Below are 115,343 nucleotides of genomic sequence, written 5' to 3' on the forward strand. Positions count from 1 at the left end.
AAGAGATCGTAGCCCATCAGATTGAGCGCCCAGATAAAAAAGCTGGTAAATAAAACGTAGAGAAAGAAAAAGCTCCATACCGAACGCACTACTCGGTCGCTTACCACGTTATTGCCCACTTTGATATTCAGCAGGGCGCGAGGATGCGCGAGCTGATGTAACTCCTGACGGCATTGCTTGAACATAATCAAAAAACGCAGCACCTTAATCCCCCCGCAGGTCGAGCCGACACAACCGCCGAAGAAACTGGCGCTGAGCAGCATGAATATCGTGTGCGAAGGCCACTGCGCATAATCCGCCGTCGACAGGCCATTATCTGTCAGCATCGAACTGGCCAGAAAAAAGGCATGCACCAGGCTGTCCGTCATCCCGTACATACCCGCCCGCCAGACCTGCCAGGTGGCGATCAGGGTGACAACCAGCGCAATAAGCAGAAAGAAACGCAGCTCGGCATTACGACGAAAGGGCTTAAAGGTACGTTTCACAATAGCAACGTACCAGAGGGTGAAGTTAAACGCAGACAGCAGTGAAAACAGTCCGGCGACTAACTCAATAGCGTGGCTGTTATAAAAGCCGATGCTCTCACTACGGGTGGAAAATCCGCCGAGAGAGACCGTCGACAGCCCGTGGCATAAGGCATCGAAAAACGACATCCCGGCAATCCAGTAGGCCAGAGTACAAATAAGGCCGAGAATGACGTAGGTCAGCCACAGCGTACGTGCGGTATCAGCAAGCCTTGGCGTGAGGCGTTCTTCTTTAAAGGGACCTGGCATTTCAGACTGATACAGCTTCATACCACCAATACCCAGCAGGGGTAATACCGCCACGGCAAGGACAATAACCCCCAGGCCGCCAATAAAATTGAGCTGAGCCCGATAGTACAGATACGATTTCGGCAAGGCGCTGACGTCGTCAATCACCGTAGCGCCAGTGGTGGTTATCCCGGAAACCCCTTCGAACAGGGCATCGGCAAAGGGGAGATTTAAGCCATCGTCCATCCACATCGGCATGGCGCTGATAAACGAAAACAGCAGCCAGAACAGGACGATGATGACAAATCCATCCCGGGTTCGTAGTTGAATTCCTGCATGTTTGGTTGCCAGCCACGCTCCACCGCCGAGGGTAAAGAACGTCATAAATGTGCTGAAAAAAGCGAAAAAGCTCCGCTCTTTATTTAACAGAGCAATGGTCATCGGCGGCAGCATGGAGAAGCTGTAGAGAAGAACCAGAAATCCGCACAGGTGAACAACTACCCGTAACTGGGAAATATGCAGTGAATCGTTGAGTCGCAATGAAAAATCCCCCGCCGAAAAAGAGTTATCTCAGCTGGCCGGCATGGTGTTAATTATGAATGATAAAAATGGGCGTCGTAAAATTTAACAATTTAAATCACTTTCTACTTGTCTGACTCAGACTCCACTTCATTTCTTGCCGACATACAGCGTATAATCCCCGGCCTTTGATTATTTTTTTACCATTTTTGGAAGCACTATGAGCGCAATATCCCTGATCCAGCCGGACAGAGACCTTTTCTCCTGGCCGCAGTACTGGGCTGCCTGTTTTGGCCCGGCACCATTTTTGCCGATGTCACGCGACGAAATGGACCAACTTGGCTGGGATAGCTGCGACATCATTCTGGTTACCGGCGATGCATACGTCGATCATCCCAGCTTTGGCATGGCAATTTGCGGCCGTATGCTGGAAGCGCAGGGCTTTCGTGTTGGGATTATCGCCCAGCCGGAGTGGAACAACAAAGACGATTTTATGCGTTTGGGTAAACCGAACCTGTTCTTTGGTGTAACCGCAGGCAACATGGATTCGATGATCAACCGTTATACCGCCGATCGCCGACTGCGCCATGACGATGCTTATACGCCAGACAACGTGGCGGGCAAACGCCCGGACCGCGCGACGCTGGTCTATACCCAGCGCTGTAAGGAAGCATGGAAAGATGTGCCGGTTATTCTCGGCGGTATTGAGGCCAGCCTGCGCCGTACCGCGCACTACGACTACTGGTCTGATACCGTTCGTCGCTCCGTGCTGGTGGATTCAAAAGCCGACATGCTGATGTTCGGTAACGGCGAACGTCCGCTGGTGGAAGTGGCGCATCGTCTGGCGATGGGTGAAACTATCGATCAGATCCGCGACGTGCGTAACACCGCGATTATGGTTAAAGAAGCGCTGCCGGGCTGGAGTGGGGTGGATTCCACGCGTCTCGACACGCCGGGCAAAATTGACCCGATCCCGCATCCATACGGCGAGGATTTGCCGTGTGCCGACAACAAACCTGTCGCACCGAAAAAGCAGGAAGCGAAAGCGGTAACCGTACAGCCGCCGCGCCCGAAACCGTGGGAAAAAACCTACGTGCTGCTGCCGTCCTTCGAAAAAGTGAAGGGCGATAAAGTGCTGTATGCACATGCGTCGCGTATCCTGCACCACGAAACCAACCCAGGCTGTGCGCGCGCGCTGATGCAAAAGCATGGCGATCGCTACATCTGGATCAACCCGCCAGCCATTCCGCTCTCTACCGAAGAAATGGACAGCGTCTTTGCGCTGCCGTACAAGCGCGTGCCGCATCCGGCGTATGGCGACAGCCGCATTCCGGCCTACGAGATGATCCGTTTCTCGATCAACATTATGCGTGGCTGTTTTGGCGGCTGCTCGTTCTGTTCGATCACCGAGCATGAAGGCCGCATTATCCAGAGCCGCTCTGAAGACTCGATCATCAATGAAATCGAAGCTATTCGCGACACCGTTCCGGGCTTTACCGGCGTGATTTCCGATCTCGGCGGCCCAACGGCGAACATGTATATGCTGCGCTGTAAGTCACCGCGTGCGGAGCAAACCTGCCGTCGTTTGTCATGCGTCTACCCGGATATCTGTCCGCATATGGATACCAACCACGAGCCGACGATTAACCTCTATCGCCGTGCGCGTGATTTGAAAGGCATTAAAAAGATCCTTATCGCTTCAGGTGTGCGCTATGACATCGCGGTTGAAGATCCGCGCTATATCAAAGAGCTGGCGACCCACCACGTGGGCGGCTATCTGAAGATTGCGCCAGAGCATACTGAAGAAGGCCCGCTGTCGAAGATGATGAAGCCGGGGATGGGCAGCTACGATCGCTTTAAGGAATTGTTCGACACCTACTCTAAACAGGCCGGTAAAGAGCAGTACCTGATCCCGTACTTTATTTCTGCGCATCCTGGGACGCGTGACGAGGATATGGTGAATCTGGCGCTGTGGCTGAAGCAACGTCGTTTCCGTCTGGATCAGGTGCAGAACTTCTATCCATCACCATTGGCGAACTCCACAACCATGTATTACACCGGGAAAAACCCGCTGGGTAAAATTGGTTACAAGAGTGAAGACGTGGTGGTGCCGAAAGGTGATAAACAGCGTCGTCTGCATAAAGCGCTGCTGCGTTACCATGATCCAGCCAACTGGCCGTTAATCCGCCAGGCGCTGGAAGATATGGGGAAAAAGCATCTGATCGGTGGTCGTCGCGAATGTCTGGTTCCGGCGCCTACGCTGGAAGAGATGCGCGAAGCGCGTCGCCAGAACCGTCATACCCGTCCGGCGTTGACCAAGCACACGCCTGTGGCGCATCAGCGCCAGACGCCTGCCGCGAACAAAAAACGTGGGAAAGTAGCAGGGCGCTAATCTGTCTTGCCCGGGAGTGAAATGTTTACCGGGCCTGAAAGACCGTCGGCCGGATAAGGTGCCATCTGGCGGAAGTGTTCAGTAATTATGCCTCACGAATTCTGGCCGCTAATGCGGCCAGTTTTGCATCATCCGCCCGTTCATGATCGTGTGACGACAGATATCCTTCATACTGCTCGAAAAATTGGTTCTGCTGCGATTCAATCGGCTTCCAGTGGGGCAGATCGCATGGGACTCAATTAGCTGTGCACGTGGTCTACGTCGAAATTCAAATCAGTAAAGGCCCGACGAGAGGTCGGGCAGGAGAGAAGGGGTTAACCGCCGAACTGGTCCGGGTCTGGTCCCAGACGTTTGCCCTGATCGAGCTTTGCGATTTCGCCTAATTCATCTTTATCCAGGCGGAAGTCCCAGACGTTAAAGTTTTCTGCGATACGCGCAGGGGTGACTGATTTCGGAATAACCACCAGGCCGCTATCCAGATGCCAGCGGATGACAATCTGCGCCGGTGATTTGCCATATTTCTCCGCGAGATCGCGGATAATCTTTTGATCAAAGACGTCTTTGCCGCCCTGCGCCAGCGGGCTCCAGGATTCGGTCTGGATTTTATGCGTTGCGTTCCAGGCGTGCAGTTGGCGCTGTTGCATAAGCGGATGAAGTTCTATCTGGTTAATCACCGGTGGTACGCCGGTTTCATCCATCAGTCGCTGGAGATGATTGATCTGAAAGTTACACACGCCGATGCTCTTAATCAGCCCTTCTTTTTGCAGATCGATCATGCTTTCCCACGCTTCAACGTAGTGGTCGATCGCCGGCACTGGCCAGTGCATCAGATAAAGATCGAGGTAATCGAGCTGGAGTTTCTCCATGCTTTCGAGCAAGGCTTCCCGAGGGCGTTTCTGGTCATCATTCCACAGCTTGGTGGTGATGAATAACTCTTCCCGCGGTACGCCCGCATCGCGTATTGCTTTGCCGACACCTTCTTCGTTTTTGTACGCTGCAGCGGTATCAATTGAGCGATACCCCACTTCCAGCGCTTTATGAATGGCGGTGATGACCTCTTCGTTACTTGCCTTCCAGACCCCCAGGCCCAGCTGCGGCATGACGTTACCATCCTGTAGTTTAATAATGGTTGGACCGGTCATAATTCCTCCCCTGAATTGAGTTTACCGAGGCAAGCCCCGGTAAGTTAGGTGTGACTTAAGTCTGGCCTATCCTCGTCATACTTCAAGCTGCATATGCGTTGGCTTTATTACTCGACCCATCCATGGGCCTCGTCCTTTCAAGGCCGCTGCAAGCAGCGTTCAAATCTGCTCCCGGCAGGTTTGTCGTTTCACCCCCAGTCACTGACTTATGTAAGCTCCTGGGGATTCTCTCCTTTGCCGCCTTTATGCAACTCGAAATATTTAGAATATAAATACCCAAAAATGAAAGGCGGAGGTGAAAAAACCTTAGCGGGCAGCTTCGTAAATCCGACGGCTGACCTCGAGCGTAATGTCCTGATGTTCGCCCAGTTTCGTACCGCCGTGCGCTTGCAGTTTTTCCAGTAGCGCCGGGATGGAACTACCGTCCAGGCCGTAGTCAGACAGACGAGTCGGTACGCCCATTTGTTCGAAGAAAGCGCGGGTTGCGGCAATAGCGGCGTCGATGCGTTGGTCATCGGAACCTTCGGTGATATTCCAGATACGCTCTGCGTATTGCAGCAGTTTGGCACGTTTGGTATCGCGTTTTTCATTCCACAGCGCTGGCAGAACGATAGCCAATGTTTGAGCATGATCCAGACCGTGCATTGCGGTCAGTTCGTGGCCCAGCATATGCGTTGCCCAGTCTTGTGGTACGCCTGCGCCAATCAGACCGTTCAGCGCCTGGGTTGCCGCCCACATAACGTTCGCACGCACGTTGTAATTTTCCGGCTCCTGCAATGCTTTCGGGCCTTCTTCTACCAGCGTAAGCAGAATACCTTCGGCAAAGCGATCCTGAATTTTCCCGTCTACCGGATAAGTCACATACTGCTCAACGGTATGTACGAAGGCATCTACGACGCCGTTCGCAACCTGACGCGGCGGCAGGGTATAGGTGTAAACCGGATCCAGCACGGCGAATACCGGCTGCACAAATGGGGTCATAAAGGCCAGCTTATCGCCGGTGGTTTTACGCGAAATGACCGCGCCGGAGTTAGATTCAGAGCCGGTTGCTGGCAGGGTTAATACGGAGCCCATCGGGATAGCGCTTGTTACGTCGTTGCCGTGGGTTTCCAGAATACGCCATGGATCGATGCCGTCAGCGTATTGTGCCGCAGCCGCGATGAATTTGGTGCCATCCAGCACCGAACCGCCGCCTACCGCCAGCAGGAACGTCACTTTCTCATCACGCACGATTTTTACCGCGTTCATCAGCGTTTCATAAGACGGGTTCGGCTCAATACCGCCAAACTCCAGCACGTCCAGGCCTTTCAGCGCATCCTGAACCTGTGCCAGGACACCGGTTTTTTTCACGCTACCGCCGCCATAGGTAACCAATACGCGAGCATCCTGAGGGATTTGATCGCGCAGCTCAGCAATCGCACCTTTACCAAACAGAATGCGGGTTGGGGTATGGAGATTAAAGTTGTTCATTGCTCGTTCCCTTATGTGGGTAAAAAAAGAGGGCAGGAGAGTGTCTGCCGGATGATGAACATTGTGGTCGTCAGCCGCGCTGCTCTCAATGCTCATTTCTGCCGATGTCTTGCCCATTTCTACAGACTGCTGGAGAAAACGGATAAATCTGCGCATTATGTCAGGGTTGCAAACCGATGATGAAATGGTGCTCTATGAACCGTGATGAGATCTGCCTTCTGCTGACAGATAAAATTAAGCAGCTGAAAAACAATGAAAATAAACTCAGCGAACTGCTGCCAGATGTCCGCCTGCTGCACGGCACTGAGCCGGCAGCGCGTACACCGGTAATGTATCAGCCAGGAATCATATTTCTCTTTTCGGGACATAAAATTGGTTATATCAATGAACGTGTATTTCGTTATGACGCCAACGAATACCTGTTGCTAACCGTACCGTTACCCTTTGAATGTGAAACGTATGCAACGCCGGAGGTTCCCCTGGCCGGTATCTACCTGAATGTCGATATTCTGCAATTGCAGGAGCTGTTGATGGACATTGGGGAAGATGAGCTGTTCCAGCCCGCCATGGCGGCCAGCGGGATCAACTCCGCGACGCTTTCTGACGAAATACTGTGCGCCGCTGAGCGCCTGCTGGATGTGATGGAGCGACCGCTGGATGCGCGTATTCTGGGGAAACAGATTATTCGCGAGATCCTCTACCATGTGTTGACCGGGCCGCGCGGCGGCGCATTACTGGCGCTGGTTAGCCGCCAGACGCATTTCAGTTTGATAAGCCGGGTGCTGAAGCGCATTGAAACCAAATACACCGAAAATCTCAATGTCGAACAACTGGCGGCAGAAGCGAACATGAGCGTGTCGGCGTTTCATCATAATTTTAAAGCGGTGACCAGCACGTCGCCGCTGCAATACCTGAAGAGTTATCGTCTGCATAAAGCACGGATGATGATGATCCACGACGGGATGAAGGCCAGTGCGGCTGCCATGCGCGTCGGCTATGAGAGCGCATCGCAATTCAGTCGGGAATTCAAACGTTTCTTTGGCGTAACACCGGGGGAGGATGCAGCCAGAATTCGAATGATGCAGGGGAGTTAAACTTGCTCAGCGCTGGCCTGATAAGCGAAACGTCATCAGGCGAAAATGCCGGGGGAACCCCGGCCTACGGTTAATACTCAGGCGCTACAGTATTTTTTTTTAATCACGACAAACAGGGTACCCAACAGACCCGCGGTTAACAGGGCAATCGGCAGGATCATTAAAAAGGTCATCACCTGATCTTCATGGCGTTTGACGAACGGGATCATGCTCAGCGCATAGCCAAAGCCGGTGACGACGGTGACCCACAGCAGACCGCTCAGCCAGTTAAAAAACTGGAACCGACGGTTTGGCAGACCCGAAATTCCCGCCATTGTTGGCAGCAAGGTACGAACGAATGCCAGGAAACGCCCAGCCAGGAGTGCCATCAGCCCGTGTTGGTCAAACATGCAGGTAGCGCGCTGATGATATTTATCAGGTAATTGCGCCAGCCAGCCTTTTACCGTCCGCGTGTTGCCCAGCCAGCGTCCCTGAATGTAGCTCAGCCAGCAGCCCAGACTGGCTGCGGCAGTCAGAATAGCTATGGTAGGTATAAAACTCATCACGTCCTGAGCGATCAGCGCCCCTGCCAGCAATAACAGGCTGTCTCCGGGTAAAAAGGAGGCAGGCAGCAGGCCATTTTCTAAAAACAGTGTGGCGAACATTACGAAGTACACCACGCTCACAACGTGCGGATCCGCCAACGCGGCAAAATCGTGTTGCCAAAGCGCGGAGACAATATCTTGAATGACTACCATGGACTTTCCTGTGGAACAGCGTTTATGTGTGGATTGTACTCCTGAATTGTCCGGGATGCCTTGATCCCGGACGCAACAATTGCAGACTTTTCCACCAGAAGTGTCTGCATATATGTCCATCTATGGCAATTTTACTCGATTCGGGCAAATCCTGCGGCCAAATCGGCAATCAGATCGTCAACATTCTCTAAACCGATATGCAAACGGATGAGCGTTCCACTGAAGTCCACCTCGCCTTGCGGACGGATTGCCGCAATGTGTTCCGGCTGATTAGCGAGAATCAGCGACTCAAAACCGCCCCAGGAGTAGGCCATGCTGAACAGGCTGAAGTGGTCGAGATACGCGGCCAGCTCTTCATGATTTAGTTTCTTATTCAATACAAATGAGAACAGTCCGCTGCTGCCGGTGAAATCACGCTTCCAGAATTCGTGGCCTTTACTGCCGGGTAGCGCGGGGTGGTTCACGCGGGCGACCTGCGGATGGCTGGCCAGCCACTCGGCGACCTTTAAGCTGCTTTCATGATGTTGGCGCAGGCGAACGCTTAGCGTACGCAGTCCGCGGCTGGTCATATAGGCGGTATCGGCGTCCAGCATTTGCCCCATCAGATAGGCATTTTCGCGCAGTTGATCCCAGCAACGGGCATTAGCTACCGCAGTGCCGACCATGGCGTCGGAATGGCCAATCAGATATTTGGTACCAGCCTGAATAGAAATATCGATGCCAAAATCCAGCGCTTTGAACAGCACCCCGGCAGCCCAGGTGTTATCAATTATGATGATCGCATCCGGCGCGACGCTTCTGACGGCGGCAACAATAGCTGGGACATCATGTACTTCCATGGTGACAGAGCCGGGAGATTCCAGAAATACGACTTTAGTGTTCGGCTGTATGTGCTTCACAATATCGGCACCAACCAGCGGATCGAACCATCCGGTGGACACGCCGAGTTTGCCGAGAATTTTGGTGCAGAAATCCTGGCTGGGTTCATAGGCGGTGTTGGTCATCAGCACATGATCCCCTTGTTCCACAAAGGCGAGGATGGTGTTGGCAACGGCCGCCGCGCCGCAGGGGAATAACGCACAACCCGCGCCGCCTTCCAGTTCACACATTGCCTCCTGCAGGGAAAAATGCGTCAGGGTTCCGCGACGTCCATAGAAAAGCGCACCGTTAGCACGGTTGTGCGTAGCCTGCTTTTTGGCCTCTACGGTATCAAACACTAGCGAAGAAGCGCGCTGGATCACGCTATTTACCGCGCCCAGCGTGTACTTTTTACTGCGTCCTGCGTGAACGAGTTTGGTTTCAAGTTGCTTATCTGCCATGTCGTCTTACCTGTTTTTATACGTCTGGATGTCTAAACTACCATGAATCAAAGATGACGCATCCTGCAGAACGGTCATACAGTAGAAAATAATCTCAAAATGCTTCTGGTGACTTTTTTACTGCGTAAGCGCAAGGAAAAGAAACCAAAGGTGCGGCAATATGTAAATAGTAATGAGAACGACTATCAATTCGACGTCGTTTTGATATCATTACGCTCAGATTTTGTGATTTGCGTCCTGGAGATACAGAGTGGGTAATAATTTGATGCAGACGGATCTTTCCGTCTGGGGTATGTATCAGCACGCCGATATCGTGGTTAAGTGCGTGATGATTGGGCTGATTTTGGCATCAGTGGTCACCTGGGCTATCTTCTTTAGTAAGAGCCTTGAGTTCTTTACTCAGAAACGCCGCCTTAAGCGTGAACAGCAACTGCTGGCGGACGCCCGCTCTTTAGACCAGGCAAATGAGATTGCTGCAGGATTTGATGGCAAAAGCCTGGGCGCACAGTTGATTTACGAAGCGCAGAACGAACTGGAATTGTCAGAAGGCAGCGACGACAACGAAGGTATTAAAGAGCGTACCGGCTTCCGTCTGGAGCGTCGTGTGGCGGCGGTAGGTCGTCATATGGGACGTGGTAACGGCTACCTGGCCACCATCGGGGCTATCTCTCCATTTGTGGGTCTGTTCGGTACCGTATGGGGCATCATGAATAGCTTCATCGGGATTGCACAAACCCAAACGACCAACCTGGCCGTTGTTGCGCCGGGTATCGCAGAAGCACTGTTAGCGACGGCGATCGGTCTGGTCGCGGCAATTCCTGCGGTTGTTATCTACAACATTTTCGCACGTCAGATTGGCAGCTATAAAGCGATGCTGGGCGATGTCGCGGCACAGGTATTGTTGCTGCAAAGTCGCGATCTGGACCTGAACGCTAGCGCTTCTGCCCATCCGGTACGTGCAGCGCAGAAATTACGTGTAGGATAATGTTCCATGGCAATGAGCTTTAATGAAAACCTGGACGATAACGGTGAAATGCATGAAATCAACGTGACGCCGTTTATCGATGTTATGTTGGTTTTATTGATCATCTTTATGGTGGCCGCACCGTTGGCAACGGTGGATGTGAAGGTGAATCTCCCGGCTTCCACCAGCACGCCGCAGCCGCGTCCGGAAAAACCGGTTTACCTGTCTGTTAAAGCCGATAAGAGTATGTTTATTGGCAACAATCAGGTGACGGATGACACCATGATTAGCGAATTAAATACGCTGACCGATGGGAAGAAAGACACCACGATTTTCTTCCGTGCGGATAAAACCGTCGATTATGAAACCATGATGAAAGTTATGGATACGCTGCATCAGGCGGGTTTCCTGAAGATTGGTCTGGTCGGTGAAGAGACCGTGAAAGCGAAGTAATCCTGATTGCCGGGTAATGGTTGTTGCCTTACCCGGCCTTCCTCTCCTGATTTAACTCTCCCCACACGCCCTTATCTGTCCTCATCCAGTGCGACTGCCGTTATCCTGGTGGGTTCGTAGTTCCCTTCAGACAGTTTACGCGTCAGGCGTAAGGTGGCTGTTTCTCGCTTGAGTATATGCTGGTATGTGCTCTCCAGCCGGGCCATGATTTTGTCCCGTAGTTCTGGTTGCTGCTCCATAATGGCTTCAATCGCGGCGCCATAGATCTCTTCTTTAGCCTGCAGCGCATAAATTTCGCGACGATTTTGCCATTTCAGCCGCACCAGCGCGGCGGGAATAGAGACTATCTCCTGGGCAACGCTTTCCAACGTCGCATTTTTATTGGCAATCAATACGGCCAAATTTTGCTTTAAGACAAACTCATCGCTTTTATGGTCATCTAAAGCCAAATAAACATTATTATCCTCAACATCTTTCATTTTATTTCTCTTCCAGAGAATAAAAAATAGGATCGCTGGTCTCACGCGTAATTAAATTAAGCCAAATTTTATTGCCCTGTTCATTTACGCTGGCTGTTTTTGTCGATAAAATTTTACTTAATTCTTGAGCGTTAATGTCGCCTTCCGCTTGTAGTGAATTGAGCAGGCGAGTGAAGGACTCAATTTTTGCGGCACGAAACAGGCGCTCTTTTAAATGGCGATCGCACTCTTCAAATAACATATTGCGCGCCTGGCCGTTAGCGGTAGAGCTAATCAAAATATCGGGTTCGTAATCGCTTAATGTTCTCTTTCCCTGAGTCAAATTTTCACTATTATCTGTGGAACTGGTATTAGTAGATGAGCTGGATAAGTGAAAACGCGAGGGAACAAGATGCTCGGGAAGCATGTTGAAATATCCTTTGATGCCAATGATATGTTGTTCTAAATAAACCAGGCTGCGTTGACAATAGCATGGCGTAATTTTAAAATCAAAAAAAATGGAGCCAGTATATGAACAGTATATTTTATTCTGTTATTACCCTGCTATTGCTTACCTGCGGGGTACTTTTGTTGATGCGCAGTGCAAATAAAAACCGATATGCAGAAAATGGGCACTCTGAAAACCAGCCGGAAATGCTGAGTAAAGAAGAGGGGGAAGATCATTTTTCGGTACTGATGAATTCGATTACCCCAGTATGGTATTGGCGCGTTAATCACGAATATATCGATTTTATCCACTCAACGATCAAGCGGATGACAATGGTGGAGCTAAATGAGACGCCAGGGCTATTTGATGCACAGCGGCGTTGTAGCGATCTCAACTCTGCGGTGTATAAATATTACGACAATATAAAAAAGCGCTGTCTGAGCGGTGAGAAAGTCCCGCATGCCGATCTGGATGTGCTTAACTTACGCCAGTGCTTCAGGGAGTTCAGTCTGGAGGCTTATCCTGCGCTTGTCGCGCTGGTGTGGCCGGAATTTCAACGTCCAGAGATCAAAGCGGAAGAGGTGTGAAGGGATTGGCTGGCCCTGTTACGTGCCGGGGAGGCTAACGCCGCTTCCCGGCACAGAGTTACAAACGGCTATTTGTCAGATGAGGCCTGCCACAGGTTCAGCTTACCATCCGCGACATGCTTATCGATCTGCGCCAGTTCTTCGGCGCTGAACGTCAGGTTAGCCAACGCCTGAACGTTCTCCTCCAGTTGCTCCGGTCGGCTGGCGCCAATTAATACCGACGTCACCCGGTTGTCTTTCAGCAGCCAGCTTAAGGCCATTTGCGCCATCGACTGTCCGCGCTGTTGCGCCATCTCATTGAGCAAACGCAGGCTGTTAAGGTTTTCTTCCGTCAGCATATTTTCCGTCAGCCCACGAACTTTTTTCCCTTCACGCTGCATGCGTGAACCTTCCGGAATGCCGTTGAGGTATTTCCCCGTCAGCAGCCCCTGGGCCAGCGGCGTAAATGCGATGCAGCCCATGCCGTTGGATTCCAGCGTATCCAGCAGACCGCTGCTGTCTACCCAACGGTTAAGCAGGTTGTAAGAAGGCTGGTGGATCAGCAGCGGAATTTTCCATTCCCGCATCAGCTCGGCCATTTTCTGCGTACGCTCCGGAGAATAGGATGAGATGCCGACATACAGCGCTTTACCGCTTTGCACCGCATGGGCCAGCGCTGAGGCGGTTTCTTCCATTGGCGTATTTTCGTCAACGCGGTGCGAGTAGAAGATATCGACATAGTCGAGGCCCATGCGTTTCAGGCTCTGGTCGAGGCTGGCGAGCAGGTATTTGCGCGAACCGCCAGAACCGTATGGCCCTGGCCACATGTCATAGCCTGCCTTGGTGGAGATGATCAGTTCATCACGATAGTGTGCAAAATCCTCGCGCAATAATCGGCCAAAATTCTCTTCTGCGCTGCCCGGAGGCGGCCCGTAGTTATTGGCTAAATCAAAATGCGTGATGCCTAAATCAAATGCTTTACGCAGCAGAGCGCGCTGTGAATCCAGCGCCTGAACGTGCCCAAAACTGTGCCACAAACCCAGCGATAGTGCGGGTAAACGTAAACCGCTGCGCCCGCAGTAGCGATAGAGCATCTGCTCGTAACGTTCAGGATTGGCAAACCAGTCCATGAGATCTCCTTAGTGCAGGTGAATTTCGAAACAACGTTTCTATTCTAGCGGGTTCATGATGAATATCCCGTTCACCAGGTCACACTGGAATGAAAAACTGGGCAAAAACAGACCACTGTGCTTTGCTTAAAAAAACATCGATCCGGAGTGCTGCCATGTCGCGTCTAACTGCCAAAGACTTTCCGCAAGAATTGCTCGACTACTATGACTATTACGCTCATGGCAAAATAACGAAACGCGAGTTTCTCAATCTTGCTGCGAAATATGCAGTCGGTGGTATGACGGCGCTGGCATTATTCAATGTGTTGAAACCCAATTATGCCCTCGCAACGCAGGTGGAGTTCACCGATCCTGATATCCTGGCGGAATACATGACTTACCCTTCACCTGAAGGGCATGGTGATGTGCGTGGGTATCTGGTCAAACCTGCGAAAGCGACGGGGAAAGTTCCGGCGGTAGTGGTGGTGCATGAGAATCGTGGGCTGAATCCGTATATTGAGGATGTGGCACGGCGGGTGGCAAAGGCGGGCTATATTGCGCTCGCGCCTGATGGCTTAAGTTCAGTAGGGGGCTATCCTGGCAATGATGATAAAGGTCGGGAGTTGCAGCAGCAGGTTGACCCGGTAAAGCTGATGAACGACTTTTTTGCCGCCATTGAATTTATGCAGCGTTATTCAGGCGCGACGGGAAAGGTGGGTATCACCGGATTTTGCTACGGTGGCGGCGTATCGAATGCCGCAGCCGTTGCTTTTCCTGAACTGGCCTGCGCAGTGCCTTTTTATGGGCGTCAGGTTCCTGCATCAGATGTCCCTAAAATAAAAGCGCCTTTATTACTGCACTATGCGCAATTAGATACCCGAATTAATGAGGGATGGCCCGCCTATGAAGCGGCGCTCAAAGCCAATAAGAAAGTCTATGAGGCATATATCTATCCCGGCGTTAATCATGGTTTTCATAATGACTCGACACCGCGTTATGATAATGCTGCCGCTGATTTGGCCTGGGAGCGTACTCTTGCATGGTTTAACAAATATTTACGATAGAAAACAAGGGATTATTTAATGCTTCAGGTTAATTATCTGAATAATAATGCTAGCTAATTTCATTAGCATTCATGTTGATATAGTGTAAATAATATTGGATGCACTTAAGAAAGTAAAAAAATAAAGAATGCATTATATCTTCTCTGTTGCCTGCCGATAACAAGGATAAGTATCGCCTGATGGCGAATTCCTCATCAACGGCAAGGAAATTATTATGCGTTTGCTGAAAAACTTCACTATTCGTATTGTCATGTTGGCAATACTGGGACTTTTTTGCCTGCTCTGGTCGGGCGTGGGTTTATTCAGTCTTCATTCTTTATCAAAAATATCTGAAGGCAATGATATTGACCGTCATCTTGTCCATCAGATGACGGTCCTCAGTCAGGGGAACGATCAGTATTTTCGCTTCGTAACGCGCTTAAGTCGCGCCATGGATGTCAAAATGAGCGGCGGAACGCCTGATTTTGCACCAGCGCAGCAGTCCCTGGAGAATATGAGCAAAAAACTCCAGGAGATGAAAACGTTGTCTCCGGGGCCTATGGATCCGGACGTTGCCGCGGCGGTACTGACGAAGTGGCAGGCGCTGCTGGATAACGGGGTGATTCCGCAAATGCAACTGGCGCAGCAGGGCACGCTTACGGCCTTTGCGGAGCATGCCAGCACCGTTACGCCAGCGCTAAGCCGTGAATTTGGCGCCAGTGCCGAACGTTTTAACGCCACGGCAGGTGAGCGGCTTGATACCACGCGTGTCATGGTCGATGGCAAAACGTCTATCATCCGGACGCTAATTATTACCGCCGTGATCCTCGGTATTGCTCTCCTGTTCTTCACAGATCGTTACCTCGTCGCCATGATGGTGAAACCCCTGGGACGTATCCGCCAGCAGTTCCAGCAGATTGCTCAGGGCGATCTCAGCCATCCAATCGAAGATTTTGGCCGTAACTGCGTGGGCCAACTGGTGCCGTTATTGTGCGCGATGCAGGACAGCCTGCGCGAAGCCGTCAGTACAATTCGCTCAGGTAGTGACAACATCTGGCGAGGGGCTACGGAAATTTCCACCGGCAATAACGATCTCTCATCGCGTACTGAGGAGCAGGCTGCGGCGCTGGAAGAGACCGCTGCCAGCATGGAGCAACTGACCGCAACGGTAAAACTGAACGCCGAAAACGCGCGTGAAGCCAGCCAGCTTGCCGATACGGCGACAGAAACGGCAGGTAAAGGGAGCAGCCTGGTTTCAGAAGTGGTTGAGACGATGGACGGCATTGCCGCCAGCTCTAAACAGATCGCGGAAATTACGTCTGTTATCAATAGCATTGCCTTCCAGACCAATATTCTGGCGCTGAACGCGGCAGTTGAAGCTGCCAGAGCAGGTGAGCAGGGGCGTGGTTTTGCCGTTGTTGCCGGTGAGGTGCGTAACCTTGCCAGCCGTAGCGCCGGGGCGGCGAAAGAGATTGAGACGCTGATTGGCGAATCGTCGCGTCGCGTCGATCAGGGCGCTCGACTGGTTAAAGAGACGGGATTAACCATGGAGGCGATTCTGCGCGGAGCCACCGAAGTGACCGTTATCATGAAGCAAATTGCTTCTGCCTCAGAAGAACAGAATAAGGGCATCTCGCAGGTGAGCGTGGCGATCACGCAGATGGACAGCGTAACGCAACAGAACGCCGCGCTGGTAGAGCAAGTTTCCGCCGCAGCTGTGGCGCTTGAACGGCAAACGGAAGAGCTGCAACGCTCGGTACAACAGTTCCGCCTTTCAGCAAACGATGTGCAGTACGCCGCCGCCAGCACCGCTTCCCCTTCAGCAGACAGCAAAACGTCTGCAGCCGCTAAAAAGGATGAATGGGTGTCCTTTTAAGCGGGCATAAAAAAGTACGTGATACCTCTGGTCTTTGCTTAAAAAATCGCTATATAATTTATTATATAGCGATTGGAGGTTATGCATGGACAACCATTTTGGAAAAGGCTTGATGGCCGGATTAAACGCGTCAAGTGCGGATAGCGCACGCACGGCGGCCAATTTTTGTGCTGATTATAAACGCGGTTTTGTGCTGGGGTTTTCTCATCGAATGTTTGAAAAAACGGGCGATCGACAGCTCAGCGCGTGGGAAGCGGGGATCCTCACGCGTCGCTATGGGCTGGATAAAGAGATGGTTATGGATTTCTTTAAAGAGAACCAGTCCAGTACAACAATTCGTTTTTTCATGGCTGGCTATCGTCTCGAAGCTTGATCCGAAAGGGGTATTATCTTGCTTTAATTAATTACACTATTGACCTACGCCTTCGTTTTGTTGCTCCGCCGAAGTATTATAATGCACATAACCATATAAAAAGTGTGGTAAATGGCGCGCCGATCGCAATATGCAACATGCGAAAGGTGCAAAATAAAAGCCAGGTCTTCGCAACGGAATAACTATAAAATGACTGGAGATAACTCTCTCATCAATTCGAACGGCATCAATCGCCGTGATTTCATGAAGCTTTGTGCAGCACTGGCCGCTACCATGGGGCTCAGTAGCAAAGCCGCCGCAGAAATGGCCGAATCAGTTTCTCGTCCTCAGCGTCCACCGGTTATCTGGATTGGTGCGCAGGAGTGTACGGGTTGTACTGAATCGCTACTTCGCGCGACACACCCTACAGTGGAAAACCTCGTTCTGGAGACAATCTCTCTGGAATACCATGAGGTACTCTCTGCCGCCTTCGGCCACCAGGTCGAAGAGAATAAACATAACGCTCTGGAGAAGTACAAAGGGCAATATGTTTTGGTTGTAGATGGTTCTATCCCACTGAAAGACAATGGTATTTACTGCATGGTTGCCGGTGAGCCGATCGTAGATCACATCCGCCGGGCCGCAGAAGGCGCTGCCGCTATCATTGCCATCGGCTCTTGTGCCGCGTGGGGTGGTGTTGCTGCTGCTGGCGTTAACCCAACGGGTGCCGTCGGCTTGCAGGAAGTTCTGCCAGGCAAAACCATCATCAACATCCCCGGCTGTCCTCCGAACCCGCACAACTTCCTTGCAACGGTCGCGCATATCATCACTTACGGTAAGCCGCCGAAGCTGGATACCAAAAACCGTCCTACATTTGCCTATGGTCGTTTGATTCACGAACACTGCGAACGTCGCCCGCACTTCGATGCAGGTCGTTTTGCTAAAGAGTTTGGCGATGAAGGTCACCGTGAAGGATGGTGCCTCTACCATCTGGGCTGTAAAGGACCAGAAACCTACGGCAACTGCTCAACGCTGCAATTCTGCGATGTTGGCGGCGTGTGGCCGGTGGCTATCGGTCACCCTTGCTACGGCTGTAACGAAGAAGGTGTCGGTTTCCATAAAGGTATTCACCAGCTTGCTCATGTGGAAAACCAAACACCGCGTTCCGAGAAACCTGACGTCAATATGAAAGAAGGCGGCAATATTTCTGCCGGGGCGATTGGGCTGCTTGGTGGCGTAGTAGGACTGGTTGCCGGTGTCAGCGTGATGGCGGTTCGTGAACTGGGGCGTCAGCAGAAGAAAGATAACGCTGACTCACGGGGAGAATAACCGTGAACAGACGTAACTTTATTAAAGCAGCCTCCAGCGGGGCATTGCTGTTGGGCGCTGCGCCGTCCATCAGCCATGCGGCTGCAGAAAACCGTCCGCCGATCCCTGGTTCTCTTGGGATGCTCTATGACTCGACGCTGTGCGTAGGCTGCCAGGCCTGTGTCACCAAGTGTCAGGATATCAACTTCCCGGCGCGTAACCCGGAAGGCGAGCAGACCTGGTCGAACAACGACAAACTGTCACCGTATACCAATAACATCATCCAGGTGTGGCGTAGCGGAACAGGCGTTAACAAAGACCAGGAAGAAAACGGCTACGCATACATTAAGAAGCAGTGCATGCACTGTGTCGATCCGAACTGCGTCTCCGTTTGCCCGGTCTCCGCGCTGAAGAAAGATCCGAAAACTGGCATCGTCCACTATGACAAAGATGTCTGCACGGGCTGTCGTTACTGCATGGTCGCCTGCCCGTACAATGTGCCTAAGTATGACTACAACAACCCGTTTGGTGCGCTTCACAAATGTGAACTGTGTAACCAGAAAGGTGTTGAGCGTCTGGATAAAGGCGGTTTACCGGGTTGTGTTGAAGTGTGCCCTGCCGGTGCGGTGATTTTTGGTACGCGTGAAGAGCTGATGGCTGAGGCGAAAAAACGTCTCGCGCTGAAGCCTGGCAGCGAATACCACTATCCGCGTCAGACGGTGAAAGCAGGCGATACCTATCTGCATACGGTACCGAAGTATTACCCCCATCTGTACGGCGAGAAAGAGGGTGGTGGTACACAGGTTATGGTACTGACGGGCGTTCCTTACGAGGATTTGGATCTGCCAAAACTGGATGATCTTTCAACCGGTGCGCGTTCCGAACATGTTCAACATTCCTTGTACAAGGGCATGATATTACCCCTGGCTGCGCTGGCGGGCTTAACCGTGCTGGTTCGTCGTAACACGAAAAACGACCATCACGATGGAGGAGACGATCATGAGTCATGATCCTAAACCGCTGGGCGGAAAAATAATCAGCAAACCGGTCATTATTTTTGGGCCGCTTATCGTCCTGTGTATGCTCCTGATCGTGAAACGTCTGGTCTTCGGATTGGGCTCAGTCTCCGATCTGAACGGCGGTTTCCCATGGGGTGTATGGATCGCGTTTGACCTGCTGATTGGTACCGGCTTCGCGTGCGGTGGCTGGGCTCTGGCGTGGGCGGTGTATGTTTTCAACAGAGGACAATACCATCCACTGGTACGTCCGGCGCTGTTGGCGAGCCTGTTTGGCTACTCGCTGGGTGGTCTGTCGATCACCATTGACGTCGGTCGTTACTGGAACCTGCCGTATTTCTACATTCCGGGCCACTTCAACGTGAACTCGGTACTGTTCGAAACGGCGGTCTGTATGACCATATATATCGGCATCATGGCGCTGGAATTTGCTCCGGCTCTGTTTGAACGTCTGGGGTGGAAAGTCTCTCTCAAACGTTTGAATAAAGTGATGTTCTTTATCATTGCCCTTGGCGCGCTGCTGCCAACTATGCACCAGTCTTCAATGGGTTCATTGATGATTTCTGCGGGCTATAAGGTGCATCCGCTATGGCAAGCTTATGAAATGTTGCCGCTTTTCTCCGTATTAACCGCTTTTATTATGGGCTTCTCGATCGTCATCTTCGAAGGCTCGTTGGTACAAGCCGGGCTGAAAGGTAATGGTCCGGACGAGAAAAGTTTGTTCATCAAGCTGACGAATACCATCAGTGTGCTGTTGGCGATTTTCGTGGTCCTGCGCTTTGGCGAACTGATCTATCGCGACAAGCTGTCCTATGCGTTCTCAGGCGATCTTTACTCCCTGATGTTCTGGATTGAAGTCGTGCTGATGGTCTTCCCGCTGGTGGTGCTGCGCGTCACTAAGCTGCGTAACGACTCGCGTATGCTGTATCTGTCTGCGCTGAGCGCATTGTTGGGTTGTGCGACATGGCGTCTGTCCTATTCGCTGGTGGCGTTCAATCCAGGTGGTGGCTACCACTACTTCCCGACCTGGGAAGAACTGTTGATTTCTATTGGTTTTGTGGCTATTGAGATTTGTGCATACATCGTACTCATTCGTCTACTGCCGATACTTCCTCCTTTAAAACAAAACGATCAAAATCGTCATGAGGCGAGCAAAGCATGAGCCAGAGAATTACTATTGATCCGGTAACCCGTATTGAGGGTCATTTACGCATCGACTGCGAAATCGAAAATGGCGTGGTATCTAAAGCATGGGCTTCCGGTACCATGTGGCGCGGCATGGAAGAGATCGTGAAAAACCGCGATCCGCGCGATGCCTGGATGATTGTGCAGCGTATCTGTGGCGTTTGTACTACCACTCACGCTATCTCTTCCGTTCGTGCAGCAGAAAGCGCGCTGAATATTGATGTTCCGGTGAACGCACAGTATATCCGTAACATCATTCTGGCCGCGCACACCACGCATGACCACATTGTTCACTTCTATCAGCTCTCTGCGCTGGACTGGGTGGATATCACCTCTGCACTGAAAGCAGATCCAGCGAAAGCGTCTGCCATGCTGAACGGCGTGTCCTCCTGGCACCTGAACAGCGCAGAAGAGTTCACTAAGGTTCAGAACAAGATCAAAGACCTTGTTGCCAGCGGTCAGTTAGGCATTTTTGCCAACGGTTGCTGGGGTCACCCGGCGATGCAGCTGCCGCCAGAAGTGAACCTGATTGCGGTCGCTCACTACCTGCAGGCGCTGGAATGCCAGCGTGATGCTAACCGTGTTGTGGCGCTGTTGGGCGGTAAAACGCCGCACATTCAGAACCTGGCGGTAGGCGGGGTTGCTAACCCAATTAACCTCGACGGCCTTGGCGTGCTGAACCTTGAGCGCCTGATGTATATCAAGTCCTTTATCGATAAGCTGAGCGACTTCGTTGAGCAGGTTTACAAGGTTGATACCGCAGTTATTGCTGCGTTCTACCCTGAGTGGCTGGAACGTGGTCAAGGTGCGGTTAACTATCTGAGCGCACCGGAATTCCCGACTGACGGTAAAAACGGCAGCTTCCTGTTCCCGGGTGGTTACATCACCAATGAAGATCTGTCGACCTATCGTCCGATCACCTCTCACTCCGATGAGTACCTGATCAAAGGGATTCAGGAGAGTGCGAAACACGCGTGGTACAAAGACGAAGCGCCGCAGGCTCCGTGGGAAGGCACAACGGTTCCTGATTACACTGGTTGGTCAGATGACGGCAAGTACTCCTGGGTTAAAGCACCGACCTTCTACGGTAAAACGGTTGAAGTGGGTCCGCTGGCCAACATGCTGTGTAAACTGGCGGCCAAACGCGAGTCTACCCATGCCAAGCTGAATGAAATCATCGCGATTTACACCAAGCTGACCGGTAAAACTATCGAAGTGTCACAGCTGCACTCTACGTTGGGCCGTATTATTGGCCGTACCGTTCACTGCTGTGAACTGCAGAACGTTCTGCAGGATCAGTACAACGCGCTGATTGTGAACATCGGCAAAGGCGACCACACCACCTTCGTGAAACCGGATATCCCGGCAACGGGTGAATTTAAAGGTGTCGGTTTCCTCGAAGCGCCGCGCGGTATGCTGTCTCACTGGATGGTGATCAAAGATGGCATTATCAGCAACTACCAGGCGGTAGTACCGTCAACCTGGAACTCTGGCCCACGTAACTTTAATGATGAAGTGGGACCGTATGAGCGCTCGCTGGTAGGTACGCCGATTGCCGATCCAAACAAACCGCTGGAAGTGGTTCGTACCATTCACTCCTTCGACCCTTGTATGTCATGTGCGGTGCATGTGGTGGACGTTGATGGGAACGAAGTGGTCTCAGTTAAGGTTCTGTAATGCGGATATTAGTCTTAGGGGTCGGCAATATTTTGCTGACCGACGAAGCCATCGGGGTACGTATCGTTGAAACATTAGAACAACGGTACGTCCTGCCAGACTTTGTTGATGTTCTGGACGGTGGTACGGCTGGGATGGAGCTTCTCGGTGATATGGCGAACAGAGATCATCTGATCATTGCTGACGCCATTGTGTCGAAGAAAAACACGCCAGGAACGATGATGGTCCTGCGGGATGAAGAGATCCCGGCGCTGTTTACCAACAAAATCTCACCGCACCAGCTTGGTCTGGCCGACGTATTGTCGGCCCTGCGTTTCACCGGCGAGTTTCCGAAAAAGCTGACGTTAGTCGGTGTTATTCCGGAATCGCTGGAGCCGCATATCGGACTAACGCCAACGGTTGAAGCGATGATTGAACCTGCGCTTGAGCAGGTTCTTGCCGCGCTTCGCGAATCAGGTGTTGAAGCGATCCCGCGGGAGGCGGCTCATGTCTGAGGAGTTTGTCGGTTTTCAGACGGCCCCGAAGATGCAAATTCAGGCAGCGTTTGAAGAGGTTGCCCGGCGTTCAATGCACGATCTCTCTTTCCTGCATCCGAACATGCCGGTATATGTCTCTGAATTTACGCTGTTTGAAGGACAGTGGACGGGGTGTGTTATCACGCCCTGGATGCTCAGCGCACTGATTTTCCCCGGACCGGACCAGATCTGGCCAGTGCGTAAAGTCAGCGAAAAAATCGGACTGCGTCTGCCGTATGGCGAGATGACCTTTACCGTTGGTGAACTGGAGGGCGTATCGCAATACCTTTCCTGCTCACTGATGTCGCCGCTTTCGCACAGTATGTCGGCGCAAGAAGGCATGCGTCTGACTGACGATTGCGCGCGAATGCTGTTATCGCTGCCGGTTAGCGATCCGAATGCGCCGCAGCTTAATCGCCGCGCGTTGCTGCTGGGTCGTCGGAACTGCGAAAATGCATGAGCTGTCCCTTTGTCAGAGCGCGGTTGAGATTGTTCAACAGCAGGCAGAGCAGCACGGTGTCAAACGTGTAACCGGTGTTTGGCTGGAAATCGGGGCGCTCTCCTGCGTTGAAGAGAGCGCCGTTCGTTTCAGTTTCGACATCGTCTGTCAGGGGACGCTGGCTCAGGGGTGTGAGCTGCATATTGATTACAAGCCAGCCCAGGCATGGTGCTGGGATTGCAGTCAGGTTGTGGAAATCACCCAGCATGATGCGCAGTGTCCACAATGTCAGGGCGATCGCCTGCGGGTTGATGCTGGCGATTCACTGAAAGTGAAAAGTATTGAAGTCGAATAACCCATAGGTTGCTATGGGGCGGAGTCAGATATGTGTATTGGAGTCCCTGGTCAGGTTCTGGCCGTTGGTGAAGATATTCACCAGCTTGCGCAGGTTGAAGTGTGCGGCATCAAACGTGATGTCAATATTGCCCTGATTTGTGAAGGTGATACAGCTGAGCTGGTCGGGCAATGGGTGCTGGTGCACGTAGGGTTCGCCATGAGCATCATTGATGAAGATGAAGCTAAAGCCACGTTAGACGCACTTCGCCGCATGGAGTACGACGTCACCAGCGCGTGACAAATCCTGAATGAAATTGCCGGATAGCGGTTGCCATCCGGCAATTTATTTTAGTTCTGGCGCTTATCTTCGGTTTGGGTATCGAAGTCGCTGGCGTCATGGCGTTCATGAAGCTGCTCGTTCAGCGGTCCGTTAGTGCGGTTTACAATACGACCACGCTTAACCGCCGGACGCGCTGCAATCTCTTTTGCCCAGCGTTGTACGTGCTTGTAGCTTCCTGCGTCAAGGAACTCTGCTGCGTCGTAGACGTTGCCCAGAACCACATTGCCAAACCATGGCCAGACCGCCATATCGGCAATGGTGTATTCATCTCCGGCCACAAACTGATGTTGCGCCAATTGCTTATCCAGCACGTCGAGTAAGCGTTTGGCTTCCATGGTGAAGCGATTGATAGCGTACTCAATTTTAACCGGAGCATAGTTATAGAAGTGGCCAAAGCCTCCGCCGAGGAACGGTGCTGCGCCTTGTAACCAGAACAACCAGTTCAGCGTTTCGGTGCGTTTTGCCAAATCCTGCGGCAGGAAATAACCATATTTTTCCGCCAGATAGAGCAGGATTGCGCCAGATTCGAATACGCGAACCGGTGGGTTTTGCGAGTGATCGCGTAGCGCTGGGATCTTCGAGTTCGGATTCACCTCAACAAAGCCGCTGGAAAACTGATCGCCATCGCCAATGCGGATAATCCAGGCATCGTATTCCGCGCCCTTCACCCCCTGCGCCAGCAACTCCTCCAGCATAATCGTCACTTTCTGCCCGTTTGGCGTACCCAGCGAATAGAGCTGTAGCGGATGTTTGCCAACCGGCAGCGTTTTCTCGTGGGTGGCTCCGGAAACCGGGCGGTTGATATTGGCGAATGCGCCTCCGTTCGATTTTTCCCACGTCCAGACTTTCGCGGGCTGATAGGTATTGTCTGACATATTGACCTGCCTTCTGAGTGGTTGTGTTGATGCAGTGTAGCAGTTAGGTAGAACTCAATTTAACAGATTGGAACTTTATGTCGCTTTGTGCTGAAAGGGGAAGATAAATCTAACCCGTTCATTGTACCCGCTCCGTACTCCATGAAGAGGAAATCAATGTTGGACGGAAATTGCTACCGTATTCACCATTAAAAATTGGCGGTGAATAAGCAGTAATAATGAAAAATGGTGTTCCAGGAGTAAGCGGTTATCAGGGCCCGGCGGGTGGGTGGGGCGCGGTAAAAGCCGTCACTGCTTCGGTGTTTTCGCAAAAGGCTGTCGCCCGCGACATTATCGCGATGTTCAAAATGAACCAGGTGAAAGGGTTCGACTGTCCGGGCTGTGCGTGGCCGGACCCAGGGCACCGTGCGCCAATGGAGCTGTGCGAAAATGGCGTTAAGGCGGTCTCCTGGGAGACAACCAGTAAAAAAGCGTCACCGGAATTTTTCAGCCGTCACCCGGTTTCCACACTCTGGCACTACAGCGATTATGAGCTGGAAAATATCGGTCGTTTGACGCATCCGATGAAATACGATGCAGCATCAGATACCTGGCAGGCGGTGGATTGGGATATCGCCTTCCAGGAGATCGGCGAGCGTCTGCGCAGCTATGATTCACCCCAGCAGGTTGAGTTTTACACCTCCGGCAGAACGTCAAATGAAGCGGCGTTCCTGTATCAGCTATTTGCCCGAGAATATGGCAGCAGCAACTTTCCTGATTGCTCAAACATGTGCCACGGACCGACCAGCGCAGGGCTAACGCCGGCCATTGGCCTTGGAAAAGGGACCGTTGAACTTGACGATTTTGACCATTGCGATCTGGTGATTTGTATCGGGCATAACCCTGGCACTAATCATCCACGTATGCTGACCACCTTACGCGACGTTGCCAAACGCGGGGCTAAAATAATCTCTATCAATCCGCTGAACGAAAGGGGGCTTGAGCGCTTTAGTTTCCCGCAAAGCCCGAAAGAGATGTTCACCGGTCAGTCGACGCAGTTGAGCAACGACTACTACCAGGTAAAAATGGGCGGTGACGCCTCGCTGCTGAAAGGCATCATGAAGGCGCTGATCGAAATGGATGAAGCGCGGATCTTACTGGATCAGCAACCGACACTCGATCACGCGTTTATCGATGAGCATACCGCTGGATATGCAGCGCTGTATGATGACTTACGTCAGCATAACTGGGCGGAGCTGGAACAGGACTCGGGCCTGACCCGCAGTCAGATGGAGGACCTGGCACACAGCTACAGTAAATCTCGTGCCACTATTATTTGTTATGGTCTGGGCATCACCCAGCATAAAAACGGTACTGAGAACGTCCAGCAACTGGTAAACCTGCTGCTGCTGAAAGGCAATATGGGTAAGCCTGGGGCGGGGATCTGCCCGTTGCGCGGTCATTCTAACGTGCAGGGCGACCGTTCCGTGGGGATCAACGAAGCGGCATCCGAAGACTTCCTGCAACGCCTTGAGACGCATTTTTCTATCCGTGTGCCGCGTACACATGGCCGCTCCAGCGTGGAGAGTATTCGGGCCATCGAACGGGGAGAGGCAAAAGCGCTCATTTGCATGGGTGGCAATCTGGCGGTGGCGATGCCGCAGCCGCAGCGTACCTTTGCGGCGATGAAAAATTTGGATCTGCAGGTCCATGTTGCGACCAAGCTGAACAGATCGCATTTGCTGCTGGCAAAGCATAATTACCTGCTGCCTGCATTAGGTCGAACGGAGCGCGACATTCAGGCGACGGGGAGCCAGTCGGTGACCGTCGAAGACTCGATGTCGATGGTCCATGCTTCCTGCGGCGCGCTGAAGCCAGCTTCCCGCTGGTTAAAATCGGAACCCGCGATTGTGGCGGGCATGGCACACGCCACTCTGCCGCTTTCGCCGATCAACTGGGAGGCGTTAACCGGGGACTACGCGCTGATCCGTGACGCCATTGAAGCCGTGATCCCGGCGTTCCACAATTACAATGCCCGTATTGCCGAGCCGGGCGGATTTCGTATGGATACGCCCGCTTCGCGCCGTGAATGGCGAACGGCGAATGGTAAAGCCAACTTTATCGTCAGCCATCAGCGGGCGGTAGAGCGAGAAAATCAGCCTGCCGATGCACTGGTTCTGGCGACGCTGCGCAGCCACGATCAATACAACACCACTATTTATGGTATGAACGATCGCTACCGTGGCATTACCGGTCGTCGGGATGTGGTGTTTTTAAGCGCTGAAGAAGCGGCGACTCGCGATCTGAGCCAGGGAGATGTGGTCAACGTTCAGGCGCTGGACGACCGCGGCCAGCCCTGTGCGGATCGTATTATGTGCGGCTTGACGGTGGTGATTTACAACATGGCGGTGGGCTCAATAGGCGCTTATCTGCCAGAAGCGAATGTCCTGCTTTCGCTGGATGCGGTGGACACACAAAGTTTGACTCCGGCGTATAAAAGCGTACCGGTCACCGTGACAAAAGCGTAGTTCCTGCTGTGAATTTTTCGCCTCTGAGCGCCAGCCCCTGCGTTGAGGTGTATGATGATGTTGACCTCTGTCCGGTTAGTGTCGCAGAGCAGGCAATCAGAGCGAAAAATTCACGCCAACCTGCTCAGGCTGTATTGTTTTGAGGTAAGGTGCATGAGCAAAGGAACGACCAGTCAGGATGCCCCATTCGGGACATTATTGGGCTACGCCCCAGGCGGCGTAGCAATCTACTCTTCAGATTACAGCTCCCTCGACCCACGGGACTACGACGATGATGCGGCATTTCGCAGCTATATCGACGACGAATACATGGGCCACAAATGGCAGTGCGTAGAGTTCGCACGCCGCTTTCTCTTCCTTAATTATGGCGTGGTTTTCACCGATGTGGGCATGGCCTGGGAGATCTTTTCCTTACGCTTTCTACGCGAAGTGGTGAATGACAATATCCTGCCGTTACAGGCATTTCCGAATGGTTCACCCCGCGCGCCGGTAGCCGGTGCTCTGCTTATCTGGCAAAAAGGCGGTGAGTTTAACGATACCGGCCATGTGGCGGTCGTCACCCAGTTGCTGGAAAACAAAATCCGTATTGCCGAACAGAACGTGCTCCATACGCCGTTGCCTCCCGGACAGCAGTGGACCCGCGAACTGGAGATGGTGGTTGAAAACGGTTGTTACACCTTGCGTGATACCTTTGACGACACCACCATCCTTGGCTGGATGATCCAGACCGATGATACCCGTGACAGCCTGCCGCAGCCGGAGATCGCCAATGACTCGCTGAAAATTGGCGGCGCGCGACTGGAAGATAACGGTCAGTTTGACGGTAAATGGCTTGATGAACAGGATCCGCTGCAGAAAGCCTACGTGCTGGCGAACGGCCACGTGATTAATCAGGATCCGCATCAGTACTTCACCATTACCGAGAGTGCAGAGCAGGAGCTGATCAAAGCCACCAACGAGCTGCACCTGATGTATCTGCACGCGACCGACAAAGTGCTGAAAGATGACAACCTGCTGGCGCTGTTCGATATCCCGAAAATCCTCTGGCCGCGTCTGCGCCTTTCCTGGCAGCGTCGTCGGCATCATATGATTACGGGACGTATGGATTTCTGTATGGATGAACGCGGACTGAAGGTGTATGAGTACAACGCCGATTCCGCATCGTGCCATACCGAAGCTGGTTTGATCCTCGAAAGATGGGCCGAGCAGGGCTATACAGGACAGGGACACAACCCAGCTGAAGGATTGATCAACGAACTGGCGGGGGCCTGGAAGCACAGCCGCGCGCGTCCTTTTGTCCACATCATGCAGGATAAAGATATAGAGGAAAACTACCACGCTCAGTTTATGCAGCAGGCGCTACGTCAGGCCGGGTTTGACAGTAAAATTCTGCGTGGCCTCGATGAGCTATGTTGGGATGACGCTGGTCAGCTGATTGACGGGGACGGTCGTCTGGTGAACTGCGTCTGGAAAACCTGGGCGTGGGAAACCGCGATTGAGCAGGTGCGAGAGGTCAGTGAAACGGAGTACGCCGCGGTACCAATTCGTACCGGGCATACGAATCAGGAAGTGCGTTTAATCGACGTGTTGCTGCGCCCGGAAGTGCTGGTCTTTGAACCTCTGTGGACGGTGATCCCTGGTAATAAAGCGATTCTGCCGATCCTGTGGCAACTGTTCCCACACCACCGCTATCTGCTTGATACTGATTTCACTGTTAATGAAGAGCTGGCGCAAACCGGTTATGCAGTGAAACCTATTGCAGGACGTTGTGGCAGCAACATCGATCTGGTGAGCCATCAGGAAGAGTTACTGGATAAAACCAGCGGTAAGTTTGCCGAGCAGAAGAACATTTATCAGCAGCTTTGGTGTCTGCCAAAAATTGCTGGTAAATATATTCAGGTTTGTACCTTCACCGTAGGCGGTAACTATGGGGGGACCTGCCTGCGCGGCGATGAGTCGCTGGTGATTAAAAAAGAGAGCGATATCGAGCCGCTGATTGTAGTGAAGGAAGAGTAATCTTTTTGCGAGTGCTTGATTGAAATGCGAAAAGCCGGAGTATATCTCCGGCTTTTTTCTGTTTGTAGTTAAATTGACGCTGATTATATATTTAAATAAGTTACATGGAATATAGATATAATGGTAATTATTACTTTAATTAATATTTTATAGCTCAAAAACATTCTTTTTATGAATGTTTTCAACGTTAATTAATTTCCTCCGTTTGTATTAGATAATATACTTTCTTGATTTTGTTTTTAGATGAATAATACTAATGTATTATTTGGTGTATTAGTGATATTGATCATATTTTATCTCAGGTAATATGTCGGATTACGTTAGCATACTAATTATAATCGTTAATTGTCATTAACAGTTGTTGTTGACTGCCCGCAGAAATGACGATGTAAGAAACACGTTGAGCGATTGGAAAATGCTCCGTTAGGAAATGTAAAATATCGGCAGGAACCGCCGGTCTGAGAGGGACGTATGGGTGACAGTTTTCAGAATGAAGTGCCGACGGCACGTGTTAATATTAAGTTAGATTTACATACCGGAGGCGTTCAGAAAAAGGTTGAATTGCCGTTAAAACTTTTGGCTGTAGGTGATTTCAGTAATGGTAGAGAACAACGACCATTATCCGAGCGCGAAAAGGTTGATATTAATAAAAATAATTTCAATGATGTGTTAGCTAAGTTCGCACCAGTGGTAAATATGAGTGTTAAAAATACGTTAGCTGGTGAAGACAGAACTGACGATATTAACCTTACCTTTAAAAATATCCGCGATTTTGAACCTGAACAGGTCGCACGAAATATCCCACAATTACGCGTTCTGTTGGCTATGCGTAACTTACTGCGCGACCTGAAATCTAACTTACTCGATAACGCTGCTTTTCGTCGCGAGCTGGAAATCATCCTCAAAAATCCAGCCCTGAGTCAGGAACTGCGTGATGAACTGGCAACCATGATGCCAGAAGAGATTTAACGTTATACAGGGTTTCCTCCGCTTAATTGGCAGGAATAGTAAAGGATCATAAAAGGAATATGTTGATGTCTGTTCAGGAACATACCTCTTCAGTCGCGACCACAACGACCAGTGAACGCAGCGTTTATCAATCCCTCTTTGACAAAATTAATCTTTCCCCGGTTTCGACATTAAAAAATGTAGATGCATGGCAGAGCGATGAAGCGCTTTCTGATGCCGCTCCGGCTGAACGCGTGACCGCCGCTATTCAGGTTCTGGTCTCTTGTCTGGCGGATGCTGCGCAGCCAGTAGAACGCCTGGATAAAACGCTGCTGGATGAGCAGATTGCTCGTCTGGACAAGCAGATTAGCGACCAGGTTAATGAAGTTATGCACCATGCTGAATTTCAAAAACAAGAATCGCTCTGGCGTGGTGTGCACTCGATGATCACCGGTATCGATTTTCGCCAAAATGTCCGTGTAGAAATGATGGATATCAGCAAGGATGCGCTGCGTGATGATTTTGACGACGCGCCGGAACTTATCCAAAGTGGGTTATATCGCCATGTTTATATTGAAGAATATGATCAGCCTGGCGGTGAACCCATTGCGGCAATGATTTCAGCATACGAATTTGATAACAGCCCACAGGATATTGCACTGCTGCGCAATATTTCGGGTGTGTCGGCTGCCTGTCATATGCCGTTCATTGGTTCCGTTGGGCCGAAATTCTTCCTGAAGGAAAATATGGAAGAAGTCGCGGCCATAAAAGATATCAATGATTATTTCGAACGAGCTGAATACATCAAGTGGAAAGCATTCCGTGATAGCGACGATTCACGCTATATCGGACTAACTATGCCGCGTGTTCTGGGTCGCCTGCCGTATGGTCCTGATACCGTGCCGGTACGTAGTTTTAACTATGTTGAAGAAGTTAAGGGCCCGGATCATGAGAAATATCTGTGGACCAGCGCCTCTTTCTCTTTCGCTGTGAACATGGTGAAAAGTTTTATCAAGAATGGCTGGTGCGTCCAGATCCGTGGACCACAGGCGGGTGGTGCGGTTAAAGACTTGCCTATCCATCTGTACGATCTGGGGACAGGCAATCAGGTGAAGATCCCGTCTGAGGTGATGATTCCGGAAACCCGGGAGTTTGAATTCGCCAACCTCGGCTTTATTCCGCTTTCTTATTATAAGAATCGTGATTACGCCTGCTTCTTTTCTGCTAACTCGGCTCAAAAACCTGCGCTGTTTGATACAGCGGAAGCGACGGCTAACAGCCGGATTAACTCACGTCTACCGTATATCTTCCTGCTTTCCCGTATCGCTCACTACCTGAAAATCCTGCAGCGAGAAAATATAGGTACGACCAAAGATCGCCGTTTGCTTGAACTTGAACTGAACAACTGGCTGCGCAGTCTGGTAACCGAAATGACCGATCCTGGCGATGACTTGCAGGCTTCACACCCGCTTCGTGACGGGCGTGTTGTGGTGGAGGATATTGAGGATAACCCAGGCTTCTTCCGCGTGCGCCTGTATGCTATTCCGCATTTTCAGGTTGAAGGTATGGACGTCAGTTTGTCGTTAGTTTCACAAATGCCTAAGTCGAAATCTTAACGACACAATGCACAGGAGGTGCGATGAAGATCTATCGCCCGTTATGGAGCGAGGGGGCCTTTCTGGCTCCCCAGCAGTTTCAGCAACAGACACGTTGGGATGCCTATGTAGCCGACGTTGTGGCTCATATGTCACTTTCATCACCGTGGGGCGTCATCAGCGCGGAGTTTGATGAAAGTGCGCTAACGGTTTCCCGTTTGAATCCCGTTAATCTGGTTGTGCGTTTTCCTGACGGTACGTTAGTGGATACAGGTATTTCAGATAACCTGCCTCCGGCGTGTGATTTATCGCATCTTACTGGTTACAGCAGCGTTGATATCGTCCTGGCGTTGCCGCTGCTTTCGGCTAATGGCGGCAATCTTTCGTCAGGCAACGGCGTTAGCCGTCCGTGTCGCTGGCAGCAGGAATGGCTGCCAGTGCAGGATCTCTCTGGTCAGGAACGGACTGATATGGCAGTGCTGCGGCATGCTATCACCCTCCGGTATGCCCACGATGATAACAGCGCTTATCTGACCTGTCCGGTAGCTTGCCTGACTCGTAATGCTCAGGGGCAATGGGAGCTGGGACGCGATTTTTTACCGCCATCGCTTTCACTCTCAGCCAGCCCCTTATTAATCAATTCTCTCAGTGATTTGGTGCATCGCATCCAGGCCCGTTGTCGCCGTCTGATGGCCTTGCGTCGTGAAAGTAACGAACGAATGGCGGATTTTGCGGTAGCAGATGTTTCGTTGTTTTGGCTGCTAAATGCGCTTAATAGCTCAGAGCCTGTACTGAGAGAAATGCTGCAAAACCCAGGCCGTCATCCCGAACTTTTGTGGCGTGAACTGGCGCGGTTAGCGGGCAGCCTGCTGACCTTTTCATTAGAAAATGATGTCAGCGTTGTGCCGCCATACCAGCACGCAAATCCGCAGCAAGTATTCCCTCCATTGTTTGCATTGCTGGTGGAACTGCTGGAAGCCAGCCTGCCATCTCGTGTTGTCGCTATTGAGCTGACGCAGGAGAGACAGTTCTGGAATGGTGCACTGTCGGATGCTCGACTGCGTGAAGGCGCTGATTTTTACCTGTCCGTTCGTTCAGATCTCCCTGCGCATGTCCTACTGACGCAATTTCCACAGCTCTGTAAAGCGGGGAGCAGGGCAGACGTGTCTGATGTAGTCAATGTAGCACTCAGCGGAATTCCGTTAAAACCGCTGACGCATATACCCGCAGCCATCCCGTTACGACTGGAAAATCAATACTTTGCTCTTGAGATTAATCATCCAGCAGCTCAGGCCATGCTGGACGCTGGTAATTGCGCCTTCTATGTGCCGGGAACGCTGGGAGAGATCCAACTCGAGTTATTCGCCGTATTAAGGGATTGAAATAAATGAATAAGGATATTGATCAGGTGTTCTGGCCTACCTGGCTTGCTGTAAGCCAACTACGTGGCGGGTTGGAAGTCGACGATGGGGCTGCTTTCTATCGCCGGGCCTGCCAATGGGTTGATTCTGCGCGTAATGCATTGCGTGACCTGGGGTACAGCGAGCACAGCGTTGAACACATGCTCTACACCCAATGTGCGTTACTGGATGAAAGCGTGTTGAACCGTAACCGGCAGGATAGCGGTTATATCACCTGGCTTGCGACACCCTTACAGGCCCGCTATTTCAATACCACCAATGCCGGGGAAGAGCTCTGGGAGCGCATCCGTACCGCACTGCGCGAGCCCGTTCCTGATACCGCCGTATTAACCTGCTTTTATCGCGCAATCACGCTTGGTTTTGTGGGTCGCTATCGTGAGCAGGGTGATGAACGTCGTGAAGATGTTCTCGAAGCGCTGTCAACTCAGGCGATGCCTTTTAAGTTAAAACACGATTCACCAGTAATCATGCGGGCGTCCGGCTTCTCTGGCGGTAAGCGCCGCTGGTGGCTGGCATGGATTGTTGGCGTGCTGGCGTTGGGGGCTTTGTGGCTAACATTTTCTCATGTCTTACAAGGGCAGATTGCTCAGCTGATTGGGCAGGGTTAAGACATGGCCCAGTTGCGAGGGATCGTTAACTATGTGCTGGCGGCCGTACTGGCTTTACTGTTGGTCTGGGGATTCAGCCCAGTAAGTGCGGGTATCCGGGGCGGCCTTACCGTCATTGTTTTATTGCTTTCCATTCCAGGGATCGTTTATGGCTGGCGTCAGTATGGTCGGTTAAAGCCTGAGCATTCTGCTCATGAAGTTGCGCTCCCTCCGGAGAGTTTCAGTGGGCCTGTCGTGCTGGTGTGTGGCGACAATGAGCCATTGTTTGCCGGACGTAGCGATTCTTGCGAGAGTTCGCAGGGCTGGTATTTATCTGTCCAGTCCCCGGAACATTTTATTGCTCTGGTTCGTAAGATAGCTGTGCAGCGCCCGGGGCTTCTAATGCGCGTGTCCGTGATGCTGGCATTGACCCCAGAACGGCATAAAGATGAAGATGCGCTTAAGCATATGCTACTCAGTTGGCGGCGTGTGGTAACCCAGAGTCGGCGTTGGTTATCAGGTATACCGCCGTTTTGGTTGTGCTGTTGGCTGAATTCTCCTCAATGTAATGAGACTGTACGTTGGTTTATTCGAACCCCTCAGGATGCAGAGGTGCAGTCAGCTACGGGATTAGACGACTTTGCACCTTTCTCTTCGGAAGAGCGCCCGGCTCGCCACTCTCATCTAACACATGCAGTGTGGTTAGATAATTTACTGGGCTGGCTGAAGAAGGTGCAAGGCGATACCGAACGCCATGCTCCGCCTCTTTTCTCTGCTTTACGGGTTGTGTGTTTCACCTCATTAGCGGTTTACGAAAATAATCTGTGGCAACGGCATATAACTGCTCAAACAACGCTTTCTCCTGCGGCATCAGCAGCGCCCGTACTGCTGCCTTTTCCTGATTTAGCGTTGCCTTTTTTATCCCGCCGCCGGGCACTGACAGCATTTCAACGAACGCTGGGCGTAAGCGGTCTGCTATGCGGCATTTTTGTCGGGCTGGCGATGACGTGCAGCTTTATCAATAACCAACATCTCATCAGGATCACAAACGATCATCTGATGTTATACCGCCATCTTACTGGCAATCCTGCCGAGCCAAAGATTCAGGCCCAGGAACAGCTTCGTCGTGATGCACAGCGGCTTGATCGCTGGTATCAGCGTGGTGAGCCCCTTTCTCTTTCAATGGGATTGTATCAGGGGATGAGATTGATCCCGGCTTTGCAGGCCGCCATCAGCGACTGGCTGCCAACTGAAAAACCGAAAGTGACCTCCCCGCATACCGTTCGACTGGACAGTATGTCGCTGTTTGATACGGGCGAATGGGCGTTAAAAGCGGGTTCAACAAAAGTACTCATTCGAGCTTTGGTCAATATCAAAGCCAAGCCCGGTTGGCTGATAGTCATCGCCGGACATACCGATGATGTGGGTGACGATAAATCTAATCAGCAGCTCTCTCTCAAACGCGCGGAATCTGTTCGCGACTGGATGCGTGATACCGGTGACGTCGCGGAGAGCTGTTTTGCTGTTCAGGGTTACGGCGAATTACGTCCCTACAAAACCAACGATACGCCGGAGGGGAGGGCTGCCAACCGCCGTGTAGAGATCAGTCTGGTACCGCAGGCTGATGCCTGTCGGGTGTCGGGCATGAAGGAACCGTCACCGCAAGGCGGTGACGCATTAACGAAGTAAAAATGGAGAAAGAGTTATGGCAATTCCAGTCTACCTTTGGCTGAAAGACGACGGCGGTGCGGATATTAAGGGCTCTGTTGATGTGAAAGACCGTGTGGGCAGTATCGAAGTAGTGGCTCAGGAACATAACCTGTACATCCCTACCGATAACAACACCGGTAAGTTGACCGGGACGCGCATCCATACCCCGTTTCTTTTCACTAAGGAAATCGATGCTTCCAGCCCGTATCTGTACAAGGCTGTAACCACTGGTCAGACCCTGCGTCAGGCAGAGTTCAAATGGTATCGCATCAATGATGCTGGTCAGGAAGTGGAATACTTCAACACCACTCTGCACAACGTGAAAGTGGTGAAAGTAAATCCTGTGATGTACGACATCAAAGATCCGGCTAAAGAGAAGCATAACCACCTGGAACAGATTGAACTGCGCTACGAGAAGATCGTCTGGACGTATAAGGATGGCAACATTATCCATTCTGACGCCTGGAACGAGCGTACCACCGCATAACGCACTAACGGATGAGGATTTCCTCATCCGTTTTTTTATGCCCTCTGCTGAGTATCCGGCGCGGGGATTTAGCAGAGAGTATCAACGTCACTATTACCTTATGGGCATTGGGTTACGGCCAAGGGCGGTAGCGTGCCTGAATACAGGGAGTCAGGAAGCAAATGGAACACCAGTCAGCAGTGTTATTACGACGTCTCAACCCCTATTGTGCTCAGGCGCTTGAAGCGGCGGCATCGTTATGCCAAACGCGTGCGCATGCAGAAATCACTCCCGAACACTGGTTACTGAAGCTATTGGAACAGGGGGAGGGAGATATTACTGTCATTGCACGTCGTTATGAATGGGATATCGACAATCTCTGGCAGTCGCTGCTGGCGCATCTGGATGTTCAGCCTCGTTCCGTAAAAAGCCGCCCGCAGTTGTCTGATGTACTCCTCTCTTTAATGCAACAAGCGTGGCTGTGTGCAGCAACGGATGAAAATTTGCAGATACGTGGTGTGCATCTGCTGATGGCGCTGGTGGGAAAGCCTTCGCTACTGAAGTGTGACGGCCTGTGGCCTCTTCTGAGCGCAGGACATACTCAACTGGAACGGCTCCTGCCGCTATTAAATGTTCAGTCGGATGAACGTCCTGAAAGACAGCAAGAGGCCGCTCTGGCGCAGTTTACCTCTGATGATGAACCGGGGCGAAATCTGGCCCAGTCGACTTTGTCGCCCGCATTACAAGGTGTGCTCGATAAATTTACATTAGACGTGACCGCGAAAGCGCGTGCCGGTGATATCGATCCGGTATTTGGTCGTGATAATGAAATTCGGCAAATGGTGGATGTGCTATCTCGTCGTCGAAAAAACAATCCAATTCTGGTTGGGGAACCCGGCGTCGGCAAGACCGCTCTGGTGGAGGGGCTGGCGCTGCGTATTGCTGAAGGTAACGTGCCGGATAGCCTGAAAACAGTAACCTTACGTACGCTGGATCTTGGGCTGTTGCAGGCAGGTGCTGGAGTGAAAGGTGAGTTTGAGCAGCGATTAAAAAATATCATTGATGCCGTTCAGCAATCGCCAACTCCTGTTCTGCTCTTTATCGATGAAGCACACACCATCATTGGGGCCGGTAATCAGGCGGGGGGAGCTGATGCAGCCAACCTGCTAAAACCCGCTCTGGCCAGAGGTGAATTGCGAACCATCGCAGCGACCACATGGAGCGAATATAAACAGTATTTTGAGCGTGATGCTGCGCTGGAGCGGCGTTTTCAGATGGTTAAAGTGGATGAACCGGATGATGACACTGCCTGTTTAATGCTGCGTGGTCTGAAATCACGCTATGCAGAACACCATGGCGTTCACATCACCGACGAAGCGGTTAAAGCTGCTGTTCTGCTCTCTCGCCGCTATCTTACCGGGCGGCAATTACCCGACAAAGCCGTCGACCTGCTGGATACCGCAGGCGCAAGAGTACGGATGTGCCTTGATACCGTTCCTGAACCCCTTACGCGCTTGAAGTCGGAGATCACCGCGCTTGAAATTGAAAAACAGGCGTTGCTTGCAGACCTCGCAGTAGGAAATGGTCAGCATGATGAAAGGCTGGCCAGCATTGAACAGCATGAAAATCGCCTGCTTGTCGAGCTTGATGAACTAGAAACCCAGTATGGCCAAGAAATAGCGCTCACTGAGCAACTGCTGACCAGCCGCCGTGATATTTCTCGTCAGGCGGAAACGATTGAATTGCAGCAACAGCTTAGTGTGCTTCAGCAGGGCCATCCTTTACTGTTTCCGGATGTAGACGCGCGCACAGTTGCTACGGTGATCGCCGACTGGACCGGTGTACCGTTGTCTTCACTAATGAAGGACTCCCAGACAGACTTGCTGACGCTTGAAACCCAGATGGGAAACCGCGTTGTCGGGCAGGATTACGCGCTAAATACTATCGCACAGCGGTTGCGGGCATCAAAAACAGGACTTACTCCGGAAAACGGCCCACAGGGTGTTTTTCTGCTAACTGGACCAAGCGGAACCGGGAAAACGGAGACGGCGCTGGCCCTGGCTGACATTCTCTTTGGCGGTGAAAAGTCGCTGATCACGATTAATCTGTCTGAGTATCAGGAGTCGCACACCGTGAGCCAACTCAAGGGCTCACCTCCGGGGTATGTGGGTTATGGTCAGGGAGGGATCCTGACTGAAGCCGTGCGAAAACGCCCCTATAGCGTGGTATTGCTGGATGAAGTAGAAAAAGCGCATCGCGACGTCATAAACCTGTTTTACCAGGTATTTGACCGCGGTTTCATGCGAGATGGTGAAGGCCGAGAAATTGATTTTCGCAACACCGTTATTTTGATGACTTCCAATCTTGGCGGCGACGCTGTGATGCAGATGCTGGAAGAACAGCCGGAAACCACGGAGTCCGATCTGCACGAGCTGCTGCGCCCCCTCTTGCGCGATCATTTTCAGCCGGCGCTGCTGGCCCGCTTCCAGACTATTATCTACCATCCGCTCAGTGAACCTGCGTTACGTACGATTGTACAAATGAAACTGGATCAAGTTAGACAGCGATTACTGCGTCACTACGGCATCACTACGACGATATCTGAGAACCTTTTTGATGCCCTGACAGCCGCTTGCCTGCTACCGGATACGGGGGCGAGGAATATTGATAGCCTGCTGAATCAACAAATCTTGCCAGTGCTCAGCCAGCAGTTGTTAACGTATCTTTCCCGGCAGCAAAAACCTCAGCAGCTCACTTTGAGTTGGAGTGATGAAGAGGGAATTGAATTGATAATTGATAATTGATAACGAGTGAAAAATAAAACCCAGAGATAAGACTAATGCTGGGTTTTATATTGTACTGGGATATTCGTTGCGCAACAGGACTAAATATGGATGGTGCTAAAGAGCTTGCCAAAGATATGCTCGAAGCTATTAACATTGATGATTCTGGATTTATAGCTGCTTTGACAAAAGGGCTTATATCATTTCCGGTGAGTATGGGATATCTGGCCTATGATTTTATGGATACAGAACATCACAGAGCGAATGCTGATGACAAATACAGGTTTGCCAGATTTATTAATAAAGTGGGGTTTAATAAGGAGTTGATAGGTCAGGTTGTTGGGGTTTTTATTAATGATTTTTCTTCTCGACTGGATTTTTCTTTAATGGTGGAAAAAATAGTTGGGGATAGTGCCGGAAGGATGATTTTTTCAGAGCTAACTGGCGTTAAAATTGGGTATGTTATTTCTAATCGGTTGGTCACGGCATTTTTTTCAGGTGCTTGTATAGGCTCGCTTCTTACGTTGGGAGCGGAGGTATCCAGGGCAATCTATACATCTCGCTATCTTGCTGCAAGGAGTCCTGGCCATTACCAAAAATTGAAAGATATGGGAGACCTGGATCTGCTTTATTTTCTGATAGAAGATCTTGTTTCACCTTTTGAAAAAGCAATTGAGCTTCACAATACAAATGAGGTTTTTTTTAATGAGGTTTGCCAATGTTTTCTGGATGGTCTGGGAAGTTTAGAGAAATAGTAATATATTTAATGTATTATTTTTCATATCTGATGGGTAATCTATTATGCATGTTTGGCATTGCCTTTTCTATTTGGTTTTTTTTTGTTTCTAACGATGCGTTTCGATATTTATGGGGCGCGGGAAATATTTTATTGATTGTTTTAGGGTATTTTATGATGAGATTTGGCTGGCCTCATGTGCGTAGTAATTGGGATGATTATCTGTGATTTTTTAGTTAATGGGAAATTGTGTTGGTCAGTATTATTATGGTTTTATAAGTACGTAAATATATTTAATTAAATGGAGTTAACTCTATGAATATGGAACTAACAACATCACGGCCCACGCTTAACCGCTACAGCTTAACGATTCCTTCATGCCCGCATGCACTGGATGTGGTGCGTTTTGAGGGGCTGGAGCAGTTAAGCGTTCTCTACCATTATTCTGTCCGATCTACTTGTAGTATTGAGTTTGAGTTAAGAGCTAATGATGCTGGAGTTTAATAATGAGTAAACGTAACGATATTATTGAACCTTCTGAGTGGACATCGACTCGTAAAACAGGGCTTGTTTATAGCGAAATATTGGGATGGATAGATATAGGCCATGCACAGGGAAGTGATATCAAAAACCTGATGATAGATATAAAACGAGGTGAATCAGGCTGTGATGGTTATTATGAAGTCGCTTATAGCCAAAAAATGTTTGTATACCATCGCCAGTTTGGTACAGGAAAGTTTGTTAAGTGGCGTATCAAACAAGGTTTATCTGCATGTGAGAAAAACAGCGTTGCGTTGGCCATGATGATGACGACGGCGCGCTTGTTTGAAAGTTTGCAAGCTAATTGGTGTTTTAGTTGGTATACCGACAGTGGTTTTAGCGGAGAGGATCTTACCTCTGATCTTTTAGGCTTCTACAGGGCAATTCTTCCCTCAGACTACCAGTCAAGACTAAGGTTAGTCAGTAAAGAGCGAGCACTGAATCGATGGGATTTTTATGGGCCGATAGGCAATTATAAGAATAAAGGATTTTTACCATTACTGTTTCCAGACCCGTCGGATAATTGTGCTGTTCATAAACCCTATAAAGGGAGTTTGCCTTCGTTTATGACATGGGTGCAGCCGTGGAGTGATTTCACTTCTGGTCGGGTACAAGTGATCAGCGGGGATGGCGGTTATTATTCATTTTTGTCGAGGTGAATGGTAATGAGCTACTATAAAATATTACTGGTGACTATTGCTTTGATTTCCTTGTCACCTCTTTTAATACCCTGGCCAGATAAATTAGAATATCGGGAAAGTGATTTTTTTGATTACTATTTCTACACAGATGTTGATATCAAGCAGGCCCCAAGGATCTCAAATAATTATTATTTCGAATATATTTCTCCTGAGGGAAGTACTCGGGAAACAAATCTTATTATTTTTCACGGTGGTGATGCAGAAGTTATTCGTAATTATCTAACAGGTCTTGGTTTTCATCTTTATGATTATAGTGATAATGGTAGGGAAGAGCTTTGGATATCTAGCGATAATCTTCGATTTACTTTTTCCATTGTCACAAATAAGAAAGCGGATATAGTTGTTTTAATAAAGACAATGCGTTGAGAGTAACTTTTACTTTCTGAAAATAGCTCTTTATAAAATTACAAGGGTTAAATATATGGGAATGTCCGAATCACTGGGTGGTGGGATGTCATTTATATCTGAAAATACGTTAAACCGTTATCAATTGTATATCCCTTCATGCAAGTCTGTACTGGATGTTATTAATTTTAGTGGTACGGAGGAAATGAGTTCGCTGTATCGATATGTAGTTCATTTTTCCAGCAATGATAAAGACATTGCAGCAGAGTCGATACTTAGAAAATCGACTACATTGACCATGGGAATAGGGAGGTTAAGTGAGTTAACTGCCCGAAAAGTGGTACATGGTATTGTGACATCTTTCCATCGTATAAGTGGTTCAAAAGACCAGGCAACCTATCAGTTAATCATTGAACCTTTTGTCGCGTTGTTGAAAAATCAATTTCGCACGCACCGTTTTTTTATAAATATGTCAGTTCCGGACGTTGTTAGTCAAATTTTACAGGAGCATGGTTTAAAAGACTGGGAATATAATTTTGATTTGGCAATGGAATATCCAAAACGAGAGCAAATTAATCAGTATCACGAAAGCGATCTGGTTTTTATTGAACGTTTGCTCTCTGAAGTGGGAATATTCTTCTTCTTCAGGCTTCAGCCTGATGCTGGTACTGAAGTGATCTATTTTGCTGACAAACAAAGCGCATGGGAGTTTGGCAAAACATTACCGCTGAATAGTCCCTCCGGAATGAATGACAATGGTATCGACTCAGTCTGGGATATTCAGTTCCACCAGTCTGCAGTGCAGGCATCGGTTACTGCTGGGGACTATAACCATCGTCAGGCACAGAAAATATTATTTTCTGCACAAGCCGATATGACTTACGGTGACGGTGACGGGGTGACTTACGGGGATGTTTACCACTATCGCCCGCGCCATCTTGAAACGGGTGATAAGGTATCTCCATCGCCTGAGACAGGGAATTTTTGGGCTCGTCTGGAACATGAGCGTTATCTCTCCTCACAAGCCACAATCACTGGATTATCAACCGATGTAAGCCTCAGCCCGGCTCAGGTCCTGAATATTACGGAATCCACACCAGTCCCAACGCTTCCTGCCAGTGTGTGTAACAGCTTGCTGGTTACGGCGGTTTCATTCAGCGCAAGCCGAAAGGAAGCACTACAAGTGGTGTTGATGGCGACCGTTTACAGTGAAACGCGCTGTTGGAGACCTCCACTAAAACCGCGGCCAGTGATTAGCGGCACGCTAATGGCACGTGTTTCAAGCCCGAAAAAGAATGATGAATATGCTCATTTGAATCAGAGCGGGCTTTATTGGGTTAAGTTTGATGCGGATCGTGATGATAAACAACAGGGCTACGAAAGTATGCCAGTACGCCTTGCCAAACCCTATGGCGGCGACACCTACGGTATTCACTTCCCGCTGATACAGGGCACAGAAGTGGCGGTGGCGTTCCATGAAGGGGATCCGGACCGGCCCTATATCGCCCATGCGCTGCATGACTCCCGACATCCTGACCACGTGACGGAGGCAAACCACACCCGTAACGTCATCCGTACGCCCGCCAATAACAAACTGCGCATGGAGGACAAACGGGGCGAGGAGCACATCAAGCTCAGCACCGAGTACGGCGGGAAGACGCAACTGAACCTGGGGCATAACGTGGATGCGCAGCGCGCGCTGCGGGGAGAGGGCTTTGAACTACGTACAGACCAGTGGGGAGCTATTCGGGCAGGGAAGGGGATTTTTATCAGCGCCGATCGTCAGGAATTAGCTGGAGGTTTGCAGTTAGATATGCATGAAGCAGTAGCGAACTTACAAGCTGCGCTTCAGGATGCGAAAGGTATTCGTTCTGCGGCAGAAAAAGCGAAAGCAGAACTGGCTGATATCGAGAGGCAAAAAGCATTGTTGATGGAGTCTATGACAGACCTCAAGAAACAGGCTTTACTATTTTCTGCTCCTGCCGGTATCGCTCAGGTGACTCCCGCCAGTATCCAACTCTCATCAGGTGAGAATATCATTGTAACCTCTGGAGCGGACGCGGATGTCAGTGTCGCTAAAAAATTCCGCCTTGGTGTGAAAGAAACAATAAGTCTTTTCGCTCAGTGGATGGGGATTAAAATTTTTGCCAGCAAAGGAAAAGTGGAGATTCAGGCACAGGGAGATGCAATGGATCTCATAGCAAAGAAAACGTTGAGTATAGCCAGCAAAGATGAGCAGGTGATTATTACCGCAGCGACAGAGTTAGTACTCAGTTGTGGCGGTGCATATATCAGGCTTAAAGATGGTGAAATAGAAGTAGGGGCGCCAGGCAATGTTCGCGTAAAGAGTATTGGAATTCAGAAAATGGCTCCTGCAACATTGAATGCTAGCATAGAGTTACCGGATCCTTGTGCCACAGCCATTGATGCTGCTGGTGGTACGCAAAGCCCTACCGTGACGCTGGGTTAATGGAGGGCAAATGAAGGAATCTTTAATAACTTATGATTACTCCTTACCGGCAATGCAAAAACGAGGGGATGACATTGGTGAACAAATATTTAATCATTTTATAACGTTAAATAGAAATTGCATATTAATGATTGATACTGCAATTATAAGACTGAGGAATAAAGATTCGTCATTCTATGATAAAATAAAAAGTAGGGATGTTGTAAGGGTACCTGTTGCTACTCGTTATCTATCAGCTGAATTTGAACCCTGTTTGGTTTCACTGGATCTATCTTTACCTGCTGATTGTAATATACTACATGAAAGTATTATGCAGGCTCTGAAAGAGATAGAACCTAATGAGATACTGCTGGGTAAGGGCAGGATGATTTGTGGTTGGCTTACTTGTGCAGAAAATATTATAAATCTCGCTGCTTATCTGGGAAAAGTCGCTATCCAACAGCGTGATGGCAAAGATGTATTGCTTCGGTATTATGACCCCGCAATTATAATCTCTCTTTTCTCCATCCTGGATGATTGGCAACAACGACGTTTGTTAGGACCAGTTGAAGTGTGGAGTTTTATTGATGGCGATGGACAGTTTATCAATAAAATAAATAAATCTAATAATCAAGTGCGACTTTCATATACTTTATCGCTGAGTGCTGACAATTGGCGTGATATAAATTTTGTAGGGATAAAGAATAAGATTATTTGTAATTATCGCTTAGCGCATTTGAGTAGTGAACGATTTTCGGAAGTAGAGGTGTTTAAGGTATTAAGAAATTCACTTAAAAAAGCCGAGTTGTGTGCTTTCTTTGATATAGAAGATCTTATTAAATGGGGTGAGTGTTCAATTAATGTAGCTCCGGAATTTTATAACCATAGCGTTATTAAAAAACTGCTTGAAATAAATAAACGAAGTGAAAGAGGAAATTTTATTCAAATCACGTCCCATGTCACAGAACAGCAATGGAATGAAATTCGTGAAGAGCATTAATTAAGAAGTTTACAGTTAGAATATGCAGGAGAACAGGGATGAAAAATCATAAATGTGACTGTATGTCACAGGGACCGGCATTACTACCCGTACGCTATGCGGTGATTCCTGAATATATTAAAGAACCGTTACCGGAGTGGGCAACATCAGGAGTATCGGCTTACCCGGTGGAAAACGAAAATTACCACTATGCGCTGCGCGCAATGCGCAGAGGATATATCTATATCTACTATCCGTATCTGACGGACTGGGAGGCGTGGTCGGTATGTGATGACGGCAGTTTGTGGAAACAGCTTTCGGCGAAAAATGTCCTGGAGAAAGCAGAGCCTGACTGTCGGCAGGGAACCTACAGTAATGGCGGAAAGGATTTTCTGACGCTGCCCTATGAAGTTCTGGAGAATGACATCTGGATAGCATTCACGCAGTGTCCGTGGACGGAAAATACGCTGGAGCGTTACGCGAGCGATGGCGTGCAACGGCAGAGCAGAATGCAGTGCGTGAGTTCATCGAACTGGAGGGCGCCACAGGCTTCACAGCAAATAACGGAGGCAACCACAGCGAATCTTGTCAGTGTTCTGGATTACATTCCGGCGCAGGGCAGCATGCTGAGCCCGGGAATGCGGTTACCTTATGGCACCCATAATAAAATACGCGTCAGCCAGTGTGTGAATGAACGCTATGCAATAGTCAAAGAGCCGGGGCCGCAGGAGACATTGTACCCGTGGAAGAGTGGAGTGGTCGGAAACACAATCCGGCAGATGAAGGAACGGGGTGTGAAGCCAGACGGTTCCCCGGTCACACCGTTGCTGATGGCGCTGCATGATGCAACAGGGATAACGCATGAGCTGACGGGATGGACGAACGATGTCCTGGCGATGGCGAAGATATTCGGTGATGAACGCGCCCTGGAGTTCTGTACCCAGAATCTGATAAACGGTGTTAAGGAGATTATAAAAAAGAGTGCTGAGCAGAATGTGGAAGAGCAGCTCGCGGCATTGGGTGGTTCACTTTCAACATCTCGCGATATTGATTACGCATATGGAATGTATGTCTGGAACGAGGGACGGAAAGGCAATACGGATGTTTTAAGCCGGGAAGAATTTGAGCGTCAGGCGAAGAAAAGACAGGAGCAGAATCTGAAAAGGTCGCGGGTGGCAAATAACCTGCGCAGATATAAAAGAAAGATAAAGCAAGAGAGCCTGGATTCGTTTATTAATTGTAGTGAGGTCCTGACACAAAAAATAGATAAACAACTCGAAGTGATAATTGCTTTCCGCTGTCAATGGCTTAAATCTCCATGTTTTATTCGTACACTGCAGGACTTTTATTCTGATCTTTCACAGGATAATTTGCACTTTCGTGAAATTGCGGCTTTTGCGATGTCTGGGTTAGGTGCGGCGAAATCTGGTGTGAGTTTACTCGATGACTGGATAAAAGATTACTCAACTGCTGATGAAAATAACCTTGTCTGGCGTACACATTTTTATAATGCACCTGAGTTAATGACTATTGCCGAACCCTTGCTTGCCAGAGTACGCAAAGGAGTGAGTCAGCAGGTCACAGAACAAAGTTTATTAGCATTTTTTGAGTCAAAATCCGGCGACCTGGTTAAATTATTCGAAGGATTTAGTAAAGCAACAGCTGCGCTGGATGAGCCACTTGGAAATGATCCAGTCTGGTCAAAGCGGGTGTTGTATCAAGTTGACCAACATATGGCAACGCTGGGTTCACGATTATTCTCGGTTTCGGGTGTGGGACCAAAATTGGACACCATAAACGATCTTGTCGTTAAAACGCTCTGTTCTCTTTCAGCAGGTAAAACAATAGCTGAAATAAAATCTTTCTCTAGTAAATATTTTGGCTGGGCGACTGAGCGTAGTTACTATGTAAACGACATTCTCTTTGTTAATCCTCAGAAAAACAGAGTGTCAGGGCGCTTAAAAGTCGCTCAGGTGCGGTTCTCCGATCTGGAAAAGGCGACTGCGGAATTCAGTATCAAGGGAGCGAAAAAAAATGCTTATCGTGCGACAAGTATCAATTTCCTGGTGCTCTTTTTTAATATGGCGGAGCTATATAACCAGGCAGATCATTTTAAACGTGATGACTTTTCCAGTTATGCCAAACTGGTCGCTGCAGGATTCGCCACCACGGGAGGCGCGGTAGATATTGTCAGTAAGATGATGGATGTCATAAAAAAAGATGATAAATCGTTTCCGAAACTGAAATGGGTGGGGGCCAGTTGTGCAATGCTTAATGCCATTGCATCGTTGGGGGCTGATTTTTCAGATGCTTACCAGTTAAAAGATGAAAAATCAATAAGTAAACGATGGGCATACAGAGTGTTATATTTGGGAAAAATCCTTAATGATATAACTACAATTATTTCACTCAGCGGCAAAGTTATGCCTGCCTTAATGTCAAAATTTGGCTGGAGTACGGCTGTCGGCAGTATGGAGGTGTGGCTGGGACGCGCAGCGACACCCACGGTTTATGCGCTGGGTATTGAGTGGATTGGTGTCTTCTCATCCTGGCAGTTCGCTTTGTTACTGGTGGTAGTAGATTATGCCCTGAAAGAGTATTTTTTTGAAGATGAAATTCAAATCTGGCTGCAGAACACGCTGTTTGGCAAAAAATTTTCGAAAGATATTGATAGCTTCTCTGAACAAAAAAAAACAGAACTTATAGTGAAATGTGGAGAATCGCTGATGGAATGCGTACGTAAAATAGAATCTACCAGTAAATAGAATTGAATTATATTTTCAAATAAATTCATTGAATAAATATCGGCATGGTCATATTACATATTGTAAGAATAAATTATGAAAAAAGAACTGAAATTCTCGGACGGGTTGCGAAGAAGTCTGGAAGGCAGCAATAAAAAATATCCGCTTCATAACTATCTGCAGCAAAAAAATGAACTATCGCGAACGCAGGAAATTCTGCGCAATATCGAGGCCAAAAATGAAAAAGGAAAATGGCTGGCACATTTTCGCCTGAAAGAGAAAGAGCTGCTGGAGGCGCTGAAAAACGCCCCGCCGGACCCGGTGCTGCCGCCTCCGGCACCGCTGATTAAAGTTCGGGGCGTCATAGAAAAACTGACGCAGCGGCGGGTGGTGCAGCATTTCGACGTTCTGTCCTATCCGGAAGGAAACGCCTACTACACCCGGTATAAAAAGAAGATGGCGGCGTCGGCGGTGGTCTGGGCGGCCAGCGGCTCGGGAGGGACAGCTTCGGCCCTGCTGCAGGACTATGACAGGCCGCTGTGTGGGGCCTGGTATCTGACCGGACGCATTAACGGCAGACGTTTTTCGGGCTGGCTGGGATGTCACTGGTGCTATGAAGGCGAGGAGGTGGAACTGCTGGCGGCACCGGTCGGCGAGGAGTATCTGGTGTATGCCATCCACAGGCCGGAGGAGCAGTCCCTGTGCATGACGCCGGGGTGTTACCGGGGAAAGAATCAGGCGCGCCGGGCGGCAGTGCGTATCCCGTTGCGGGTTTGCTATCTGTGCCTGGCCGTTGTCCTCATAACATTGCTGTGTAGCGATGGTATGGCATCATTTTACGATCCTATGTTCTATATATTTATAGCAGGCACAATAGTTTTTCTGCTGGTGATGTGCCTGCTTCCCGCAGCCTGGTCAATTTACAAACACAAGCCGTTACCGGAAGAAACGCTGTCAGAGGAGATATTCACCCTGCTGGGCTGGGAAAACGTGGCGGATATTAACCTGGAAACTCTGCATAAACGGCGAAAAAAAGAGTGGAAGCGAACAGAGATCCCGCCAAACCCTCTGCGCAAAGGTACGCCCTTTGATCATTCAGGAGGGACATTTTGTTTTTTTTATTATTAATAAGGATGCTGAATGGTTCTTAACGGTCTGGATAAATTATGAAAAAAGAACTGAAATTCTCGGACGGGTTGCGAAGAAGTCTGGAAGGCAGCAATAAAAAATATCCGCTTCATAACTATCTGCAGCAAAAAAGTGAGCTGGCGCGAACGCAGGAAATTCTGCGCAATATCGAGGCCAAAAATGAAAAAGGAAAATGGCTGGCACATTTTCGCCTGAAAGAGAAAGAACTGCTGGAGGCGCTGAAAAACGCCCCGCCGGACCCGGTGCTGCCGCCTCCGGCACCGCTGATTAAAGTTCGGGGCGTCATTGAAAAACTGACGCAGCGGCGGGTGGTGCAGCATTTTGACGTTCTGTCCTATCCGGAAGGAAACGCCTACTACACCCGGTATAAAAAGAAGATGGCGGCGTCGGCGGTGGTCTGGGCGGCCAGCGGCTCGGGAGGGACAGCTTCGGCCCTGCTGCAGGACTATGACAGGCCGCTGTGCGGGGCCTGGTATCTGACCGGACGCATTAATGGCAGGCGATTTTCGGGCTGGCTGGGGTATCACTGGTGCTATGAAGGCGAGGAGGTGGAATTGCTGGCGGCGCCGGTCGGTGAGGAGTATCTGGTGTATGCCATCCACAGGCCGGAGGAGCAGTCCCTGTGCATGACGCCGGGGTGTTACCGGGGAAAGAATCAGGCGCGCCGGGCGGCAGTGCGTATCCCGTTGCGGGTTTGCTATCTGAGCTTGGCCGTTGTCCTCATAACATTGCTGTGTAGCGATGGTATGGCATCATTTTACGATCCTATGTTCTATATATTTATAGCAGGCACAATAGTTTTTCTGCTGGTGATGTGTCTGCTTCCCGCGGCCTGGTCAATTTACAAACACAAACCGTTACCGGAAGAAACGCTGTCAGAGGAGATATTCACCCTGCTGGGCTGGGAAAACGTGGCGGATATTAACCTGGAAACTCTACATAAACGGCGAAAAAAAGAGTGGAAGCGAACAGAGATCCCGCCAAACCCTCTGCGCAAAGGTACGCCCTTTGATCATTCAGGAATAAGAGCAGGCATTTTTTATTATTAATAAGGATGCTGAATGGTTCTTAACGGTCTGGATAAATTATGAAAAAAGAACTGAAATTCTCGGACGGGTTGCGAAGAAGTCTGGAAGGCAGCAATAAAAAATATCCGCTTCATAACTATCTGCAGCAAAAAAATGAACTGTCGCGAACGCAGGAAATTCTGCGCAATATCGAGGCCAAAAATGAAAAAGGAAAATGGCTGGCACATTTTCGCCTGAAAGAGAAAGAACTGCTGGAGGCGCTGAAAAACGCCCCGCCGGACCCGGTGCTGCCGCCTCCGGCACCGCTGATTAAAGTTCGGGGCGTCATTGAAAAACTGACGCAGCGGCGGGTGGTGCAGCATTTCGACGTTCTGTCCTATCCGGAAGGAAACGCCTACTACACCCGGTATAAAAAGAAGATGGCGGCGTCGGCGGTGGTCTGGGCGGCCAGCGGCTCGGGAGGGACAGCTTCGGCCCTGCTGCAGGACTATGACAGGCCGCTGTGCGGGGCCTGGTATCTGACCGGACGCATTAATGGCAGGCGATTTTCGGGCTGGCTGGGATGTCACTGGTGCTATGAAGGGGAGGAGGTGGAACTGCTGGCGGCGCCGGTCGGCGAGGAGTATCTGGTGTATGCCATCCACAAGCCAGAGGAGCAGTCCCTGTGCATGACGCCGGGGTGTTACCGGGGAAAGAATCAGGCGCGCCGGGCGGCAGTGCGTATCCCGTTGCGGGTTTGCTATCTCTGTCTGGCTCTTATTATCCCATTGTATATACATGTATATAATGGATGGGAGGCATTCTCAAATCCATATTTTTATTCACTTATGGCAGTAGCTTTTCTAGCCTTACTGGGGTTATGTCTGCTTCCCGCGGCCTGGTCAATTTACAAACACAAGCCGTTACCGGAAGAAACGCTGTCAGAGGAGATATTCACCCTGCTGGGCTGGGAAAACGTGGCGGATATTAACCTGGAAACTCTGCATAAACGGCGAAAAAAAGAGTGGAGGCGAACAGAGATCCCGCCAAACCCTCTGCGCAAAGGTACGCCCTTTGATCATTCAGGAGGGACATTTTGTTTTTTTTATTATTAATACAGATATTGAATGGTTCTTAACGGTCTGGATAAATTATGAAAAAAGAACTGAAATTCTCGGACGGGTTGCGAAGAGGTCTGGAAGGCAGCAATAAAAAATATCCGCTTCATAACTATCTGCAGCAAAAAAGTGAGCTGGCGCGAACGCAGGAAATTCTGCGCAATATCGAGGCCAAAAATGAAAAAGGTAAATGGCTGGCACATTTTCGCCTGAAAGAGAAAGAGCTGCTGGAGGCGCTGAAAAACGCTCCGCCGGACCCGGTGCTGCCGCCTCCGGCACCGCTGATTAAAGTTCGGGGCGTCATAGAAAAACTGACGCAGCGGCGGGTGGTGCAGCATTTTGACGTTCTGTCCTATCCGGAAGGAAACGCCTACTACACCCGGTATAAAAAGAAGATGGCGGCGTCGGCGGTGGTCTGGGCGGCCAGCGGCTCGGGAGGGACAGCTTCGGCCCTGCTGCAGGAGTATGACAGGCCGCTGTGCGGGGCCTGGTATCTGACCGGACGCATTAACGGCAGACGTTTTTCGGGCTGGCTGGGGTATCACTGGTGCTATGAAGGCGAGGAGGTGGAACTGCTGGCAGCGCCGGTCGGTGAGGAGTATCTGGTGTATGCCATCCACAAGCCGGAGGAGCAGTCCCTGTGCATGACGCCGGGGTGTTACCGGGGAAAGAATCAGGCGCGCCGGGCGGCAGTGCGTATCCCGTTGCGGGTTTGCTATCTGTGCCTGGCCGTTGTCCTCATAACATTGCTGTGTAGCGATGGTATGGCATCATTTTACGATCCTATGTTCTATATATTTATAGCAGGCACAATAGTTTTTCTGCTGGTGATGTGCCTGCTTCCCGCGGCCTGGTCAATTTACAAACACAAGCCGTTACCGGAAGAAACGCTGTCAGAGGAGATATTCACGCTGCTGGGCTGGGAAAACGTGGCGGATATTAACCTGGAAACTCTACATAAACGGCGAAAAAAAGAGTGGAAGCGAACAGAGATCCCGCCAAACCCTCTGCGCAAAGGTACGCCCTTTGATCATTCAGGAATAAGAGCAGGCATTTTTTATTATTAATAAGGATGCTGAATGGTTCTTAACGGTCTGGATAAATTATGAAAAAAGACCTGAAATTCTCAGACGGGTTGCGAAGAAGTCTGGAAGGCAGCAATAAAAAATATCCGCTTCATAACTATCTGCAGCAAAAAAAATGAACTGTCGCGAACGCAGGAAATTCTGCGCAATATATCGGGCTGGCTGAGATGAAAAATCATAAATGTGACTGTATGTCACAGGGACCGGCATTACTACCCGTACGCTATGTGGTGATTCCTGAATATATTAAAGAACCGTTACCGGAGTGGGCAACATCAGGAGTATCGGCTTACCCGGTGGAAAACGAAAATTACCACTATGCGCTGCGCGCAATGCGCAGAGGATATATCTATATCTACTATCCGTATCTGACGGACTGGGAGGCGTGGTCGGTATGTGATGACGGCAGTTTGTGGAAACAGCTTTCGGCGAAAAATGTCCTGGAGAAAGCAGAGCCTGACTGTCGGCAGGGAACCTACAGTAATGGCGGAAAGGATTTTCTGACGCTGCCCTATGAAGTTCTGGAGAATGACATCTGGATAGCATTCACGCAGTGTCCGTGGACGGAAAATACGCTGGAGCGTTACGCGAGCGATGGCGTGCAACGGCAGAGCAGAATGCAGTGCGTGAGTTCATCGAACTGGAGGGCGCCACAGGCTTCACAGCAAATAACGGAGGCAACCACAGCGAATCTTGTCAGTGTTCTGGATTACATTCCGGCGCAGGGCAGCATGCTGAGCCCGGGAATGCGGTTACCTTATGGCACCCATAATAAAATACGCGTCAGCCAGTGTGTGAATGAACGCTATGCAATAGTCAAAGAGCCGGGGCCGCAGGAGACATTGTACCCGTGGAAGAGTGGAGTGGCCGGAAACACAATCCGGCAGATGAAGGAACGGGGTGTGAAGCCAGACGGTTCCCCGGTCACACCGTTGCTGATGGCGCTGCATGATGCAACAGGGATAACGCATGAGCTGACGGGATGGACGAACGATGTCCTGGCGATGGCGAAGATATTCGGTGATGAACGCGCTCTGGAGTTCTGTACCCAGAATCTGATAAACGGTGTTAAGGAGATTGTTAACAAAAGCTCGGAACAGAATGTTGAAGCCCAGCTTTCTGTATTACCCCAGGAAACATTTATCTCTCCTCCTGCAATGGATTATTCTTATTACATGTATGTCCAGAATGAGAAATCTAAAGGAACAGATCCGAAGGATATACTAACTCGCGAAGAGTTCGAAAAACAGATAAAGGGAAAACAAAACGAAGTTTATAAAAAACACCAGGTCGCTAATGATTGGTCTAAATATGCTCGAATGATCAATCAGAGCAAATGGGATTCTTTTAATAAATGTTGTGCTGATCTTACACAAAAAATTGATGAGCAACTCGCTAAACTGATTATCTATCGTTGTGAATGGTTACAGACTTCTTTATTTATAACAATGTTACAGGATTTTTTCTCTAATGACCCTGTTGATAATGCAAACTATCGTGAAATTGCTGCATTCGCGATGGCTGGGCTTAATGAGTCGCCATCAGGTGTAAAATTGCTGGATGACTGGATCGACGCATATACCACGGCAAGTAAAACTAATCTCGTCTGGAGAACACATTTTTATAATAATCCAGAAATAATGGCAGATGCAGAGCCATTATTGGCTAGCTTGCAACAGTGTAGCATATCTCCGGTTTCTGAAAATGATGTGCTCTACTTTTTTGAGAAGAATGGCGCTAAACTTAATAAAATATTTAAAGGTTTTGAAAAAGCAACGAGTGAAATTTCAAAACCTCTGGATAGCAATGCCGTATTCTCGAAAAAAGTGCTGTATAAAATAGATCAGCACATGGTTACCGTGGGGACCAGGTTTTTTTCCGTATCACGGATTGGACCTGTGCTCAATACCATGAATGACCTTATAGTTCGAACTCTTTTTTCACTATCTTCAGGAAAGTCAGAGTTAGAAACAAAAATATTGTTCAGTAAATATTTTGGTTGGGCAACGGAGCGTAGGGCTTACATTACTGACACTGTTTTTTACAGCACGCAAAGAGCCATTCGGGCTGATCGTCTCCGGGTGGCGAGTAATAAATATGCCGCACTTGAAAAAGCGTATGCAGATTATCTTCGCCAGCCTGCAGGAACTTCTGGTTATGCGGTGACCAGTATTAGAATTTTTGTTTTATTTTTCAATGTGGTCGAACTGTATAACCAACTCGATAACTTTAACGATAAACCCTCTGACTATGCCAAGGTAGTCAGCGCAATATCGGCAACGGCAAGCGGGATTATTGATATTGCAACACCTGCAATGGAGGTCATTCTTAAAGAGAAAAATAGTCTCCACTACATGAAAATGTCTGGCGCAGGATGCTCGCTGATAAGTGCCGGCCTTTCGCTGGGATTAGATTTTTCCACATTGTTGAATAAAGTTAGCTTACCGAATTCCAGTAAAAAATGGGCATTTACCGGCTTATATTTAGTTAAGACTCTTAGTGATGTTGCCATTATTGCCAAAGCGGAAGGGAAATTGATGTCGGTGTTGATTGAACGCTTTGGTTGGGATACCGCTAGAGGGGGATTGGCCGTATGGCTGGGAAAAGCTGCAGCACCACAATTAACAAAATTAGGTGTCGAATGGGTAGGGTTGTTGGCTTCGTGGGAGGTTGCCCTGTTATTGATGGTGGCTGAATATATTTTGACTGAATATTATTCACGTGATGCGTTACAGTCGTGGATTGAGAATAGTTTGTTTGGTGATGATAATTCGATTGATATCGATAGTTATGCGCCGGAAAAAATAAATATGTTTATTGATGAGGCCCGAAATTCACTGCAAGAAAGCACACGTCAATTATCTTCAGGTAAAAAACAACAACGTGGAAAACCAATAATTTACTGGCCATTTATTATCTATGATGAGCCGGAAGTCCCTGCTGTGGTTTAATTTTGGAGCAACGAAATATTATGACAGAAGATGATGAACTGTTCGCCGATATGCCCCGGGCCTATATCCGGGGGCTGGAGAAGGGTAAAGGGTATGTGAAAGAAAACTATCTCCGGGAGCGCAGGGAATGGATAAAATTAAGACAAACCATTGCGTACTATGAATCGGAAGGCAAGAAGAAGCATAAAAAACGGCTGGCGGAACTGTATCGTGAAGAAAAGCAACTGGCAAAAGCGCTGGCTGATATGCCACCGGACCCGATACTGCCCCCGCCAGCCCCGCTGATAAAGGTCAGGGGAGTGGTGAAAAACTATCACCAGCGCTGCCTGACGCACTATTTTGACACCAAAGCCTATCCGCAGACGTGGGAGTATTTCAGCAGGCAGGATGAGAACATGGCGTCTGCCGCGATGGTGCTGGCCTCGATGGGCTCAGCGGCAACAGCGCAGGGCATGGTGGCGAGCAATGAAGACAGGGTTCCAGCTGCGGCGTGGTACGTTACTGGAGAAATCAACGGTCGGCAGTTTTCGGGGTGGCTGGGAGCGCCCTATTGTCGGGAAGGTGAGGAAGTGGAACTGATTGCCGCGCCGGTGGGAGAGGAGTACCTGGTCTATGCCCTTGTCCGGCCGCATGCGCGCTCGCTGACTATGCCACCGTGGTGTTACCAGGGAGTACGACGGGCACGAATTGACGGGATGAAAGTCCCCATTTCGGTCGTTATTTTATTAATTATTATTATGTTGATAGTGTTTATTTATCAGGATGGCTGGATTGTTAGTGAAAAAATGGTGAGTGGGGTAACGATGTTCCTGACCATGGGAACCTTTCTGTATATCCTTCCTGCAATATGGGCAATCTGGCGACGCCACCCCTTTCCGAAAGAACAGTTGACGGAGGAGATATTGACTGTTGCTGGCTGGGATAATGTGACGAATATTGACCTTCGGAAACTCGACAAGAAAAATATAAAAGAATTTAAGAAGCAAGGGCGGTCTGTTCGATTACTTAAATCAGGATGGTGGTTTTTTTACTATTAGTTGACAATTATTTAAATTTTGAATTTTAAAGCTAATATTTTTGACAGGAAAGATATTAATATTATCTGATCTTTATCTAATTGTATAAATGTGTAGGAAAGTGTGTTTTTATCTTTTTCGAAAGTTTATATGTCGCTAGTTATATTTTTTATAGTGAGGGTTTATGTTTCAAGGTTTGGTCAGGCTCAATGATCCATTAAGTAGTGGTGGTAAAGTGATTTCTGTTTCGTCAACGATAATTATCGATGGTTTAGGTGTTGCACTGCTTGGTGATACTGTTATATGCCCAATTCCATTTCATGGCGTAAATAAAATAATCCAGGGTTCTCCAGAGTGGATCTCAGATGGAAAACCAGTAGCCGTGCATAAATGTATCTGCCAATGTGGTTGTTATGTTATTTCAACGCTTCCCTGTACGGGGGTCTGGTAAGTTAAAATGAGTTGGAATATTCCAGATAAAAAGATAATACAACCTGTACCTTCTATTAGGTGGGGCCGCGATAGTGGTATTTTTTTCTCATTGTTAATAACTGTTGTTCTGCTATTCAGTTTATTATATTACATTACTCATAATAATGAGTCTTTTTATTATGCTTTTGTAATATCTTTAATTATTTTTTTAGCATTCATTATATACTTAGGTCTTCGATTATTTCAGCGAGGATTGTCTCTTGAAAAAAATGAAATGATATTAACGGAAGGTTCTAATATTGATTGTAAGTGGTCTGAATGGGCTTCTGATTATTTAAGTGTTGTAGATTATAGTTATCTCTTTCCCGAAGATTCTCAGATGCTAAATTTACTTGAAGAAAATGAGTTCAATGCAATTGGGGCCAGGGCGTTAAATTTCCCAGAATCGATTGGCTATACTGCTTTATTTCATGAGTTATTAGCTCCCATAAGAGCTAGATTAATGGATGTTACTTCTGAAAATGGTTTGATTATTAATTTTATTGTTGGTCAGGTATCGGGGGTTTCAACATGGCAGTCTTTTTTATTGGCCTGGAAACAACTTGGCCTCTCTGATGCTATAATTAATAGCAGTGAATTTATCTTTCACAACTATGTATTAAATATTGATGAATGGCTAAGTGTTACGGAGGATAAATTTAGATTAATTATTGTAGGGGAAAAGTCAACGGATATTAATAATAAACATCCTGGTACGGGGGATGGTATGTGTGCTTTTCTTTTTGCTCCAGCGATTTTAATTAAACAGAATAATATTGCCGAGAAGGCAAGACTATATAGATCTATTTCTACAAATGAAGATAATCTGATCAAAGATCTTAACAATTTGATTTTTTATCAGGCCAGTGTCGGGATGGTTGATAATTTTTTGATAGGAAAAAATAGCAATAAAAAAGATGTAGCTAAGGCAGCTGTTGTTCTTAACGAACATAATAAAAATCTTGAGCAGTATTATGCTGAATTATATGTTGGTATTCATGGAGAATTTGATATCTGGGTGATGTTAATGTTTTCTTTATTAAATATAAAAGATATAGATGCTGTTGATCTGATATTCTCAGAGTCGGATGGAAATATTATATTGTCGAGGGTTAAAAAAATTAGAAGTCGGGAATAGATATATGCAAAAGTCTAGCTTGTTGCGATTATGTGGTTTGTTATTTATTTTGGTTGTTGTTGGTTTGATATGCTATGTAGTACTTTATTACTACGGAGGGTATTTCGGGGTGACAACCCCAACAACCAGGGTCATAGTTATCACATCGATTTTATTAGCACTGTGTTATATTTTTAAAATATGGCAGGTGAATGCGTTGAAATCAGTGTTAGGAGCGTATGTACCATTATTAAAATATAAAGCCATTGCTTATTTTCTTTTACCATGGAAGTCAGCTTATGAGTCAAATGTAGAAAATCATACTGCAGCCACATTGGACAGCAATATATTCATTAACTTCTACTCTACACTTAAAGATAACTACGGTCGCCGCTGGCGCGCCAAAACGCGTATCCTGCTGGTGATGGGGGATGCCCCTCAGGTTGATCAACTGGTACCTGAACTCACCTCCCAGCGCTGGGTTGAAGGGGATGGCGTGGTGTTAATCTGGGGAGGCAAGCTCACTGCAACGCCAGATGTCTCGCTGTTTGATACGATACGCAAACTGCATCGGCGCCCGCTGGATGGGGTTGTATGGGTAACCCACACTTATCAGCAACATGATGCCTTGCTTCAATCAGCCCCTGTTGTGCCCTTAACTTCACAGCAAATGGATGAGGCCGCCCGCCATCTTCTGGCTGTTTTTACCACGCTTCGCTGGCGAGTGCCGTTATACCTCTGGTCGCTGCATGGCGCTCAATTTGTACCGGATAACGTAACCTTACACTCTGCGACGTGTATGCTCCCTTCAAAATGCACCACGGCTTTATGTCGTTCGCAGTTGACCTCGTTGGCAATGCAGATGGCAGAGCAGGGCACGCAGCAGGTTACGCGAAATCTCCGCGATAACTTCTTACTGAAAATGGCTAATTTGCTGATGCCTAATGCAGAGGCCATCAGCGACTTGTTGTCCACTTTTTTCAGCCCGCATCGGCCCCTGCCGCTGGCGGCGGTAATCTTGAGCCAGTATGCGGAAAGTACCCCATCGCGCGTTGCGCATGCCTGGACGCGTGATGAGCGTTGGCGCGCGTTGCTTGATTCACTCCCTGCGTTACCTGCGGAGCTAAAGGCACAGCGCACAGGCCGTTCAGGAATTCGAGTGCTGGCAGTCGGTACAGCCGGTTTGATGCTGCTATGGGGCGCGGGAATGGCGGTTTCTTTCCTGGCTAATCGCAATATGATCACCGAAAGCCTGGACCAGGCGAGACTGGCTGGCGGTCCGGATAAACCGCTCGCCGAGCGTCTTACGGCGTTATCCGCTCTTCAGCAAACGCCGGGCATGCTTCGCTGGCGTCAGCAGAATGGCGTGCCGTGGTATTACCGCTTTGGCTTGAGCCAAAATGATGCTCTGCTGGATGCCCTATGGCCGCGTTATACGCGTATTGCTATTCCACTACTGCGTGATGAAGCCGCACAACATCTCACTCAGGAATTGACGGCGTTAACGAGACTGGCACCGGATAGCCCGCAGTTTGCAGCTCGGGCAAAGATCGCCTACAACCAGTTGAAAATGTATCTGATGCTCTCCCGGCCCGAACAGATGGAGGCGTCATTTTTTAGTCAGGCGCTGATGCAAGACTGGCCAGAGCGCGCAGGCATTTCGCGCGCATCATGGCAAGGCGTTGGACCGGGGCTCTGGCAATTCTGGGGAGAAAACCTTCAGGCGCATCCTGAATGGAAAATAGCGGCCGATAAAAATCTTATTAGCCAGGTGCGAACGCTGTTAATTCGTCAGATGGGGATCCGCAATGGCGAAGCCGCCCTGTATCAGAAAATCATTGAACAGGTGACTCCGCATTACACCGATCTTCGTCTGGAGGACATGACCGGCGATACTCGGGCAGACCAGGTATTTTATACCCGGAGTTCGGTTGCTGGCGTGTATACCCGCCAAGCCTGGGAAGAGGAGGTTTTGCCCGCCATAGAAAAAATCGTAAGCAACCGCCGGGAAGAGATGGATCAGGTGCTGGGGGATGAAACGCACTCTGCAAGCGACCCTCTCTCTCCACAGGCGTTAAAGGCGCGTCTTAGCGAGCGTTTCTTCATAGATTTTGCCGACAACTGGCTGGATTTTCTCAACAGTATTCGCTGGAAGCGCACCCAAACGCTGAGTGATGCCATCGATCAACTCACGTTGATTGCAGATATCCGTCAGTCTCCTCTGGTTGCGTTAATGAATACGCTCGCCGTTCAGGGACGTACAGGGTTAACCGGGGAAGCGTTGTCGGACTCACTGGTGAAGTCGGCAAAGGATCTGTTTAACACCAAAGAGAAACAGACCATTGACCAGCATGCACGGGAAGAAGGTCCTATGGCGAGTACCTTCTCGCCAATCCTGGCATTGATGGATGAACAATCGGCTGGGCAGGATATCAGCCATCTGAGTCTGCAAACCTACCTGACCCGGGTAACGCAGGTCAGGCTGAAACTCCAGCAGATTACTAACGCTGCCGATCCGCAGGGAATGAGTCAGGCCCTGGCGCAGACGGTATTTCAGGGCAAAACCGTTGATCTCACTACCACGCGTGACTATGGAAATCTGGTGGCTGCCAGTCTGGGGCAAGCATGGAGTGGATTTGGTCAAACAATGTTTGTTCAGCCGCTGGAGCAGTCATGGCAGCAGGTGTTGCAGCCAACCGCGGCGGGCCTGAATGCGCAATGGAAGGCGCTGATTGTGAATGACTGGAACAGCGCATTCGGTGGACGTTATCCGTTCCGTGATGTCGGCAGCGAGGCTTCCCTGCCGCTGCTGGCGCAATATCTGCGAAGCGATAATGGCCGAATTCAGCATTTTCTCGAAAGTCATTTAAGCGGTGTGCTGCATAAACAGGGAAGTCACTGGGTTGCCGACACGGTGAATGCTCAGGGACTGGTATTTAATCCTGCGTTCCTCGAGGCGATGGACCTACTCAGTCAAATTGCGGATGTCGCTTTTATTCGTGGAGAAGCCGGGATTCGTTTTGAACTGCGTCCTGGAACGGCACGAGATGTGATGCAGACAGACCTCGTGCTGGATGGCCAAAAACTCACCTACGTTAATCAGATGCCAACGTGGAAAAACGTTGTCTGGCCTGCCGATACGCAAGCGTCAGGAGCAACCCTAAGCTGGGTGAGCACGAGTACGGGAACCCGAATCTACTCAGATAACCCCGGTACCTGGGGCTGGATAAGACTGCTTGAGAAAGCGGAGATAACTGATAATGCTGGCGTGAGCAGCGGTTTTAACCTGCGCTGGACTGCGCAAGATGGATTGCCGCTGAACTATACCCTGCGCACGGAAGCGGGTGAAGGTCCCCTTGCATTACTCAAACTCCGCGATTTTGAACTACCCGAAGCAATTTTTATTGTTAGCAGCAAGCTTTCCTCAGAGGAAGAAGAATGAGCGCTCTGAATCGTCTACTGGCCGCCAGTGCGGATTCGACAGATGAACAACAGCAACTGATGGAACAGGCACAAACGCAGACTGCGCTATGGCAAAACTGGTTATTGCCAATTTCAGCAGCCAACCCGGGGGGTGACGATCCGGGCTATGACGATGATTTTCAGCGCATGCGGGAAGAGGTGAATAAACTTTCTGGCGCACAAACGGATCTCATCATTGAGCTTGCGGAAAAACTCCTGATCAACACTTGTAAGGATGTCCGTGTTGTCACTTATTACACATGGGCGCGTTTGCACCAGGATGGTGAGTCCGGCCTGGCGGATGGTCTGATTTTGCTGGCTGGCCTGATGCAGCAATATGGCGATACTCTCCATCCCTTAAAAGCGAATAGTCATAAAGCCGCCCTCGAATGGTTAGCAGGCGGGCGGATGCTGGATAGTCTGGCGCGATTCCCGGAAGTTTCACGACCTGACGCGCAACGGATCGCTGGTGCGCTGATGTTGCTGGACCAGCAATTTAATCAGCGAGAGGAGAGCATTCGCCCAGGGCTTGGAGCGCTGTATAGCGCGCTGGAGAACCGTCTGGCCCAATCAGGCGGTGCTCAGGCATTGGTACCACAAAATATCAGCACCCAAACCGCTCGGTACAGCGCAGATACTCCAGTCCTCAAAAGTATTGCCTCGGGCCGGGAGTTACTGGAGCAGGCACGGGTGTTGGCGAAATATCTGGCCGATCAGCCAGATGGCTGGCTGGCGGCGCATCATTTGATGAAAAGCGTACGGCTCGATACGGTCAGCCAGCTTCCTCCGCCAGATGGCGCCGGACGTACACGTCTGGAACCGCCCAAGAGTGATTACCGTGCGCAGCTTAAACGTCTTTATTTGCAGCAAAGTTGGACTGAATTGATTGAGTTAACTGACAGCTTATTTGTTGAGGGAGTGAATCATTTTTGGCTTGATGTGCAGTGGTACCTTCATCAGGCATTAATGAGGGCTGGATCGCCATGGGATAAAAATGCCGGGATTATCATCAGCGATCTGAAAATGTTGCTGCATCGGATGCCGGGTCTGGAAACGCTGGCATTTGACGACGGAATGCCCTTTGCCGATGATGTTACGCGTGAGTGGATCGCCCGCGAGGTGCTGCAGGAAAGTGACTGGCAGACGGAAAAAGTCACTGCGGCTACCGCAGGGGCGGACGACGATATCCTGCTACTTGAAAGCGAGGCCTTGGCGCTGGCGGATAGCGAAGGCGTTGAAGCCGCGCTCGCCTGGCTTCAGGCTCGCCCCGGCGTGATTTCACGTCGACAACGCTGGTTACGCCAACTGTTGATGGCTCGCCTGACGGAACAATGTGGGCGCAACGATCTCGCGCTGCATTTGCTTGGCGAGTTGAATGCGACAGCACACTCTCTCACCCTCAAACAATGGGAGCCTGAACTGCTGTTTGAAGTAAAAGCGCGACGGCTGAAACTTCTGCGTTTAAAAGCCAATCGCAGTGAAAGTGACAAAGCGCGTCTGATGCCAGAGATGGACTTACTGTTGTCCGGACTGGTAGCCATTGATCCTGCCAGAGCTGCCGTCTTGTGTGGCTAAAACAAAATAAGTGAATTGTAAAATGGAAGACTTAACTCTGCGTTATTATGACGCGGAAATGCGTTATTTAAGGGAAGCGGCAAAAGAGTTTGCGCAGGCGCATCCGGATCGTGCAGCCATGCTGGATCTGGATAAAACTGGTATTCCCGATCCCTATGTGGAGCGATTATTTGAAGGTTTTGCATTTTCGATGGGGCGATTGCGGGCCAAAATTGACGATCATCTTCCTGAATTTACCGAAGGTTTGATGAGTCTGCTGTGGCCTCATTATTTACGTACCATTCCTTCTTTAAGTATTGTCGAGCTTTTGCCTGATATTGATGTGCTGAAAATGAGCGAGAGGATTAACGCGAGGTTTGGCGTATTGTCACAGCCCGTCGGTCCTAAAAAAACGGTATGTCAGTATCGTACTACACAGCCCGTCACGCTCAATCCGCTGTCTGTCACGGCGGTGAATATCGATGCGGAACCTGACGGACGCTCGGTCATTCGTATGCGAATAAAGTGCAATCCACAGATGGACTGGTCGCAAACTGATCTGACGCGCCTCAGTTTTTACCTGAGTGGTGATGCGCCGGTGACCCATGCGCTGCACCTTGCTTTGACAAAGCGTCTGGCCTCTCTTTATCTGAGGCTCCCCAAAAGCGTAGAGCGTATTCGACTGGATGGTTACTTTTCACCTGGCGGATTTGCCAGTGAAGACAGTTTATGGCCAAAAGGCGATACGGCGTTTGGCGGCTGGCAATTATTGCTTGAGTATTTTACGTTCCGCGAAAAATTTATGTTTGTCCATCTTAACGGTCTGGAAAAGATAATGTTTCCTGCTGGTATAGATTGCTTTGAAATAGAGGTGGTACTGACTCAACAGTGGAGTTCTGAGCTTCCTCTGGGGAGTGAAAATATTCGTCTTCATTGCGTTCCGGTGATTAATCTCTTCACTATGGAGGCCGATCCACTGGTGGTTAATGGACTAGAAAGCGAATATTTGCTGCGTCCGCGCAGGTTGCAGGATGGACATACGGAAATTTATGCAGTCGATGCAGTTTCTGGTTCACAGCGAACGCATAACGCTGTCTATGCTCCTTTCACCAGTTTTCGCCATAAGGGAGGCATGATGCGCCGTAACGCGCCAGAGCGTTATTACCATACTCGCGTCAGACGCGGCGTATCCGGATTATATGATACATGGTTGATCCTTGGAGGAGATGCCTGGGAGCGGGATCGTCTTGCTGAGCAGGAAACCTTGTCATTAAAAGTGACCGGAACAAACGGTCAACTACCCAGGCGAGCTTTGCAGAGTTCATTGCTCAATCGCTGCGAGCAGATCCTCCAGACGCCGATTGCCGTGCGCAATCTGTGTAAGCCGACACTACCTGCTTATCCTCCAGCAGAGGATCGTTTTCACTGGCGAGTGTTGAGCCACCTGGGATCCAGCTTTCTGAATATGATGGCCAGCGCAGAAGTGCTCAAAGGAACGTTGTCTCTCTATAACTGGCAGGACGATGAGCTTAATTATCGTCGTCTGGATGCGATCATGGATGTTCAGCAACATGAAATACAGCGCTTTGAAAAAGGATTTTTACTCCGTGGGGTGGATATCGAAATAACGCTTGATGAGAACGGATTTACCGGTGAGGGCGATATTCATCTGTTTGGTGAAATGCTTAACCGCTTTTTTGCGTTGTATGCGGATATTCACTTATTTAATCAGCTTACTTTAATCATACAGCCGGCAGGGAAAAGCTTGCGATGGAAAGAGAATCACAATCAGCGACTACCCGGCTGCTAAATAGCCTTGGTGAAAACCTACCCCGTACTAATTTTTATCGTTTCTGCCAGTTGTTGGAACAGTGGAATCCACAAGCGCCAAGTCCTGGAAGCCAACAAAGTCCGCGCTTCGATACCATTCGTTTTCGTCCTCATCCCGGGATGGGGTTCCCGGCGGGGGAGCTAAAAAATGCAGAATATGATCCGCTACAACCCATACTTCCACCAACGGTTCGTGTCACTTTTATGGGATTGTATGGCGTGGAATCGCCGCTGCCGACAACCTATCAGGATGATATTGCCCAGCGTCAGGAAGGTTCGGACGTTGCTGCTGAGTTTCTGGATATTTTTAACCATCGCTTAATTACGCAGTTTTATCGAATCTGGCGTAAATACAGCTATCCGGCGACCTTCCGCCCAGGCGCTACAGATGAAACATCACAATATTTACTGGGGTTGACCGGGTTGGGCATTCGGGGATGCGCCACGCAAACCGAGGCTCCGTTATCGCGTTTTTTGGCGCTGTTGGGAATCATGAGAATGCCAACGCGTACGGCGGAAGGTATATCCGCGCTGGTATCTTTATTATCGCCAACAACAAATATCACCGTGACTCCTCATGATAAGCGCTTAATCCTGCAGGATAAGCCGTTAAAAATGAGAACGCGGCAACCCGTTAGCCTCCATTCTCGCCCGGTGATGGGACATAGCGCTGTAGATATTAACAGCCAGGTGCTTATTACTCTTACAACGGATGTTCCCGATGAGGTTCGCGACTGGTTACCGGGCGGCCAGCTTTATCATGATTTTCTCGCGCTGATGCACGTGTATTTAGGCGCCAGAGTCAATGCAAGGCTGCAATTACGCATTCCTCGCTCGGCGCTTCCGGATGCTCAACTTACCAGTAACAAATGTGAACGGGCAGTACAGCTTGGCCGCACGGCCGTTTTGCGTCTGGATAACCCGGAAGCTAAGAATCAATTTATAACAATTAAACTTGGGCTTTGGCAGAGCCTTAGTCAACATGATCAGCGGAGGGAAGCCGATGAGACTGGCGATTATCGCTATTAATTTTGCCGTAATAACCGGAATGACTAGTGTGGTCACTGGATGTGGTCTGACACAAAAAGTATCTGAAGGCACGGTGTCATTAACGAAGTCTATTTTTTATAAGGAAATTAAAACGCTGCATTTGGATCTTTCCGCCAGAGAAGGCGCTAATAAAAATGCGCAGGGCATAGCGCTTTCTACGGTTGTGCGTATTTACCAACTCAAAGATCGTAAAGCGTTTGACTCGGCTAATTATCAGTCTTTATTTGTGCAAGATAGCACGGTGGTGAAAACAGATTTACTGGCCCAGAAAGATGTTTTGATACGTCCTGGTGAAAGCGTAACTGTCGATATTCCACTCGAAAAGGAAGCGCAATATGTTGCCGTGGCGGGGATGTTTATTTCTCCCGAACAGTCTGAAGATTCATGGCGCGTGGTATTACGCCGTGAAGATCTCGATCCTGATAAGGCGCGTGTGCTTGAATTAAATACCCGGACTCTGGCACTCCTGGCGCAGGAGGATGAGTAATGGTCAAGCAGCCGTCTCTTTATGACATCTTACTGGGTAATTTTTCCGGTGGTTTCCCTTTGCACTCGGTCAGTGAAAACACGCAGGTCATCTTATCCGTCCTGGATAATATGCAGCGCATTTTGAATACTCGTGCCGGTAGCCTCAAACATTTACCCGATTACGGTCTGCCGGATATGACCAAAATCCTCCAGGGAATGCCAGGTACGGCACATCAGCTTATCAGCACGCTTTCTCTGGTTTTGTTGAAGTATGAACCGCGGCTAAAAGGTATTCAGGTAACGATGCAGGAGCAGGAAACGCCGGGGCATTTGCGTTATTCCATTGATGCTGAACTGCAAGACCTTGGCATTGTTCGCTATGGTACTGATTTTACCCCTGAGGGGCGGGTTCTTATCCGTCACCTTAAGAGGCAGGGTTGGCTTGAGACTGGAGTGTACTGACATGGATAAGTATCGCATCAGCACCGGTGGTGACCCGCGTGCTTTCACGGAGTTCGGGTTGTTACGCGATGAAATCAGCAAGCTGACTCACCCCGCGCGCCCGGACGTTGACTGGCAAAAAGTTGAACAGTTAAGCCTCGCATTGTTTCGTCATAACGGCGTCGAACTGCAAACACTGTCCTGGTACACCGTCGCCAGAATACGGAATGCGGGACTGGTGGGACTTGCCGAATGCGCGGAACTCCTGGAGGCCTTACTGACGCACCACTGGAATGCAATATGGCCACAGCAAACTCATGCCCGCGTTGAGATGTTGGCATGGCTCTCAGCCCGTTTACAGCAAGAATTGCGTACGCTAACGCTGTCATATACTGATTTATCCATGGTGTATCGGGTTGAACAGAGTTTAAAACATGCCTGCGAAGTGCTGCAACGGCTTGAGTTGAAAGCGCTTAGTAAACTGGAGGCTGTCGTGACCTGGATGCACAATGCAGCTTTGCGTCTGGAGAAATCCGAACCCGATTCGGGATCGGCCATTGTGATGATACCGGCTTCAGATGCAACAAATAACGTTGTGACGTCTTTGCCACAACTGGTCTTTGTGGTTAATGAGCCAGCGTCGTCCGGGCAATCGAGCGCAGCGGTTTTAGCGACCAAAATCGATCATGGAACCCGACGCATGTGGCTGGGGTTTGCTATCGGTGTCATGGTTACAGCAGTGGTGAGTACCGGCGCTTTTCTTGCTATCAACCCTATGCGAGCCGACGGATATGAACTGGTTAAGCCATTGCCACAGGTGCCGACGCCTGAACAATTGTCCACATTGAAGCAGTCCTCAGATTTGCAGGGGAAGAAGCAAGATATAATTGCTGCAACGCAAGAGCAATTGGACGTTTACATCGCTTGTCACCTTTGTGGTCGCGGGAATACGCTGCATCATTAGCGCAGCAGTTAGTCACTCTGTGGCCGGAAGAATCGCAGACGACAGTAATCGCGAGCAGCTTACAGAAACAGTTAACTACGGAAGCGTTGCCGGAAAGTGCTCTGCAAAACTGGCATCATGCCCAGCAGGGGCTGGAAGCGTTAACCGCCCAGCTAAATGCGCTTGATGAACGCAAGGGTAAATATCTGACGGGGTCGGAGTTGAAATCAGCCATTTTCACTATCCGCCGCCAGCTTGACCAAACGCCGCCGACAGAAGAATTGTTGCGTCAAATCGATGAGGAATTAAAAAAACAGGGGAGTGTGTCACCCGCTTTGTATCAGCAGCTCGATATACGGCTTAACCAGCTTCTTAATCGTTATACGCTGCTGAAACAAAATGCCATTCGAGGGCGGTAGCACTGGAAATAAGCCAGCCAAAGATCATCAACTGATTCAGTTGGTTATATAAAATTGGTTGATGATCTCCGCTATAAAATCATGAAAAATTAATAATATTTATCAGGAATTATCACTGAGTGCCCTAAAAGGTTAACGCCAGGATCTCTATCGGGACCTCTATAGTGCACACTGCCCATCACTGCACCCTGATGCCATAGACGCGTCCTCGGAAACAGACAACGACTCATTTAATAACGCCCCGATTTCTGCTCCCAGCGCGAGGTCGTCTACCTGACCAAAATATTGCTGGCGTAGGTATCCCTGCTGATCAATTAACGTCAACGTAGGTGTACCGCGCATAGCGTAGGACAGCATGGTCTGGGGGACATCATTGTCAGGAGACGGCATATCCACCCCGACGGGGAAAGGGATGCGGTATTCTGATAGAAAGGTTTCCAGTGCCTGTGCGGTCATTACCTCATGATGTTCAAAAACCGTATGTAGGCCAATAACGGCCACCTTATCCGGTGGAAAAGTGGCGTACACACGTGAAACCTGCGGCAGTCCATGGGAAACACAGCCAGGACACAGCATCTGAAATGATTCCATTACCACGACCTTGCCGCGTAATGATTCCAGGGTTATCGGCTGTGATGTATTAAACCAGCGTTCAATTGTCAATGTTGGTGCTCGCGGATGGCGAATGATATTCATGTTAACTCCAGAACCCGCACTGTGGTGCGGGTTAATTTCTGTTACTGGTTTACTTTCCCCGGCAGCGTCAGCTTGCCAGAGGCCACTTTAAATACATCCTCGACGCAAAGTAGCGGCGCATGAACGGATGCATTAACTCGTAGCCCGGCAGTTACGCCATCAAACTGGCTGGCAGTGACCACGCCAATATTATCGAACGGAACTTTCACTTCTACAGTTTCACCTGTCAGCGTAGGATTCCAGCCCGGACTGTCCAACAATACCGGCAAGCCAGGCCAGGTTTTTGGCAGCCTGGGTTTTTGTCCCTCAGGAATATCAACTACGGCCAGTGCGCCAGGCCCGCAGACCTCGTTAGGCTTCAGCACCACCCAGTGGGTATGCCACAGATCGCCATCATTGTTGCGGTTACCATCGCCATTTTCATCATACAGCGGCGTATCATCCAGATCAGGATGGGATGTTACCGCCAGAGCCAGGATACCGGCCTTATGTTCAAATCCCACTTCATACGGATCGATCGTTGTCGGCCAGACATAAGAGAAAATTTCCGTTCCCGCCAGCTTACCTGTTACTGCAGGCTTACTTTTACCTGCCTTGCCGGAAACTGCCATATGGAAGGTGGCAACATTCCCTTCGGTAGTGACTTTCGTGTGCACAATATCAAACTCAGCCAATACAGCCTTGTCGGCGCTGGTTTTAATACCGCCCTGATGAGGCTCATTGCCATGTGCACCGGCAGAGGTGGCTACAGCCATTGCTAATACAATCGCAATACGTTTCATTTTTATCCTTAAAGCAGATCTTTAATAAACGCACCAAAGTTGATGTGAAGCGGGATACCGCCATCCAGTACCAGGGCTGGAACAGATTGCACACCAGCTTCGATGGCCTCATTCAGTCGGGTTTTATCATTTCCGAGATGAACGATTTCTACCGTGTATTGAGCGGGATCGAGTGCCAGTGCGATTTGGTGTTCTGCATCTACGCATACCGGGCAACCTGCATGAAAGAAAACGGCTGTTTTACTCATGATGACTTTCCTTGTGTAATATCAAATGGTATCGAATCGATACCATTTGATATTACACACACACTGAAAATATTGTCAATATGGTTTTGAATCGATACTATTGATGACAGTAAATCCCTATCGTTAGAAAGTCTGGACGTTTGTTTATCCAGCACGTATCCCGGCAAGCAGAGGCAGGTAACTGTGACACTCTTTGATATTCTTGAACGCCTGGTGAGCCTGCAAATGGGCAGCTTTTATCGCCATCCGCAACTGAAAGGACTCCCCACAACATGGGTTCAGATTCTTTTCTATTTAACGCGATGCAATGGTTATTCCAATACGCCCGCTGCAACCACGGAATACCTCGGGCTGACTAAAGGCACGGTATCGCAGTCCCTGAATAAACTAGAGCGTGAAGGTTGGATTAGAAGAGAAAATGACGGTAAGGATAAACGGGTTGTCCATCTGATTCTGACATCCAAAGCGAGTGAAGTGATGCATAGCATCATGCAGGAGACACTGCAGGAGCCGTGGGATTCATTAGCTTTTTCTGAGGAACAGCTGAAAACAGTTTTTCTGGCCCATCTTCGGAGTATGCAGAAAAATCAGGGGGCCAGAATGTTTGGTGAGTGCCGTTTTTGCCGTTTTCATCAGTCGATAAATGGGCATCCCTGGTGTGGTCTAACAGAAGAGCCGATTCCCATGGAAAGTATCACATTAATTTGTCGTGAATTTGAGGAGCCGGAAAATAGTTGCAGCGTTAGCGCTCAGAATGAGAGAAAGGGCTAGATACTGGCTTTTGAACGGGTAAAGTGCGGACATAAAAAAATCCAGAAAATGGTATGCGCATTCTCTGGATTTTGTAGTGGAACACTGAATTTGGCCACCTGAACATAGGTGATATGCTCACTCTGCCACGTGTTCGGGGTTCATCGCAGCAGTTAACCCCCCTGAAAAACCAGACGGCAGACGGGCTGTATTACGCCGTCAGGTTCTGGCGTTGCATAACATCAACCATGTTTTGCTGGCGCAAGAAGTATCGTGACCATGGCAACGCTGAGAGGCTTCCGGATGAGGGCAAGCTGATTGCACCGATTGAATTTCTTGTGACTGGCGATTTGTCATCGTGTATGGCGCTTTCCTTACCCGTGCCAGACTCCCGGAGTCTGCTTCAGTGTTTAACACGCAGCAATTTACTAAGCAGAATAAATATGAATGATTTAACCCTGCATTATTATGACGCTGAAAACGCCACCGACAGAAGAATTGTTGCGTCAAATCGATGAGGAATTAAAAAAACAGGGGAGTGTATCACCCGCTTTGTATCAGCAGCTCGATATGCGGCTTAACCAGCTTCTTAATCGTTATACGCTGCTGAAACAAAATGCCATTCGAGGGCGGTAGCACTGGAAATAAGCCAGCCAAAGACCATCAAATGAGTCAGACGTTTTATATTAACTTAGTTAATGATCTTCGTTATAAAATCATGCGAAAGAGTCAGCGCTTTCGCTGATTCAGGCGGATTGTATGCCTTATTATAAGGATCGCAAAATCCGTGACGGCTGTTGAGTATATGAAACGATACTAGTGGATACTGACGGAGTTTATGCTGGAGAAAGTAAGGATCATAGGCTTCTTCATATTTCGCCTGGATAACCAGTGTTGGGCTGTTGGGCATTATATCAGTATAATCACGTATACGGCTTCCGTAGAAACTGACGATACCATCGCAATGTGTATTCTCCGAACAAAGCCATGCTAATGTCCCTCCAACACTGAATCCGACGATTATTATTTTTTTATAATGATCACGTATTCTTATCAGTAAATCGAAGATCATTGATGTATCGAATCCGCAGAACTTCATGAAATAATCGTATGCCTGGCTATGTTGATCGTATGAGAAAGGTTCTTCGCGGTTCAAAAAATTGGGGCAATATACATCAAGTCCTGTATTGTGCAGTTCTTTACATACTTGCTTGATATGATTATTCAATCCATAAATTTCATGTAAAACTATCACAGCATTTTCATTTTTAGATAATAGAGTATACATCAACTGTCTCCCGTAGTTTTTAACTATCTATTCTAATAATAAAGTTTGTCAAGGGTTATCACCGGGCGTAAATTTTACAACCTCTCTGAAAATCTCGTTGCCAAGAATCTCGAGCTGATTCATTACCTCATCACTGGCCTGTTCCATTCTTTTTAACGCCAGGGACATATGCTCATGGTCGCCAGAAATCGAATACTCGATTGCAAGAACGCCGGAGTTATGTAACATCTGGTGAGGATCCTCCAGATTTTTAAATCCCGTTAAATGAGCGAAACATCTTCCAGTATCACCGTAATACCATTTCCCCAATCTGCACTGACTATATGATGTCAACGTATCATCTAATTTATTCTCGGTAAGTTTTTTATATAGATCTATTTTCCAGATAACATGATCCATTTTAATGATACTTAAAAATAGTAAATTTGATATGTAGTCAATAATTGCCTTCATTGCGGCTGATTTTTCAATTACACTTTTAATAGAAAAAACAACTTCATTCATATGCTGAGTGATTTTCGTGATTATTGCTAGCTGTGCTTCGATGGATGTATCAACCGTAGAACCATTATTCTGGAGGATTTCCGTTTGCAAAAATATATGGTTAGTGCACATTTTAACATTTTCAGCTAGTTGTCTAACCTCTTTAGATATAACGCTAAATCCTCTTCCCGCCTCACCTACTCGGGCAGCTTCAATCGCTGAATTTATTGCGATTAGATTTGTATGATTGGCAATTTTTTGTATGTCTTTAATTGCATCATTAATTTCAGTCAGTGATAACTTCAGATGAGTCATTTGTTTTTGAATTTCTGCTGATTCTTTGCCTGCCTCATTGATCTCAATAACGAGTGATTCAAGGGAATGCATTGCTTTATTATTTTGTGCGTTTAGTTCTGTTATTTTATCTTTTTCTGTATTTAATTGTTCATGAGTTGAAATTAATGATGTTCTGATCAGGTTGAGTGTTGATATGCCAGAAGTGAAATGATGGCAGATGATTTTATTGTAGTTTTCTGCTTTTTGTTCAGCGATGGGGGTGTCAGCTTCGATGATGTCGGAAGAAGTGTTGTAATTATAGTTACTATTTCTTTTAACTATCTTAGCGATAATTTTCCTGATCATCTTATCAATCCTTTTTCGATAATAGGTTTAAGAAAATAATGGTTTAATAGTTTATCGCCTATGTTATAGATTACGTCAATATATTTTTAATTAGTATTATTTGATGTATTATAATTTCTTGATAATTGTTTTGTTGAATTATTTTACAGAAATGGCCTGGTGTTTTTTAAATGCGCGTGTTATCTATTAAGATAAGGATTATACTTCAGTTGAACACTACAGATAATGATATTTCAGAGTATTAAAATCTCCATCTGTTAGTTTTATATTTTAGCTTAACCTAAATATTCCTGTGATATCACTCTCCAGCCTGGATGTGTAGTTGGATTACATCATTTATGTGTGCATTGAAAAATTCAGAGAGTGGTTAGATGTATCACTATATATCGAGTACATGACCAAAATTGAGAATGTGATAACCGCCGGTTAAAATGCAACATTATTAATGTATTTATAATAACAGCGGTGCCCGGATCCGGACTAACGCAGCAGGCGGTGAACAACGCGCTTGTCGCGCTGGCCCCGCAGGGGTGAGCCGCTGGAGACGAATAATCGAACGGAGCTTGATGGAGAGTCCGTTTCTCCAAAAGCAAAAACCCGCCTCTAGGGCGGGTTCTTTAAATAGTGGTGCCCGGACTCGGAATCGAACCAAGGACACGGGGATTTTCAATCCCCTGCTCTACCGACTGAGCTATCCGGGCAACGAGGCGCATTAAACCCGATTCGCTTCGCTTCGTCAACGAAATTTCTTCAAATCAATGCAGACTGCACAATCTATCACCACATTGCTGCTAATGCACGCATTCTCAGCCAAAAAATGCCGTCCAGGCGGCGGAAAGCGGCATTGCCAGCAGCAGGGCAGGAAGCATATTCACAACCGCAAACATCTTGATGCCGCAAATACGCAAACCGGTTGCCAGCAGCAATAGACCGCCTACGGCGCTGAAATCGGCCATCATAGCTGGCGTCGTCAGGGGTAAAATCAGTGCTGCACAGGTGGCAAGCGTTAACTGGATTGCCAGCATCGGCATGCAAATGGCGGATACCGCGATTCCCAGCGAACAGGCAAAAATGATGGCCGTGAAGAAATCCAAAAATGACTTGGCGATTAAAATATTCGGGTCGCCGGTCATCCCTTCATGTATCGCACCGAAGATCCCGGTACCGCTGGCGCAAAACAGCACAATGATAGCCACATAGCTTTGAATAAAGGATTCGTGCGTAACGTTGGCGTCCGAGCGGGTGAAAACCTGCTGCGCTTTGGCTACCGCGGCATTGATCCCTTTTTCGAGATGACAGAACTCGCCAATTAACGCGCCGACCAGCGTTGCCAGAACCATCACCGGTAGATTGGCGCATTTGATAACCAGCAAGATACCAATCCCTAACGAGGCCAGCCCGAAAATTGAGGTCATGGAGACCCGAATACGTTCTGGTATATGCTGGCTGAGCAGCGCGCCGAGAATGCCACCAAATAAAATAGCGCTGGCATTAATAAAGGGTCCGATTACCACATTTGCTCCTGCATACCCATCATCGTCTTGATACTAAAGGCAATTAGCTGGGTGAAATTATGTTTCAGATTGCATTATTATGCCGCAACTTTCAGACGAAATGCTTGCTTATCTGTAAGGTTTCCGCACAGGATTTTATCTTGCGCCTGTAAGTGAAAGGTGCCATGATTGCGCGAATTTTCTCCTGTCTGAATGGGGCTGCCTGGGATGATATTACTCCCCCTACATCGCCTTCAACATCGCCTTTTTGCGCGACGTTTGCCCCTTCCCGCGACTTATCTTTACGCTCCCACCATGCGGTGAGGGCAGCGCACGCTCACTGCAGGATAACAGTAAAATCAGAGGCTATCTGCTTTTACTGATGTCTGGCGGGCGGGGCTGGTAACCAGTTTGACCTGTCATTTCGTGGGCAAAGCCATGCGGCGTTGTCCGGGACTTTTGATTTTCCCGAAACGGGTTATTGCGCTTATGAAATCAATGAAAATTGCCGCCAGTAGTGAACTGGTTTCTCGTCTGTCCAGCCATCGTCAGGTGGTGTCGCTGGACAGTACTGATTTTACTGACGTTGCGGCAGTCGTCATTACCGTTGCGGACAGCCGCAGTGGGATCCTGGCTTTGCTGAAACGCACCGGTTTTCATCTACCTGTGTTTCTGTTCGCAGAGTCTGATGTTGATGTGCCTGCGGGCGTTAATGCGGTAATTCGCGGTCAGGCTCAGGACTGGCTGGAGCTGGAATCTGCTGCCTGTCAGTATGAGGAAGAGCTGCTGCCGCCGTTCTATGACACGCTTACCCAGTATGTCGAAATGGGGAACAGCACGTTTGCCTGCCCGGGACACCAACACGGTGAGTTTTTTAAGAAGCATCCTGCGGGCCGACATTTCTATGAGTTCTTTGGTGAGAATCTGTTTCGCGCGGATATGTGCAACGCTGACGTTAAGCTTGGCGATCTGTTGATTCATGAAGGATCAGCGAAACATGCGCAGAAATTTGCCGCGAAAGTTTTCCACGCGGATAAAACCTACTTTGTGCTGAATGGGACCTCTGCGGCCAATAAAGTGGTCACCAATGCGCTGCTGACGCGCGGCGATCTGGTGCTGTTTGACCGCAATAATCATAAATCGAACCACCACGGGGCGCTGATCCAGGCGGGTGCTACGCCGGTTTATCTGGAAGCGGCGCGTAATCCGTTTGGCTTTATTGGCGGCATTGATGAGCACTGCTTTGATGAGGAGTATCTGCGCCAGCAACTTCGAGAAGTTGCGCCGCAAAAGGCTGATCAACCGCGCCCGTTCCGTCTGGCGATCATTCAGTTGGGTACCTATGACGGTACGATCTACAACGCCCGGCAGGTGATCGACAAGATCGGTCACCTGTGCGATTACATCCTGTTTGATTCCGCATGGGTCGGTTACGAGCAATTTATCCCGATGATGGCCGATGGTTCACCGCTGCTGCTGGAGCTCAATGCTAACGATCCGGGGATTTTTGTCACTCAGTCGGTACACAAACAGCAGGCCGGATTCTCGCAAACCTCGCAGATCCATAAAAAGGATAACCATATTCGCGGCCAGGCGCGGTTCTGCCCGCATAAGCGTCTGAACAATGCGTTTATGCTGCATGCTTCCACCAGCCCGTTTTACCCGCTGTTTGCGGCGCTGGACGTTAACGCCAAAATCCATGAAGGCGAGAGCGGCCGTCGGCTATGGGCGGAATGTGTGACGCTGGGGATCGAGGCCCGCAAAGCGATTATTACCCGCTGTAAGCTGCTTCAACCGTTTATTCCTCCGGTAGTAGATGGCAAACCGTGGGAAAGCTATCCGACACAGGTGATTGCCAGCGAGCGTCGCTTCTTTAGCTTCGAAGCTGGTGCTAAATGGCATGGTTTTTCTGGATATGCACGCGACCAGTATTTTGTCGATCCCTGCAAACTGCTGTTAACCACTCCGGGCATTGATGCGCAAACCGGGCAATATACTGAGTTTGGTATTCCGGCGACGATTTTGGCGCATTATCTGCGTGAAAACGGTATCGTGCCGGAGAAATGCGACCTTAACTCGATTCTGTTCCTGCTGACCCCAGCAGAAAGCGCTGAGAAACTGGCGCAACTGGTCGCGATGCTGGCGCAGTTTGAGCAGCATATTGAAGACGATACGCCGCTGGCAAACGTGCTGCCCACCATCTTCAACAAGTATCCGGTACGTTACCGGGATTACACGCTGCGTGAACTGTGTCAGGAGATGCACTCACTGTACGTCAGCTTTGATGTGAAAGATCTGCAAAAAGCGATGTTCCGTCAGGAGAGTTTACCTGCCGTGGCGATGAACCCGCAGGATGCTAACAGCGCCTTTATCCGCGGTGATGTTGAACTGGTGCGTATTTGTGATGCCGCTGGTCGCATTGCGGCAGAAGGCGCGCTGCCTTATCCTCCGGGCGTACTGTGCGTGGTACCGGGCGAAGTATGGGGCGGGGCGGTGCAACGTTACTTCCTGGCATTGGAAGAGGGCATAAACCTGCTACCGGGCTTCTCGCCGGAGCTGCAAGGGGTTTACAGTGAAACGGATGCAGACGGTATTAAACGTCTGTATGGATATGTTCTGAAGTAAGCGTCATCTGACCAAATAGGGCCACCATCAGGTGACCCTATTTAATCAATAAAGATTAGTGCGCGATAGTCTGGGCGCCTGCCGGAACGCGTACGTGTTTGTATTTAAACAGCGCAACGAAGGCAAAAGCCAGAACCAGCGAGTAACCTGCGAAGATCAGCCACACGGTCTGCCAATCGGTAATACCGTTCAGCGTATAGTGTTCAACTACTTTACCGCTCACCAGACCGCCCAGAATACAACCGAAGCCGTTGGTCATCATCAGGAACATGCCTTGTGCGCTGGCGCGGATTTCAGGGCGAACCTCTTTCTCTACAAACACGGAGCCAGAGATGTTGAAGAAGTCGAAGGCGCAGCCGTAAACAATCATCGACAGAACCAGCAGCACGGTACCAAACGGTGTTGGATCGCCGTAGGCAAACAGGCCAAAGCGCAGCATCCACGCCACGATACTGATAAGCATCACGTTCTTAATACCGTAACGGCTTAAGAAGAACGGGATGGTCAGGATAAACAGCGTCTCGGAGATCTGCGAAATCGACATCATCACCGACGCGTGTTCAACGATGAAGCTGCCGGAGAACAGCGGATTGTTATCGAAGCTGTGCAGGAAGGTATTACCGAACATATTGGTAATTTGCAGCTCTGCGCCCAGCATCATAGAGAAGATGAAGAAAATCGCCATACGCTTGTTTTTAAACAGCGCGAAGGCATCCAGGCCCAACATGGAAGACCAGCTCTGGTTTTTCTGCTGATTGGCGACCGGGATATGCGGCAGCGTCAGGGTAAACAGCGCCAATACGACGGACAGCGTCGCGCCGATATACAGCTGCATATGGCTCAGTTCAAAGCCGGAGAAGCTTACCGCCCACATCGCCAGAATAAAGCCGATGGTGCCCCAGATACGGATTGGCGGGAAGTCTGTAACAATATCCATCCCGGCTGATTGCAGGCGATAGTAAGAGATGGTGTTGATTAACCCCAACGTTGGCATATAGGCCAGGGAGTTAAGCAAGATCACAAAGAACATGGCACCTGGCGTGGTGACTTCGGCTGCGGCGAACAGCGTTGCTGCGCCGACCAGGTGACAAATGGTGTACACCCATTTTGCACTGATCCATTTGTCAGCCACGATCCCTAACAGCGTAGGCATAAACACGGCGGCGATCCCCAGCGAGCTGTACACCGCGCCAATGGATGCACCATCAAATTTAAGGGTGACAAACATATAGGAGCCGAGGGTAGTGAGCCAACTACCCCATAAGCAGAACTGCAGAAACGAGAGAACTTTCAGCTGCAGCTTAAGATTCATGTTAATTTCCTCACACCGTAATGCGGATGAATGTTTTAAAAGGCACATTTGCCGTGGCTATATGATGTGATTCTATCAACGAGAGGCACTCTTTTTTTGTTACCTGTGACAAATATTTGCAAACAATTTCGGATTGCAAAGCAAAAGAGTGATGGAGTTAACGTTTTTCCCTCTTCAGGCCCCCGTTTTAGGGGGCAAGAGAGGGATACATTAGCGGCGACGATATGATTTTTGTGCGGAATTGACCTTGTAAAGATATCGGCGTGATTCAGCAGATGGGTGTCGGGTGGTCAGCGTTTGATAAACGTCCCCAGGGGACATGCTGTTAATGATGTTTGCGGCCTGTATTTTATCGTTCGAGAACACGCGCAGCACGCTGCCCGCGCCGCCGTTATACGCGGTGATCACCGCATAGCGACGCGAGGTCGGATTATCAATGCCGCCCAAATAGACATTATTCAGCATTGCCAGATAGGCAGTACCGGTATCAATGTTGCTGGCCGGGTCAAACAAGAAGCTACGGCTTGGCGTGCCTGAGCGCCCCTGGGAACGGAACACATCTTTTCCGGCGCTGTGTTGTACCACCTGCATGAGTCCCAGCGCATCGGCATGGCTGACCGCATACGGGTTAAACGAGGATTCGGTTTGCATGATGGCCAGAATCAGCGACTCGTCGACGCCATACTTACGTGAAGCCTGACGTACCATGCCGACGTATTTATGCGCGCGCTTATCAAGGTGGTTCGGGACCAGATTGATCGTCACGCTATAGATGATACGCAAGCCATTGCTGCGCTTTTTCAGTCGCGTTTGTAGCAGGTAGTTGGCAAAGTTGGTTGCACGTCCCTCCCAACGAATAGGCTGGCCGGTATTATCGACTACCTGCCCGTACAGGAACGGCTCTTTGGAAATCTTAATGTCGTCGACATCGGAATAGAGGTCGATAGAACCCGGATCATCACCCATCAGCAACGTCTTGATAATCGCTAGACGCAGATGTCCGGCTGGATCTGTCCCAGCAATGGTCTCGACGGTTATCGTACCGTCATCAAAATTGATATGGCTGCGGGTTTGATACTGATCGGTATACTTTACGTAGTCCTTCGGACCCGCAATCAGCACTTCCTTAAATCCCCACAGATTCTCAATGTTATGGGCAAATTGCCCCATCAGAATATCAAAACCGTTGGTATCCTTGACCCAGGCTTCGTTATAGGAATCGCCTTTTTTGGTCGAACTGGAACAGGAGATGAGCAACGGCGCGATAACGGCAAGCGCGAGAAATTTTTTCATCATTCCGGGAGTGCGTGTTGTGTTTGTTGTTGTATCGTTTTGCCGGATGGCGGTGCAAGCACCCTATCCGGCCTACGAGATTGCCAGCAAGCGATGCTTATTTTTTTTCTTCAGGCGTATAGCCTTCAATATGCACATCCTTACCTTCAAACAGGAAGTTAATCATCTCCTGTTCCAGTAACTTACGGTGTTCAACGTTCATCATATTGAGTTTCTTCTCGTTAATCAGCATGGTTTGTTTATGCTGCCATTGCGCCCATGCTTCTTTAGAAATCTCGTTATAGATGCGTTTTCCCAGATCGCCCGGGTACAGCTGAAAATCCTGTCCTTCTGCTTCGCGTTGCAGGAAAGTACAAAAAATCGTTCTGCTCATAAAAAATCCTCTTTATCGACCGGTACGTTAAACCTGTGTGCCGGCACGTAATTGCTGTAACAAACGCTCCACGGGGGCCGCCAGTCCGACCGACGGCGGTTGCGCTAAGTTATACCAGAGCGCGTTGCCTTCATCCATGCATGAGGTGAATGAGGACACGGGAAGCCACATAGGCACAATATCTAAGTGGAAATGGCTAAAGGTATGGCGAAACGCATTAAGTTGGGTCAGATTATCTGCGTTAATTTGCCGTTGCGCCAGCCAGTCGCGTAGCCCATCCTCATCATCAAACTGCGGAAAACAGTATAAGCCACCCCATAAACCGCTGGGTGGTCGCTGCGCGAGCAACACCTCGTTTTCATGCTGCATCAGTAAAAAATAGCCCGTCCGTTCTGGTAATGTCTGTTTGGGCTTTTTACCTGGGTACAGCGCCCAGCTTGCATTGGCGCTCGCCACACAGCCATTTTCCAACGGACACAGGGAACATTTGGGTTTTGAGCGCGTACAGACCATGGCGCCTAAATCCATCATCGCCTGATTAAACCGCTCAACCCCATGGGCTGGCGTAACCTGCTCGCTCAACTCCCACAGTTTCTTTTCGACCTCTTTTTTACCCGGCCAGCCGCTTACAGCATAACAGCGAGCCAGCACACGTTTGACGTTACCGTCAAGAATCGGAAAATGCTGACCCAGGGAGAGCGAAAGGATCGCGCCTGCAGTTGAACGTCCGACGCCTGGCAGGGCTGCCACTTCATCAAAGGTTTGCGGGAATGAGCCGCCGTGCTGCGTCACAACCTGTTGCGCGGCTTTATGCAGATTACGCGCTCGAGCGTAATAGCCCAGCCCGGTCCATAAATGCAGGACTTCATCCAGCGGCGCATGGGCTAAATCCGTTACCGTTGGGAAGCGCGCCATAAAGCGCTCAAAGTAGGGGATAACGGTCGCAACCTGAGTTTGTTGCAGCATCACCTCAGAGAGCCATACTTTGTAAGGCGTCTTATCAATTTGCCAGGGCAGCGTTTTCCGCCCGTATTTGTCGTACCAGCTCAAAACCTGAGCCGAGAATTGAGACGCTTGCATGATTACCGTTTCATTATTGCCGGGGGCAAGATTGCAGCACAGCGGCAACGGGGTGTAAACCGGAACTTTCCGCTGCTCACTTTCTTCCTTTACTTGCATCCGGCAACTAACTTTGGATAATGCCCGTTTTCAGAACTCAAACACAGCAGACTAAACTTTTATGAAGAACGACGTCATTTCACCGGAATTTGATGAAAACGGCCGCCCGTTGCGCCGGATTCGTAGTTTTGTTCGTCGCCAGGGGCGACTGACGAAAGGGCAGGAACACGCGCTGGAAAACTACTGGCCGGTGATGGGCGTTGAGTTCAGCGAAGAACCTGTGGATTTCGCTGCGCTGTTTGGTCGCGATGCGCCAGTCACGCTTGAAATTGGTTTTGGTATGGGGGCTTCGCTGGTGGCGATGGCGAAAGCGCGTCCGGAGCAAAATTTCCTCGGCATTGAGGTTCACTCACCGGGCGTTGGCGCGTGTCTGGCTTCAGCTCATGAAGAGGGCGTCGAGAACCTGCGTGTCATGTGCCATGATGCCGTCGAAGTCCTGCATAAAATGATTCCTGACAATTCTTTATCTATGGTTCAGCTGTTTTTCCCTGACCCGTGGCATAAAGCACGTCATAATAAACGCCGTATCGTTCAGGTACCGTTTGCTGAGCATATCTTAAGCAAGCTGAAGCTGGGCGGCGTGTTCCACATGGCAACCGACTGGGAAGCCTATGCAGAGCACATGCTTGAAGTGATGTCCTCGATTGACGGGTATAAAAACCAGTCAGAGAGTAACGATTACGTACCGCGCCCGGAATCGCGCCCGGTAACCAAATTTGAACAACGTGGTCATCGTCTTGGCCACGGCGTATGGGACTTAATGTTCGAGAGGGTGAAATAATGGCAAAGAACCGTAGCCGTCGTCTGCGTAAAAAAATGCACATCGACGAATTCCAGGAAGTAGGATTTTCGGTTGCATGGCGTTTCCCGGAAGGTACATCTGGAGAGCAGGTCGATCAAATCGTTGATGATTTTATCAATGAAGTTATCGAACCGAACAAGCTGGCCTTTGACGGCAGCGGCTATCTGGCCTGGGAAGGTCTGATCTGTATGCAGGAAATCGGCAAATGCACCGAAGAACATCAGGCTATCGTGCGTAAGTGGCTGGAAGAGCACAAACTCGAAGAAGTGCGCACCAGCGAACTTTTCGATATTTGGTGGGACTAAGTAGCAAAGGGTCGGCAAATGCCGGCCCAATTTGTATTGAGGGAAAGATATGATGCGCAAAACGCTGCTGGCGGCAGTCCTAACGTTCACGGCGATGGCCGCACATGCTGATTATCAGTGCAGCGTCACCCCGCGTGACGATGTGATTTTGAGTCCACAAACGGTACAGGTGAAGGGTGAGAACGGCAACATGGTCATTACCCAGGCCGGTGATGTCACCTTTAACGGTAAACAGTACAACCTGAACGCCGCGCAGCGTGAACAGGCCAAAGATTATCAGGCGGCGTTGCGTAGCAGCTTGCCGTGGATTGATGAAGGTGCCAGAGCGCGCGTGGAGAAAGGTCGCGTGGCGCTGGATAAAATCATCGCCAAAGAGGTCGGCGAAAGCAGCAACATGCGTGGCCGCTTAACTAAGCTGGATGTGCAATTGAAAGAGCAGATGAACCGCATTATTGAGCATCGTACTGACGGCCTGACCTTCCATTATAAGGCGATTGATCAGGTTCGCGCGGATGGACAACAGCTGGTCAATCAGGCGATGGGCGGTATTTTGCAGGACAGCATCAACGAGATGGGGGCGAAAGCTGTGCTCAAAGGCGGTGGTAATCCGCTGCAGGGCGTGCTCGGAAGCCTCGGAGGTTTGCAAACCTCAATTCAGAACGAATGGAAGAATCAGGAACAAGACTTCCAGCAGTTTGGCAAAGATGTTTGTGCCCGCGTCGTGACGCTGGAAAACGATCGTAAAACGCTGGTTAGCAATCTGAAATAATCTTCACCTCTTTTTAACGGCACAGAAACATTCTGTGCCGTTTTATTTTGTATTTTTCTGTTTTTTTGATATCCATCTCTAAGAATAACAATTTGATGGAGATATAAATCTGGTTAATTGGATGGCGTCACATTATTCATCTGTAAGATAGACATAATGCTGCAAATTCAAGTAACTGGAGAAATAACATGGAGTTTTTCAAGAGAACGGCACTTGCCGCACTGGTTATGGGTTTCAGCGGCGCGGCGCTTGCACTGCCAAATATCACTATTTTAGCTACCGGCGGGACGATTGCTGGCGGCGGTGACTCCGCAACAAAATCTAACTACACGGCAGGCAAAGTCGGCGTAGAAAATTTGGTTGATGCCGTACCTCAGTTGAAAGATATCGCCGTTGTGAAAGGCGAGCAGGTGGTAAACATCGGCTCCCAGGATATGAATGACGAAGTCTGGCTAACGCTGGCGAAAAAGATTAATACCGAGTGTGATAAAACTGACGGCTTCGTGGTAACACATGGTACGGATACCATGGAAGAAACCGCCTATTTCCTCGATCTCACCGTCAAGTGCAACAAGCCGGTGGTGCTGGTCGGCGCAATGCGTCCGTCTACGGGTATGAGCGCTGATGGCCCTTTCAACCTGTATAACGCCGTGGTAACCGCCGCAGACAAAGCCTCTGCCAACCGTGGTGTGCTGGTGGTGATGAACGACACCGTTATGGATGGTCGCGACGTGACCAAAACTAACACCACGGATGTCGCTACTTTCAAATCTGTTAACTATGGTCCGCTGGGGTATATCCATAACGGTAAAATCGACTACCAGCGTACGCCTGCGCGTAAGCACACCACATCCACGCCGTTCGATGTATCTAAGCTGACCGAGCTGCCGAAAGTTGGGATTGTTTACAACTACGCTAACGCCTCCGATCTGCCAGCCAAAGCATTGGTAGACGCGGGTTACGCCGGGATCGTCAGTGCGGGTGTAGGTAACGGTAACCTGTATAAAACCATTTTCGATACGCTGGCAACTGCCGCGCATAAAGGTACCGTTGTGGTGCGTTCATCCCGTGTACCAACGGGCGCTACCACCCAGGATGCTGAAGTTGATGATGCGAAATACGGATTTGTGGCGTCAGGCTCTCTGAACCCGCAAAAAGCGCGTGTTCTGCTGCAACTGGCTCTGACCCAAACCAAGGATCCTAAGCAGATCCAGGAAATGTTTAATCAGTATTAATCACTCCGGCCCCGGTCATTCGACTGGGGCGTTTTCTCAAAATCTTCTGAATATGCGTAACGATTAATTCACTCATCATTTTTGTGGTTATGATGATTGCCGATCGTTATTTTGCATATTTATACACCTTAGTGGGAATGGTCGGGGATTATAAAAGTTTTGAAAGACCTGGACGAAAGGCCATCCTGTAAAGTTTTCCGCCATGCTGGCCACTAAAGACACACCTGTCAATAATGCGCCCGTGGGCGCATCGAGCATCACTCAGCCAGAAACAGCTCCAGCAGCGAATTCAAAAATAGCTTACCGTGTTGGGTAATCTGCCAGTATTCATCGCATTCACTCAGGTAGCCCTGGGCAATGGCCTCATCGATCTGTCGACGAATAACGTCTTCGATAAGCCCGGTATATTGCGTGAACTCCGCGCGAGGCGCGGCTTCCAGCAGCCGGAAACGGTTCATAAAGAACTCAAACGGCTTATCGGCCTCGGCGACATCTCGCTGGCTTTCCAGATAACGTCCTTGCATGTATCCGCGCGGATGTCGCGTTTTGGTAGTGCGCAGGATGCGACCGTCAGGGAAAGTGACTTTGCCGTGCGCGCCGCAACCAATGCCTAAGTAGTCGCCAAAACGCCAGTAATTTAGGTTGTGCTGACACTGATAACCCGGTCTGGCGTAGGCTGAGGTTTCGTACTGCTGATACCCCGCGGCGGTCAGCAACTGGTGGCCTTGCTCAAAAATATCCCACAGCGCGTCGTCGTCCGGTAATACCGGTGGTCGGGACCCGAACAGCGTATTCGGCTCGATGGTCAACTGATACCAGGAAAGATGCGGCGGGTTGAGCGCGATGGCCTGCTGTAAATCGCTCAGCGCCTCTTCCAGCGTCTGATCCGGTAAACCGTGCATCAGGTCGAGGTTAAAGCTGCGTAGTCCCAGACCGCTCGCCAGGTGCGCTGCACGTTTGGCTTCTTCCGGTCCGTGAATACGTCCCAGACGTTCGAGTTTGGCGGAGCTAAAGCTCTGTACACCAATGGAGATACGGTTTACGCCAGCACGTTGATAATCCACAAAGCGATCGGCTTCCACCGTACCGGGATTCGCCTCCATCGTGATTTCTGCATCTGCGGCGAGATTCAGCCGTGCGCGCACGCCGTCGAGCAGCGTTTGCATTGCCGGGCCAGAAAGCAGGCTCGGCGTACCACCACCGATAAAAATCGTCTTTACCTCACGGCCCTGGGCGTGGGCCACCTCAGAATCCAGATCGCTCAGCAGATGCTGCACATAGTCGTCATGAGGGACTTCGCCTTTAAGCGCATGCGAGTTGAAGTCGCAGTACGGGCATTTCTGCACGCACCACGGGATGTGTATGTAAAGACTTAACGGCGGAAGCTTAACCATTACGCAGGGCATCCAGCAGCAGCTTCAGCGCTTGTCCGCGGTGAGAAATCGCGCTCTTTTCTTCGCGGGTCAGTTCGGCGGCGGTTTTCCCTTCAGAGGGCACAAAGAAGATTGGGTCGTAGCCAAAACCACCGTTTCCGGCAGGTTCACGGGCAATAACGCCCGGCCAGCGTCCGTGGCAAACCACAGGTGTTGGATCGTCTGCATGGCGCATATATACCAGCACGCAGTGGAATTGTGCCTGGCGCTTGTCATCAGGAACATCCTGCAGGGTGTGGAGCAGTTTTTCCAGGTTCTGCTGATCGGTTGCATCTTCGCCGGAATAGCGGGCTGAATAGATGCCCGGCGCGCCGCCAAGGGCATTTACCGCCAGACCGGAGTCATCAGCAATGGCGGGTAAACCGGTAATTTGCGCGGCATGACGTGCCTTCAGAATGGCGTTCTCAATAAACGTCAGCCCGGTCTCTTCTGCAGAATCAACACCCAGATCTGTTTGAGCGACAACATCAAGACCGAAATCACTCAGAAGAGAGGCGAGTTCACGCACTTTACCGGCGTTGCCGGTCGCGAGGACAACTTTTTGCATGGGATACCTAATCAGTTAGCGCCGCAATTTCGGGCGGGATCTGTTGCGGATGAATGATTTTAACCTGTTTGTGACGACCAAGCTCGCCCTTCTCAATGACGACCTGGCTTTTTGCCACGCGGAACTGTTTGCCGAGAAACTTCACCAGATGGCTATTGGCTTGCCCATCAACCGGCGGGGCGGTAATGGCGACTTTTAGTTCGTCGCCATGTAAACCTACAATACTGTCACGGCTGGCTTTAGGCTGAATGTAGAGCCGTAAAACCAGACCGTCATCGCAGGGGGTAACGGCACTCATAGCGCCATCCACAGCCCCGGCAGCAGCATGTTACCTGTCGCCTGTAACACTTCTGCGATGCCCATGTTAATGACATACAGCAGCAGAACCAGGATCATTGGCGAGAAATCGATCCCGCCCATGCCTGGAAGTAAGCGACGAATAGGACGCAGCAGCGGATCCGCCAGTTGAATTAGCACGTACTCCACAGGGCTGCGGCCCTGGCTGACCCAGCTCATAATCGCCATCACCAGCAGAACCCAGAAAATCAGCAGTCCGATAGTCTTCAGGACAATCAGCACGGCGGCGATCCAGATGATCAGCTGGAACGTAACCACCTTAAACAGCACGATGGCCTTGATAAAGCTCAGAACGAGCGCAACTAATGCCGATGCGCTGTCAATTGGCCCCATCGGGGGAATGATACGGCGTAACGGCCCAATAATGGGCTGAGTGATTTTCACAATAAACTGCGAGAACGGGTTGTAGAAATCGCAGCGAGACCATTGCATCCACACGCGCAGCAGCAGCGCCATGGTATACAGCTCAATTACCGTTGAGAGCAGGAAGGTCAACGTATTCATGGTGTTCCTTAGTTTTCCTTATTTTTTAGTGTAATCACGAGCACCAAAAATGGCAGTGCCGATGCGCACCATCGTGCTACCCGCCGCAATGGCGGCATCCATATCATCAGACATCCCCAGTGAGAGCGTGTCGATACTTGTGTAGCGTGTTTTCAACCCGGCAAATGCTACCGCCATTTGCTGTGCAACTTCAAACTGCCTTACATAATCTGACTCTGGCGCCGGAATCGCCATCAGACCACGCAGGGTAATGCGTGGCAGCGCGGCGACTTCAGCGGCCAGTGCGTCAAGCTCTGCAAGCGGAATACCTGACTTACTGTTCTCATCGCTGATATTAATCTGAATCAACACATTGAGCGGCGGCAGTTCCGCAGGGCGCTGTTCGCTCAGACGGGCAGCGATACGCAGACGATCAATCGTATGGCACCAGTCAAAATGTTCAGCGACCAGACGACTTTTGTTCGACTGCAGCGGGCCGATAAAGTGCCACTGCAGATCGTTAACGCCTTTTTCCTGAAAGTAGCGGATCTTATCCACCCCTTCCTGGACATAGTTTTCACCGAAGGCACGCTGCCCTGCGGTCATGGCTTCTTCGATGGCGCTCGCAGGTTTGGTTTTGCTGACTGCAAGCAACATAACTTCTTCTGAAGACCGCCCGCAACGCGTCGCGGCGGCTGAGATTTTGTCCCGGACATGTGCCAGGTTATGCGCGATATCGTTCATTTTCCGAGGATGTTCATATGAATATGGAAGAAATAGTGGCCCTTAGTGTAAAGCATAACGTGTCGGATCTACACCTGTGCAATGCATGGCCTGCGCGCTGGCGCATAGGTGGAAAAGTCGAAACCGCACCATTTACTACGCCTGGTAAGGCTGCAGATAGGCTGAGTATAAAAATGTGAGTCTGTAGGAGGACGTAAACAGATTTAACTGACAGGATTTTCAATTCGTTTTATTCAGCTCCAGTTTGCCCCAGTGTAAATATTCTACAGTTATAAAATTTGGGATGATATTTATTTCTAATAAAGCAAAAAATTAGATAATTGGTAAGGTAAATATTATGACTTCATTTATTATTAAGTAGCAATACACATCGAAAATACAGATTGCGGGCATATTTGTGATGTCAATAAATAGAGTTGGAAGCATTTAATGTTCAAGGTGATGGTTCGCTTTGTGATATTTCATACTCTTCGTTTATAAATGAGATTTTGCAAATGTGGAATAAAGAAGTCGCTATAAATTTTGTTAAGAATAATGCTCATGCGCACGCTGCAGGTTATTGTGCCAGGGCAGTAACAGCAGCAATCGAACATGGTGTGTATCCCGGACCTGGTTATCGTAAAAATCAGTCCTCGTATAAACTCTATAGGCATAACTGATGAAACGATTGATATTATTTACTTTTCTATTCTCATCGTTTGCTATGGCAGGAATAATACCTGCTGATACTCAGGCATTAAAATTCAATGCTTGGTATATCAAGCAGATTGCTCATAATATCATCCCAGTTGCAGATGATCCGACGGCATTAGAGCCTTATGTTATTATTGATACATTGAATAAATTAAAGCAAGCTTATAGAAACAATGAGCTTGAAGAGGATTATTTTCTAAAAGTTCAGGATTTTGCAGATGAAGACTGGAGTAAGCATATTAGTATTGATCTAATTATAGCTGATCCTATTTGTACCAATGTCTATTTGACATTTGGAACAGGTGAGTCATCTCAAAAAGTTATTGACTGCATGGTAGAAGAAAAAGGTGTATGGAAAATCAAGAGCGTGACTACTCGCTATTAGTCGTTGTTTTCACCAATTAAAAATAATCCTGCGACGATGGCTTCTTCGATGGCGCTCGCAGGTTTGGTTTTGCTGACTGCAAGCAACATAACTTCTTTTGAAGACCGCCCGCAACGCGTCGCGGCGGCTGAGATTTTGTCCCGGACATGTGCCAGGTTATGCGCGATATCGTTCATTTTCCGAGGATGTTCATATGAATATGGAAGAAATAGTGGCCCTTAGTGTAAAGCATAACGTGTCGGATCTACACCTGTGCAATGCATGGCCTGCGCGCTGGCGCATAGGTGGAAAAGTCGAAATAGCACCATTTACTCCCCCTGACGTGGAGAATCTGCTGACGTGCTGGCTCAGTGAGCAACAACAGGTACAGTGGCGGGAACAGGGGCAGATTGATTTTGCCCTTACGCTGGCGGACTCCCGGCGTCTACGCGCCAGCGCATTTGCTCATCAGCAGGGAACCTCGCTGGCGCTAAGATTGCTACCGCTTGAATGTCCTCGTTTAGACGATCTTCAGACCCCGGAGGCCATACCTGAACTGCTGCACGGTGAAAATGGATTAGTTCTGGTCACTGGAGCCACCGGCAGCGGTAAATCAACCACCCTGGCGGCGATGGTGGAGTACCTTAATCAACATATTGCGGGGCATATTCTGACGCTGGAAGATCCGATTGAATATCGCTACACCAGCCAGCGTTGTCTTATTCAACAGCGGGAGGTGGGCGTACACTGCGCTTCTTTTGCTGCCGGTTTGCGCGGCGCGTTACGCGAAGATCCCGACGTCATTTTGCTGGGCGAGCTGCGCGACGTGGAAACTATTCGTTTGGCCTTAACGGCAGCGGAGACCGGGCATCTGGTGTTGGCAACCTTACATACGCGAGGGGCGGCGCAGGCCATCGCGCGGCTGGTGGACACCTTTCCCGCTCAGGAGAAAGATCCGGTGCGTAACCAGCTGGCAGACAGCCTGCGGGCGGTACTTTCGCAAAAGCTGGAGGAAGATAAGCAGGGAGGACGCGTGGCGCTATTCGAGCTGCTCGTCAACACGCCCGCCGTGGGTAATTTGATCCGCGAAGGGAAAACGCATCAGCTACCCGGTGTGATTCAAACCGGGCAGCAGACAGGTATGCAGACGTTTGCACAAAGTCAGCAGCAGCGCCAGGCGCAGGGGCGACTTTAGTAGCCCTGCTCGAAATAGCTTTCAAGGATAATAACGGCAGAAGCGGAATCTACTTTGCCTTTATTCAACGCCCGGTATCCGCCTTGCTCAAACAGGCCTGAGCGGGCTTCGACGGTGCTCAAACGTTCATCGTGCAGCGTTACGGTTACGCCAAAGCGACCGTGAATGCGGTTAGCGAATTTGCGTGCGCGCGCAGTAAGGGGTTGTTCAGTGCCATCCATGTTGAGCGGCAGGCCGACAATGATTTCGTCCGGCTGCCACTCTTTTAGCAGGCGTTCAATCAAACTCCAGTCTGGCGTACCGTCCTGTGCTTTGATGGCGGGCAAGGGTCTCGCCGTACCGGTAATGCGTTGACCAACCGCGACGCCGATACTTTTCGTACCAAAATCAAAAGAGAGTAATGTTCCGCTCATCAGGCGTGTCCCGCCACGCCAGGCATGGTCTGAATATCAATTCCGATAAGCTTCGCCGCATCGCGCCAGCGGTCGGCAATCGGCGTTTTAAATAAGATGTTGAGGTCTGCGGGAGCAGTGAGCCAGGCGTTATCCAGTAGCTCTTGTTCCAGTTGACCTTTTTCCCATGATGAATAGCCCAGCGCAACCAGCACTTCAGATGGCTGCTCCTGCGTACCCAGGGTTTCAAGTACATCGCGGGAGGTGGTGATGATAGTGTTATCTGAAATGCGAATACTGGAGGCAAAGCGTGACGGCGGGGTGTGTAGAATAAATCCACGGTCTTCCGCCAGCGGGCCGCCGAGCATCACCGGTTTGTCCAGACGAATGGCAGGATCGCGTGCTTCTGGAGTAATCTTCAGCTTTTCCAGAATCCCTTCAATTTGTAAGTTTTCCAGAGGCTTATTGACGATAATCCCCATTGCTCCGTTCTCATTGTGTTCACAGATATACACCACGGAACGGCGGAAAATCGGATCCTGGAGAGCAGGCATGGCAATTAGAAAGTGATGCTGTAAATTCATTGTCAGAGGTTCTGTTTCCTGGTTCAAAAAAGCAACAGAGCCCAGTATGTGGGCAAAGCGCGAAGATGTCACCCTCTGAAGATAGCTTTGCCGGATGGCGGCTTCGCCTTATCCGGCCTACGGGGTGCGAATGTAGGCCGGATAAGACGCGAAGGCATCGCCATCCGGCAACTTATTTATTTCTGCAAACGTGCCTCGATGGCGTCCATCAGCATACCGGTAATCGAAACCGGGAACTCCGCTTCAATTTCACGAATACAGGTTGGGCTGGTGACGTTAATTTCCGTCAGACGGTCGCCAATGATATCCAGACCGACAAAAATCAAGCCTTTTGCTTTCAGCGTTGGCCCAATGCGACGTGCAATTTCCCAGTCGCTGTCGGTTAATGGACGCGGCTCGCCACGACCGCCGGCTGCCAGGTTGCCACGGGTTTCGCCGCCTTGTGGAATACGCGCCAGGCAGTACGGAACGGGTTCGCCATCAACCACCAGCACGCGTTTATCGCCGTCTTTAATTGCCGGCAGATAGTTCTGCGCCATGCAATAACGGGTACCGTGCTCGGTCAGCGTTTCGGCAATAACGCCAAGGTTCGGATCGTCTTCCTTCACGCGGAAAATAGATGCGCCGCCCATGCCGTCCAGCGGTTTGAGAATGATGTCGCTGTGTTTTTGCCAGAAGGCTTTCAGCTGCGCTTTGTTACGCGTAACCAGCGTTTCCGGCGTCAGGTCGGCAAACCATGCGGTGAACAGCTTCTCGTTACAATCGCGCAGGCTCTGCGGTTTGTTGACGATTAGCGTCCCTTTCTCCTCTGCACGTTCCAGAATATAGGTTGCGTAGATGAACTCGGTATCAAACGGCGGATCCTTACGCATCAGAATGACGTCCAGATCTGCCAGCGGGAGATCCTGCTCGCTATTGAACTCATACCATCTGTCGTAGTTCTGCTCTACGCTCAGGGTACGCGTACGGGCGCGGGCTTCACCGTTGATCAGATAGAGATCGGCCATTTCCATATAATGAATTTCGTAACCGCGACGTTGCGCTTCCAGCAGCATAGCGAAGCTGGAATCTTTCTTGATGTTGATGCTTGCGATGGGATCCATCACGATGCCGAGCTTGATCATTGTTCTTCTCCGTTAGCCCAGATCGCCAAAACGCACCTGTAGCGCGGTGATGGCGGTGAGCGCAGTTGTCTCAGTACGCAGAACGCGAGGTCCTAACAGAATATCAGTAAACTGATACCGTGCGGTCATGGCAATTTCATCTGCCGACAGCCCACCTTCGGGGCCAATCAGCAAGCGGATGCGTTCCACCGGGAGCGGCAGCGTATTGATGCTGGCGCTGGCGCGGGGATGCAGGTTCAGTTTCAGACCTTCATCCTGTTCGGCGCACCACGCTTCCAGATCCATCGCCGGGCGAATTTCAGGCACCCGATTACGACCGCACTGTTCGCAGGCGGCAATGGCGATTTTCTGCCACTGCTGGAGCTTCTTGTTCAGGCGTTCGCTGTCCAGTTTAACGCCGCAGCGCTCAGAAAAAAGTGGCGTAATGAGGCTTACACCCAGTTCAATCGATTTTTGGATAGTAAATTCCATTTTTTCACCCCGCGACATCACCTGGCCCAGGTGGATGTGTAGCGGCGATTCTCGATCGTCGAGTTCAGCGTTAAGCACCTTCACGTCCACGCTTTTCTTACTGGCGTGGGTGATTTCGGCGTCGAATACCTGATTGCTGCCATCAAACAGCTGTAGCGCCTGGCCTGGTCCCATACGCAGCACGCGGCCGATATGGTTGGCAGCGTCTTCACACAGTGAAATTTGGCTGCCGGAAGTGAGTGGCTCAGGGTGATAAATGCGAGGAATGCGCATAGTTAAACATCCGCGTCATGGCCCTGGGCTGCAAAAGGCCAGGGCATGGTTAAAAAATATTGCTGCTAGTGTAGGTTAGCTCTTTTGCGCCTGGCAAGCGCGTTGCACATAGGGGTTATGGTTCCCCTGTACCTTCGCAATGCGTTCGTCGCGCTCACACTCCCAATCGGTGACCGGATACTGCTTATTCCAGGCATTAAAAAGCTGAGTTTGCTGGCGGGAGAGCGTCAGGTTGTATTGGTCGCGCATGTAAAAATAGGTACGCGCGATGGCGCCACGGGCGCGGGCTGGCGGCTCGGCAACTTTCTCTTTGAAGTCAACCTTCATGGTGCATTGTCCATATTGGCCTTCGCCACCGTTCCACTGGCTGTACATAAAGTTTGCGCGATCGCCATTGACCTCACCCACCGCGGGCTGCAGGTTATGCATATCGCTTTCCATTTTGCGATAGACCGGATCTTTAGCGCAGTTTTTACGCCCTCCGTCCTGCCAGCACTGGCGCTGATGACCAAATTGCCAGGCGGGGACAACGTGTTCCCATTCAATTCGACTGGCGCGGTTTTCATTTTTTCGCACTTTATAGCCGCAGGATTCGAGGTCAACGACCCCTTTTTTTCCTTGCCAGTTAATTTTACATCCGCAATAGAAATCGCCTGGCGCATCGGCGTTAACTTTAACACCCGCTGCTTTTGCCTGAGAAAAACTGTTGATGCCTTCGGCTAAAACCGAGCCTGAAAACGCAGCGGCTAACAGGGCCGCAGCAAAAGAAAGATTACGGTACATCACGAACTCCGTGTCAAAACGAGCCCGCAACGTAGCGAAAGTCATTCCTGTATGCAATCAGTTAGATCAGAAAAGTTCCTGATAATTCTGAAGATTATTCTGCAACCAGCGGTTCACCGCAGTGAACGCAGCGGTAGGTGGCTTCGCCGCGTACAACGCGGTTATGGCGGCGGACGGTCAGTTGGTGCTCCTGACACTTACAGCGGTATGTAAAGGTCTTACGCTGCACGGATTGCAGCTCAAACTGATGCGTGCGCCGGGCCGGTACGCCCAGCACGCTCTCCATCATCCATTTCCACTCTTTCCCGTGCGGCGGTACGCGGCCAAAGTGTTTCCACACCAGTAGATGCGCCAGTTCATGGGGCACCACTTCGTTAACGAACGCGTCAACATTCTCCATCAGCAAAACTGGATTAAGACGAATTTCGTAGGTTTGTAGCCACGCGGTACCCGCGGCGGTTCCGCGCTGTTGGTAAACCAGCTTTGGTTCCGGGTATTGGCGTTCGAGCTTGAGATTGGCCTGTGCGAGTTTTTCCCGCAGGCTGCGCATAACGGCTTGCTGGATGGCGATCGGGAGACGGGAGGTTTTCATAACGCCAGAGGATAGTGCGACAGGGAAGGGACTGCAAGAGGAAGGCTCCCTCCCACGGGGGAGGAAGCCTAACGAGATTAGTCGTGTGCGCCAATTTCGCGCAGTTTACGACCTTTCATCAGGTTACGTTCAATGTGTTCCAGAGAGACGTTTTTAGTTTCAGGGATCAGCCACAGGGTCAGGAAGATGAACAGTACGTTCAGGCCACCGTAGACCCAGAAGGTGTTGGCGCTGCCCAGCGAGTTCAGCATCGTCAGGAAGGTTGCGCCGACAATCATGTTGGCAATCCAGTTAGTTGCGGTAGAGCAGGTGATGCCGAAATCGCGACCTTTCAGCGGCTGGATTTCAGAGCACAGTACCCAAATCAGCGGACCGGCGCTCATCGCAAAGCCAACGATAAACATTAGCAGCATCAGGACAGCGAAGTATTGTGCGGCTGGCGAGTGAATACCCACGTGCATCATTGTACCCAGCACGCCCATACCGACGGCCATGACGATAAAGCCGAGGATCAGCGTAGGTTTTCGGCCCCAGCGGTCAACCAGGCCAATGGCGATAAAGGTTGCCAGCACGTTGGTCAGACCGACAATAACGGTCCCCCACATCTGTTCGGTGGTGTTGGTGTAACCCGCCAGCTCAAAGATTTTTGGCGCGTAATACATAATGACGTTCATCCCGGTGAACTGCTGCATCACCTGTAACAGGACGCCAAGGAAAACTGCGCGGCGGAAGTTGCTGTTTTCTTTAAACAGCGTCCAGCCGCTCTGCTTCACTTGCAGGCTTTCACGAATTTCATCCAGCTCGCGTTTGGCTTCAGCGCTGGTGTCACGCAGACGCAACAGAACGCGTTCGGCATCGACAAAACGACGTTTAGCCGCAAACCAACGCGGGCTGTCCGGCAGGAAGATGACGCCAACCAGCAGTAAAAGGGCAGGGATGATGATCACGCCCAGCATCCAGCGCCATGCGCCGCTGTAGCTAAACGCCGTATCGGAAAGATACGCACCTAAAATACCGATAGTGATCATTAACTGATACATAGAAATCATGCTGCCGCGAATTTTTTCCGGGGCGATTTCGGACAAGTACAACGGTGCGGTATAAGACGCAACGCCGACTGCCAGGCCGAGCAGCACGCGGGAAACCAGCAGCACTTCAACGTTTGGCGCTGCGGCGGAGAACAGCGAACCGGCAACAAACAGGATTGCGCCGATCATCAGGCTTTTTTTACGCCCCAGCTTGAAGGAGAGCCAACCGCTGCCGACGGCGCCCACTGCCGCACCAAACATCATGGAACTCACCACCCATTCCTGAGTGTGTGGGGTAATTTGGAACTCGTCGGTGATGAATGGTAAAGCACCGGCAATAACACCGATATCCAGGCCAAAAAGTAATCCAGCCAGGGCTGCCAGGAAGCAGACAAAAAATGTCATGGCTTTGTTGGAATGCCCCGTTTTTTTATTGTCAGGCATGATGCCCTCCGTTGGGTAGCTAGTTTTGTTGATGTTAAGGGTAGGTGAGTACGGGGTAAAAAAATGCGAATCACATCACATTAGTGTAATCGGTTACACTAACATTCATGTGAATTATTGCTTAATGAATTGAAAGTTAACATTATTTATTATTATAGAATAAAGTTGATTGGCTGATTTTAAGACAATGCTGAAATATGATGTAACAGTGATGCAATGCTGGTAACTAACAGATGTGAATTCAAGGTGTATAGAAATACCGTGCTATGTAATCGCTTTCATTTGTTATTGAAGCAAATGAAATTAGCGTGGTTATAGCGATGGGGGATGGGAGAGCAAATGACATAAAAAAAGACCAGCGCGAGGCTGGTCTTCATAAGCGTTGAGCCGTAGAGGTATTACTTCAGACCGGCAGCTTCACGCAGCAGGGCGGCTTTGTCGGTTTTTTCCCATGGGAAATGTTCGCGACCAAAGTGACCGTAAGCGGCGGTTTCTTTGTAAATCGGGTGCAGCAGATCCAGCATCTGAATCAGGCCATACGGGCGCAGGTCGAAGAACTCACGCACCAGCAGGGTCAGCTGTTCTGAAGGCACTTTTTCAGTACCGAACGTTTCCACCATGATAGAGGTCGGTTCAGCCACGCCGATTGCGTAGGAAACCTGAATCTCACAACGGTCAGCCAGGCCAGCGGCAACGATGTTTTTCGCTACGTAGCGGGCTGCATAAGCTGCGGAACGGTCAACTTTAGACGGATCCTTACCAGAAAATGCGCCGCCGCCGTGACGGGCCATGCCGCCGTAGGTATCAACGATGATTTTACGACCCGTCAGACCGCAGTCACCCATTGGACCGCCGATAACGAAACGACCAGTTGGGTTGATGAAGAACTTGGTTGAAGCTGTCAGCCATTCAGTCGGCAGTACCGGCTTGATGATCTCTTCCATAACGGCTTCTTGCAGCGATTTCTGATCGATATCTTCAGAGTGCTGAGTCGACAGAACAACCGCATCAATACCGACGATTTTACCGTCGTCATACTGGAAGGTTACCTGGCTTTTTGCATCCGGGCGCAGCCAGGATAAGGTGCCGTTTTTACGCACTTCAGCCTGACGCTGCACCAGACGGTGAGCATAGGTAATCGGGGCTGGCATCAGCACGTCGGTTTCGTTGGTTGCATAACCAAACATCAGACCCTGGTCGCCTGCGCCCTGTTCCAGCGGATCCGCACGGTCAACACCTTGGTTGATGTCCGGAGACTGTTTACCAATCGCGCTCAGTACCGCACAAGAGTTGGCATCAAAGCCCATGTCGGAATGCACATAGCCAATTTCGCGAACCGTGTTACGGGTGATCTCTTCGATATCAACCCATGCGCTGGTGGTGATCTCACCGCCAACTAAAACCATGCCGGTTTTGACGTAGGTTTCGCAGGCAACGCGTGCTTTCGGATCCTGCTCCAGGATTGCATCCAGCACGGCATCAGAGATTTGGTCAGCGATTTTGTCAGGATGCCCTTCTGATACGGACTCGGACGTAAAAAGGTGTTTTGCCATATTTAATTTCACCTAAGGAGAATGTAGTTAGCTCAAACTGTCGAGTGGAATAGCCATGTGTAGAAGATTCTACCATGAGTCTGCAGATGACGGACACTGGCAGTCTGAGTGTTAATCGGTATAGATGGATTAACATCTGGACGGCTATTTTAAGTCGGTTCTGCGCCTGATTTCCAGCTTTTTTTGATTGAGCTCGCATTGTACTGAAAATGTAACTGGAAATTTTTCCTGACGGTGCTGGCAATGCGCGTATTTATCTTTTGCTTTTTCGTACTGTTGTCGGTATAAAACGCGGCGCGCGGCTCATATCCGTCATACTTCAAGTTGCATGTGCGTTGGCAATACTCGCCCAGTCACTTACTCCTGTAAGCGCCCGGGGATTCACTGCGTTGCCGCCTTCCCGCAACTCGATTTATTGAGGATAGACAAAAAAGCACACGACGTTTTCATCGTGTTGCCACTTCCAGCCGGGTTAAAACTTTAGCTTTGGCTTGTGGGTTCGTTCCGTCAGGAGCAACCGTGGAGGTGATACGAGATAATGAACCGTTGTATTCTGCTGAATCTGTCGCACCGTTCTGGTGTACATATGTCCCCCGCAATCTGCATCTTGCATACCTGCCGATGTTATACCCATCTCGGCGCTTCTCAGGACTCCAGGGCCGGCAACGGTCACTAAGAACTGAACAAGGGCGCTCTTGGTAAACAAGAGTTTTCTCGTGGTTTCGCCGAACCGTCAGCATTAAGTTCGGTTACGTGTTTACATTGATATGAAAAAGAAACCGGTCGCACAGTCGGAGCGTCAGCACTATCTGCTGGAAATTCTGCCTGTATTTGGGTTGTTATCGCGTCTTCGGATTGCGATAGTAGTCAACTGTTTTACACTTGTTAATAAAATTTGAGGTTCGCTATGTCTGACGACATTTCTTTGGGTTCGCCTTCGTCAGCAGGCGAACACGGTGTACTACGCTCCATGCAGGAGGTTGCAATGAGTTCCCAGGAAGCCAGCAAGATGCTGCGTACTTACAATATTGCCTGGTGGGGTAATAACTACTATGACGTCAATGAACTGGGCCACATCAGCGTGTGCCCGGATCCCGACGTACCAGAAGCGCGCGTTGACCTTGCTGAGTTGGTGAAAGCCCGTGAAGCGCAGGGCCAGCGTTTGCCTGCATTGTTCTGCTTCCCGCAGATCCTGCAACACCGTCTGCGTTCGATTAACGCCGCGTTTAAGCGCGCCCGTGAGTCTTACGGCTACAACGGTGACTATTTCCTCGTTTACCCGATCAAGGTTAACCAGCACCGTCGCGTGATTGAATCGCTGATCCACTCCGGCGAACCGCTGGGGCTGGAAGCCGGTTCTAAAGCTGAACTGATGGCCGTTCTGGCTCATGCTGGAATGACCCGCAGCGTGATCGTGTGTAACGGCTATAAAGACCGCGAATACATCCGCCTGGCGCTAATTGGCGAAAAGATGGGCCATAAGATCTACCTGGTCATCGAGAAGATGTCTGAAATCGCTATCGTGCTGGATGAAGCTGAACGACTGAATGTTGTTCCGCGTCTGGGCGTGCGTGCGCGTCTGGCGTCGCAAGGGTCCGGCAAATGGCAGTCCTCCGGCGGAGAGAAATCGAAATTCGGCCTGGCGGCAAACCAGGTGCTGCAACTGGTAGAAATGCTGCGCGAGCGCGGTCGTCTGGACAGTATTCAGTTGCTGCACTTCCACCTCGGCTCACAGATGGCGAACATTCGTGATATTGCCACCGGCGTACGTGAGTCGGCGCGTTTCTACGTTGAGCTGCACAAGCTTGGCGTAAATATCCAGTGCTTCGACGTGGGCGGTGGCCTGGGCGTGGACTACGAAGGTACCCGTTCGCAGTCTGACTGCTCCGTAAACTACGGCCTGAACGAATACGCGAACAACATCATCTGGGCCATTGGCGACGCCTGTGAAGAGCACGGTCTGCCGCACCCGACGGTAATTACCGAATCCGGTCGCGCTGTTACCGCGCATCATACCGTGCTGGTGTCTAATATTATCGGCGTTGAGCGTAGCGAGCATACCGAAGCAACGCCTCCGGCTGACGATGCGCCGCGTGCCCTGCAAAGCATGTGGGAAACCTGGCAAGAGATGCATGAGCCGGGAACCCGTCGTTCGCTGCGTGAATGGCTGCACGACAGCCAGATGGATCTGCACGATATTCACGTTGGGTACTCTTCAGGCACCTTTAGCCTGCAGGAACGCGCGTGGGCAGAACAGCTCTATCTGAACATGTGTCACGATGTGCAAAAACAACTCGACCCGAGCAACCGCGCGCACCGTCCGATTATCGACGAGTTGCAGGAGCGTATGGCGGATAAGATTTACGTCAACTTCTCGCTGTTCCAGTCGATGCCGGATGCGTGGGGGATCGATCAGCTGTTCCCGGTGATGCCGCTGGAAGGGCTGAACAAGGCTCCTGAGCGCCGTGCGGTGCTGCTGGATATCACCTGTGACTCTGATGGCGCTATCGACCACTATGTTGATGGTGACGGCATTGCGACCACCATGCCGATGCCGGAATACGACCCGGAGAACCCGCCGATGCTGGGCTTCTTTATGGTGGGTGCGTACCAGGAGATCCTTGGCAACATGCACAACCTGTTCGGTGATACTGAAGCGGTTGACGTGTTCGTCTTCCCTGACGGCAGCGTGGAAGTTGAGCTGTCTGACGAAGGGGATACCGTGGCGGATATGCTGCAATACGTGCAGTTGGATCCGAACACCCTGCTAACTCAGTTCCGTGACCAGGTGAAAAACACCGATCTGGATACCGAGTTGCAGCAGCAGTTCCTCGAAGAGTTTGAAGCAGGTCTGTACGGATATACCTATCTCGAAGACGAGTAATTAAGATATATCTGCTTGAGAGCCGGCTTATTTATATAAACCGGCTCTTTTTTTATTAATGAAATCTGAAATATGGTGGCAACTCTTTCTTTTATCTTTTTAGAACTCTACTGTTGCCGATGTAATAACTCGGAAACAGAAAAGGAATCGAGATGAAGGGATTTAAGTGGAACGTGTTTTTTGCCGTAATTTTTTTACTTGCTGGTGGCTGTTCCGTGCCTGCATATTATAGCAGTGCACCTTCGCCAGGCGTGGGAACGGCCTGGGGCGGCGACGTGCACTCAACGGTAACGGGTGTATCTGTAGAACGTGCGGAGCGCGACCCTGCCGAAGTCATATTAATAAATTATTCTGCAAAGTATTCGACGGGTTACGATAGAGTATACAGCATACGCATTAGTGATTTGGAATATGCTGTTCGCGATGCTAATTTTAATTCTATCCCTATTACCCGTCTTTACAACTCTTCTGTTGGGCAATGGCAATATAGTCTTCCAGCCAGGGTGGGGACAAATTATCAATTGTATGTGCGCAATCACAGTCGAGATACGAACTATGAAATCGTCGCGACTGTAGATGGGCTTGATGTACTTAACGGCAAACCTGGTTCGCTGAATAACAGCGGTTATATTGTTAATGCGGGAGATTCGCTGGCAATCAAAGGGTTCCGAAAAGATAAGTATACTGAAGCCGAATTTCGGTTTTCTGATGCTTCAAACTCCTACGCCGCTAACTCTGCGCAGGGTGACAAGCGCAACATCGGAGTGATTGGTTTCGCCGCATTTGCTTTGCAGGGCCTGGTCGTTAAAACGCTCCCGCCTTGCTCTGCGCAGGCATTCCCGGCGGACAGTAATGGTTATGCCCCGCCGCCATGTCGTCAATAAAAGCGCTGCTTGAAGCGGGGAAGTTTTAAGGCGATAATTACACAAAATCTGTTTTAAAAAATCTAACCCTTCCTCGTCGGGCCTAACGACGCGGAAGGGTTTTTTTATACCGACGAATATGAGGTTTTTGCCATGAGCACCTTAGGTCATCAATACGACAACTCCCTGGTTTCTAACGCCTTTGGTTTTTTGCGTCTGCCGATGAACTTCATGCCGTATGACAGCGACGCCGATTGGGTGATCACCGGCGTACCGTTTGATATGGCAACGTCTGGCCGTGCGGGCGGTCGTCATGGTCCGGCTGCGATCCGTCAGGTTTCCACTAACCTGGCGTGGGAACACAATCGCTTCCCGTGGGACTTCGATATGCGCGAGCGCCTGAACGTGGTGGACTGCGGCGATCTGGTTTATGCGTTCGGTGATGCCCGTGAAATGAGTGAAAAACTGCAGGCGCATGCTGAGAAGTTGCTTTCTGCCGGTAAGCGCATGCTCTCTTTCGGCGGTGACCACTTCGTCACGCTGCCGCTCCTGCGCGCGCACGCTAAACACTTTGGTAAAATGGCGCTGGTGCACTTTGATGCCCACACCGACACCTACGCTAACGGCTGTGAATTCGACCACGGTACCATGTTCTACACTGCGCCGAACGAAGGTCTGATCGATCCGAATCACTCTGTGCAGATCGGTATTCGTACCGAGTTCGACAAAGATAACGGCTTTACCGTGCTGGATGCTTGCCAGGTGAACGATCGCGGCGTAGATGACATCATCGCCCAGGTTAAGCAGATTGTTGGTGATATGCCGGTGTATCTGACCTTTGATATCGACTGCCTCGATCCGGCGTTTGCTCCAGGAACCGGTACGCCCGTGATCGGCGGTCTGACTTCCGATCGCGCGATCAAGCTGGTACGTGGTCTGAAAGATCTGAATATCGTCGGGATGGATGTGGTGGAAGTGGCTCCGGCCTACGATCAGTCAGAGATCACCGCGCTGGCGGCGGCTACGCTGGCACTGGAAATGCTGTATATCCAGGCGGCGAAGAAAGGCGAATAACGGGTTTCGGACTATTTTGCCGGATGTCGCTGACGCTAGTCCGGCCTACATTATTGCTGAATCTGTAGGCCGGATAAGGCGTTCACGCCGCCATCCGGCACTGTTCGAGGATTATTTTATCCCGTCTGCGCTCATGCGATCACGAATGTGTTGCGCACGTTCTGCAGATGCCGGGTGATCGTCAAACATTGAGCTTTGGCGTCCTGCTTCCAGTTTTGCCAGTTTCTCAAAGCTGGTGGCCAGTCCTGCCGGATTGATCCCACGTTTGCGCAACAAATCATACGAGTAATCATCCGCTTCGGATTCCTGACGCTGGGAGAACTGCGAGTTCACCAGTTTCTCGCCAAGATCGCCCAATTGCGACTGCGACAGGCTGCCGACAATGCCGCCAGCGGAAGCCGCTGCTGCACGTACGGCGTTAGTGCCCAGCGCGACCTGCATGCCTTTTTTCACGTGACCCAGCGCGACGTGGCCCATTTCGTGGCCGATCACCGCTTCGACTTCGTTATCGGTCATCATGTCCATCAGGCCGCTGTACACGCGGATACAACCGTTCGCCATGGCAAAGGCATTCACATCTTTCGCCATATAGACTTTGTAGTTCACCGGCTGGCCGTTAATGTTGTCGCCAAGCGCGGCGGCGATTTTGCCAAGACGCGTTGCGTACTCGCTGCTGGCAGGGGCGATAGTAGCCTTGCTGTCCATATCTTTACAGGCCTGATCGCTCAGCGCTTTTACCTGAGTATCGCTCAGACTATAGGCCTGAAAAGCCTCTGCGCCAGAAGAAAGCAGTCCGTTTGAGTCCATGTTCTGGCAGCCGGTCAATGCCGCCGCCATGCTCGTAGCAAGCAGTAAAGCGCGAATTTTCATTTTTTCTCTTCCGCACAAAGTCAGGATTTTTCTAAAAAATGCGTCGTTTGCAGGTAAACCGACGCTCGGCCTTAGTATAAAGAAAAGAACATTCAGCGGGCGAGAAGATTGCGCAACTTGCGCGCATGATCCAGAGATTTCTGAAGCGGTAAAAGGATGCTCCATGTACATGACACGCGGCTTGGGTTACATTGTTGGCACTTTTTTCCGGCGTAGCCCAAAACGCGCTGTCGTCAAGTCGTTAAGGGCTCAGCCTTCATTATCCGATCTGGAGTCAAAATGTCCTCACGTAAAGAGCTTGCCAATGCTATTCGTGCGCTGAGCATGGACGCAGTACAGAAAGCCAAATCCGGTCACCCGGGTGCCCCGATGGGTATGGCTGACATTGCCGAAGTCCTGTGGCGTGATTTCCTGAACCACAACCCGACTAACCCGTCCTGGGCTGACCGTGACCGCTTCGTGCTGTCCAACGGCCACGGCTCCATGCTGATTTACAGCCTGCTGCACCTCACCGGCTACGATCTGCCGATGTCCGAGCTGCAGAACTTCCGTCAGCTGCATTCCAAAACGCCGGGTCACCCGGAAGTGGGTTACACCGCGGGTGTTGAAACCACTACCGGTCCTCTGGGTCAGGGCATTGCGAATGCTGTGGGTATGGCTATCGCCGAAAAAACGCTGGCGGCGCAGTTTAACCGTCCTGGTCACGACATCGTTGACCACTTCACCTATGCTTTCATGGGCGACGGCTGCATGATGGAAGGTATCTCTCACGAGGTATGTTCCCTGGCCGGTACGCTGAAGCTGGGTAAACTGGTAGCGTTCTACGATGACAACGGCATCTCTATCGATGGCCACGTTGAAGGCTGGTTCACCGATGACACCGCTAAGCGTTTCGAAGCTTACGGCTGGCACGTGGTTCGTGGCGTTGATGGTCACGATGCTGACGCGATTAAGCGCGCAGTTGAAGAAGCTCGCGCTGTGACCGACAAACCGTCCCTGCTGATGTGCAAAACCATCATCGGTTTCGGTTCCCCGAATAAAGCCGGTACCCACGACTCTCACGGTGCGCCGCTGGGTGATGCAGAAATCGCACTGACCCGCGAACAGCTGGGCTGGAAATACGCGCCGTTTGAAATTCCGTCTGAAATCTACGCGCAGTGGGATGCGAAAGAAGCAGGCCAGGCAAAAGAAGCTGCATGGAACGAGAAGTTCGCTGCTTATGCGAAAGCCTTCCCGCAGGAAGCCGCTGAATTCACCCGTCGTATGAAAGGTGAAATGCCGTCTGACTTCGACGCAAAAGCGAACGAGTTCATCGCTAAGCTGCAGGCTAACCCGGCGAAAATCGCCAGCCGTAAAGCGTCTCAGAACGCGATTGAAGCGTTTGGTCCTCTGCTGCCTGAATTCCTCGGTGGCTCCGCTGACCTGGCACCAAGTAACCTGACTCTGTGGTCTGGTTCTAAAGCTATCAACGAAGATACTGCCGGTAACTACATCCATTACGGTGTACGTGAATTCGGTATGACCGCTATCGCTAACGGTATCTCCCTGCACGGTGGCTTCCTGCCGTACACCTCCACCTTCCTGATGTTTGTGGAATATGCCCGTAACGCGGTGCGTATGGCTGCGCTGATGAAACAACGTCAGGTGATGGTCTATACCCACGACTCCATCGGTCTGGGCGAAGATGGCCCGACTCACCAGCCGGTAGAGCAGGTAGCTTCGCTGCGTGTGACCCCGAACATGAGCACCTGGCGTCCGTGTGACCAGGTTGAATCTGCCGTTGCATGGAAATACGGTGTAGAGCGTCAGGACGGTCCGACCGCGCTGATCCTCTCCCGCCAGAACCTGGCACAGCAGGAACGTACCGAAGAGCAGCTGGCGAACATCGCGCGCGGTGGTTACGTGCTGAAAGATTGCGCCGGTCAGCCGGAACTGATCTTCATCGCTACCGGTTCTGAAGTTGAGCTGGCTGTGGCTGCCTGGGACAAACTGACCGCTGAAGGCGTTAAAGCGCGCGTGGTTTCCATGCCGTCTACCGACGCGTTCGACAAACAGGATGCCGCTTATCGCGAGTCCGTACTGCCGAAAGCTGTTTCCGCACGTGTTGCAGTGGAAGCGGGTATCGCAGACTACTGGTTCAAATACGTGGGCCTGAACGGCGCTATCGTTGGTATGACTACCTTTGGTGAGTCTGCACCGGCTGAGCTGCTGTTTGAAGAGTTTGGCTTCACTGTCGACAACGTTGTCGCGAAAGCAAAAGAACTGCTGTAATTTTGATTACAGGTGAAAACGGGTCGCTTATGCGGCCCGTTTTTTTAAAGTAATTAAATTTATTTGGTCGTGCGCAACCCGAAAATGTAGATTTGCATCACAAATATGATATTTAGCGATGTTTTATATTTGTAACTTGAATCACATTATTTCTGTTGACTTTTATATTTCTTTTCTCAATTCATTGTTTTTAAAGGCATCACCAAAAAACATTCTGCGCTGTATGTAGTTTTCTCCTCGATTGATTTCATTTCGCCGTGCGCGTATTTTATTTTTAACGCTAACTCGTACCCTAAAAATAAAATAAGGAAAATGTATGCGGCTGATTGATTACTTTCCCGAATCATCTATCTCAATAAAAAATTCAGCAAAGAACTGGCAGGAGGCAATTGACTTTTCTATGTCATCCTTACTTGCCAATCATTATGTCAATTCAGATTATATTCAGGCCATTAAAGACTCAACGATTAACAATGGTCCTTATTATATTTTAGCGCCAGGCGTCGCCATGCCGCACGCTCGACCGGAGTGTGGCGCGTTAAAAACCGGTATGTCATTAACGCTTCTCAAACAGGAAGTGAAATTTGCCGAAGATGATGAAGGTATCAGATTATTAATCGGATTGTCGGCGGCTAATGCTGATTCACACATTGGCGCTATTCAGGCCTTAAGCGAATTATTATGTGAAGAGGAAGCACTAACCGCTTTGTTAGCGGCTAAATCAGAAAAACAATTGGCGGATATTATCGCTCAAGCATAATTAACGGTTTCCTTTCAGGACATTATTATGGAAAACAAGTCTGCTCGTGCCAAAGTCCAGGCTTTTGGTGGGTTTTTGACTGCAATGGTCATTCCTAACATCGGCGCATTTATTGCCTGGGGTTTTATTACCGCATTATTTATTCCTACTGGTTGGATGCCGAATGAGCATTTCGCCAAAATTGTCGGTCCGATGATTACCTATTTACTGCCCGTCATGATTGGCTCCACTGGGGGACATCTGGTTGGCGGGAAACGCGGTGCGGTGATGGGGGGCATTGGTTCTATTGGCGTTATTGTGGGCGCGGATATCCCGATGTTCCTTGGCGCAATGGTAATGGGGCCGCTTGGCGGTTGGGTGATTAAGCATATCGACCGTCTGCTGGAAAAACGCATTCCTGCAGGCTTCGAGATGGTTATCAATAATTTCTCTCTTGGTATTGCGGGAATGCTTTTATGCTTGCTGGGGTTTGAAGTTATCGGCCCGGCGGTTCTCATTGCCAATAATTTTGTGAAGGAGTGTATTGAAGCGTTGGTTCATGCGGGCTATCTGCCGTTGCTATCCGTAATCAATGAGCCGGCAAAAATCCTCTTTCTGAACAATGCTATCGATCAGGGGGTGTATTATCCGTTGGGGATGCAGCAAGCTTCTGAAACGGGAAAATCAATTTTCTTCATGGTGGCATCTAACCCAGGGCCGGGATTAGGTTTGTTACTCGGCTTTGCTATCTTTGGTAAAGGAATGAGTAAAAAGTCTGCACCAGGCGCCATGATTATCCACTTCCTCGGTGGTATTCATGAACTGTATTTCCCGTATGTGCTGATGAAGCCTCTGACCCTGATCGCGATGATTGCCGGGGGAATGACCGGGACGTGGGTATTCCACCTGCTGGACGGTGGGTTAGTTGCGGGGCCAAGCCCAGGATCCATATTTGCCTATCTGGCATTAACGCCGAAAGGTTCTTTCCTCGCGACCATTGCAGGAGTTACCGCGGGAACCGTTGTTACTTTTGTTATTACCTCTGTCATCCTGAAAATGGAAAAGAACGTTGAAACAGAAAGTGAAGATGACTTTGCTGAATCAGCCAGAGCCGTCAAAGCGATGAAGCAGGAAGGGAAATTCTCTTATAAAAACATTAAACGCGTCGCTTTTGTCTGTGATGCAGGAATGGGTTCCAGTGCTATGGGGGCAACCACGTTTCGTAAGCGTCTGGAGAAAGCGGGATTGAATATTACTGTGACGCATTATGCTATCGAAAACGTTCCGCAAGATGCCGATATTATTGTCACCCATGCCAGTCTTGAAGGTCGTGTTAAACGTGTAAGTGAAAAGCCATTAGTGCTGATTAAGAACTATATTGGTGACCCATTGTTGGATGATTTATTTAAACGCATTACTGCGAACTAGCCTTCTTCTATTTTTGGAGTGAATATGAAAACGAAAGTTGCTGCCATATATGGCAAGCAGGATATTCGTATCCGCGAATTTGAACTGCCTGCAATTACAGATAATGAATTGTTAGTAAGCGTAATATCCGATAGCGTTTGTTTGTCCACCTGGAAAGCAGCAGCATTGGGGAGCGATCATAAACGCGTACCGGACGATCTGGAAAATCATCCGGTTATTACCGGACATGAATGTGCAGGTATTATTGTTGAGGTGGGAAAAAACCTGACGGATAAATATAAGAAAGGTCAGCGTTTTGTGTTGCAACCCGCGATGGGATTGCCAAGTGGATATTCAGCAGGATACAGCTATGAATATTTTGGCGGCAATGCGACATATATGATTATCCCGGAAGTGGCGATTAACCTGGGATGCGTTTTGCCTTACCACGGCTCTTATTTTGCCGCCGCCTCATTGGCAGAACCGATGTGCTGCATTATTGGCGCGTATAACGCGAATTTTCATACCACTCCTTACGTTTATGAGCATCGCATGGGGATTAAGCCAGGGGGGAACATTGCGCTTCTGGCCTGCGCCGGGCCGATGGGTATTGGTGCAATAGATTATGCCATTAACGGGAATATTCAGCCGTCGCGCGTGGTGGTGGTCGACATTGATGAAGCACGACTGGCTCAGGCTAAAAAACTGTTGCCCGTTGAGCTGGCGGCAGAAAAGGGGATTGAGCTCATCTATGTGAATACTACTGGCATGGATTCTCCGACAGCGATGCTGCGAGCGTTAACTCATGACGCAGGTTTTGATGATGTCTTTGTGTATGCGGCAGTGCCTGCAGTTGTTGAGATGGCTGATGATTTACTCGCGGAAGATGGTTGCCTGAATTTTTTTGCCGGCCCTACGGACAGTAACTTCAAAGTGCCGTTTAATTTTTATAACGTGCACTACAACAGCACTCACGTTGTCGGGACATCCGGTGGTTCAACTGATGATATGAAAGAGGCCATTGCGCTCAGTGCAACTGGCCAACTGCAACCGTCGTTTATGGTGACGCACATTGGCGGTCTTGATGCCGTTCCGGAAACTGTATTGAATTTACCGGCGATCCCCGGCGGTAAGAAGCTGATATATAACGGCGTTACCATGCCACTAACCGCCATTGCTGATTTTGCCGAGAAAGGGAAAACTGACCCATTATTCAAAGAACTGGCGCTGCTGGTGGAGGAGACGCACGGTATCTGGAATGAAAAGGCAGAAAAATACCTTTTGGCACACTTTGGCGTTGATATCGGGGAGGCGGCGATATGATGTCGCTGGCATGGCCGCTATTTCGTATCACGGAGCAGGCTGCGCTGGCAGCCTGGCCGCAAACCGGGTGCGGCGATAAAAACAAGATTGATGGTCTGGCTGTGACGGCAATGCGGGAAGCATTGAACAGTATTGCCATTCGCGGACGCATCGTTATTGGCGAAGGGGAGATTGATCAAGCCCCGATGCTGTGGATTGGTGAGGAAGTGGGAACCGGCACCGGACCTGAGGTAGATATCGCCGTTGATCCTATCGAAGGAACCCGAATGGTGGCTATGGGGCAAAGCAATGCGCTGGCCGTCATGGCGTTTGCCCCTCGCGGCAGTTTGTTACACGCTCCTGATATGTACATGAAAAAACTGGTTGTTAATCGGTTTGCGAAAGGGGCGATTAATCTGGCGCTGCCGTTGGCAGATAATCTGCGTAATGTGGCAGAGGCGTTGGGTAAACCGCTGGAGCGACTGCGGATGGTGACGCTGGATAAGCCGCGCCTTCAACCAGCGATTGCCGAGGCGACACGGCTTGGCGTCAAGGTCTTTGCTCTGTCCGACGGCGACGTGGCCGCCAGCGTGCTGGCCTGTATGCAGGAGAATCCTTATGATCTGATGTATACCATTGGCGGCGCGCCTGAAGGGGTTATTTCAGCCTGTGCGGTTAAAGCGCTGGGGGGGGATATGCAGGCTGAACTGATTGATTTTTGCGAAGCGAAAGGAAATAACGTAGATAATCGTCTGATTGCGGCACAGGAACATCAGCGCTGCGCGGAAATGGGCGTTGAGATCAACCGGATCTACGCGCTGGACGAACTGGTAGGGGGAAATAAGATCCTATTCAGCGCGACAGGAGTCACGGGTGGCGATCTTGTGAAAGGGATCCAACAGGTTGCGAATGGTGTGCGCACGCAAACTTTACTGATCGGCGGCGCGGATCGAACGTGTAATATAATAGACTCTCTGCATTCATGGTGATTTATCGAGAAACGAATGACGACGCTGACAGAAGACGATGTGCTTGAGCAACTGGATGCTCAAAATAATTTACTCTCGTTTATGACGACGGCACATAACATTTTGCTCCAGGGCATTAAGCGCTTTCTACCGTCGCTGTTCGTTAATAACGATGAAGAGATCGTGGAATATGCAGTGAAGCCGTTACTCGCCCAGAGTGGACCGCTTGACGATATCGACGTTGCGTTACGTCTGATTTATGCGTTGGGAAAAATGGATAAATGGCTTTATGCCGACATCACCCATTTCTCTCAGTTTTATCAGTACCTGAACGAGCAGGATAATATCCCCGGTTTTGCCGATGACATTACCTGGGATTTTGTCAGCAACGTGAACAGTATCACCCGCAACGCAACGCTCTACGGTGCGCTGGAGTCGATGAAATTTGCCGACTTTGCTGCGTGGTCCGAAGTGCGCTTTAGCGCAATGGTCAAGACGGCAATGACGCTGGCAGTGACGGCGATTTTAAAGGAATTAACGCCGTGAAAATCAAACTAACGGTGAATGGGTTACAGGTTGAAGCACATTACCGTGATGATGAGATAGAGAACGTCCACAAACCGTTATTACAACAGCTGGCAAAAATACACGCCACTCACCCGCAGCGACGAACGATCGTTTTTCTCAGCGCACCGCCTGGTACGGGTAAATCGACGCTGACCACCTTCTGGGAATATCTCTCCCGTCAGGATCCTGGCCTGCCGGAGATCCAGACGCTGCCGATGGATGGCTTCCATCACTACAACACCTGGCTGGATGCTCATAACCTGCGAGCATACAAAGGTGCGCCGGAAACCTTTGATGTGGATAAACTTGCACAGAATCTACGTCTGATAAGGGAAGGGGAGGGCTCCTGGCCACAGTACGACCGGCAAAAACACGATCCGGTAGAAGCGGCCATAACAGTGACCGCGCCGATTGTGATTGTGGAAGGTAACTGGTTATTACGCGATGATGAAAGGTGGCGGGCGTTAGCTGAGTTTTGTGATTACTCGCTGTTTATTCGTGCTCCTGCCAACGCGCTCCGTACACGACTGGTAGGCCGTAAACTGGCGGGCGGACTATCACAAGCTGACGCTGAGGCGTTTTATGAGCGTACCGACGGACCGAATGTTCATCGGGTACTGGAAGCAAGTCTGCCTGGTGACCTGACGCTGGAGATGCTGGAATCTGGTGAATATCGGATTGCGTGAAGGCCAATTATTCCTGTTAAGCCGTAATGATTATTACGGTTTACTGGAATAATTTCCCCCGGTCTCAGCGGGAAAAATGTGATGTACGTCAGATAACTGTTTTCTTTGGCTGGACAATCATTCCTTTTATTCCGCGTTTCGCTTATTCTAGCTGAAGCGTTTCAGTCGATTAAATGTTCGACAATTAACCAATTAGTCGCAGTTTGCGACAGGTAAGGTTTCCCTGAGCGATTTGCTGCATTACTCTGTCTGCCACATCGTTTCTGAGAAATCCTTGCAGGAGACCTATGACCGTACGCGTAGCGATTAATGGTTTCGGTCGCATCGGACGCAACGTGGTTCGTGCTTTGTATGAATCCGGGCGTCGGGCGGAAATCACCGTGGTGGCAATCAACGAACTGGCGGATGCTGCAGGCATGGCGCATTTGTTGAAATATGACACCAGCCATGGACGTTTTGCCTGGGATGTTCGTCAGGAACGTGACCAGCTCATCGTTGGCGATGACGCGATCCGCATTCTGCATGAGCGAACGCTCGATGCGCTTCCCTGGCGCGAACTGAGTGTCGACGTTGTGCTGGATTGTACGGGGGTCTTCGGCAACCGCGAACACGGCGAGGCGCATATTGCCGCTGGTGCAAAAAAAGTGCTCTTTTCACATCCTGGTAGTCACGACATCGACGCAACCGTTGTGTATGGCGTTAATCAGGATCAGCTGCGCGCTGAACACCGGATCGTTTCCAACGCCTCCTGCACCACGAATTGCATAATACCCGTCATTAAATTGCTGGATGATGCTTACGGCATTGAGTCTGGTACCGTCACCACGATCCACTCCGCGATGCACGATCAGCAGGTTATTGATGCCTATCATCCTGACCTGCGTCGCACGCGAGCGGCCAGCCAGTCTATTATTCCGGTTGATACCAAACTGGCGGCGGGCATCACGCGAATTTTCCCGCAGTTTAACGATCGTTTTGAAGCGATTGCGGTGCGTGTACCGACCATAAATGTGACGGCGATCGACTTAAGCGTGACGGTGAAAAAACCAGTAAAAGCCAGTGAAGTCAACCAGTTGCTGCAAAAAGCAGCACAAGGTGCATTTCATGGTATAGTTGACTATACGGAATTACCGTTGGTCTCTGTAGATTTTAACCACGACCCGCACAGCGCCATCGTTGATGGTACGCAAACGCGCGTGAGTGGCGCTCACCTGATCAAAACGCTGGTCTGGTGTGATAATGAATGGGGCTTTGCTAACCGTATGCTCGACACAACGTTAGCGATGGCTGCTATTGGTTTCAGGCTCGACGCTTGAGCGTCGACAAAACTTTATGAATCAACGAGAGGATTCACCATGTCTGTAATTAAGATGACCGATCTGGATCTGGCTGGTAAACGCGTTTTTATCCGTGCGGACCTGAACGTACCAGTTAAAGAAGGGAAAGTAACCAGCGATGCGCGTATCCGTGCTTCCCTGCCGACCATCGAACTGGCCCTGAAACAGGGTGCTAAAGTGATGGTAACTTCCCACCTGGGTCGTCCTACCGAAGGCGAGTACAACGAAGAATTCTCTCTGCTGCCGGTTGTTAACTACCTGAAAGACAAACTGTCTGCTCCGGTTCGCCTGGTAAAAGATTACCTGGACGGCGTTGAAGTCGCTGCCGGTGAACTGGTTGTTCTGGAAAACGTTCGCTTCAACAAAGGCGAGAAGAAAGACGACGAAGCACTGTCCAAAAAATACGCTGCGCTGTGTGACGTATTCGTAATGGACGCTTTCGGTACCGCTCACCGTGCGCAGGCTTCTACCCACGGTATCGGTAAATTCGCCGACGTAGCTTGCGCTGGTCCGCTGCTGGCTGCTGAGCTGGATGCGCTGGGTAAAGCGCTGAAAGAACCTGCTCGTCCGATGGTGGCTATCGTTGGTGGTTCTAAAGTTTCTACCAAACTGACCGTTCTGGACTCTCTGTCAAAAATCGCTGACCAGCTGATCGTTGGTGGTGGTATCGCGAACACCTTCGTTGCTGCTCAAGGCCACAACGTCGGCAAATCCCTGTACGAAGCTGACCTGGTTGATGAAGCTAAGCGTCTGCTGACGACTTGCGATATCCCGGTCCCGACTGACGTTCGCGTAGCGACTGAATTCTCTGAAACTGCACCGGCTACGCTTAAATCCGTTAGCGATGTAAAAGAAGACGAGCAGATCCTGGATATCGGCGACGCTTCTGCACAGCAGCTGGCTGACATTCTGAAGAATGCGAAAACCATTCTGTGGAACGGCCCGGTTGGCGTGTTCGAATTCCCGAACTTCCGCAAAGGTACTGAAATCGTTGCTAATGCTATCGCAGACAGCGAAGCATTCTCTATCGCAGGCGGCGGTGACACCCTGGCAGCAATCGACCTGTTCGGCATTGCTGACAAAATCTCCTACATCTCTACTGGCGGCGGCGCATTCCTCGAATTCGTGGAAGGCAAAGTACTGCCAGCAGTAGCCATGCTCGAAGAGCGTGCTAAAAAGTAAGACATTGATGGGCAGGGAAACCTGCCCAATTATTAGCGCGCTGTCGAGCGCGCCCCCTTTCCAAGGCCGAAGATACAGGACTCGCAACATGTCTAAAATTTTTGATTTCGTAAAACCAGGCGTAATCACTGGTGATGACGTACAGAAAGTTTTCCAGGTAGCTAAAGAAAACAACTTTGCTCTGCCAGCTGTTAACTGCGTTGGTACCGACTCCATCAACGCCGTTCTGGAAACCGCTGCAAAAGTTAAAGCGCCGGTAATCGTCCAGTTCTCCAACGGTGGTGCTTCTTTCATCGCGGGTAAAGGCGTGAAGTCTGACGTTCCTCAGGGCGCTGCAATCCTGGGTGCTATCTCTGGTGCGCATCACGTTCACCAGATGGCTGAACACTATGGTGTTCCGGTTATCCTGCACACTGACCACTGCGCGAAGAAACTGCTGCCGTGGATCGACGGTCTGCTGGACGCGGGTGAAAAACACTTCGCAGCAACAGGCAAACCGCTGTTCTCTTCTCACATGATCGACCTGTCTGAAGAGTCTCTGGAAGAGAACATCGAAATCTGCTCCAAATACCTGGCGCGCATGTCCAAAATGGGCATGACTCTGGAAATCGAACTGGGTTGCACCGGTGGTGAAGAAGACGGCGTGGACAACAGCCACATGGACGCTTCTGCACTGTACACCCAACCGGAAGACGTTGACTACGCATACACCGAGCTGAGCAAAATCAGCCCGCGTTTCACCATCGCAGCGTCCTTCGGTAACGTACACGGCGTTTACAAGCCGGGTAACGTAGTTCTGACCCCGACCATCCTGCGCGACTCTCAGGACTATGTTTCTAAGAAACATAACCTGCCGCATAACAGCCTGAACTTCGTCTTCCACGGTGGTTCCGGTTCTACTGCTCAGGAAATCAAAGACTCCGTAAGCTACGGCGTAGTGAAAATGAACATCGACACCGATACCCAATGGGCTACCTGGGAAGGCGTTCTGAACTACTACAAAGCAAACGAAGCTTACTTGCAGGGTCAGTTGGGTAACCCGAAAGGCGAAGATCAGCCGAACAAGAAATACTACGATCCGCGCGTATGGCTGCGTGCTGGTCAGGCAACTATGATCACCCGTCTGGAACAGGCTTTCAAAGAACTGAACGCGGTTGACGTTCTGTAATTCCGTCTGCGGACAGTAAAAATGGCTTCCTTTGGGAAGCCATTTTTTTTACTGCATAACGCAGGTTCCTTTTTCACCCGCCAGGACCTGCGGCGCATCCTTCAGGGCGCCGATAAATGCTGCGTTTCCGGTCTGTTTGACAAACTGTATCACCGCCGCCGCTTTCGGGCCCATTGCACCGTCAGGCGCGGCAAACGGCGCCAGCTCTTCTGGTGTGACATGTCGTAGCGCACGCGCCTGGGGGGTTCCCCAGTTTTCATACACGGCATCGGCGTCCGTCAGGATCAGCAGGTGGTCAGCGTTAATGGATTGCGCCAGCACGGCAGCGGTCAAATCCTTATCAATGACGGCTTCGGTTCCCTGATAGCCATCGCCTTGCGCAATGACCGGAATACCACCACCGCCACAGCAAATCACCATGTGTCCCGCATCCATCAACGTGCAGATGGCATCACTGTCGAGAATTTTTAGCGGTGTCGGGGAGGGAACCACGCGGCGAATATATTGCCCATCCGCTTTCATCTGCCAGCCATAGCGTTCTTCCAGCTCTGTCTGTTGATCCGGCTGGTAGACGGGGCCGATATATTTACCGGGTGTTGAGAAAGCGTCATCCTGCGGATCGACCTCAACGCGGGTCATCAGCGTCGTCACGGGCGCGTTACCCGTGGATGACGCCAGCGCCTGGGCAATGGCAAAACCGATCATCCCCTGACTTTCCGCAACCAGAATGTCCAGCGGCCAGGCCGGGGACTCTTTGTAAGCAGCGTTCTGTAGCGCCAGCAGACCAACCTGAGGACCGTTGCCATGAACAATGACCAGTTGATAATCACGGGCTAATTCGGATGCCATTTCGGCAAATACCTGAATACTACGCTGCTGGTTTTCTGCACTCAAAATTTCTCCGCGCTGTAATAAGGCATTGCCGCCAAGCGCAATGACAATCTTCTTTTTCATTAATGACCTCATTGTGAAAAATATCTCGTGGTCAACATAGCGTTTTATCGCTTTTATTATGTGATAAGGTCGACAACTCAAATACCTGTAAAAATATCTCGATAATTAATGATGTTTTCTGTCTCTTTATTTAAATTGCTTTGAAAGTGATTATTAGACTTTTTTTAATAATGTTGCGGCCAGTTCCCAGAAATTTATAACAATGGATTTTGTGTGATTTTGTTCAAATGAAATGAATTTTTACCCCGATATGGTAGACGCAGTTAAAACATCAAACCTCACGTATCCTGTCAGATAACATGAGGTATTCAGCGGTAATGATTACCGGGAGATTAATTATGTCTGGTTCATATGAAGTGGCTGAGGCCACAAAGAAAAGAGGAATACCGGCCTGGTGGGTCACCGTTTTTCTGTTCTGGCTGGGATGGATTTTTATGTATGCCGACCGCACGGTGCTCAATCCAGTGATGGGCGAATTAGAAAAAGAATTTGGCTTAAGCGGCACACAATTGGGTATTCTTAATTCTGTGTTCTATTTTTCTTACGCATTACTTCAGGTACCTGCCGGAATTCTGGGTGACAAAATTGGTAAGAAAAAGGTGCTGGTTCCGGGGTTTATTCTTTTTGGTGTTTTCACCGCGGTAACCGGCTGGGCAAAAAGTTGGTACACCCTGCTGTTTGCCCGCGTGGTGACGGGGGCGGGTGAAGGAACCTATTATGGTCCGCAATACGGTCTTTCCTCT

Annotated in this window: 105 protein-coding genes, 1 tRNA gene and 5 pseudogenes (2 of these 111 cut by a window edge); 74 read left to right on the top strand and 37 right to left on the bottom strand. The window is 50.0% G+C overall.

Annotated elements, in window-relative coordinates; translation table 11 throughout:
* On the bottom strand, positions 1–1,292 hold the 5' portion of the coding sequence (locus tag HV352_RS03395; RefSeq protein WP_181635191.1) for a TrkH family potassium uptake protein. Its footprint begins 184 nt before the window's first position; 1,292 of the gene's 1,476 nt are visible here — the first part of the coding sequence; the start codon lies at positions 1,290–1,292; its stop codon lies beyond the left edge, outside the window.
* Between the two features lie 199 nt (positions 1,293–1,491).
* On the opposite strand from HV352_RS03395, the gene HV352_RS03400 reads away from it, so the two are divergent.
* A complete protein-coding gene (locus HV352_RS03400) occupies positions 1,492–3,663 on the top strand; it encodes a YgiQ family radical SAM protein (protein WP_003024532.1) in 2,172 nt (723 codons plus the stop codon).
* A gap of 85 nt (positions 3,664–3,748) precedes the next feature.
* Here HV352_RS03400 and HV352_RS03405 read toward each other — a convergent pair.
* From HV352_RS03405 to yqhD, 3 genes and pseudogenes are all read right to left on the bottom strand, one after another.
* Positions 3,749–3,929 (bottom strand): annotated as a pseudogene (locus HV352_RS03405) (hypothetical protein); the annotation flags it as partial.
* A 48-nt stretch (positions 3,930–3,977) separates the two neighbouring features.
* A complete protein-coding gene (gene dkgA, locus HV352_RS03410) occupies positions 3,978–4,805 on the bottom strand; it encodes a 2,5-didehydrogluconate reductase DkgA (protein WP_016154506.1) in 828 nt (275 codons plus the stop codon).
* A 306-nt stretch (positions 4,806–5,111) separates the two neighbouring features.
* Positions 5,112–6,275, bottom strand: a complete 1,164-nt coding sequence (yqhD, locus tag HV352_RS03415) for an alcohol dehydrogenase (protein WP_003838168.1) — start codon at positions 6,273–6,275, stop codon at positions 5,112–5,114.
* Positions 6,276–6,469: 194 nt separating this feature from the next.
* Here yqhD and HV352_RS03420 point away from each other — a divergent pair, with 194 nt between their 5' ends.
* Positions 6,470–7,369 (top strand): AraC family transcriptional regulator, encoded by a 900-nt coding sequence (locus tag HV352_RS03420; RefSeq protein WP_029139662.1) that lies wholly within the window; start codon positions 6,470–6,472, stop codon positions 7,367–7,369.
* A gap of 77 nt (positions 7,370–7,446) precedes the next feature.
* Here the strand turns inward: HV352_RS03420 and yghB are convergent, their stop codons facing one another.
* A complete protein-coding gene (gene yghB, locus HV352_RS03425) occupies positions 7,447–8,106 on the bottom strand; it encodes a DedA family general envelope maintenance protein YghB (protein WP_016154504.1) in 660 nt (219 codons plus the stop codon).
* A gap of 131 nt (positions 8,107–8,237) precedes the next feature.
* Positions 8,238–9,425 (bottom strand): cystathionine beta-lyase, encoded by a 1,188-nt coding sequence (gene metC, locus HV352_RS03430; RefSeq protein ID WP_016157474.1) that lies wholly within the window; start codon positions 9,423–9,425, stop codon positions 8,238–8,240.
* Between the two features lie 250 nt (positions 9,426–9,675).
* Here metC and exbB point away from each other — a divergent pair, with 250 nt between their 5' ends.
* Positions 9,676–10,410: a tol-pal system-associated acyl-CoA thioesterase gene (gene exbB / locus HV352_RS03435; protein WP_016154502.1), complete on the top strand. Its 735-nt coding sequence runs from the start codon at positions 9,676–9,678 to the stop codon at positions 10,408–10,410.
* Positions 10,411–10,416: 6 nt separating this feature from the next.
* Complete coding sequence (gene exbD / locus HV352_RS03440) at positions 10,417–10,842, top strand: TonB system transport protein ExbD (protein WP_016154501.1); 426 nt, start codon at positions 10,417–10,419, stop codon at positions 10,840–10,842.
* 71 nt (positions 10,843–10,913) lie between these two features.
* Here the strand turns inward: exbD and HV352_RS03445 are convergent, their stop codons facing one another.
* Positions 10,914–11,321, bottom strand: coding sequence for a cytoplasmic protein (locus HV352_RS03445; protein WP_181635192.1), 408 nt, complete (start codon positions 11,319–11,321; stop codon positions 10,914–10,916).
* A 1-nt stretch (position 11,322) separates the two neighbouring features.
* On the bottom strand, positions 11,323–11,727 hold the full coding sequence (locus tag HV352_RS03450) for a hypothetical protein (RefSeq protein ID WP_016154499.1): 405 nt from the start codon (positions 11,725–11,727) through the stop codon (positions 11,323–11,325).
* Positions 11,728–11,831: 104 nt separating this feature from the next.
* Here HV352_RS03450 and HV352_RS03455 point away from each other — a divergent pair, with 104 nt between their 5' ends.
* Complete coding sequence (locus tag HV352_RS03455) at positions 11,832–12,335, top strand: hypothetical protein (protein WP_016154498.1); 504 nt, start codon at positions 11,832–11,834, stop codon at positions 12,333–12,335.
* A gap of 68 nt (positions 12,336–12,403) precedes the next feature.
* On the opposite strand, the gene HV352_RS03460 is transcribed toward HV352_RS03455, so the two are convergent.
* On the bottom strand, positions 12,404–13,444 hold the full coding sequence (locus tag HV352_RS03460; RefSeq protein WP_016154497.1) for an aldo/keto reductase: 1,041 nt from the start codon (positions 13,442–13,444) through the stop codon (positions 12,404–12,406).
* Between the two features lie 155 nt (positions 13,445–13,599).
* Between HV352_RS03460 and yghX the strand changes: the two genes are divergently transcribed.
* From yghX to hybG, 11 genes are all read left to right on the top strand, one after another.
* Complete coding sequence (yghX, locus tag HV352_RS03465) at positions 13,600–14,487, top strand: YghX family hydrolase (protein WP_049268743.1); 888 nt, start codon at positions 13,600–13,602, stop codon at positions 14,485–14,487.
* A 214-nt stretch (positions 14,488–14,701) separates the two neighbouring features.
* Positions 14,702–16,342, top strand: coding sequence for a methyl-accepting chemotaxis protein (locus HV352_RS03470; RefSeq protein ID WP_047414033.1), 1,641 nt, complete (start codon positions 14,702–14,704; stop codon positions 16,340–16,342).
* 85 nt (positions 16,343–16,427) lie between these two features.
* Positions 16,428–16,715, top strand: coding sequence for a DUF2623 family protein (locus tag HV352_RS03475; RefSeq protein WP_016154494.1), 288 nt, complete (start codon positions 16,428–16,430; stop codon positions 16,713–16,715).
* A 189-nt stretch (positions 16,716–16,904) separates the two neighbouring features.
* Complete coding sequence (gene hybO, locus HV352_RS03480) at positions 16,905–18,023, top strand: hydrogenase 2 small subunit (RefSeq protein WP_016154493.1); 1,119 nt, start codon at positions 16,905–16,907, stop codon at positions 18,021–18,023.
* A gap of 2 nt (positions 18,024–18,025) precedes the next feature.
* The gene (gene hybA / locus HV352_RS03485) at positions 18,026–19,012 is read left to right on the top strand and encodes a hydrogenase 2 operon protein HybA (RefSeq protein WP_003828357.1); all 987 of its coding nucleotides are present in this window, start codon (positions 18,026–18,028) and stop codon (positions 19,010–19,012) included.
* Positions 19,002–20,180 (top strand): Ni/Fe-hydrogenase cytochrome b subunit, encoded by a 1,179-nt coding sequence (hybB, locus tag HV352_RS03490; protein WP_016154492.1) that lies wholly within the window; start codon positions 19,002–19,004, stop codon positions 20,178–20,180. Before hybA ends, hybB begins: the two co-directional genes overlap by 11 nt.
* A complete protein-coding gene (hybC, locus tag HV352_RS03495; RefSeq protein WP_003024476.1) occupies positions 20,177–21,880 on the top strand; it encodes a hydrogenase 2 large subunit in 1,704 nt (567 codons plus the stop codon). Before hybB ends, hybC begins: the two co-directional genes overlap by 4 nt.
* Positions 21,880–22,374, top strand: coding sequence for a HyaD/HybD family hydrogenase maturation endopeptidase (locus HV352_RS03500; protein ID WP_016154491.1), 495 nt, complete (start codon positions 21,880–21,882; stop codon positions 22,372–22,374). Before hybC ends, HV352_RS03500 begins: the two co-directional genes overlap by 1 nt.
* Positions 22,367–22,855, top strand: coding sequence for a hydrogenase-2 assembly chaperone (gene hybE, locus HV352_RS03505; protein ID WP_016154490.1), 489 nt, complete (start codon positions 22,367–22,369; stop codon positions 22,853–22,855). Before HV352_RS03500 ends, hybE begins: the two co-directional genes overlap by 8 nt.
* Positions 22,848–23,189, top strand: coding sequence for a hydrogenase maturation nickel metallochaperone HypA (hypA, locus tag HV352_RS03510; RefSeq protein ID WP_016157467.1), 342 nt, complete (start codon positions 22,848–22,850; stop codon positions 23,187–23,189). Before hybE ends, hypA begins: the two co-directional genes overlap by 8 nt.
* 30 nt (positions 23,190–23,219) lie before the next feature.
* The gene (hybG, locus tag HV352_RS03515) at positions 23,220–23,468 is read left to right on the top strand and encodes a hydrogenase maturation factor HybG (protein ID WP_003024459.1); all 249 of its coding nucleotides are present in this window, start codon (positions 23,220–23,222) and stop codon (positions 23,466–23,468) included.
* 50 nt (positions 23,469–23,518) lie between these two features.
* On the opposite strand, the gene yghU is transcribed toward hybG, so the two are convergent.
* A complete protein-coding gene (gene yghU / locus HV352_RS03520; protein ID WP_016154488.1) occupies positions 23,519–24,385 on the bottom strand; it encodes a glutathione-dependent disulfide-bond oxidoreductase in 867 nt (288 codons plus the stop codon).
* A gap of 218 nt (positions 24,386–24,603) precedes the next feature.
* On the opposite strand from yghU, the gene HV352_RS03525 reads away from it, so the two are divergent.
* From HV352_RS03525 to HV352_RS23630, 31 genes are all read left to right on the top strand, one after another.
* Positions 24,604–26,892 (top strand): FdhF/YdeP family oxidoreductase, encoded by a 2,289-nt coding sequence (locus HV352_RS03525; RefSeq protein ID WP_181635193.1) that lies wholly within the window; start codon positions 24,604–24,606, stop codon positions 26,890–26,892.
* Between the two features lie 153 nt (positions 26,893–27,045).
* Positions 27,046–28,908, top strand: a complete 1,863-nt coding sequence (gene gss, locus HV352_RS03530; protein ID WP_065554311.1) for a bifunctional glutathionylspermidine amidase/synthase — start codon at positions 27,046–27,048, stop codon at positions 28,906–28,908.
* Between the two features lie 471 nt (positions 28,909–29,379).
* Positions 29,380–29,877, top strand: coding sequence for a type VI secretion system contractile sheath small subunit (tssB, locus tag HV352_RS03535; protein WP_047414030.1), 498 nt, complete (start codon positions 29,380–29,382; stop codon positions 29,875–29,877).
* A gap of 65 nt (positions 29,878–29,942) precedes the next feature.
* The gene (tssC, locus tag HV352_RS03540; protein ID WP_016157464.1) at positions 29,943–31,472 is read left to right on the top strand and encodes a type VI secretion system contractile sheath large subunit; all 1,530 of its coding nucleotides are present in this window, start codon (positions 29,943–29,945) and stop codon (positions 31,470–31,472) included.
* A 23-nt stretch (positions 31,473–31,495) separates the two neighbouring features.
* Positions 31,496–32,833 (top strand): type VI secretion system baseplate subunit TssK, encoded by a 1,338-nt coding sequence (gene tssK, locus HV352_RS03545; RefSeq protein WP_047414028.1) that lies wholly within the window; start codon positions 31,496–31,498, stop codon positions 32,831–32,833.
* Between the two features lie 5 nt (positions 32,834–32,838).
* On the top strand, positions 32,839–33,480 hold the full coding sequence (tssL, locus tag HV352_RS03550; RefSeq protein ID WP_047414027.1) for a type VI secretion system protein TssL, short form: 642 nt from the start codon (positions 32,839–32,841) through the stop codon (positions 33,478–33,480).
* A 3-nt stretch (positions 33,481–33,483) separates the two neighbouring features.
* Positions 33,484–35,148 carry an OmpA family protein gene (locus HV352_RS03555; protein ID WP_181635194.1) on the top strand — a complete coding sequence of 555 codons (1,665 nt, stop codon included), beginning with the start codon at positions 33,484–33,486 and terminating at the stop codon, positions 35,146–35,148.
* 16 nt (positions 35,149–35,164) lie between these two features.
* Positions 35,165–35,656: a type VI secretion system tube protein TssD gene (gene tssD, locus HV352_RS03560; RefSeq protein WP_003024437.1), complete on the top strand. Its 492-nt coding sequence runs from the start codon at positions 35,165–35,167 to the stop codon at positions 35,654–35,656.
* A 161-nt stretch (positions 35,657–35,817) separates the two neighbouring features.
* Positions 35,818–38,439 (top strand): type VI secretion system ATPase TssH, encoded by a 2,622-nt coding sequence (gene tssH / locus HV352_RS03565; RefSeq protein WP_181635195.1) that lies wholly within the window; start codon positions 35,818–35,820, stop codon positions 38,437–38,439.
* An 86-nt stretch (positions 38,440–38,525) separates the two neighbouring features.
* Positions 38,526–39,173 carry a hypothetical protein gene (locus HV352_RS03570; protein WP_181635196.1) on the top strand — a complete coding sequence of 216 codons (648 nt, stop codon included), beginning with the start codon at positions 38,526–38,528 and terminating at the stop codon, positions 39,171–39,173.
* Between the two features lie 487 nt (positions 39,174–39,660).
* Positions 39,661–40,353 carry a hypothetical protein gene (locus HV352_RS03575; protein WP_016157456.1) on the top strand — a complete coding sequence of 231 codons (693 nt, stop codon included), beginning with the start codon at positions 39,661–39,663 and terminating at the stop codon, positions 40,351–40,353.
* A gap of 6 nt (positions 40,354–40,359) precedes the next feature.
* Complete coding sequence (locus HV352_RS03580) at positions 40,360–40,761, top strand: hypothetical protein (RefSeq protein WP_016157455.1); 402 nt, start codon at positions 40,360–40,362, stop codon at positions 40,759–40,761.
* 55 nt (positions 40,762–40,816) lie between these two features.
* Complete coding sequence (vgrG, locus tag HV352_RS03585; protein ID WP_181635197.1) at positions 40,817–43,210, top strand: type VI secretion system Vgr family protein; 2,394 nt, start codon at positions 40,817–40,819, stop codon at positions 43,208–43,210.
* A 10-nt stretch (positions 43,211–43,220) separates the two neighbouring features.
* The gene (locus HV352_RS03590) at positions 43,221–44,189 is read left to right on the top strand and encodes a DUF4123 domain-containing protein (RefSeq protein ID WP_181635198.1); all 969 of its coding nucleotides are present in this window, start codon (positions 43,221–43,223) and stop codon (positions 44,187–44,189) included.
* Between the two features lie 38 nt (positions 44,190–44,227).
* On the top strand, positions 44,228–46,933 hold the full coding sequence (locus HV352_RS03595) for a T6SS effector BTH_I2691 family protein (protein ID WP_181635199.1): 2,706 nt from the start codon (positions 44,228–44,230) through the stop codon (positions 46,931–46,933).
* Positions 46,934–47,008: 75 nt separating this feature from the next.
* Positions 47,009–48,040, top strand: a complete 1,032-nt coding sequence (locus tag HV352_RS03600) for a putative type VI secretion system effector (RefSeq protein ID WP_181635200.1) — start codon at positions 47,009–47,011, stop codon at positions 48,038–48,040.
* A gap of 38 nt (positions 48,041–48,078) precedes the next feature.
* Complete coding sequence (locus HV352_RS03605) at positions 48,079–49,110, top strand: putative type VI secretion system effector (protein WP_181635201.1); 1,032 nt, start codon at positions 48,079–48,081, stop codon at positions 49,108–49,110.
* A gap of 38 nt (positions 49,111–49,148) precedes the next feature.
* Positions 49,149–50,183 carry a putative type VI secretion system effector gene (locus HV352_RS03610; RefSeq protein WP_181635202.1) on the top strand — a complete coding sequence of 345 codons (1,035 nt, stop codon included), beginning with the start codon at positions 49,149–49,151 and terminating at the stop codon, positions 50,181–50,183.
* 38 nt (positions 50,184–50,221) lie between these two features.
* Positions 50,222–51,253, top strand: coding sequence for a putative type VI secretion system effector (locus HV352_RS03615; protein WP_181635203.1), 1,032 nt, complete (start codon positions 50,222–50,224; stop codon positions 51,251–51,253).
* 209 nt (positions 51,254–51,462) lie between these two features.
* Entirely contained in the window at positions 51,463–54,222 is a 2,760-nt protein-coding gene (locus HV352_RS03620; RefSeq protein WP_249415450.1) for a T6SS effector BTH_I2691 family protein, read from the top strand.
* 20 nt (positions 54,223–54,242) lie between these two features.
* Positions 54,243–55,259: a putative type VI secretion system effector gene (locus HV352_RS03625; RefSeq protein ID WP_047499245.1), complete on the top strand. Its 1,017-nt coding sequence runs from the start codon at positions 54,243–54,245 to the stop codon at positions 55,257–55,259.
* A 163-nt stretch (positions 55,260–55,422) separates the two neighbouring features.
* Entirely contained in the window at positions 55,423–55,689 is a 267-nt protein-coding gene (locus HV352_RS03630) for a PAAR domain-containing protein (RefSeq protein ID WP_072034040.1), read from the top strand.
* Between the two features lie 6 nt (positions 55,690–55,695).
* The gene (locus HV352_RS03635) at positions 55,696–56,847 is read left to right on the top strand and encodes a hypothetical protein (protein ID WP_049268750.1); all 1,152 of its coding nucleotides are present in this window, start codon (positions 55,696–55,698) and stop codon (positions 56,845–56,847) included.
* A gap of 313 nt (positions 56,848–57,160) precedes the next feature.
* Positions 57,161–60,268 carry an ImcF-related family protein gene (locus HV352_RS03640; protein WP_249415451.1) on the top strand — a complete coding sequence of 1,036 codons (3,108 nt, stop codon included), beginning with the start codon at positions 57,161–57,163 and terminating at the stop codon, positions 60,266–60,268.
* Positions 60,265–61,863, top strand: coding sequence for a type VI secretion system protein TssA (tssA, locus tag HV352_RS03645; RefSeq protein WP_181635206.1), 1,599 nt, complete (start codon positions 60,265–60,267; stop codon positions 61,861–61,863). The genes HV352_RS03640 and tssA overlap by 4 nt, the downstream gene beginning before the upstream one ends.
* Before the next feature lie 22 nt (positions 61,864–61,885).
* Positions 61,886–63,652, top strand: a complete 1,767-nt coding sequence (gene tssF / locus HV352_RS03650) for a type VI secretion system baseplate subunit TssF (protein WP_181635207.1) — start codon at positions 61,886–61,888, stop codon at positions 63,650–63,652.
* The gene (gene tssG / locus HV352_RS03655) at positions 63,613–64,701 is read left to right on the top strand and encodes a type VI secretion system baseplate subunit TssG (protein WP_029139656.1); all 1,089 of its coding nucleotides are present in this window, start codon (positions 63,613–63,615) and stop codon (positions 64,699–64,701) included. The genes tssF and tssG overlap by 40 nt, the downstream gene beginning before the upstream one ends.
* Entirely contained in the window at positions 64,676–65,209 is a 534-nt protein-coding gene (tssJ, locus tag HV352_RS03660; RefSeq protein ID WP_049268754.1) for a type VI secretion system lipoprotein TssJ, read from the top strand. The genes tssG and tssJ overlap by 26 nt, the downstream gene beginning before the upstream one ends.
* Positions 65,209–65,652 carry a type VI secretion system baseplate subunit TssE gene (gene tssE, locus HV352_RS03665; RefSeq protein WP_049268755.1) on the top strand — a complete coding sequence of 148 codons (444 nt, stop codon included), beginning with the start codon at positions 65,209–65,211 and terminating at the stop codon, positions 65,650–65,652. The genes tssJ and tssE overlap by 1 nt, the downstream gene beginning before the upstream one ends.
* A gap of 1 nt (position 65,653) precedes the next feature.
* Positions 65,654–66,595, top strand: coding sequence for a type VI secretion system ImpA family N-terminal domain-containing protein (locus tag HV352_RS03670; protein ID WP_249415452.1), 942 nt, complete (start codon positions 65,654–65,656; stop codon positions 66,593–66,595).
* The gene (locus tag HV352_RS23630) at positions 66,556–66,993 is read left to right on the top strand and encodes a VasL domain-containing protein (protein WP_249415453.1); all 438 of its coding nucleotides are present in this window, start codon (positions 66,556–66,558) and stop codon (positions 66,991–66,993) included. Before HV352_RS03670 ends, HV352_RS23630 begins: the two co-directional genes overlap by 40 nt.
* A 159-nt stretch (positions 66,994–67,152) precedes the next feature.
* Here the strand turns inward: HV352_RS23630 and HV352_RS03675 are convergent, their stop codons facing one another.
* From HV352_RS03675 to HV352_RS03685, 3 genes are read right to left on the bottom strand one after another with little or no spacing between them, the layout of a single operon-like run.
* The gene (locus HV352_RS03675) at positions 67,153–67,689 is read right to left on the bottom strand and encodes a redoxin domain-containing protein (RefSeq protein ID WP_049268885.1); all 537 of its coding nucleotides are present in this window, start codon (positions 67,687–67,689) and stop codon (positions 67,153–67,155) included.
* Positions 67,690–67,730: 41 nt separating this feature from the next.
* Entirely contained in the window at positions 67,731–68,471 is a 741-nt protein-coding gene (locus HV352_RS03680; protein ID WP_049268884.1) for a hypothetical protein, read from the bottom strand.
* Positions 68,472–68,479: 8 nt separating this feature from the next.
* Entirely contained in the window at positions 68,480–68,719 is a 240-nt protein-coding gene (locus HV352_RS03685) for a hypothetical protein (RefSeq protein ID WP_016154483.1), read from the bottom strand.
* Positions 68,720–68,902: 183 nt separating this feature from the next.
* Between HV352_RS03685 and HV352_RS03690 the strand changes: the two genes are divergently transcribed.
* From HV352_RS03690 to HV352_RS03700, 3 genes and pseudogenes are all read left to right on the top strand, one after another.
* A complete protein-coding gene (locus HV352_RS03690; protein WP_049268881.1) occupies positions 68,903–69,490 on the top strand; it encodes a MarR family winged helix-turn-helix transcriptional regulator in 588 nt (195 codons plus the stop codon).
* A gap of 120 nt (positions 69,491–69,610) precedes the next feature.
* A pseudogene (locus HV352_RS03695) lies at positions 69,611–69,775 on the top strand (IS3 family transposase); the annotation flags it as partial.
* 165 nt (positions 69,776–69,940) lie between these two features.
* A pseudogene (locus HV352_RS03700) lies at positions 69,941–70,105 on the top strand (VasL domain-containing protein); the annotation flags it as partial.
* 55 nt (positions 70,106–70,160) lie between these two features.
* Here HV352_RS03700 and HV352_RS03705 read toward each other — a convergent pair.
* From HV352_RS03705 to HV352_RS03720, 4 genes are all read right to left on the bottom strand, one after another.
* Entirely contained in the window at positions 70,161–70,757 is a 597-nt protein-coding gene (locus HV352_RS03705) for a dienelactone hydrolase family protein (protein WP_019077656.1), read from the bottom strand.
* A 48-nt stretch (positions 70,758–70,805) separates the two neighbouring features.
* Positions 70,806–71,882, bottom strand: coding sequence for a methyl-accepting chemotaxis protein (locus tag HV352_RS03710; protein WP_049270274.1), 1,077 nt, complete (start codon positions 71,880–71,882; stop codon positions 70,806–70,808).
* Positions 71,883–72,507: 625 nt separating this feature from the next.
* Positions 72,508–72,583, bottom strand: a tRNA-Phe gene (locus HV352_RS03715).
* Positions 72,584–72,688: 105 nt separating this feature from the next.
* Positions 72,689–73,396 (bottom strand): DUF554 domain-containing protein, encoded by a 708-nt coding sequence (locus HV352_RS03720; RefSeq protein WP_046274954.1) that lies wholly within the window; start codon positions 73,394–73,396, stop codon positions 72,689–72,691.
* A gap of 468 nt (positions 73,397–73,864) precedes the next feature.
* Here HV352_RS03720 and HV352_RS03725 point away from each other — a divergent pair, with 468 nt between their 5' ends.
* Positions 73,865–76,000, top strand: a complete 2,136-nt coding sequence (locus tag HV352_RS03725; protein ID WP_075847606.1) for an ornithine decarboxylase — start codon at positions 73,865–73,867, stop codon at positions 75,998–76,000.
* 55 nt (positions 76,001–76,055) lie between these two features.
* Here the strand turns inward: HV352_RS03725 and HV352_RS03730 are convergent, their stop codons facing one another.
* From HV352_RS03730 to mutY, 4 genes are all read right to left on the bottom strand, one after another.
* The gene (locus HV352_RS03730; RefSeq protein WP_016157449.1) at positions 76,056–77,312 is read right to left on the bottom strand and encodes a nucleoside permease; all 1,257 of its coding nucleotides are present in this window, start codon (positions 77,310–77,312) and stop codon (positions 76,056–76,058) included.
* A gap of 210 nt (positions 77,313–77,522) precedes the next feature.
* The gene (gene mltC, locus HV352_RS03735; RefSeq protein WP_016154410.1) at positions 77,523–78,608 is read right to left on the bottom strand and encodes a membrane-bound lytic murein transglycosylase MltC; all 1,086 of its coding nucleotides are present in this window, start codon (positions 78,606–78,608) and stop codon (positions 77,523–77,525) included.
* Positions 78,609–78,702: 94 nt separating this feature from the next.
* Positions 78,703–78,978 (bottom strand): oxidative damage protection protein, encoded by a 276-nt coding sequence (locus tag HV352_RS03740; RefSeq protein ID WP_016154409.1) that lies wholly within the window; start codon positions 78,976–78,978, stop codon positions 78,703–78,705.
* A gap of 27 nt (positions 78,979–79,005) precedes the next feature.
* Positions 79,006–80,058 (bottom strand): A/G-specific adenine glycosylase, encoded by a 1,053-nt coding sequence (mutY, locus tag HV352_RS03745; RefSeq protein ID WP_032932009.1) that lies wholly within the window; start codon positions 80,056–80,058, stop codon positions 79,006–79,008.
* A gap of 160 nt (positions 80,059–80,218) precedes the next feature.
* Between mutY and trmB the strand changes: the two genes are divergently transcribed.
* The 4 genes from trmB to ansB all read left to right on the top strand — a co-directional run bounded on the left by trmB (position 80,219) and on the right by ansB (position 83,268).
* On the top strand, positions 80,219–80,938 hold the full coding sequence (trmB, locus tag HV352_RS03750) for a tRNA (guanosine(46)-N7)-methyltransferase TrmB (RefSeq protein WP_016154407.1): 720 nt from the start codon (positions 80,219–80,221) through the stop codon (positions 80,936–80,938).
* Entirely contained in the window at positions 80,938–81,264 is a 327-nt protein-coding gene (locus HV352_RS03755; RefSeq protein ID WP_137367014.1) for a YggL family protein, read from the top strand. The genes trmB and HV352_RS03755 overlap by 1 nt, the downstream gene beginning before the upstream one ends.
* A gap of 49 nt (positions 81,265–81,313) precedes the next feature.
* A complete protein-coding gene (locus HV352_RS03760; protein WP_181635208.1) occupies positions 81,314–82,033 on the top strand; it encodes a DUF2884 domain-containing protein in 720 nt (239 codons plus the stop codon).
* Positions 82,034–82,221: 188 nt separating this feature from the next.
* On the top strand, positions 82,222–83,268 hold the full coding sequence (gene ansB / locus HV352_RS03765) for an L-asparaginase 2 (protein ID WP_016154404.1): 1,047 nt from the start codon (positions 82,222–82,224) through the stop codon (positions 83,266–83,268).
* Between the two features lie 257 nt (positions 83,269–83,525).
* On the opposite strand, the gene hemW is transcribed toward ansB, so the two are convergent.
* The 5 genes from hemW to HV352_RS03795 are packed head-to-tail and all read right to left on the bottom strand — an operon-like array spanning position 83,526 to position 86,832.
* Positions 83,526–84,662 (bottom strand): radical SAM family heme chaperone HemW, encoded by a 1,137-nt coding sequence (gene hemW / locus HV352_RS03775; RefSeq protein WP_149382390.1) that lies wholly within the window; start codon positions 84,660–84,662, stop codon positions 83,526–83,528.
* Positions 84,655–85,248 carry an XTP/dITP diphosphatase gene (locus HV352_RS03780; RefSeq protein ID WP_016154402.1) on the bottom strand — a complete coding sequence of 198 codons (594 nt, stop codon included), beginning with the start codon at positions 85,246–85,248 and terminating at the stop codon, positions 84,655–84,657. Before HV352_RS03780 ends, hemW begins: the two co-directional genes overlap by 8 nt.
* 7 nt (positions 85,249–85,255) lie before the next feature.
* Complete coding sequence (gene yggU / locus HV352_RS03785) at positions 85,256–85,546, bottom strand: DUF167 family protein YggU (RefSeq protein ID WP_005123286.1); 291 nt, start codon at positions 85,544–85,546, stop codon at positions 85,256–85,258.
* The gene (locus HV352_RS03790; protein WP_181635209.1) at positions 85,543–86,109 is read right to left on the bottom strand and encodes a YggT family protein; all 567 of its coding nucleotides are present in this window, start codon (positions 86,107–86,109) and stop codon (positions 85,543–85,545) included. The genes yggU and HV352_RS03790 overlap by 4 nt, the downstream gene beginning before the upstream one ends.
* A gap of 18 nt (positions 86,110–86,127) precedes the next feature.
* Entirely contained in the window at positions 86,128–86,832 is a 705-nt protein-coding gene (locus HV352_RS03795; RefSeq protein WP_047414022.1) for a YggS family pyridoxal phosphate-dependent enzyme, read from the bottom strand.
* Here HV352_RS03795 and HV352_RS03800 point away from each other — a divergent pair.
* Positions 86,805–86,975 (top strand): annotated as a pseudogene (locus tag HV352_RS03800) (type IV pili twitching motility protein PilT); the annotation flags it as partial. The gene HV352_RS03795 and the pseudogene HV352_RS03800 sit on opposite strands and share 28 nt — an antisense overlap.
* 515 nt (positions 86,976–87,490) lie before the next feature.
* On the top strand, positions 87,491–87,910 hold the full coding sequence (locus tag HV352_RS03805; RefSeq protein ID WP_085055767.1) for a DUF3828 domain-containing protein: 420 nt from the start codon (positions 87,491–87,493) through the stop codon (positions 87,908–87,910).
* Positions 87,911–87,936: 26 nt separating this feature from the next.
* Here the strand turns inward: HV352_RS03805 and HV352_RS03810 are convergent.
* A pseudogene (locus HV352_RS03810) lies at positions 87,937–88,086 on the bottom strand (YggS family pyridoxal phosphate enzyme); the annotation flags it as partial.
* A gap of 17 nt (positions 88,087–88,103) precedes the next feature.
* Between HV352_RS03810 and HV352_RS03815 the strand changes: the two are divergent.
* A complete protein-coding gene (locus tag HV352_RS03815; protein ID WP_103928580.1) occupies positions 88,104–89,084 on the top strand; it encodes a type IV pilus twitching motility protein PilT in 981 nt (326 codons plus the stop codon).
* Here the strand turns inward: HV352_RS03815 and ruvX are convergent.
* From ruvX to metK, 8 genes are all read right to left on the bottom strand, one after another.
* On the bottom strand, positions 89,081–89,497 hold the full coding sequence (ruvX, locus tag HV352_RS03820; protein WP_003825428.1) for a Holliday junction resolvase RuvX: 417 nt from the start codon (positions 89,495–89,497) through the stop codon (positions 89,081–89,083). The genes HV352_RS03815 and ruvX overlap by 4 nt on opposite strands.
* The gene (locus tag HV352_RS03825; protein WP_016154395.1) at positions 89,497–90,060 is read right to left on the bottom strand and encodes a YqgE/AlgH family protein; all 564 of its coding nucleotides are present in this window, start codon (positions 90,058–90,060) and stop codon (positions 89,497–89,499) included. The genes ruvX and HV352_RS03825 overlap by 1 nt, the downstream gene beginning before the upstream one ends.
* 176 nt (positions 90,061–90,236) lie before the next feature.
* Positions 90,237–91,184, bottom strand: a complete 948-nt coding sequence (gene gshB / locus HV352_RS03830) for a glutathione synthase (protein ID WP_181635210.1) — start codon at positions 91,182–91,184, stop codon at positions 90,237–90,239.
* Between the two features lie 12 nt (positions 91,185–91,196).
* Positions 91,197–91,928 carry a 16S rRNA (uracil(1498)-N(3))-methyltransferase gene (gene rsmE / locus HV352_RS03835; protein WP_016154393.1) on the bottom strand — a complete coding sequence of 244 codons (732 nt, stop codon included), beginning with the start codon at positions 91,926–91,928 and terminating at the stop codon, positions 91,197–91,199.
* Between the two features lie 75 nt (positions 91,929–92,003).
* Positions 92,004–92,711: a deoxyribonuclease I gene (gene endA / locus HV352_RS03840; protein ID WP_016154392.1), complete on the bottom strand. Its 708-nt coding sequence runs from the start codon at positions 92,709–92,711 to the stop codon at positions 92,004–92,006.
* Between the two features lie 94 nt (positions 92,712–92,805).
* Complete coding sequence (locus HV352_RS03845) at positions 92,806–93,303, bottom strand: SprT family zinc-dependent metalloprotease (protein ID WP_016157438.1); 498 nt, start codon at positions 93,301–93,303, stop codon at positions 92,806–92,808.
* 77 nt (positions 93,304–93,380) lie between these two features.
* Positions 93,381–94,775, bottom strand: a complete 1,395-nt coding sequence (gene galP, locus HV352_RS03850) for a galactose/proton symporter (RefSeq protein WP_181635211.1) — start codon at positions 94,773–94,775, stop codon at positions 93,381–93,383.
* Between the two features lie 398 nt (positions 94,776–95,173).
* Positions 95,174–96,328, bottom strand: a complete 1,155-nt coding sequence (gene metK / locus HV352_RS03855; RefSeq protein WP_003027071.1) for a methionine adenosyltransferase — start codon at positions 96,326–96,328, stop codon at positions 95,174–95,176.
* A gap of 538 nt (positions 96,329–96,866) precedes the next feature.
* On the opposite strand from metK, the gene HV352_RS23810 reads away from it, so the two are divergent.
* From HV352_RS23810 to speB, 5 genes are all read left to right on the top strand, one after another.
* Positions 96,867–97,004 carry a hypothetical protein gene (locus HV352_RS23810; protein ID WP_269149342.1) on the top strand — a complete coding sequence of 46 codons (138 nt, stop codon included), beginning with the start codon at positions 96,867–96,869 and terminating at the stop codon, positions 97,002–97,004.
* A 91-nt stretch (positions 97,005–97,095) separates the two neighbouring features.
* Entirely contained in the window at positions 97,096–97,227 is a 132-nt protein-coding gene (gene yqgB, locus HV352_RS03865; protein ID WP_049041971.1) for an acid stress response protein YqgB, read from the top strand.
* Between the two features lie 8 nt (positions 97,228–97,235).
* A complete protein-coding gene (gene speA / locus HV352_RS03870) occupies positions 97,236–99,212 on the top strand; it encodes a biosynthetic arginine decarboxylase (protein ID WP_016154389.1) in 1,977 nt (658 codons plus the stop codon).
* Positions 99,213–99,364: 152 nt separating this feature from the next.
* On the top strand, positions 99,365–100,096 hold the full coding sequence (locus tag HV352_RS03875; RefSeq protein ID WP_101700209.1) for a hypothetical protein: 732 nt from the start codon (positions 99,365–99,367) through the stop codon (positions 100,094–100,096).
* A gap of 132 nt (positions 100,097–100,228) precedes the next feature.
* Positions 100,229–101,149: an agmatinase gene (gene speB / locus HV352_RS03880; RefSeq protein WP_016154388.1), complete on the top strand. Its 921-nt coding sequence runs from the start codon at positions 100,229–100,231 to the stop codon at positions 101,147–101,149.
* Between the two features lie 111 nt (positions 101,150–101,260).
* Here speB and HV352_RS03885 read toward each other — a convergent pair whose 3' ends face one another.
* Complete coding sequence (locus HV352_RS03885; protein ID WP_016154387.1) at positions 101,261–102,019, bottom strand: M48 family metallopeptidase; 759 nt, start codon at positions 102,017–102,019, stop codon at positions 101,261–101,263.
* Positions 102,020–102,298: 279 nt separating this feature from the next.
* Between HV352_RS03885 and tkt the strand changes: the two genes are divergently transcribed.
* The 10 genes from tkt (at position 102,299) to fbaA (ending at position 113,646) form a co-directional block, all read left to right on the top strand.
* Positions 102,299–104,290, top strand: a complete 1,992-nt coding sequence (gene tkt / locus HV352_RS03890; RefSeq protein WP_016154386.1) for a transketolase — start codon at positions 102,299–102,301, stop codon at positions 104,288–104,290.
* 316 nt (positions 104,291–104,606) lie between these two features.
* On the top strand, positions 104,607–105,050 hold the full coding sequence (cmtB, locus tag HV352_RS03895; RefSeq protein WP_016157436.1) for a PTS mannitol transporter subunit IIA: 444 nt from the start codon (positions 104,607–104,609) through the stop codon (positions 105,048–105,050).
* A 27-nt stretch (positions 105,051–105,077) separates the two neighbouring features.
* The gene (locus HV352_RS03900) at positions 105,078–106,457 is read left to right on the top strand and encodes a PTS mannitol transporter subunit IICB (RefSeq protein WP_016157435.1); all 1,380 of its coding nucleotides are present in this window, start codon (positions 105,078–105,080) and stop codon (positions 106,455–106,457) included.
* 24 nt (positions 106,458–106,481) lie between these two features.
* Entirely contained in the window at positions 106,482–107,759 is a 1,278-nt protein-coding gene (locus tag HV352_RS03905; protein ID WP_016154383.1) for a zinc-binding dehydrogenase, read from the top strand.
* Positions 107,756–108,727 (top strand): class II fructose-bisphosphatase, encoded by a 972-nt coding sequence (gene glpX, locus HV352_RS03910; protein ID WP_181635212.1) that lies wholly within the window; start codon positions 107,756–107,758, stop codon positions 108,725–108,727. Before HV352_RS03905 ends, glpX begins: the two co-directional genes overlap by 4 nt.
* A gap of 15 nt (positions 108,728–108,742) precedes the next feature.
* Positions 108,743–109,252 carry an MltR family transcriptional regulator gene (locus tag HV352_RS03915; RefSeq protein WP_016154381.1) on the top strand — a complete coding sequence of 170 codons (510 nt, stop codon included), beginning with the start codon at positions 108,743–108,745 and terminating at the stop codon, positions 109,250–109,252.
* Positions 109,249–109,959, top strand: a complete 711-nt coding sequence (locus HV352_RS03920; protein ID WP_181635213.1) for a nucleoside/nucleotide kinase family protein — start codon at positions 109,249–109,251, stop codon at positions 109,957–109,959. The genes HV352_RS03915 and HV352_RS03920 overlap by 4 nt, the downstream gene beginning before the upstream one ends.
* Before the next feature lie 287 nt (positions 109,960–110,246).
* Positions 110,247–111,275, top strand: a complete 1,029-nt coding sequence (epd, locus tag HV352_RS03925; protein WP_016154379.1) for an erythrose-4-phosphate dehydrogenase — start codon at positions 110,247–110,249, stop codon at positions 111,273–111,275.
* Positions 111,276–111,314: 39 nt separating this feature from the next.
* Complete coding sequence (gene pgk / locus HV352_RS03930; protein ID WP_003027032.1) at positions 111,315–112,478, top strand: phosphoglycerate kinase; 1,164 nt, start codon at positions 111,315–111,317, stop codon at positions 112,476–112,478.
* Between the two features lie 88 nt (positions 112,479–112,566).
* Positions 112,567–113,646, top strand: coding sequence for a class II fructose-bisphosphate aldolase (gene fbaA, locus HV352_RS03935; protein WP_003027029.1), 1,080 nt, complete (start codon positions 112,567–112,569; stop codon positions 113,644–113,646).
* 48 nt (positions 113,647–113,694) lie between these two features.
* Here the strand turns inward: fbaA and HV352_RS03940 are convergent, their stop codons facing one another.
* Positions 113,695–114,600 (bottom strand): carbamate kinase, encoded by a 906-nt coding sequence (locus tag HV352_RS03940; RefSeq protein ID WP_016154378.1) that lies wholly within the window; start codon positions 114,598–114,600, stop codon positions 113,695–113,697.
* 338 nt (positions 114,601–114,938) lie between these two features.
* On the opposite strand from HV352_RS03940, the gene HV352_RS03945 reads away from it, so the two are divergent.
* Positions 114,939–115,343 carry the beginning of an MFS transporter gene (locus HV352_RS03945; RefSeq protein WP_181635214.1) on the top strand. 819 nt of this gene lie beyond the right edge of the window, so 405 of the gene's 1,224 nt are visible here — the first part of the coding sequence; it begins with the start codon at positions 114,939–114,941; the stop codon falls past the right edge of the window.

The sequence above is a fragment of the Citrobacter sp. RHBSTW-01044 genome, assembly GCF_013781945.1.
GTDB classification, from domain to species: Bacteria; Pseudomonadota; Gammaproteobacteria; order Enterobacterales; family Enterobacteriaceae; genus Citrobacter; species Citrobacter braakii.

Coding starts and splice junctions, on each gene's coding strand:
- HV352_RS03400 (WP_003024532.1), top strand. CDS start 1,492: ATGAGCGCAATATCCCTGATCCAGCCGGACAGAGACCTTTTCTCCTGG.
- dkgA (WP_016154506.1), bottom strand. CDS start 4,805: ATGACCGGTCCAACCATTATTAAACTACAGGATGGTAACGTCATGCCG.
- yqhD (WP_003838168.1), bottom strand. CDS start 6,275: ATGAACAACTTTAATCTCCATACCCCAACCCGCATTCTGTTTGGTAAA.
- HV352_RS03420 (WP_029139662.1), top strand. CDS start 6,470: ATGAACCGTGATGAGATCTGCCTTCTGCTGACAGATAAAATTAAGCAG.
- yghB (WP_016154504.1), bottom strand. CDS start 8,106: ATGGTAGTCATTCAAGATATTGTCTCCGCGCTTTGGCAACACGATTTT.
- metC (WP_016157474.1), bottom strand. CDS start 9,425: ATGGCAGATAAGCAACTTGAAACCAAACTCGTTCACGCAGGACGCAGT.
- exbD (WP_016154501.1), top strand. CDS start 10,417: ATGGCAATGAGCTTTAATGAAAACCTGGACGATAACGGTGAAATGCAT.
- HV352_RS03445 (WP_181635192.1), bottom strand. CDS start 11,321: ATGAAAGATGTTGAGGATAATAATGTTTATTTGGCTTTAGATGACCAT.
- HV352_RS03450 (WP_016154499.1), bottom strand. CDS start 11,727: ATGCTTCCCGAGCATCTTGTTCCCTCGCGTTTTCACTTATCCAGCTCA.
- HV352_RS03455 (WP_016154498.1), top strand. CDS start 11,832: ATGAACAGTATATTTTATTCTGTTATTACCCTGCTATTGCTTACCTGC.
- HV352_RS03460 (WP_016154497.1), bottom strand. CDS start 13,444: ATGGACTGGTTTGCCAATCCTGAACGTTACGAGCAGATGCTCTATCGC.
- yghX (WP_049268743.1), top strand. CDS start 13,600: ATGTCGCGTCTAACTGCCAAAGACTTTCCGCAAGAATTGCTCGACTAC.
- HV352_RS03470 (WP_047414033.1), top strand. CDS start 14,702: ATGCGTTTGCTGAAAAACTTCACTATTCGTATTGTCATGTTGGCAATA.
- HV352_RS03475 (WP_016154494.1), top strand. CDS start 16,428: ATGGACAACCATTTTGGAAAAGGCTTGATGGCCGGATTAAACGCGTCA.
- hybO (WP_016154493.1), top strand. CDS start 16,905: ATGACTGGAGATAACTCTCTCATCAATTCGAACGGCATCAATCGCCGT.
- hybB (WP_016154492.1), top strand. CDS start 19,002: ATGAGTCATGATCCTAAACCGCTGGGCGGAAAAATAATCAGCAAACCG.
- hybC (WP_003024476.1), top strand. CDS start 20,177: ATGAGCCAGAGAATTACTATTGATCCGGTAACCCGTATTGAGGGTCAT.
- HV352_RS03500 (WP_016154491.1), top strand. CDS start 21,880: ATGCGGATATTAGTCTTAGGGGTCGGCAATATTTTGCTGACCGACGAA.
- hybE (WP_016154490.1), top strand. CDS start 22,367: ATGTCTGAGGAGTTTGTCGGTTTTCAGACGGCCCCGAAGATGCAAATT.
- hypA (WP_016157467.1), top strand. CDS start 22,848: ATGCATGAGCTGTCCCTTTGTCAGAGCGCGGTTGAGATTGTTCAACAG.
- hybG (WP_003024459.1), top strand. CDS start 23,220: ATGTGTATTGGAGTCCCTGGTCAGGTTCTGGCCGTTGGTGAAGATATT.
- yghU (WP_016154488.1), bottom strand. CDS start 24,385: ATGTCAGACAATACCTATCAGCCCGCGAAAGTCTGGACGTGGGAAAAA.
- HV352_RS03525 (WP_181635193.1), top strand. CDS start 24,604: ATGAAAAATGGTGTTCCAGGAGTAAGCGGTTATCAGGGCCCGGCGGGT.
- gss (WP_065554311.1), top strand. CDS start 27,046: ATGAGCAAAGGAACGACCAGTCAGGATGCCCCATTCGGGACATTATTG.
- tssB (WP_047414030.1), top strand. CDS start 29,380: ATGGGTGACAGTTTTCAGAATGAAGTGCCGACGGCACGTGTTAATATT.
- tssC (WP_016157464.1), top strand. CDS start 29,943: ATGTCTGTTCAGGAACATACCTCTTCAGTCGCGACCACAACGACCAGT.
- tssK (WP_047414028.1), top strand. CDS start 31,496: ATGAAGATCTATCGCCCGTTATGGAGCGAGGGGGCCTTTCTGGCTCCC.
- tssL (WP_047414027.1), top strand. CDS start 32,839: ATGAATAAGGATATTGATCAGGTGTTCTGGCCTACCTGGCTTGCTGTA.
- HV352_RS03555 (WP_181635194.1), top strand. CDS start 33,484: ATGGCCCAGTTGCGAGGGATCGTTAACTATGTGCTGGCGGCCGTACTG.
- tssD (WP_003024437.1), top strand. CDS start 35,165: ATGGCAATTCCAGTCTACCTTTGGCTGAAAGACGACGGCGGTGCGGAT.
- tssH (WP_181635195.1), top strand. CDS start 35,818: ATGGAACACCAGTCAGCAGTGTTATTACGACGTCTCAACCCCTATTGT.
- HV352_RS03570 (WP_181635196.1), top strand. CDS start 38,526: ATGGATGGTGCTAAAGAGCTTGCCAAAGATATGCTCGAAGCTATTAAC.
- HV352_RS03575 (WP_016157456.1), top strand. CDS start 39,661: ATGAGTAAACGTAACGATATTATTGAACCTTCTGAGTGGACATCGACT.
- HV352_RS03580 (WP_016157455.1), top strand. CDS start 40,360: ATGAGCTACTATAAAATATTACTGGTGACTATTGCTTTGATTTCCTTG.
- vgrG (WP_181635197.1), top strand. CDS start 40,817: ATGGGAATGTCCGAATCACTGGGTGGTGGGATGTCATTTATATCTGAA.
- HV352_RS03590 (WP_181635198.1), top strand. CDS start 43,221: ATGAAGGAATCTTTAATAACTTATGATTACTCCTTACCGGCAATGCAA.
- HV352_RS03595 (WP_181635199.1), top strand. CDS start 44,228: ATGAAAAATCATAAATGTGACTGTATGTCACAGGGACCGGCATTACTA.
- HV352_RS03600 (WP_181635200.1), top strand. CDS start 47,009: ATGAAAAAAGAACTGAAATTCTCGGACGGGTTGCGAAGAAGTCTGGAA.
- HV352_RS03605 (WP_181635201.1), top strand. CDS start 48,079: ATGAAAAAAGAACTGAAATTCTCGGACGGGTTGCGAAGAAGTCTGGAA.
- HV352_RS03610 (WP_181635202.1), top strand. CDS start 49,149: ATGAAAAAAGAACTGAAATTCTCGGACGGGTTGCGAAGAAGTCTGGAA.
- HV352_RS03615 (WP_181635203.1), top strand. CDS start 50,222: ATGAAAAAAGAACTGAAATTCTCGGACGGGTTGCGAAGAGGTCTGGAA.
- HV352_RS03620 (WP_249415450.1), top strand. CDS start 51,463: ATGTCACAGGGACCGGCATTACTACCCGTACGCTATGTGGTGATTCCT.
- HV352_RS03625 (WP_047499245.1), top strand. CDS start 54,243: ATGACAGAAGATGATGAACTGTTCGCCGATATGCCCCGGGCCTATATC.
- HV352_RS03630 (WP_072034040.1), top strand. CDS start 55,423: ATGTTTCAAGGTTTGGTCAGGCTCAATGATCCATTAAGTAGTGGTGGT.
- HV352_RS03635 (WP_049268750.1), top strand. CDS start 55,696: ATGAGTTGGAATATTCCAGATAAAAAGATAATACAACCTGTACCTTCT.
- tssA (WP_181635206.1), top strand. CDS start 60,265: ATGAGCGCTCTGAATCGTCTACTGGCCGCCAGTGCGGATTCGACAGAT.
- tssF (WP_181635207.1), top strand. CDS start 61,886: ATGGAAGACTTAACTCTGCGTTATTATGACGCGGAAATGCGTTATTTA.
- tssG (WP_029139656.1), top strand. CDS start 63,613: ATGGAAAGAGAATCACAATCAGCGACTACCCGGCTGCTAAATAGCCTT.
- tssJ (WP_049268754.1), top strand. CDS start 64,676: ATGAGACTGGCGATTATCGCTATTAATTTTGCCGTAATAACCGGAATG.
- tssE (WP_049268755.1), top strand. CDS start 65,209: ATGGTCAAGCAGCCGTCTCTTTATGACATCTTACTGGGTAATTTTTCC.
- HV352_RS03670 (WP_249415452.1), top strand. CDS start 65,654: ATGGATAAGTATCGCATCAGCACCGGTGGTGACCCGCGTGCTTTCACG.
- HV352_RS03675 (WP_049268885.1), bottom strand. CDS start 67,689: ATGAATATCATTCGCCATCCGCGAGCACCAACATTGACAATTGAACGC.
- HV352_RS03680 (WP_049268884.1), bottom strand. CDS start 68,471: ATGAAACGTATTGCGATTGTATTAGCAATGGCTGTAGCCACCTCTGCC.
- HV352_RS03685 (WP_016154483.1), bottom strand. CDS start 68,719: ATGAGTAAAACAGCCGTTTTCTTTCATGCAGGTTGCCCGGTATGCGTA.
- HV352_RS03705 (WP_019077656.1), bottom strand. CDS start 70,757: ATGTATACTCTATTATCTAAAAATGAAAATGCTGTGATAGTTTTACAT.
- HV352_RS03710 (WP_049270274.1), bottom strand. CDS start 71,882: ATGATCAGGAAAATTATCGCTAAGATAGTTAAAAGAAATAGTAACTAT.
- HV352_RS03725 (WP_075847606.1), top strand. CDS start 73,865: ATGAAATCAATGAAAATTGCCGCCAGTAGTGAACTGGTTTCTCGTCTG.
- HV352_RS03730 (WP_016157449.1), bottom strand. CDS start 77,312: ATGAATCTTAAGCTGCAGCTGAAAGTTCTCTCGTTTCTGCAGTTCTGC.
- mltC (WP_016154410.1), bottom strand. CDS start 78,608: ATGATGAAAAAATTTCTCGCGCTTGCCGTTATCGCGCCGTTGCTCATC.
- HV352_RS03740 (WP_016154409.1), bottom strand. CDS start 78,978: ATGAGCAGAACGATTTTTTGTACTTTCCTGCAACGCGAAGCAGAAGGA.
- mutY (WP_032932009.1), bottom strand. CDS start 80,058: ATGCAAGCGTCTCAATTCTCGGCTCAGGTTTTGAGCTGGTACGACAAA.
- trmB (WP_016154407.1), top strand. CDS start 80,219: ATGAAGAACGACGTCATTTCACCGGAATTTGATGAAAACGGCCGCCCG.
- HV352_RS03755 (WP_137367014.1), top strand. CDS start 80,938: ATGGCAAAGAACCGTAGCCGTCGTCTGCGTAAAAAAATGCACATCGAC.
- HV352_RS03760 (WP_181635208.1), top strand. CDS start 81,314: ATGATGCGCAAAACGCTGCTGGCGGCAGTCCTAACGTTCACGGCGATG.
- ansB (WP_016154404.1), top strand. CDS start 82,222: ATGGAGTTTTTCAAGAGAACGGCACTTGCCGCACTGGTTATGGGTTTC.
- hemW (WP_149382390.1), bottom strand. CDS start 84,662: ATGGTTAAGCTTCCGCCGTTAAGTCTTTACATACACATCCCGTGGTGC.
- HV352_RS03780 (WP_016154402.1), bottom strand. CDS start 85,248: ATGCAAAAAGTTGTCCTCGCGACCGGCAACGCCGGTAAAGTGCGTGAA.
- yggU (WP_005123286.1), bottom strand. CDS start 85,546: ATGAGTGCCGTTACCCCCTGCGATGACGGTCTGGTTTTACGGCTCTAC.
- HV352_RS03790 (WP_181635209.1), bottom strand. CDS start 86,109: ATGAATACGTTGACCTTCCTGCTCTCAACGGTAATTGAGCTGTATACC.
- HV352_RS03795 (WP_047414022.1), bottom strand. CDS start 86,832: ATGAACGATATCGCGCATAACCTGGCACATGTCCGGGACAAAATCTCA.
- HV352_RS03805 (WP_085055767.1), top strand. CDS start 87,491: ATGAAACGATTGATATTATTTACTTTTCTATTCTCATCGTTTGCTATG.
- HV352_RS03815 (WP_103928580.1), top strand. CDS start 88,104: ATGAATATGGAAGAAATAGTGGCCCTTAGTGTAAAGCATAACGTGTCG.
- ruvX (WP_003825428.1), bottom strand. CDS start 89,497: ATGAGCGGAACATTACTCTCTTTTGATTTTGGTACGAAAAGTATCGGC.
- HV352_RS03825 (WP_016154395.1), bottom strand. CDS start 90,060: ATGAATTTACAGCATCACTTTCTAATTGCCATGCCTGCTCTCCAGGAT.
- gshB (WP_181635210.1), bottom strand. CDS start 91,184: ATGATCAAGCTCGGCATCGTGATGGATCCCATCGCAAGCATCAACATC.
- rsmE (WP_016154393.1), bottom strand. CDS start 91,928: ATGCGCATTCCTCGCATTTATCACCCTGAGCCACTCACTTCCGGCAGC.
- endA (WP_016154392.1), bottom strand. CDS start 92,711: ATGTACCGTAATCTTTCTTTTGCTGCGGCCCTGTTAGCCGCTGCGTTT.
- HV352_RS03845 (WP_016157438.1), bottom strand. CDS start 93,303: ATGAAAACCTCCCGTCTCCCGATCGCCATCCAGCAAGCCGTTATGCGC.
- galP (WP_181635211.1), bottom strand. CDS start 94,775: ATGCCTGACAATAAAAAAACGGGGCATTCCAACAAAGCCATGACATTT.
- metK (WP_003027071.1), bottom strand. CDS start 96,328: ATGGCAAAACACCTTTTTACGTCCGAGTCCGTATCAGAAGGGCATCCT.
- HV352_RS23810 (WP_269149342.1), top strand. CDS start 96,867: ATGAACCGTTGTATTCTGCTGAATCTGTCGCACCGTTCTGGTGTACAT.
- yqgB (WP_049041971.1), top strand. CDS start 97,096: ATGAAAAAGAAACCGGTCGCACAGTCGGAGCGTCAGCACTATCTGCTG.
- speA (WP_016154389.1), top strand. CDS start 97,236: ATGTCTGACGACATTTCTTTGGGTTCGCCTTCGTCAGCAGGCGAACAC.
- HV352_RS03875 (WP_101700209.1), top strand. CDS start 99,365: ATGAAGGGATTTAAGTGGAACGTGTTTTTTGCCGTAATTTTTTTACTT.
- speB (WP_016154388.1), top strand. CDS start 100,229: ATGAGCACCTTAGGTCATCAATACGACAACTCCCTGGTTTCTAACGCC.
- HV352_RS03885 (WP_016154387.1), bottom strand. CDS start 102,019: ATGAAAATTCGCGCTTTACTGCTTGCTACGAGCATGGCGGCGGCATTG.
- tkt (WP_016154386.1), top strand. CDS start 102,299: ATGTCCTCACGTAAAGAGCTTGCCAATGCTATTCGTGCGCTGAGCATG.
- cmtB (WP_016157436.1), top strand. CDS start 104,607: ATGCGGCTGATTGATTACTTTCCCGAATCATCTATCTCAATAAAAAAT.
- HV352_RS03900 (WP_016157435.1), top strand. CDS start 105,078: ATGGAAAACAAGTCTGCTCGTGCCAAAGTCCAGGCTTTTGGTGGGTTT.
- HV352_RS03905 (WP_016154383.1), top strand. CDS start 106,482: ATGAAAACGAAAGTTGCTGCCATATATGGCAAGCAGGATATTCGTATC.
- glpX (WP_181635212.1), top strand. CDS start 107,756: ATGATGTCGCTGGCATGGCCGCTATTTCGTATCACGGAGCAGGCTGCG.
- HV352_RS03915 (WP_016154381.1), top strand. CDS start 108,743: ATGACGACGCTGACAGAAGACGATGTGCTTGAGCAACTGGATGCTCAA.
- epd (WP_016154379.1), top strand. CDS start 110,247: ATGACCGTACGCGTAGCGATTAATGGTTTCGGTCGCATCGGACGCAAC.
- pgk (WP_003027032.1), top strand. CDS start 111,315: ATGTCTGTAATTAAGATGACCGATCTGGATCTGGCTGGTAAACGCGTT.
- fbaA (WP_003027029.1), top strand. CDS start 112,567: ATGTCTAAAATTTTTGATTTCGTAAAACCAGGCGTAATCACTGGTGAT.
- HV352_RS03940 (WP_016154378.1), bottom strand. CDS start 114,600: ATGAAAAAGAAGATTGTCATTGCGCTTGGCGGCAATGCCTTATTACAG.